A 104,132-nucleotide genomic window follows, 5' to 3' on the forward strand; every position below is an offset into this window, starting at 1 on the left:
ATGAGGTGAACTCCGGTTGACTCACTCGCTTGCCCTGCTTCCACCGTTCGACGCACCCTTTCGCCGCTTGAACAGCACGTCTAATGGCCTCTTGAACGAGGTTGGCGGTGAGATCAGTTTCTTCCCGGAGCTCCGTGTAGAGTACGTCTCGTGCGGTTGAGTTCGCAGTGATACAGTCCGTGTAGGAGCTATCGTCCCAGCAGAACTCGGCAGCACGGTTCGCACAGTAGAGGAACTGCTCGGCGGTTTCGTGGAGGTCGTCGCGGCGCTCATCCGGAACGGTGAGTTTGACCGGTGCGGTTCGACGCACCTCCATACTTCAGATTACTACCGGACGGTATCTATATATTCGGGGGTCGGATGGCTGTCATCATGTGGCCTCGTCGGTCTTTGTCGGTTTCCTCTCCGACCTACTCACTCACTACGTTCGTTCCTTGAGGTCGGAGGCTCCACCTCGAATTATGCTGAACCGACGACTCGACCGACCGAGGAGCGCGAGGGCACCCTCACGGAGGACGTTCGATAATCCATCGCTTCGACGAACCGAGACGGATCGAAACGGCTCTCCGTGCTCAGTCCGCGTCTCCGTCGGCGTCGCTCCTCGTTTTCGCCGCCGGCTCGTCCCGGAAGAACGCCTCGAGCTCGAACGGTTCGTCCTCGCCCTCGACGCCGGTGACGTCCAGCGCCGACACGTCGGCGTCGGTCTCGAGCAGGCCGGCCAAACTGGGCTCGGTTCGGCCCTCGTCGCTACTGATGAGTTCCTTCACGTAGAGACCGCCGGCGCCGTGGAGACGAACCTCGCCGCGGGTCGGATCGTCGGGGTCGAGCTCGCCGTCGATCTCGTAGACGGTTCGCTCGCGAGTCAGCCCCGCGCGACGGTGGTCGACCCGCTGGGGCGTGTACTGCTCGACGGTGGTGCCCGAGAGCTCCTCGAGCGCGGTCTCGAAGTCGGCCTGGTCGACTGGTTCGGAAAATTCGACGTCCGCGCGGTAGCGCTTGCTCGCGTCGTGTTCCTTGACGCGCTCGACCATCTCGTAGGTCGCGAGCCGGAGCTCCTCGACCTCCACACTCCCCTCGGCCGCGTCGTTGATCTCGCGTTCGAGTTCGGTGGGATCGGGATCGCGACGCTTCGGTCGCTTGACCTCGAGGACGAACGGGCGTCCCTCCTCGAGCATCCGGGCGTCGACGTCCTCGCGGCCCGCGCCGTGAAAGGTGCCCTCCTCGCCGTCCATCGCGTCGACGACGTGGGGGCGGACGACCTGTTCGACGCTGGTGTCGTACATGTAGCCCGAGCCGCCGCAGTAGTCACAGGGCTCCTCGCCGTCGTCGCCCAGCTGGATCCCGCTGCCGCCACACTCGCGACAGGGCCACTCCGTCTGGGGGATATCCCGCTCGAGCTTGCGGTAACGGCCGTAGACGAACGCCGGATTGATCTGGACGTCGACCGCGTGGCTCGTGACGGCGTCGTCCGCGTCGAACTCGAGGGGGTCGAACGCCTCGAGGTCGATGACCGCGAGCACGTCCGGGCGGTCGAAGTCGACCTCGGCGCCCGTCTTCGATCCGACGCGGCGACCGACCTCGCGGTTCATCTCGCGTTTCATCGACTCGCCGACGTCGGGCTCGAGACCCGCGTCCTCGCGGAACAGCCGTTCGTTCTCCTCGACCAGCGGCGGAACCCGGGTGCCGACCTGGTAGGTCGCGAAGTCGACTCCCTCGAGTTCGGCGACGATCGTCTCCGCGATCGCGTCGAAGGTTCCACAGTACCCCTCGCAGACCCAGCACGCATCGGGATCGACGGGCTCGAAATCGTCGTCGTCCTCGATCGCGATCGTCGTCCGCAGCGCCCGGCCCCGCTCGGCGTTGGTCAGCCCGAAGCTCCGCTCGGCGAACGGCCGGCCGAGACAGGAGTCACAGACCGATCCCGTCGCGAGCAGCGCACGGGCGTCCTCGGTACTCATGTTCGCCCACTCGGGTAGCCGCGGGTAACACGTTTTCCATTCGATGCCCGCGGCTGATCACCGTGGCGGACTGTCCCACGAGGTTCAAATACGTCCGGTACAACCCGTCGGTATGGATCAGTATCGACCGAGCCGTCGCGACGTTCTCGCGGGTGCGGGCGTCGGACTCGCCGGCCTGGTCGCCGGCTGTGCCGAACCGCGGACCGAGAGCTCGATCGAGGGGGACTCCTCGAGCGGGATCGATCGGGAGAACCGCGCGGACGGGTCGACCTACACCGACGTCTACGAGACGATCATCGACTCGGTGACCCAGATCCGTGCGTTCGGGATCGAGGATCCCTATACCGAGGAGGAGGGTCGGGGCCAGGGGTCAGGGTTCGTCGTCGACGGCGAGTACATCGTCACGAACGAACACGTCGTCGCCGGCGCGGAGGAAGTCGACCTCCAGTACATCAACGGCGACTGGTCGGGCACCCGACTGCTGGGCAGCGACCGCCACAGCGATCTCGCGGTTCTCGAGGCCGACCACGTTCCCGACGGCGCGGCCCCGCTGGGGCTGGCCGAGGAGCGGCCCGTCGTCGGCCAGGAGGTGCTCGCGATTGGCAACCCCTACGGCCTCGAGGGGTCGATGTCGTCGGGGATCGTCAGCGGGGTCGATCGAACCGTTCCGGCCCCCCACGGCGACTTCGCGTTCTCGAACGCCGTCCAGACCGACGCGGCGGTCAACCCCGGTAACAGCGGCGGGCCGCTGGTCGACCTCGACGGGAGCGTCGTCGGCGTCGTCAACGCCGGCGGCGGCGACAACATCGGTTTTGCGATCTCGGCCGCGCTCTCCCGACGGGTCGTCCCCGCGCTCATCGAGGACGGCGAGTACGACCACCCGTTCCTCGGGATTGCGCTCGCGACCGTCGACCGACTGATCGCCGAGGAGAACGACCTCGAGGAGGCGACGGGCGTCATCGTCACCGAGACGCTTCAGGAGCCCGCACTCGGCGCCCTCCGGGGGGCGGAGCGAACCGTCGAGCGCGGCGGCGAACCCGTTCCGGTCGGCGGCGACGTCATCCTCTCGATCGACGGGGAACCGATCCCGGACCGCCACGCGCTCTCGACGGTCCTCGCGCTCGAGACCAGCCCCGGCGACACCGTCGCGGTCGAACTGCGTCGTGACGGCGAGGTCCAAACCGTCGATCTGACTCTCGGCGTCCGACCGACCGACGACTGAGAGAGACAGGTATCGAACCGAACGGAGTCCGTACGGTCGACGATACCGGTTGCCGGCAGCGAAAACTATCGGTAACGATACGGTATATTCTCACTTCAGATACATTCTTTTACAACTGATTAAGGAACCTGAAAGGCGTCAGAGAGGAACGCTACCGCGACAGCTCGATCAGTTAAATCCTCGATAACAATAGTGGGCTTCGGCGTAGTCGTGGTTGGCGCGATGGCCGCCTGTTCCCTATGACAAACACGAACACAACCGACCCCGATGCCGAACCGGTTCCCTCCCGAGACTCGAGTCTCGAACTCGACAGTGTCACGATCCAGAACAACGACGGCCCTAACGAGTGTGCGATGTTTCCACGGAACGCGACCGAGATGGAGCTGATGACCAACTGGATCGCGGCCTACGACGACGCGTTCGTCAGGCTCGAGTCGATGCGCTGAGCCATGTACGCCTGGAGCACCGTCACCGCAATCGGGTTCTGGATCGGGACCCTCCTCCCGGTCGTCTACCTGCCGGTGTTCGTCGCCGGCATCGATTCGGTGCAAGCGCTGACGCTGCTGTTCGGCCTGCTCGCCGTTCACGCGCTCGCCCTGATCGTCGGACACGGCTACGACGGCTCACGAACCCGGTGACCGGTCGACCCCCGCTGACGCTCCTTTTACTCCGAGGGCTGCCAGACCTGTGCCTGGGGCGTGCCGCAGTCGTCACAGACCGCGGCCGCGTTGTCCTTGTACTCCTCGCGTTCGAGTTCGCCGTCCGCACAGACCGGACAGGGCCGCCCCTCGAGGATGACGAGCACGTTCCGTCGTTGCCCGGCGGTGGACTGTGGTTTCGACATACTACTCACTACTGCCACCCGACTGACGTGAAACCGTTCGCCCTGTGTATGCAACGTAAGACTAAATGAAATTAACGTGCGCGGAAAGATAACACGGAACTCGTTTCGACCGAGCGCGATCAGAAACCGTCGCCCCTATCCCCGCCGTCGGCGTCGCTCAGGTATGCGCCAGTTCGTACTCATCGGTCACGAGATCCCGACCGAGCCGTCGTTCTCGCTGGACGACCTCGCGGGCGGAGCCGGTCGGCTCGACGCGCTCTGTCGGTCGATAACGTCGGCGTTCGTCACCTCCCACGGGATCCGCGAGGACGTCCGAGTCCACCTCGTCGCGGGCGACGAGTTCACGATCACCTTCGACGGAAGCGAGCTTCGACGGCTGAACCCCGACGAGCGAAGCACCGCCGCGCTGGTCCGGAAGGCCCTCGAACACCGCGAGGAAGCCATCGGCGCGATGCCTGCCGAACCCAGCCCCGGCGTCGAACTCTACCGCCGCGGGTTCGAGGCGACCCTCGAGACCGTCGCCGACGAGGGCACCGTCGTCCAGCTCCACGAGGACGGCGAACCCGTTACCGAAGCGGGAACGCTCGAGAATCCGATCTTCGTGCTCTCGGACCACCAGGATTTCACGCCCGAGGAGGCGGCGCTGCTCGAGGACGCGGCCGACCGACGACTGCGGCTGGGTCCGGAACTCCTCCACGCCGACCAGGCGATCACGGTGGCCCACCACTTCCTCGACACCGACGGCTACGAGCGCGTTTAGGTGGTTGTTAGGAGATGGTTGCTAACAAGCACCACAGTTTCGGTGGTAGTTAACAGTCGTCACTCCACTCGAGCCGGGCAGAAGGTGCCGGAACTCGAGGCTAGTACCGACGGTCGAGACCACTCGGCAGCCGGCTCGAGACTCGCTTTCGGAAGGGTTAAACGATCGGCTGTCCACACTCTATCTGCGGGCCGGTGGGGTAGCTTGGTATCCTTCGGCCTTCGGGTGGCCGTAACCGCGATTCGAATTCGCGCCGGCCCACTTCTCCCGCAATTTCGTCCGATAGCGACGGCCTCCGGGTGGCCGTAACCGCGTTCTCGTGAGCGAAGCGAACGAGAGCCGCAGGCTCTCGCGTGATTCGAATTCGCGTCGGTCCACCTCTCCGGCACCTGTTACCCCTTAGCGGCACGTACGTGGGACCGAGGATTCCGTACCCGAGAGCCGACGACGTCGACCCCGCTCGAAGAAGCCGAAAAGGACTCCACTCGGCGAAACGACCGGGAGCCCGCAGAGACGGCTTGAATGCTCGTCGGCCGTCGTACGTTACGTTCGTGAGCATCGCGAGTGTGCTACGAAAAAACCGCGTCTCCGTAGCGAATTCTCAGACGGTCCACGTTCTGGTAGCGCGTGCTGCTGGTCGGTCAGACACGACTGCTGCTCGAGTACCACCTACAGCACTCTCTCGGCTCGAACCACCATCACCACTCGTTCGGTTTCGACCGGGTTCGGATACTCCTCGACGTTCAGATATCGCCGCGAAAGCTCGTCGATGTGGGCTCGAGCCCCCTCCGTCCGCAGCTCCTCGACCTCGCCGACGACCGACAGGTACCGGTACGGATCATCCGGGTCGGTCATGCTGACCCCGACGGCGGGGTTCGCTCGCACGTTGCGCTCTTTCTGGCGACCACGCTCCGTGTTGACCAGCAGTCGCTCCGCCTCGGGATCGTAGTCGATCCAGACCGGTGTGATGTGGGGAGCGCCGTCGGCGGTTAGCGTCCCGACGTGAGCGAACGTCGGCTTCTCGAACAGATCGTGGTACTCCTCGGGAATCGGAACCATGGTTCGGGACATGCTCGCCGACTTCTTGGTACTGTCTCTCACTGGCGGGCTCCTTCGAGCGTTCGACCACGCGAATGCCGGGGGGTGGCGTATGCCGGTCGAACGAGATGTAGGGATATGAACCAGACCCGACGACGGCTGCTGCAGGTCGGCGGCGCGACGATGGCGACCGCGGTTATCGCCGGCTGCGGCGACACCGAGGACGAGGACGGCGCCCCCGAGGATCCCACCGAAGAGGACGAGGAGGGCGGAATCGACGGCGGCGAGGACGACCAGGCCGAAGCCGAGGAGGGTACCGGAAACGGGCAGGAAGCCGACGAGGACGACGAGGAGTAATCCCGCGACGCCGCCTCGAGGCGGTTTCTCGCGGTCCCGAAGCCACTCGAGCGACGGCAGTAGCTACTCCGAATCCAAACCGTTACTGGACTCGAGCGCCTCGAACGGACGATGACTGACGGACTCGACAGCGACGTCGCCCCCGCGGACGACGTCGCTTCGCGACGTGACGAGGTTGCAGCCCGCGTACGAGCCCACGCCGGCGAGATGGCCCGCGAGCTGGCGGTTCTGCAGGGCGGGGACTACGGCCAGCGTACCTTCGAGACCGCCGACGGGGACTGGACGCTCAAGTACGAAGCCGGCGACGTCCAGTACCTGCGATACGAGCCGAGTTCGGGTTCCGAGATCTACGTCGTCTCGAGCAAGCAGCCGCCCGAGCCGGGCCCGCTCGAGCAGGCCCTCGACGACTACGACGCGTTCGTCGATGTCTTCAACGACCACATCGAGTCGTTCGAGGGGCTGTTCGACGACGCGGCGACGGAGTTTCCCGCAGTCGCCAGCGCGGCGGAGCTGGCCGCCGAGCGCGACCGCATCCTCGAGCGGATCCGGGAGGTCGCGACCGCGATGGCCCAGGAGCTCCACCGCTACGACGGGGAGTACGGCACCTACCGAACGACGGTGTCGGGTACCCGCTGGGAGCTGAAGTGGGACGGTGACGCCGTTTCGTACCTGCGGGTCGGCGGGTCGGACGGCACCTACCTGCTCTCGCAGTACGGCCCCGCGCCGGCTCCCGAGGTTCGTCGGCTCGTCGACGACGTCGGCGCCTTCGTCCGCTCGTTCAACGAGGACGTCGCCGACCTCGAGGCGGACCTCTCCCGCGTCTCCTTCGAGACAACGCCGTAGGCTCTGCCTACGGTGAGAGCGCCCGGCTGTAGGCTCTCCGTTCTTCGCTCGTTCGAGGACGATCCTGGAGCTCCGCCGGTGTCGGCTGCGAACAGTGCCCGCGTCCGTGCTCGGGCGGCCGACCGCAGGCAACCGGTTCCGCCCTCGGAGCAGGGATGCCGTCGCTGACCAGTCGCTCGAGGCCGTCGCTCTCCGACGGGTGACGGAACGAACGAAGCGCCCTCAGACGTCGACGTAGCGACTGACCCACTCCTGGCGCTGCTGGAGTTCGCGTCGACCTTTCGGCGTCAGCGCATAGTAGTTCGTCCGTCGGTCGAGCTGGCCCTTCTCGATGAGTTCCTTCTCGACGAGCGCGTCGAGATTCGGATACAGCCGGCCGTGCGTGACCGGCTGATCGATGTACTGGTTGATATCGTCGAGGATTTCCTGCCCCGACGGTCGGTCCTTGCCCGCGATGACGTACAGCAAGTCGCGCTGGAACCCGGTTAGTTCGTCCATGGAGTATCCTCTGAATGGCGACCTTCAGCGATCTGTGGCTTTGTTATAGAGCAGGTACGTTCGCCGGCCCGAGCGGAACGCACTGCATAGTCGATTCGACCTCCCGCTACTCGATCGCGGTTCGGATCCGTGACGGGGCGTTTTTTACGTCGAGAACCGTAGCCGGCGTTATGCCGACCGATCCGCTCGCCTGGGAAACCCTCGAGAAACGGACGTCGTACTCCTGTCCGGGGTTCGACGTGATCACCGAAACCGTCCGGCTTCCGGACGAGACCGAAACCGAGTTCGACTACGTCTCGGAGCCGGCGAGCGTCTGCGTCCTGCCGTTTACGCCCGACGGCGACGTCGTCTGCATCGAGGAGTGGCGCCAGGCGGTCTCGCGGATCAACCGCGGGCTCCCCGTCGGCGGCACCGAACCCGACGACGACGACCTCGAGGCCGCGGCCAGGCGCGAACTGGCCGAGGAGACCGGTCACGAGGCCGAGCGACTCGAGCCGCTCGCGACGGTCGAACCGGCAAACGGGATCGCCGACTCCGTCATGCACTTTTTCGTCGCCTACGGCTGTCGTCCCTCCGCCGAGCAGCGCCTCGATCACAACGAGAGCATCCGCCCGACCGAGACGACCCTCGAGGAGCTCACGGAGGCGGTCCGTACCGGGGAGATCCGCGACGGCAGGACGGTGCTGGCGCTGTCGTACTACCGACTGTTCGAGGCGGACGAGTAGGTTGCTCGCGAAGCGGTGCGGGTCGCCTGGTTCGCTACGAAGAGACGGCCGCGAACGGTCGCGACCGGTGATTCGGCTCGATCGCTCGAGCGGACCGTTCAGCGCAGGACTGCGATCGAGGGCGTTTCGTCCTCGTCGTCCTCGAGGTCGTTCTCCTCGTCGTCGGTCTCTTCGTCGGCCTCGTCGTCGGTCACTTCCTCGAGGTCCTGGGCGTCCCCGAGCGTGACGGTGTCGGCGTTGGCGTCGGTGACCGAGATCATGGAGGCGGAGGCCTGGGAGACCGTTTCGGTCGTGGCCTCGTCGTTCTCCTCCTCATCGGTCGCATCGACCTCCTCGTCCTCGGCAGCGTTCTCGTCCTCGTCAGCCGCGTGGTTCTCCTCGTCGGCTTCCTCGAGCGACTCGATCGTCATCGAGTCGAAGGTGACCTCCTCGACGTCGAACTGCTCGATGGTGAGCTCCTCGATCTCCTGGGTTTCGCCGTTCTCGTCCTCGGCAGCATCCTCCTCGTCGGCCGCGTCGTTCTCCTCGTCGGCCGCGTCGTCCTCGTCTTCGGTGGCGTCCTCGGCGTCGTCGTTCTCGTCCTCGTCAGCCGCGTCGTTCTCCTCGTCGTCGCCGAAGATCCCGTCGAACCAGTCACCGATATCGTCGAGGAGGCCGCCGTCCTCGACGGTCAGCTCGTCGATCGTCATCTGTTCGACGTCCATCGTCTCGATAGTTAGAGTCTGGATCGTGAGTTCGCTCGCGTCCTCGTCGATCAGATCCTGACCGTTCTCGGGTGCCTCGTCGTCCGCGGCGTCGTCATCGTTCATTTCCTCGTCCGTCTCGTCATCCGCGAGGTCGTTCTCCTCGTCGGCTTCCTCGGTTTCCTCGTCGTCCATCATCTCGTCATCGTCCATCATCTCGTCGTCGTCCATCATCTCGTCGTCGTCCATCATCTCGTCATCGTCCATCATCTCGTCATCGTCCATCATCTCGTCATCGTCCATCATCTCCTCCTCGTCGAGCTCGAGGTTGTCGATCGAGACGTCCTCGAGGGTCAGCGACTCGAGCTGGATGTCCGAGATCGTCACGTCCTGGGCGGTCTCGGTGTCGGCAGCGTCATCGTCCTCCTGGTTCTCTTCCGCTTGGTCCTCCTCCTGGTTCTCTTCGCCGTTCTCGTCGAGTTCCTCCTCGAGGTCCTGCGTGTCGGCCTCGAGTTCGTCGACGTTCAGTTCCTCGATCGTCGCGTCCTCGATCGTCACTTCCTCGAGGTCGAGGGTTTCGACCTGGACGTTCTCGAGCGTCGCGCTCACGTCTCCGGCGTCGTCGCTCGCGCCCGCTGACGCGCCGGCGAGGGCGGGACCCCCCGAGAGCGCGACCAGCAGTGCGACGAACACGACGCCGAGTTTCTGTACGTTTGAAACCATGCGAGCCGACCGTGGTCGGTAGCCGAGCTAAAACGAGCCGACTGTTACGGTGTCGTGCTCGAGACAAGCCCGAATTAGCGCCCGACCCCGTCGTCCTAATCGGTCGTTCACTCCGACCGGATCGGCGGCAGCTTGCGATCGAAACCGGATACGTCAGCTCCTCGACAATCCGAACGCGACGGGCAGTAGTACTCCGCGAGAACAGGACGTTTACTCACGGCATCGAAAAGAAATCGCGGTCAGTCCGCGGTCGGCACCGCCGACCGACCGGAACCGGTCGATCTCGCGTACAAACCGGTTAGCTCAGCGTGGCGATCGAGGGGAGACCGTCGTCGTTCTCCTCCTCGTCGTCATCGTCATCGAGCAGTCCGTTGTCGTTCTCCTCGTCGTCGTCGATCGCCTCGAGCTCCGCGGCGTCGCCGAGCGTCAGCGTGTCGACGGTCGCGTCACCGATCGAGATCGACGATGCGGACGCCTGGCTGACCGTCTCCTCGGCGGTGTCGGTCTCATCGGCGTCCTCGTCGTCCATCTCGTCGTCCTCAGCCGCGTCGTCCTCCATCTCCTCGTCGTCGTTCATCTCGTCGTTCGCGTTCTCCTCGTCGTCAGGCGCGTCCTCGGCGTCAGCTTCCTCGACCGACATGGCGGTCATCGAGTCGATGGTCATCTCCTCGACGTCGAACTGTTCGATGGTGAGCTCGTCGATCTCCTGGGTCGTTTCGTCGTCCTCAGGTGCGTCCTCGTCATCCATTTCCTCGTCGGCGTTCTCCTCGTCCTCGGCCTCGTCGTCGTTCATCTCGTCGTCGGCGTTCTCCTCGTCGTCGACGCCGTTCTCTTCGTCTTCAGCGGCGTCCTCGTCATCCATTTCCTCGTCGTCGTTCATCTCGTCGTCATCGACGGTCAGCTCGTCGATAGTGAGCTGCTCGACGTCCATCGTCTCGATGGTCAGGGTCTGGATCGTGAGCTCGTCAGCCTCCTCGTCGATCAGATCCTGGCCGTTCTCTTCGGCCTCGTCGTTGTCGTCCTCGAGCAGGCCGTCATCGTTCTCCTCGGCCTCGTCGTTGTCGTCGTTCAGGAGGCCGTTATCATCGTTCTCCTCGTCGTCAGCTTCGTCGGCCTCCTCGTCATCGACGCCGTTGTCCTCCTCGTCGACGTCGTTCATCTCGTCCTCGTCGAGTTCGAGATCGTCGACCGAGACGTCCTCGAGCTCGAGCGACTCGAGTTCGATGTCGGTGAGGGTCACCTCGTCGGCGTCATCGTCGTTCATCTCGTCTTCGTCATCGGCGTTCTCTTCGTCATCGACGCCGTTCTCTTCGTCATCGACGCCGTTCTCCTCGTCATCGACGCCGTTCTCTTCGTCCTCAGCTGCGTTCTCTTCGTCGTCAGCCGCCTCGTCCTCGTCAGCGGCGTCGGCGTTCTCGTCGAGTGCGTCCTGGAGTTCTTGCGTATCGGCGTCGAACTCCTCGACGTTCAGCTCCTCGATGGTAGCGTCTTCGACCGTGACGCTGTCGAGTTCGAGGCTCTCGACCTGGACGTTCTCGAGTGTTGCGCTCATGTCTCCGGCATCATCGCTCGCGGCTGTGGACGCTCCGGCGAGGGCAGGACCCCCCGAGAGAGCGACCAGCAGTGCAACGAGGACGACGCCGAGTTGTTGCGATCGTGAAACCATGCGGGCCACGCTACACCCAGCCGGAGAGTAAAACGAGACGACTGTTACGCCATTATCGTCGAGAAAAGATCAGTTAGAACCGTGTAACCGTCGCTAACCTCTTGTTCCTCGTCTCGTTTCCCGTGACCGTAATCGACGGCGACACGACGACGACACGACGGGAGCGATCGCCTCCGGATCGGCGGACGGAGCCACCGCAGGAGAACGGAACGTTTACCGACGCCCTCGCCAACACACGGTCGATGCGCGAGTGCTTCGAACTCCGGGACGCCGACGCCGGCGGCCGTATCGGCGAACTCACCGTTCCGCGAGCGGACGTGACCGTCGAGACGCCGGCGCTGTTGCCGGTGATCAACCCGAATCTGGACACGATCTCCCCCCGTCGGCTCGCCGAGGAGTTCGGCGCCGAGATTCTCATCACCAACTCCTACATTATCTACGGCACCGAGGACGTCCGAGAGGCCGCCCTCGAGGACGGACTCCACGAGCTGCTCGACTTCCCAGGCGCGATCATGACCGACTCCGGCTCCTTCCAGCTCGCGGAGTACGGCGAGATCGACGTCACCACCGAGGAGATCCTCGACTTCCAGTACCGGATCGGCTCGGACATCGCCACCCCAGTCGACATCCCGACCCCGCCGGACGTCTCCCGCGAGCAGGCCGAGGACGAACTCGCGACCACGCAGGAACGCCTCGAGATCGCCGAGACCGTCGATACGGGCGAAATGCTCGTCAACGCGCCCGTCCAGGGATCGACCTATCCCGACCTTCGTGAGGACGCGGGCCGACACGCGGCCGGAACCGACCTCGACGTCTTCCCCGTCGGCGCGGTCGTCCCCCTGATGAACGACTACCGCTACGACGACATGATCGACGCCGTTGCGGGCGCGAAACGCGGGCTCGGGGCCGACGCACCCGTCCACCTCTTCGGTGCTGGCCACCCCATGATGTTCGCGCTGGCCGTCGCGATGGGCTGTGACCTGTTCGATTCCGCGGCCTACGCGCTCTACGCCCGCGACGACCGCTACCTGACGGTTCGGGGTACTCGCCATCTCGAGGACCTCGACTACATGCCGTGTTCGTGTCCGGTCTGTGTCGCCCACTCGCCCGACGAGTTACGAGCGCTGCCCGACCGGGAGCGCGAGGAGGAGCTCGCCGCCCACAACCTCCACGTCACCTTCGAGGAGATCCGCCGGATCAAGCAGGCGATCCGCGCCGGAAAGCTACTCGAGCTGGTCGAACAGCGCGCCCGGGCCCACCCGACGATGCTCGACGGCTACCGCACGCTGCTCGACCACGCCGACCAGCTCGAGCGCTCGGATCCGGTCTCGAAGGGCGCCTTCTTCTACACCTCCCACGAGAGCGCCCGCCGACCCGAGGTGCTGCGCCACCACCAACGCCTCGACCGGCTCTCGGTACCCGACTCGCTGTTTCTCACTGAGGGCGACTCGGACAGCGAGCGCTACGACGACTCCTGGCGGGTCCAGCCGCCGTTTGGCCCCTTCCCGCGGGCGCTCTCGAAGAGCTACCCGCTCACCGCCGAAGTCCCCGAGCGAACCGACCGCGGCGCGCTCGAGGCCGCCGCCGACGGCGTCGCTCGCCTGGTCGAGTGCAATCCCGAGACCGAGTTCGCACTCGGACACCAGGGATGGCCGGCGGACGTGCTCGAGCGGATACCGGATGACGTCGATCTCGTCGATCTGTTCGGAGAGGATGGCTGAAGACCTCGTTTGCGGGTTCGTTTGCGCAGTCGCTACTGCAGCCAAACAACGATCACAGCGCGGCTCTTCGGGAGCAGCCTCCGACACGGACCAGAACAGCAAAGGGGAGAGGACAACCCAGTAGCGGTATGCTCGGGGCCGCGTCGCTCGTTCTGGGCGGAATCGTCGGGGTGTTTTTCGTCGCGTGGCTGATCGACCGCGTTCGTTCCGCCGGCAGCGAACGACGAGAATCCGCAGCGCGCCATCGGGCGGCCCAGCAACGCGAACCGCCGGTCGAGATCGGCGACACCCGCACGGTCGCCATCGAGGAATTTACGACACATCACTCCGGGACGCGCCAGGCCGTCTGCAGGATCGAGGGGTTCGTCGTCTTCGTCGAGGACCTGCCCGACGATCTCGAGGAACGAGACGTTATCGAGATCACGATCCTCTCGTTCAATCGCGGCCACACCTCCGCGACTGCGACCTTCCTCGAGCGGGCCTGATCACTCCCCGAGTTCCTCCTCGAGCGAGAGCCACCAGAGGTAGCCCTCACCGACGACCTCGTGGCTCTCGAGCCGGCCGGCTTCGACCAGCGATTCCAGCCGGGGGACCAGCTCTCCGGGGGTGACGTCGAACTCCCCGGCGAGATAGGTGGTGTTGACGACGGGCTTGGGCGCGGCACGGATCGCCTCGACGATCCGATCGTCGTCGATCGGATCGACCTCGCCGCTCGGCTCTCCGTTCGGCGGTGACGACATAGCATCAGTACGGGCTCGACCGGGTTGAATCCGTGGTCCGGCTGAAACCGAGTCGAGTTTTTCACCGCTGGCGGCGTAGCGGGCGGTATGCTTCGCCCGCTGCTCCTCGCGTTCGCAGTCCTCGAGATCCTCGCTCCCGATCGAATCGTCGCCCGAGGGGAGCGCCTCGCCTTCGAGAACCCGGACGCCGGCCGACTTCGGCCGTGGACGCTCCCGCTGGCTCGACTCGAGGGACTGGCCGTCGTCTGGCTCGTTTGGAACCGCGAGACCGCGTGGCCCGGCGTCAAACCCCTGTTTGCCGTTCTCGGGCTGCCGGCGCTGTTGCAGCCGCGGGCGTTTCTGAACGTCGCGCTCGCGACGGCTTACGAGAACCCCGACGACATCGAGCCGAGGGCGTGGGTCGTCCCGCTCACCCGACTCCTCGGCGCCTGCTACCTGCTCGTCGCGCTGTGGCCCGACGGTTCGGACGCGGGGTCGGCTCTACGGTCGGAGCCGTAGTCGACGGCTATCGACAGCCTCTTTCGCGCGCCGCCGCGAGATGCGGTATGACCGACTACTTCGAAGTACACGCACGCGACGGGGCCGCGCGCGTGGGCGAGCTCCGCCTCGAGGAGCCGCGTTCGACCCCCGCCCTCGTCGACGACGTCCTCGAGGACGCGGGCTCGCTGTGGAGCGCCGATCGGGGGGTGCCCGAGGGCGACGACTCCCGTCTCACCGTCCTCCCCCACCGCGGCTTCCCCGGGGGGACCGCCGACGAGGTCAAAGAGTCGTTCGCCGTCGACTACCCCGACGTCGACTACCCCAGCGTCGCCGTCGTCTCGAGCGACCACGCCGACGACCACGGCACCGACGCCTACGCCGTCTCGGACGTCCAGTCGATCACGGGCCACGGCGCGGCGCTGGTCGAGGCCGTCGTCGAGGCCCGCAAGGCGATTCCGACGGACACCGCGCTCTACTTCTCGGGGGTCGCCACACCCCGTAACGTCGCCGTGCTCGCCTACGCCGGCGTCGACATCTTCGACGAGACCGCCGCCGTCGTACGGGGGACCGAGGGTCGATATCTCACTACGGACGACGCCTACTTCCTCGAGGATCTGGAGGAACTCCCCTGTGCCTGTCCCGCCTGTCAAAAGCCGCGCGAGGAGTTCACCCGCGAGGACTGCGTCGAGCACAACGTCAACGCCCTCGAGGCGGAGCTGGGGATCGTCCGCCGACGGATCCGGGACGGCCGGCTCCGGGACTACGTCGAGGGCCAGGCCCGCCAGGACCAGTGGCTCACCGCTGCCGTGCGCGAACTCGACTCGCAGTGGGGCTACCTCGAGGAGCGCACGCCGATCCTGCGGGACGCACAGATCGACGCCGCGACCGAGGACACCCTCCGGCGAGTCGAGATCCAGCGCTACGCCGATCGGGTGACGACGCGGTACCGTAACCGCTTCGACAATCCGCTCGTGTTGGTGCCCTGCTCGGCGGCGAAACCCTACAGCGAGTCCCAGAGCCACCGCCAGTTCCACGACGCCATTCAGTTCCGGGGCCACCTCGTCTCGATGACCAGCCCCATCGGCGTCGTCCCCCAGGAACTCGAGACGACCTACCCCGCCCAGCACTACGACACCGTCGTCACGGGTCGCTGGTCCGAAGACGAGAAACGGTTCGTGAGTACCGTCCTCGAACGGTACCTCGAACGCAACTCCTACCCGGAGATCATCGCCCACGTCCCCGACGAGGGCTACCGCGATATCGTCGGACGGGTCGAGGACGAACTCGACCTCGACGTCACCTACACCGTCGAGGAGCATCCGACCGACACCGAGTCGCTGGCGAACCTCCAGCGGACGCTCTCTGGAGAGCTCAAGTACTCCAAGCGCGAGCGCGAGCACAACACCGTCCGCGCCATCGCGGACTATCTGCTCGGCGACGGGGCGGGCGACGAGCTCTTCTCCGACATTCAGACGACGAGTCGGTACCCGAAGATCCAGGTTCGCGACCGGGAGGACACCCAGCTGGCGACGATGGTCCCCCAGTACGGGACGCTATCGTTCACGCTCGAGGGCGCCAGGATGTGGGTCGACAGCGAGGCGCCCACGAAACGGGTCGAGATCGACGGCTTCGTCCCCCACGGCAGCGTGCTCGCGCCGGGGGTCGTCGACGCCGACGAGGAGATTCGAGTGGGCGACGAGGTCGTCGTCGAGGGGCCGAAGGCGTTCGGCGTCGGCCGCGCCGAGATGTTCGGCCGCGAGATGGCCGAGAGCACGCGCGGCATCGCCTGCGAGATTCGTCACGTCGAGGAGAAGTAGCGGTCGTTACTTTTTCGCGATCCGTCGCCGTGACCTCTCGCATTTAGCCTGTTTTGGGGCTCCGCAGCCCGATCCGAGACCACGCTGCGGTGGCGCGCGCCGGACGACGGCGAGCGTAACGAAGCGCGAGCCGTCGCCCGATACTGCGCGAGGTCGTCGTGAGCAGCGCGAACGAAGGCCTGTCAGAGTGTACTCTGACAGCCGATTCGCTCACTCCCTGCGGTCGTTCGCTCATCCCTCGCGCAGTATCTCGAACGGACCTCACTGTCGCTCGAGCCAACTCGACAGCACGCGCCACGCCAGACAATCCGGACGGTCCGAACTGGGAGCCTCGGTCATTGTTCGGCAAAGAATCCCCTATCAACCACCGTCAGCGTCCCGGACACTCCTTCAACAGGTGCTCTCGATAGATCGGTGCGGGAACCTGCGAGCCGCAGTACTCGCACTCGAGTCGGTCCACAGTCGGGCGATCGGTCACGCTCTGCAATACCCTCCACAACGGAGTAGCCGTTTCGACCCCACCCGACGGCTCACTCGCGGATCGATGGCACGAGATCCAGCGAGACCGCGGCGATCGCGAAACCGAGGACGACGAGGGCGAGGCTGACAACTGCGCCGGTCGTCCCGGCCGCCTCGAGCAGCCCGCGGACGCCGGTCGCGACGAACAGTAGGGCGAACCCGAGCAGCGCGACGGTACCCGCGACGTCGAGCAGCGCGTCTCTAACGGCGGCGCGGACGACGGCGTACAGTTCCTCGCGATCGCCCTCGTTCACCGTTCCGCCGTCCGGTTTCGGCTTCGTTCCCATATCCACTGACGCGTTTCGAGGTGTATAAGTTTTCGAGAACGAACGCTCGAGAGCGGTCGACCGAACGGTTATTCAGTCCGCGCCTCCGACCGACCGTCGTGAACCTCTCGATCGTCGACCTGGCGCCCGTTCGGGACGGGGAGAGCGCGACCGAGGCCTACGAGCACACCACCGAACTCGCTCGAGTCGCCGAGGAACTGGGCTACGAGCGGTTCTGGGTGGCCGAACACCACGGGCTGGCCGACTCGATCGCGAGCACCACGCCGGAGGTGCTGATCGCCCACCTCGCCGCAAAAACCGACGACATTCGGGTCGGTTCGGGAACCGTCCTGCTGAACCACTACAGCCCGTTCAAGGTCGCCGAGACGTTCGCCTCGCTGGACGGGCTGGCGCCCGGTCGGGTCGACCTCGGGCTGGGTCGCGCGACGGGGATGCCCGAAGTCGACCGCGCGCTGGGTACCGAGCGTCGCAAGCGCAACCCCGACCAGGACCACCGGGAGAAGGTCGAGGCCGCCACGAGCCATCTCTACGACGGGTTCGAGGCGGGCCACCCCTACGCCGACATCCAGCTGCCGCGCTCGGCCGATGACGTCCCCGAGGTCTGGGTGCTCGGCTCGAGCCCCTCGAGCGCCGAGATCGCCGGGGAGCTCGGTCTCAGATACTGTTTCGCGGCGTTCATCCGCCCACGGCTCGCCGAACGGGCGTTCGAAACCTACCGAAACAGCTTCGATCCCTCCGCGTTCGGCGCCGGACCCGACGAGCCTCGGGGAATGCTCGCGGTGAACGCGGCCTGCGCCGAGACCGACGAGGAGGCCGCGCGGCTGCGGGCGACGGCCGAGGCCTCGTACGAGCGGATGCAGCGCGGCGTTGTCGGCTCGCTGCCGCCGGTCGAGGAAGCGATCGACGAACTCGGCGGCGTCCCGGAGCCGACGCCGAGCCCACTTCCGGACGGCGAGTGGCCGCGCTCGATCTCGGGAAGTCCGGAGACCCTGAGCGACCTGTTCGAGCAACTAACCGACCGGGTCGGCGTCGACGACGTGATCGTTCAGAACCTGATCGCCGATCACGAGGACGTGATTCGCTCGCACGAACTGCTCGCGGAGGCGGCCGAGCTCACGGTCGCGCGTTGACCCGGCTCGGCTGGGTTGAAACCGCGCCGTTACCAGTGGGCCACCAGATTGGCCAGATCGGCAGCGATCGCGAACGGTAGCAACAACACTACCGCCGCGTACACGAGAGCGACCAGGAAGGTATCGCGGACGCTTCGGTCTAGGAAGTCCTCCGACGTCAGTGAGTGACGTACCGAGCCGAGCAGCGTCTTCGTTTCTCCGAACACCTGTCCGGTTCTGTTCATCGTCAGTGCTCACCCCCGTGACGGGATCTCATAGCAATACTCACCCTGATCTGGGGGATGGACACCAATAATTGTACTCATTGCATTACGAAGGTGTTCGGTTACGGGCGGATCGGTCTGGCCGACCGATCCTATCACTCTCCGAGTACTGAATCGAAGAACTTCCGTTCCGAGGTCCGCAGATGCTGGTTGAACGTCGCGGGTGAGATGCCGAGTCGGTCGGCGATCTCCTCGCCGGTACTCTCGCGGGGCCAGTCGAAGTAGCCCGCGAAGTAGGCGGTCTCGAGAGCGGCCCGCTGCTTTTCCGTGAGGTCGCTCTCGAGGACCGACTCCGAGCCTGACTCCGAGCGATCGCCCCGTTCGGTCGTCCGCTGGGCGAGGTAGGTGACGTCCGGGCGCTGTTCTTTGAGCAGTTCGATCATCTGACGGGTGTCCCGACCCCGAGGGAGTTCGACGACGAAGCGGAACTCGCCGTCGGCGATCGTCGCGGAGGCGACCCGACCGCCGTGGGTCGCGATCGTCTCGAACAGCGAGACCGCCGTCGGCGCGACGAGCTCGAACTCGAAGTAATCTTTTCGGGCCGAGAGGATCCGCGCGTCGCCGAGCCCGTCGGTCTCCTCGATGGTCTCGAGGAACGTCTCCTGCTCGAGGTCGGACGCGGAGCCGTAGACCAGCAGCGTCTCGTCGCCGTGGATCATCTGGTCGAACCGGATCGTACACGACTCCTCGGTGGAGAGAGCGACCAGCTCCGGGGCCATCTCCCCGATCCGGAACTCGAGTTCGATGACGGCATCGCTGACCAGTGCGTCCTTGCGCTCGATGGCAGTGATCGCGTGGGCGATGACGTCGCCGATCCGCGAGAGGATCGTCGCCTCGGCGTCGGTGAACGATCGGCGTGATGCCGAGTAGACGTTCAACACGCCGTAGACGAGGTCTTCGTGGACGATCGGGATCGCGACCGACGATCGGTAGCCGCGGTCACTCGCGGCCTCCTGCCACGGACTGAACGTCTCGTCGGTCTGTGTGTCCTGGGCGATCTGGACCTCGCCAGTTCGGATCGCCGTCCCCGAGGGACCCTGGCCTCGCTCGTCGTCCGGGTCGGCGGTGACCTCGATCTCCTCGAGGTAGCCGTCCTCGACGCCGGCCGCCGCCGTCGGCTCGATCCGGTCGCTCCCGGGATTGACGCTGCCGAGCCAGGCGAACCGGTAGCCGTCCGACTCGACGAGCCGGTCACAGACCTCCTGTTCAAGCTCCGCGCGGGTCTCGGTCGTGATCACCGCGTGGGTGATGTCGTGGCCGATCCGGTTGAGGCGGTTGAGCGCCTCGAGCTGTTCGCGCTGGCGTCGGCGCTGTCGCTCTTGGTGGGCCCGCTCGATCGCGTGGTGGATCGTCCGGATCAGCAACTCGTCGGTGACCTCGTCTTTGACGAGGAAGTCCTGGGCGCCGCTTTGAATCGCCTGGACGCCGACCTCCTGGTCGCTGACGCCGGTGAAGACGACGATCGGCGCCTCGTCGGCGACGTCGCTGACCGTCTCGAGGGTGTCGAGGCCGCGACTGTCCGGAAGGTTCAGATCGAGGAGGACGAGATCCGGCGGCGACGACGATAGCGTCTCGAGACCCTCCTCGAGGTGGTCCTCGTGGATCACCGTCGGCGCCTGGTTCGTCGACTCCTCGGGGTTGACCCGCTGGGTGAGTTCGGTCGCGTCCCGGAGCATCTCCTGGATCAGCCGCGCGTCGCCGGGATTGTCCTCGATCAACAGCAATTCGAGCGTGCCGCCGACCTCGGTGTCGTCGCCCGCTCCGGAGACGGCGTCGTTCATTGAACGTCCTCCTCGGGTGGCAGCCGGACCACGGAGAACCAGAACTTCTCGAACGCGCGGACGGTCTCGATGAACTCGTCGGGGTCGACCGGTTTCGTCAGGTAGGCGTTCGCGTGGAGCTCGTACGATCTGGCGATGTCCTCCTCGGCTCGCGAACTCGTCAGGACGATCACCGGGATCGACTGGAGCTCCGGATCGTCTTTGAGGTCTGCGAGCACCTCCTCGCCGTCCTTGCGAGGGAGATTGAGGTCGAGTAATACGAGATCGGGCCGCGGCGCGTCCTCGTACTCGTTTCGCTGGTGGAGAAAATCCAACGCGTCGCTGCCGTCCGAGACGGTGTGCAGGTCGTTGTCGATCCGACCCTGCTTGAACGCCTCTCGAGTTAGACGGACGTCACCCGGATTGTCCTCGACCAGGAGCAGCTGTGCGGGTTCGGGGGTGTGCTGTCCTGATTCGCTCATTGGTGTTTAGTTAGTACTCGACGGTCGTTTCTGCTTCGGTTTCGTAGGTGGAGGGGAAGCACCGACGCGGTCCTCGAGTCGCGTTCCGCGTCCGAACTCACGGAATCCGTCTCGAACCCGCAGCGAGCGCAACTGTTCGGAAGCAAGGTTACCTTCTGTTGTCGACGAAGACGGATATACGTGCGGTCTTCGCATGCGAAGACCGCGTTCCGAACACGGCGGACGTATCCTCGACCCCACCCATTCTGGGTGGGAGAACCGCTCGGCTGGACTCGCATTCGCTTTGCGGGTGGTTCCGTATCGTGGCATGAGCTGTATCAGTTAAAAGCGGTCCGTGATGCCGACGAACGCGAGTCTCCGCGACGCCGCTCGACTCGGGTGCGGCGGATGAGCCGAGCGGGCCGTGGCTCGAGGGAGTCCGAATCGTCGCGGTTCAGTTATCGGTGGTGACGGCTCTGCTCCCTCGAGACGGGGTCGCGCGGTTCGTTGCGTGAAAGCAGCGCGAAACCCACGATCGAAGTCGCGGGAGCAGACGGGAACGCGTGACTTCCATCTGTGACGAGACCCACGGCTTCGGTCGTGGGAGATCGTTCTCGGGGATGCGGTTCCGTTCGCAGTCCGTCGGTCCACCCAGTGTCGTCGCCGACGGGGCAGCCGGGCGAGTGCGGTGTGGCTCGACGAACGACGCTGGCGACTGTCGGTGGAGGAGTCCGACGTCGTGGACGCGTTCCGAATCGCTGGGGCCGGTTCTCCCTCCGGCGCGTGCGAGCGGCCTCGAAGTCTGCGTGCTCGCACCGGTCCCCACGATGGGACGACACGGTTCCGCAGGGATGGAAGACTCTACAATAAACTAAATATCGCGATAGAGAATCGGTTGCGGCGGTGCAATCCGAAGCGTTCCGCGTCCACTTGCTCCCTGCTACCAGCGATTGGGATCGCGCTTCGACTGCCGCCCTCCGAAACCAGGTATCGACCACACGCCGGACTCAGTCGCGATCCCAGCAGTCCGCTCCGGAGTGTGGACCATCAGTCTCGTCGAACCAGCGACTCCGTACAGCTCGGGACGAGCTCTCTCCCAACCCAGTACTCACCATCGGACTGCTCGACGAAATACGCGCTGAGGTGAGGTTCGGAGCCCGCGTCGGCGTCGTAGAACGGTAGCTGTGACAGCGTCGTACCGGGTGCGTCGTACTCGTCCTCGCTGCCCTCGAGCGGGTCCCGATATCGCCGACCGCCTCTCGGACGAGTTCGTGTTCGAGCGCGGACTCGCGTTCGTCGACCACTGCTGTGTCGTCGAGAATCCGCTCGAGTCCCTGTACTGTGCGTAGAGGGTGCTTCCCTCGTATCCCTCCCGGCTGATGCAGCCGACCATCGACACAGCGCCGACACCGGCGATCGAAGCCACCGGCTGCCTTCCGTCCGAATTACACGTCGGGTTTGATACGTGATGTGTTTGCCTCGTTCTGGTCTCGAGCCGAGACGGCTCCCGGTTTCACGGTTCTCGCGTTCGGAGCCGTACCCCGTGGCTCCCTCGCCCCGTCCGAACGGTGCCACCGTGTGGCTGGCTAGTGGTTTCATACCGGTCCCGTTCGTACGGCCACCCATGGACGAGATCTCACTCGGCGTACCGGAACCGCTACTCGAGCGACTGCCCGAGGACGACACCGCCGCCGCAACCGACATGCAGGAGGCGGTCGGCGGCTGGGAGCGACAGCTCAACCGCGTGATCGAGGAGTCCGAGGACGAACGCGAGGCCGCCGGTCGGATCCTCGAGGCGGTCGAGCGCTTCGAGGACCGGTATCAGACCTACGACGAACTGGTCCCGGAGCTGCGGGCGTGGGGCCAGTCACCGATCTACGCGATCGCGTGGCGGACGCTGTACGCCGACGTCGTCGCCCAGCTGTACGAACACGACGACCTCGGCGAACACTTAGAGCGAGAGCGAAACGCCCGGCTGGTCGAGGACGGAATCCGGCTGCAGGACCTCTAATCGGACCGTCGAAGCGTCCGATCGCGTGCGCATCCGTGTGCAGAGTCCGCGGGGACCCGCAAGGGCTTTGCTCCCGTACTCGATACCTGAGAGCGTGGCCTCGACCGACGACCCCCGCGAACCGCTCGATCTGACGACCCGCGTCCGCCGCCGCGTCCTCCCCACGCTTCACCGCGTCAAGGAGCCCCTGGGCGGGTTCGCGACCTGCGTCCAACACCCCGACGAGTACGTCGGCACCGTCGACCGAAGCCTCTCGTCGTTCCGATCGGACCTCGAGACGATGTCGTTCGCCCCCGAACCCGTCGCCTCGCTGAAGGTCCACCGCGACGGCCGGCTCTCGGCCGGCAGCTGGGTACGGCGACCGTCGCCGCTCTCGAGCCGGCAGCTCCACGTCGCCCTCTTCAGGAACGGCGTCGAGGAGATCGAGGTGTTCGCCCACCGCGAGTACTCCTGGCTTCGCCATCCCTACAGACACTACACCGCCGAGGGGTGGGACACTGACGGCGGCGTGCGACGAATGCGAGCGCTGCTGTCGGACCACGGCGTAACGTTCTCGGTCGAACGATAGTCCGGCAGAACGGCTATACCGACGGCCGAGAGAGTACGGATCGATGGTCGAGACGGTCGCGGCGTTTACGGATCTCTACCTGCCGACGGTAAACGGCGTCACGTACACGGTCTCGCTCTGGCGCGAACGGTGGAACCGCCGCCGGACGTCGATGGACGTCGTGTTTCCCGAGACGGACGGCTACGAACCCGGCGACGGCGAGTACGCGGTTCCGAGCGTCGAGGCGCCGCTGTACCCCCGGTATCGGCTCGGGTGGCCGACGCCACCCGACGACCTCGACGTCCCGGATGTCGTCCACGTCCACACCCCCTTCACACTCGGCGTCGCGGGCGTTCGCTTCGCTCGAGCGAACGACGTCCCGCTCGTCGCCTCGTATCACACGATCCTCGAGGGGCGCGTGCCGGATCTGGTCTCGAATTCGCTGGTCGAGCCGGGACGGCGGCTCTGTCGGGCCTACGAGCGAGCCTTCTTCGCCCGGGTGGATCACGTCGTCGTGCCGACGTCGTTCGCCCGGCGACACCTCCGGGAGTCGGTCGGCGCGGACGTCGAGGCGACCGTCGTCTCGAACGGGATCGACACCGACCGCTTCCGGCCGACCGATCCCGAACCCCTCCGCGAGCGCTACGGGCTTCCCGACGGACCGCTGCTCGGATACACGGGGCGTCACGGCCCCGAGAAGAACCTCGAGGAGGCGATCGACGCCGTCGCGGGAACCGACTGCACTCTCGCTCTGGCCGGAGACGGCCCCGCTCGCGACGCCCTCGAGCGTCGGGCGGCCGAAACCGGAGCCGATGTCCGCTTTCTCGGCTTCCTCGATCGCGAGGAGCTGCCGGCGTTTTACTCCGCGCTCGACGCGTTCGTCTTCCCGAGCCCGGTCGAAACCCAGGGGCTGGTCGCGCTCGAGGCGACCGCCTGCGGAACCCCGGTCGTCGCGGCCGACGCGGGCGCGCTGGTCGACGGCGTCATCGAGGGCGAGACGGGTTATCGCTACGAGCCGGGCGACCTCGAGGCGTTCCGGTGGGCGATCCGTCGCACCCTCGCCGAGAACGACCGGCTGCCGGATCTCTGTCGGCGCCGCCGAGCGATGCTTTCGGTCGAACACTCCCTCGAGCAGCTGGCGCGGGTGTACGACGGGCTTCGGGAGTGATGGTATGCGAACGCACCCCAAGCGTTCAAATCCCGTGACTTCCTACGACGGGTATGGAGTTTGCCGTCTCGCGCGAAGGTACGACGCTCGTTACGTTACACGGAGGAAGCAACACGACGGCCCGCAAGGACGCGGCCGCGGAGCTCGAGGAAACGTTCGAGTCGCTCGCGGCCGAGGGAACGGTCGCCGACTGGGCGATACCCGACGCCGAGGTCCACGAACCCCCGTCGGCGCCGTTCGATCCGTACACGATCGCGGTCGAGTTCGACGTCGTCGTCACCGTCGAGGCCGACGATGCCGAGGAAGCGGGCGAGCGCGGCGCCGAGGCGATCGACGCGGCGCTGGCCGAGGCGGGCGTCGACTCGATCACGTACCGATCCTCGCCGACGGCGTCGGCCTGAGACGAACTGTACCGGTTTCGCGGCGCGATCGCAGTCCGCTCGCAGTTGCGCCGGAACTGACGTACGGCGGTCCCACCGAGAGCCGGACTTATGGTCTCGGCCTCCGACCACCCGGTATGGAACTCGACCTGCGATTCTTCGCCACCTTTCGCGAGGCGGTCGGACAGAAGGAGCTGACGTCCTCGTTCGAGGAGGGCACGACAGTCGGCAACGTCCTGGGCGTGCTCGAGGGCGAGTACGACGACCTCGAGGGGGAGCTGCTCGAGGACGGCGAGATCCGTCCCCAGCTGAGCGTGCTGAAAAACGGCCGCGACGTGGTCCACATGGAGGGGCCCGACACCGCCCTCGAGGAGGGAGATACGCTGTCGGTGTTCCCCCCGGTCGCGGGCGGATAGTCGGCGCGACGGCCGAGACCGGTTTCGAGAGGGACTTATACGTCGTTCCCGGAGTCTCGGGTGGTGATGGAGAACGAGACGGAGACGAACGCGAGCGACGGCGACGCCACCGGAGACGCGACGGGAGTCTCCGGTTCGACCGACGGCGCAGAGCCGGTAACGTTCAGCTGGCGGGGGATCCGCGCGGGACTGGTCACCTGCGTCCCGGTCGCGTTCGGCGTCGCCGGCTACGGCGTTGCGTTCGGCGTCCTCGCGAATCAGGTCGGGCTGAGCGTCGCGGAGGCGGCGCTGATGAGCGCGCTGGTCGTCGCCGGCGCCTCCCAGATCGTCGCCGTCGAGCTCTGGGCCGATCCGATCCCGATCGCCGCCATCGTCGTCACGACGTTCGCGATCAACCTGCGATACTCGCTGATGGGCGCGGCGCTCCAGCCCTGGTTCAAACGACTGTCGGCCTCGAAGGCCTACGGCAGCCTGTTTTTCATGGCCGACGAGAACTGGGCACTGACGATGCGGGACTTCCGGGCGGGCAACAGACGCGGCGCCTTCCTGCTGGGCAGCGGGATCGCGATCTGGACGTTCTGGGTCGCGTCGACGGTCGTCGGCGCGCTCGCGGGCGAGACGATCGGCGATCCCGCGCAGTACGGGGTCGACTTCGTCCTCGCGGCGGTGTTTCTCGCGCTGGCGGCCGAGCTCTGGGAGGGGCGGTCGTCGCTCGCGCCGTGGATGGCGTCGCTCGGAACCGCGGTGATCGCCGCCGAGGCGCTTCCCGGTCGGTGGTACATCCTGCTGGGCGGGCTCGCCGCGGCGGTCGTCGAGGTGATCCGCCATGATCGGTGACGGCGCGCTCTCGCTCGAGCCGATCGTCGTCGCCGTCGTCCTCGCGATGGCCGTCGTCACCTACGCCACCAAGACCGGCGGGCTCTGGCTGCTCAACCGGATCGAGGCGAGCGAGCGCCTCGAGGCGGCCCTCTCGGTGTTACCGGGGGCGATCGTGATCGCCGTCCTCGGTCCCGAACTGGCGGCGGGCGGCCCGGCCGAGTGGGGCGCCGGCGTCCTCGTCGTCGCCGTAATGTGGCGCACCGAGAGCATCCTGCTGGCACTGTGTACCGGCGTCGTCTCGGTCGTCCTGCTCAGAGGGCTGCTCTGAGGCGGGCTGCTGTGGCGGTTTCCCGGAACGACGGCAGGGTGACTCGCAGTCTTCGGAGCTAACGCACGGAAGTCCGAACGAGCGACGAGGTTTATTTTCCCGGCGATCTAACGAAGGGTATGGCAGAACGAACGCGGGTCGAGCGCTCCTTTCGTGGCATCTCCGAACGACTCGCGAGACGGTACCTGACGAACCTCGGCGGGGAGCGAGTCGACGACGAGACCGTCGCTGGGGAGGACTGGACGGCGTCGCTCTCCTCGGAGACGGTCGGCATCGGCCCGTCGCTGACGCTGACGGAGGTGACGGTCGTTTTCGAGGGTGATCCCGACGCGCTCGACGGGCTGATCGAGGACTTCGCACAGAAGGCGATGCGCGCGGGTGGCTGATGGCGGGGGAGCCGATCGAGGGACAGATCCTGCTGCTCACCGCCGCGAAGGCGAGCGTCACGCCGACGCAGCTGCCCGATCTGGTGGACCTGGCCCAGAAGCGGCTGGCGGCCGACCGCGAGCGCTACCGCCGCGAGTACGAACGCCTCTACGAGGGCGACGGGTTCGAGGCCTTTGCCGTCGAGACGGGCCACTGGGCGGAGCTGGGGGCGGAGCTGGGGATGAGCGATCGCGAGCGATCGGCCGTCGAGCGCGCCCACGAGGAGCAGCTGCTGCGGATCGGTCGACGCACCGATCGCGAGGACGAGCTCGAGACCGCCCTCGAGATCCGCGAACCGGTGTTGATCGGGACTGACGAGTAGGTTCGGTCTTCGAAGGCCGATCCTCCTCGAGATCGGTATGCGAAGGCTACCGAACAGAACTCGTCGATCGGCAGCTGCGAAAGAGCGGCGGCAGTCGGCGATCTGGATCCGCGGTGGCCACGGACGTCCCGACCCGTCGTGCCGACGGGACCCTCATCGAGCCGACGACGCGGCCGACTACAGCAGGAGCGCGATCACCGCGAGGACGATGAAGATCAGAACGAAGATTCGCGCGATCTCCATCGAGACGCCCGCGACGCCACCGGCGCCGACTGCGGCGGCGACGAGTGCGAGGACCATGAAGATGACTGCCCAGTAGAGGAAGTCGACGCCGCCGATCTGGAGCGGGACCGCCGTTGTGAGTTCGTACATACTGATAGATCCCACGCCAGCCAGTATAAACGTCGGTGTCCGTCCACGGCCCTTCGGTTCGGTAGGAGGGGAGTATCGGCGGTCTCAGTCGTCGCCGAAGAACGCTCGACACAGCTTCGCCTCCGCGCCGCGGAGGTGTTCGTGGAACGTCGGTCGCGAGACGTCCATCGTCTGTGCGAGCTCCTCTCCGGTCGTCGGTCGGGGCCACTCGAAGTAGCCCGCGAGGTAGGCCCGCTGTAACGCGGTGAACTGCCGATCGGTGAGCGACGCCTCGAGCCGCGAGGCGAACTCGTGGCGGGAGCGACCCTCGCTCTCGCGCTGGCGGAACGAGATGACGTCGGTCCCGGTATACCGGTCCTCGATCGCCTCGATGACCGAACGGACGTTCGCCGACCGCGGGATCTCCAGCGAGAGGCGGACGCTGCCGTCCTCGCCTTCGATCGTCTGGGTCCGAACGCCCCGGTCGGAGAGCCAGCCGACCGGGTCGTCCTCGTCGTTCAGCTCGATCAGACAGCTCCCCTCGTGTTCGACCAGCACCTCCAGGGAGACACCGGAGAGATCGGCCGCGGCTGCTCGAAGCTCCTCCGCGCTCGCTCCCTCGGCGGTGAACAGCGACGCCGTGCCGTCACCGGTGCGGTGGACCGAGCGGCGGTACTCGAGGCGGGCGTCGGTCGCCGTCGACAGCGCGACGATGGCGAACGCGGGATCGGTGAGATCGATGTCGACGGCGACGACGGCGTCGGTCGCGAGCGTGCGACTGGTTTCACGGGCGTTGACGCCGCTTGCAACCGCGCGGGCCAGTGCCGAGAGGATCACGGACTCGCGGTCGTCGATCGGTCGGTCGCGGTCGGTACAGACCGTCAACACGCCGTAGTCGATCCCGTTGTACCGAAGCGGGAACGAGGCGTGGGTGGTGTCGCCGTCGCCGTCGACGGCGACGGCGTTCGTGTCGAGGGCCGCCACCGCCGGGTGGTCGTCGCCGATCGAGGACCCGTCGACGGGGACCCCCGCCCGCTCTCGAACCTCGATACGTTCGGTCGCCGGATCGCGCTCGCCGATCCAGGCGCCGTCGTAGGCCTCCTCCGCGGCGATACGCTCACAGACGGCGGCCTCGAGCTCCGACCGGGAGGTCGAGCCCGCGACGACGTCGGTGACGTCCTGGATCAGCCCCTGGACCCGCTCGAGGAGGAACTCCAGCTCCTCCGTTCGGCGCTCGAGCTCGAGTTCGGCCTCCTTGCGGGGGGTAATGTCGTTCTGGAAGCCGACGTAGTGTGTGACCTCGTCGTCGCCGTTGCGGACGGGCGCGATCGTCACCTCGTTCCAGAAGGGGGTGCCGTCCTTTCGGTAGTTGACGAGCTGGACCGTGACGGGGCGTTCCTCGTCGATTCCCGCGCGCATCTCGGCGATGGCCTCCGGGTCCGAGTCCTCACCCTGCAGGAGCCGACAGTTGCGCCCGACGACGTCCTCGTAGCCGTAGCCGGTGATCTCCTCGTAGGCCTCGTTGACGTAGACCAGCGGGTTGTCCTCGCGGTTCGGGTCGGAGATGGTGATCCCCACCGGCGCCTCGTTGATCGCCCGATCCTTGACCGTCCGGTCGCTCGCGGGCGGTTCCTGCTCACCGAGGCGTTCGAACGCGATCGTCGCTCCCGTCTCCCCGCGGTGGATGCGGACGTCGTACTCCGCGGTCTCGAGGGAGACGTGGCGGGCCGTGCCGACCGTCGTCTCGGTCAGGGCGGTCTCGATGCGCTTCCAGTGCGAGTCGAGGACCGGTTCCGGATCTCTCGGGAGCGCTCCCTCCTGAAGGTCGAACTCCGCCCGAGCCGCCTCGTTCGCGAACGTGATCACCCCGTCGGTTACTGCCAGGACGGGATCGACGAACCACTCGAGGGCGCTCGCCGCGGTTCCACCTCCGGGCTCGTGTGTCTCGCTGACGCTGTCCATATACCCCCGTACGAAGGCGACGCCTAAGAACCATGCTGGTAGGATCGACCTATCAACGAAACCGTAATGAACGTTATAACTTATCACGTTATATGCTATCACATGTCCGTCTATCAGTCTCCGTTCGAACGACTGCGGGAGAAGTTCGACGACTCCGAGCTCGAGTGCCGACACTGCGGCTACCGCGACGATAGCGGCTGGAACGTCTCGACGAGCGGTAGCCGCGTCCAGTACCGGTTCGTCTGTTCGTCCTGTGAGGCCGTCGAGACGAGGGAGATGCGGCTCTGAGTCCGCTTCTCTCGGTCGACACCGGGTCCGTCGCGGACTCCCTTACCGCGATCCGGTGAACCGGTTCGGGATCGCTCGATAGGCTACCGGTCCTCGAGTTCCTCCAGTTCCTCCGCCGCTTCTTCGGCCGCGTACCGTTCCTGCTGAGCGATCTGTACCTCCGTCCCGTCGGTTTCGACGATCACTCGTTCGATCCCGTCGGCTTCCTCGGTCGAGACCTGTAGGTCGCCGACCGTCGCCGTCTCGTTGGCCGACGGGATCGCCGTCTCCCCGACGTCGGTGCCGTCCTCGGTAACCCGGAGCAAGAACGCCTCGTCGTCGGGCACGACGTGGAACGTCTGCCCGTCGACCGTCGCGTGGGCCCGAACCGGATCCGAGACGAACGACCGTGTCGTCTCGTCGTCGACCTCGAGGTCGACGGCGTAGGCCGTCTCGTTGCCGGTGACATCCCAGCCGGTTCGCTCGACGGCGATCGTTTCGCGCCAGCCGAACCCGCCGACGTCGACGCTGCCCTCGCCGGCGTACTCGAGCAGATCGGACCGGACGGTGACGGTCGAAATCTCGCGATCGGCGTTGACGAGTACCACCCCGTCACGTCGGGTTTCGGACTCGTTCGCGCCGTCGACGTCGACGATCGAGTCCTGGCCGATCGTCGCGTTTTGCTCGTAGGTCACGGCGTACCCCTCGACCTCGACCTCCCCGGCACCCGGGACGGCGTCGTCGCCGACGACCGTCAGGCCGAACGGGATGCTCGGCACGGCGACCAGCAACGTTAGCACGCCCAGACAGGCGATCGCTGTCTGGCGCCGAGAGAGCGGACTCGAGAGCACCCGGTCGGGAACGACCGACGGCAGCGCCGGCAACGCGAGCAGCGCCGCGACCAGTAGCACCGTTCCCAGCCCGAAGAGTACCGGCTGGCCGCTCACGAGGAGCCCCACGGTGCCGATCAGGGCGACGAGCGCGAGGACCGCGAGCCACGCGCCGGCGAGCCGACGACGAGTCGACCGCTCGATCGGCAGCACCCTGGGGAGGGGGCGATCGCTACCCGCGACGGCGACCGTGGTGCCGAGCGCGAGCGCGAGGACGAGCACGACCCCGGCACCTCGGTAGAGAGCGAACACGTCCTCGGCAACGGGGAAGACGAGCAGCCAGAGCGACTGGACGAGCCCGAACAGGGCCGTCGCGAGGACGAGGCGGGTAGGGCTCGGTCGGCGGGACCGACGCTGCAGGAGGGCGATCCCGAGGAGCACCCCCACCAGGAACCCCAGCAGGTGGGCCTGAAAGCCGATCCCGGCCCACTCGGGCGGCGTCGGCGGTCCTCGTTCGACGGCCTCGCGAACCACCGGCTGTGTCAGGGCCTGGTACAGCAACTGGAGTCCGCTGGATGCGAGCACCCCGACGACAGCAGCGAGCGGATACGTGACGAGAGCAAAGCCCGCGATGGCGAAGACTGCCCCGGAGAAGCCGAGCCCGGGTCCGAGCGAGAAAAACGCCGTCAGATACGCGGCGGCGAGCAACGCGGCCGGAAACGCGACGACCGCACGGAACCAGGGACGCTTCAACAGCCCGGTGTCGTCCGCGTTGGTCGCAGTTCGGCGCGAGGGGTAGTGCCCCCACGCGTACTCCGCGATCGGGGCGAACGCGAGCGTCCCGGTCATGTTCGCCACCAGGTGTTCGGGCGAGCCGTGGGCGATGCCGGCGGTGAGCCAGCCGGTCGGGTAGAGGTACGACCACGTGATGAACGGGTAGGTCAGCGGCTCGCCCCAGTGGCGGAGCCCGCCCTGGGCGAACAGATAGAACGCGACGACGATCCCGACGGTGAGGAGCGTCCCCCACGGAACGCCGTAGACGAACCTGTCGGCGACGAGCGCCCGCCAGCGGTCACGTCCGCCGTAGCGCCACGTAAAACCGATCGCGACGAGAACGAGCATCGCGAGAGCGACCCGTGTCGGTCCGATGGGCATCGTCCGTTGGTTGTCAGACGGACGATGTAACTGTTCGGTCCGGTCGCGGCGTTGCCACGTACCCGCCGCTCGACCTCCGACGGTCCAGACGAAGGCGCTTTAGGCACCGGACCGTTTTGTCCGCACAATGAGTCACCCCACGCCCGACGTCTACGAGCAGGGCAAGGGCATGGACGCCCACAACCAGGTCATGCGCGAGATCCGCTCGCGCAAGGAGGCCAGCTACGACCCCCACGAGCCGACCCGCGTCTGGCTCGACGAGGACAACACCCCCAACGGCGTCAAGCGGAGCCTGACGATCATTCTCAACACCGGCGGCTGTCGGTGGGCCCGCGCCGGCGGCTGTACGATGTGTGGCTACGTCGCCGAGAGCGTCGACGGCGGCAGCGTGAGCCACGACGCCCTGATGGACCAGATCGACGTCTGTCTCGCACACGAGGAGGAAAACGGAGACGAGCCCGCAGACCTCATCAAGATCTACACCTCGGGCTCGTTCCTCGACGAGCGCGAGGTCGGTGCGAAGAGTCGACGGGCGATCGCCGACACCTTCGCCGACCGCGAGCGGATGGTCGTCGAGTCGCTGCCCGACTTCGTCGACCGCGAGAAGATCGCCGACTTCACCCGCCACGGCGTGGATACGGACGTCGCGATCGGTCTCGAGACGGCAACCGACCGGGTCCGCCACGACTGCGTGAACAAGTACTTCGACTTCGCGGACTTCGAGGACGCCTGCGCCGAGGCCGCCGCGGCGGACGAAGAAGCAGGCAGCGACGCCGCTGCCGGAATAAAAGCGTATCTCCTGATGAAGCCGCCGTTCCTTACGGAGTCCGAGGCCGTCGCGGACATGATCTCCTCGGTCGAGCGCTGTGCCGCCGTCGACGGCTGTCACACGGTCTCGATGAACCCCTGTAACGTCCAGCGCTACACGATGGTCGACGACCTCTACTTCGAGGACGGCTACCGGCCGCCGTGGCTCTGGTCGGTCGCACACGTCCTTCGCGAAACGGTCGACGTCGACGCGATCGTCGTCTCCGATCCCGTCGGCCACGGCTCGGATCGCGGCCCGCACAACTGCCAGGAGTGTGACGACCTCGTCCAGAAGGCGATCAAGGACTTCGACCTGCGCCAGGATCCCTCGGTTTTCGAGCAGGTCTCCTGTGACTGCGAGCTGACCTGGGAGGCCGTGATGGAACGCGAGCGGAGCTTCAACCAGCCCCTGACCCGGTAGACTCAGTCTCGAGGAGGATCAGTAGCGTCCGAACCGGCCCGGGGTAGATCGAGCGTGACGACGGTCCCCCGCGGCTCGTTGTCGACGATGGACAGCCGGCCGCCCGACTGCGAGACGGCCCAGTTGACCAGCCAGAGACCGAGGCCGTTCGTGTGCCGGAGCTGGGTGATCTCTCGGTCCTCCCGGAGCAGCTCCCGCTCCTCGGGTGGAATACCGGGGCCGTCGTCGGCGACCGACAGCGTCACCAGATCGTCCGCCGGCCGATCGCGGACCGTGACCTCGACGGTGGGATCGCCGTCGTGGTGTTCGACCGCGTTCTCGAGGAGCTGTTCGAACGCCGTCTCCAGGTACTCTCCGCCGGAAGCCGGAGCCCGTTTCGGTATCGAACGCTCGATCTCGACGCTCTGCTCGGCGTTCTCGAGTCGGTTCGTCGCTCGTTCGGCGAGTGCGGCGACGTCGATCGGCCGGGTGTCGGCGCCATCCCGGTTGAGCGTCCGTTCGACGGTTCTGGACTTCTCGGCCAGCGAGGTGAGTTCGTTCGCCCGCTCGCGGATCGTCTCGACGCGTGCCGCGGCCTCCCCGTCGACTCGATCGGCGAGCAGGTCGGCACAGCCGTCGATCACGTTCATCCCGTTTCGCAGATCGTGTCGCAGTACCCGGTTCAAGATCTCGAGGCGCTTTCGTCGTCGTTTCTGCTCTGTCACGTCGGTGTAGAGCGCGAACGATCGGTTCCCGGCCTCGCCGAGTTCGATCGGGACGAGCCGTAGCATGAACTCGCGGAAGCCGTCCGCGGTTCGGCGTCGCACCTCGTCCTCGACGACCGATCCCTCGGCGCTACAGCGGTTGATCGCCTCCGCCGGGTCGCGATCTTCGGCGGGAACGATGTATGCGTCGAGCGAGTTACCGACCAGCGTCGTCTCCTCGTACCCGAACGTTCGCTCGAACGCGGGGTTGACCGCCTCGACGATCGGCTCCCCGTCCCGGTGGCGGACGCTGGCAACGGCGTCGGGCACGTTCTCGAACAGCGCCGCGAACCGATCGCGTTCGGCCTTGACTACCGACTCCGACTCGAGTTGGTCCAGTCTGTCGGTGACGTGAGAGAGCAGCAACTCGACTAACTCCTCGTCGTGTCGATCGAACGCGCTCGGCGTCCGCGAGGCCGCCTGGAAGACGCCGTGGTCACCGATTGGGGCGCTCAGTATCGACATGTAGGCGCCGGCGTCCGCTATCCCGTCCTGGCAGCTCTCGACATCGTCGATCCGGTACGTCTGTCGAGTTCGGTAGGTCTTCCCCGCGATTCCCGCTTCGATCGGCATCCGGTCGGCGTAGTCCGCGTCGTCGAGGTGCGAGGAGAGGGCGACCTTCACGAGCGAGTCGCCGACCGCCCGATCGACGACGCAGACGTCGAACTCGAGGACGTCCTCGGCCGTCTCGACGATCAGCTCGTATATCTCCGCGGGACGGCGACAGTCGTCCAGCCGGGAGGCGACCTCGTGGAGGCTCTCGATCTTCGCCCGGCGCTCCCGGAGCTCGCGCTCCATCCGCTTGCGGTCGCTGATATCGCGGACGACGCCGACCGATCCCTCGAGATCGCCGTCCGAACACAGCAGTCGCGTAGTCGCCTCGCAGGGGATCCGTTCGCCCGACCGAGTCACCACGGTCACCTCGTAGGTCGCGGCGTCCCCGGCTCCCGGCTCGAGCTCTCGAACCCGCTCACGGGCTCGATCGGCGCTCTCTGCGGTCAGCACCGTCGAGAACTGCTCACCGACGAGCGCCTCCCGGTCGTAGCCGGTCACCGACGCGAGCATGTCGTTGACGGTGACGAACCGTCCCTCGCGATCGGCCGCGTACACGCTGTCGCCGACGGCCTCGACGACCGTCTTCGCGCGCTCGAGCTCGCGCTGGCGCGCCGTCCGATCGAGAGCTGCCTCGGCGGTCGCGGCGAGCACTCGTATCAGGTTCATGTCGGCAGCCTCGAGCTCGCGTCCCGCGACCGAACAGACCGACAGCACGCCGTGCTCGCCCAGCGGGTAGACGATCGCGTTTCCGAGGGGGAACTCGAGATAGTACGGAAGGCGTTCGGTCGAGGCGTCCTCGACCACCATCGGCTCCCCTCGTTCGTAGACCTCCCAGAGGAGGCCGTCGCCCGGAGCGACCGGCGACCGATCGACGCTGTCGTCGGCCAGTCGCGAAGCCGTCGCCGCGAGCTCGAGGCGCTCGTCGTCCTCGCCGGCGAACCTGACGCCAGCCAGTGATCGATCGAGGACGCTCCCGGTCGCATCCATGACGATCTCGGCGATCGTCTCGGGCGAGGACGCACCCACGAGCCGACGGGTGGTCTCCTGAAGCGCCTCGAGAGCGTTCGCCCGTTCGAAATCATCGGTGATGTCGCGGGCAAAGGAGAGCACGCGAACGACCTCCCCGTCCTCGATCAGCGGGGTGTTGACCCACTCGCAGATGACCTCGGTTCCGTCCTTGCGAACGTTTTGGGTAACGGTCCGGGACGATTCCTCGAGGTCGGCCTCGACGAGCAGTTCCCAGTGAGTCGAGACGTCGTCCCGGTCGCGCTCGCTGACGACGAGCTCGAACGCCGACGTTCCGAGCGCCTCCGTTCGGTCGTAGCCGAACAGCTCCGTCGCGGCGGGGTTCCAGCTCGTCGCCTCGAACGACCGATCCCACTCGATGATCGCGTGCGGAGACTGTTCGACGAGCAGCTCGAACCGGCTCGAGCGCTCGTCCGATCGCGAGTTGGAGCCGGAATCGGAACGCAACGCCGCGAGGCGCGAGCGCAGCGTCTCGAGCCCCTGAGACTGAGGCACGTAGCCGTCGGCACCGGCAGCGATCACCTCGCCCGCCAGCTCCTCGCTGCCGGCCGACGGAAAGGCCACCAGCGGAACGTCGGGTCGGCGGCTCCGGATCACCGAGCAGAGCTCGGGACAGCTCGTGTCGGGGACGGTATCGGTCGCCACGACGCAGTCGGCGCTCTCGAGTCCCGCCAGGCAGTCTGCGAGCGTCTCGACGACCTCGTCGAAGACGCCGTCGACGTTCGGCGGAACGCCCGACCCGACACAGACGACGCGCGTTTCCGTATCCATAGCCCGTTCTCCGCGATAGTCGGGATCGTCCGCCCTGTCGTTTCGGACGGGGTGACCGACACGTTCGGCTAACTGTATAGAAATCACACAGATAAGCAAATAAGTATGTCGGCCGCAGTTATAGTTCGCCGGCTGCAGACTCGAACCCGCGGAGGATCCCCTGACCGTCCGTCGGTCCGACGTCCGGCAGCGTGGCCCGTTCTGGATGTGGCATCAACACTGCGACCGTCTCGCGCTCGCCGAGCAGGCCGGCGACCGCACCCTTCGACCCGTTGGGGTTCGCGTCCCCGCCGACCGAACCGTCGGCGTCGCAGTACCGAAAGAGGATCCGATCGTCGGCCTCGAGCTCCGCCAGTCGATCGTCGTCGATCTCGTAGCGGCCCTCGCCGTGAGCGATCGGCACCTCGATGACCTCGCCCTCCTCGTAGGCGGCCGTCCAGGGCGTGTCGGCGCGCTCGACCCGGAGGTGGACGGGCTCACACTGGAACCGGGCGCTCTCGTTGGTCGTAAACGCGCCCTCGGTCAGTCCGGACTCACAGCCCACCTGGGCGCCGTTGCAGATCCCTAACACCGGGACGCCGTCGGCGGCCGCCTCGCGCACCGCTGCCATGATCGGCGAACGCGCGGCCATCGCTCCCGCGCGCAGGTAGTCGCCGTAGGAGAACCCGCCCGGCAGGACGACCCCCGACGTTTCCGCCGGCAGGCCGTCCTCGTGCCAGACGATCTCGGCGTCGATTCCCAGATGCTCGAGGGCTCGCTCGGCGTCGCGGTCGCAGTTCGAGCCGCCGAATCTGACGATGGAGACCGTCACACGAACCACCTCGAATGGTTCGTGTGAGCAGAGAGTGGGAGGCGACTAACGGAAGCGGGAACGACCGTGGTCACAGTCGCCACCCCGCGGTGTTGCGACCGACGGTCTCGATCGTCGTGATGGAGACCGTCATCTACCGCTCGTCGACCTCCACGTCATAGTCGTGGATGGTCGGGTTCGCGAGCAGTCGTTCGGCCATCTCGTCGGCACGCTCGCGGGCGCCGTCGGCGGAGTCAGCCTCGAGATCGATCTCGAAGCGGTCGGCCGATCGCAGCCCCTCGAGTTCGAAGCCCAGTCGCTCGAGGGCCTGCTTCGTGGTCTCGGCCTCGGGGTCGAGGACGCCGCGTTTGAGTCGAACCGTCACCGTCGCGGTGTAGGCCGTCATTATCTGATACCCCGTAACCGTGCTCAAAAACGCTTTCGGCTTTCGCCTGGAATCCACGTTCGTGAATACCGGCGGAACGCCCTCAGGGAAGTAGTCGGCCGACCGCCGTCCGAAGGCGGTAGCCGATCGAGCCCTTCCGATAGCCGTTCCAGCCCCGCATCCCGCCGGCCAGGGTCACGGCGTCGTACCCCTCCTCCTCGAGGACGGACGTCGCCTTTCGGGCGACGATCCCGGCCTTGCAGACCGTGACGACCGTCCCGTCGTCGGGCACCTCCTCGAGCGATCGTCGGAGTTCGCTCTCGTCGCCGCGTCGCAGATCATCGTACACGGGGACGTTGTGACTCTCCTCGATGTGCTCGCGTCGGTAGCTCTCGGCCGGTCTGATATCGAGGACGTAGGGGGCGTTCCCGCTCGAGCGACGGGCGTCTAGCTCCGGCGGGCTAATCTTGCTCATGTGGCGCAATACCAGCCAGTGTACAAAACGACACGGATACGCGCTCGAGTCGCTTCCGGAACGCGTTCGCGCTACGTCGACGGCTCGTAGACGTACGAGTGGCGGATATCTACGTCGTAGATCGGAACCCGGACGGACCCTCGTTCGCTCGAGAGCCAGACCGGCCGCCCCGCGCTCGAGCGGCTCAGTCGGCCGGCGCCATCGGCTCTCTGCGACTCGAGATCGGTTCGACCAGTCGGTCGGCCGCCCGTCGCGCGCCGGCGACGTTTCCCGCGAACGGACCGACGGTACCGGCCGCCAGCGCGCCCGTGACGAACACCGGGGATCGAGTGCCGTCGGTGCGACGCCACGCCAGCGTCTCGTCCTCGAGCACCGGCATTCCTCGATACCCTCGCTCGAGTCCCAGCTCCTCGGCGACCCGGTCGACGAACGGGTGGTCGAACACCGGGGCGAACCCGGTCGCGAGGACGACCCGTTCGGCCGAACAGCAGCCGCCGTCCTCGAGCAGCAGTCGCACGCTGCCGTCGACCGCGCGGGCGGACTCGACCTCGCCGATCCGGGTTCGCAAGTTGCCCGCGTCGACCGCCGAGTCGAGCCGCTCGAGCAGCGTCGGCGGGACTGTGGCATCGTTGCGTGCCTCGCGGACGACCTCGAGGCGCCTCTTCGAACCGGGCGGGTGACGGTGGAGGTGGCGCTCGACGTGGGACCAGTTGATCCAGCGTGGATCGGCCTCGATGGCCGCCTCCTCGAGGTCGCGTCTCGAGAGCAGCGTCACGGGTTCCCGGTCGGCGAGGCAGGTCGCCAGCTGGGCCGCGGTGACCCCGCCCCCGACGACGACCGTCTCCTCGGCCCGACGGTCGGGGTCGAACCCGTCCCAGACGTGGCTGATCCCGTCGACGCCCTCCGCCCAGTCGGGGGTTCGGTACCGTCCGCCGCGTCCGATCGCCAGCACGCAGGTTCGGGTTCGGATCGGGCCGTCGTCGGTCTCGAGGACGAGTCCGCCGTCCTCGCGTTCGCTCACGGCGTCGACCGCCGTCTGCCGGTGCAGCGCCTCGAGGCTCTCCCGGTCGATAACCCGGTCAGCGTAGTCGAGAAACAGCGACAGCGACGGCCGACGAGGATAGCCCGGCGTCGGCAGGAGTTCGTCCTCGCGGCCGCGAGCCTCCGCGAAGCTCTCGAGGCCGAACGGCTCGGTGCCGACGTGGTGGACGAACGTCGAGCGCATCGCGTCCATCTCGCAGGCCCGGGCCTTCCGTCGGAACGAGGCCAGCAGCCGCTCGTTCGGGTCGACGATCCGAACGTCCTCGCGCTCGAGGTCGGTGTCCTCGAGCAGCCGTTGAACGAGGTAAGTCCCGTGGATTCCCCCGCCGACGATGACGCAGTCGTACATACGAACCGGATACACCCCATTATTACTTTAGAGCTTTGCTTTGATAATACTTGTTTAGAAGCGCGATACTGGTAGCAATATTGCGAGCGATCCGGCGGGAACCCGTCGGTTGCACGGCTCCGTAGCTGTGGGGTTTTCGTCGGTGGATCGCGTAGTTCCGCAGCGAGTGTTATGTCGGAAGAATCCCTCGCCGATCGGTTCGGAACCTACCAGCGCCGGTTCGACAGGCTCGACGCGACGATCGCCGCGTACATGGACCGCTGGGGAATGCCGGTGTTGCGAGCCGCGGTCGCCGTCGTGTTCGTCTGGTTCGGCGCGCTCAAGGTGTTCGGCGTCTCGCCAGCCGGCGAACTCGTCGCGGCGACGGTCTACGTCGTTCCGCCGGAGCTGTTCGTTCCGGTACTGGGCGTCTGGGAGGTCCTCATCGGAATCAGCCTGCTCTACCGTCCCCTCATCCGGGTCGGTATCTTCCTGCTGGTCTTCCAGCTTCCCGGCACCTTCCTCCCGCTGATCCTCGTTCCGGAGGCGGTCTACGTCACGTTCCCGTACGCGCTCACGGTCGAGGGGCAGTACATCATCAAGAACCTCGTCATCATCGGTGCCGCGCTCGTGATCGGCGGCACCGTCAGAGAAGATACGTAATCGTCAGACGCCCGATCCACGTGAGCACGAGCTAGCATCGATCGTGCTCGACCGTTTCGGACTCGTCTCGGTACCGGTAGCACGAACGAACTGTCATGTGGGCCGGTACCAAGAAATATGCGATCGGGACGGGTCCGTACGGGAAATGAGCGAGGACGCCGACGATCCGGTCTACTACGTGATCAGCGACCTGCATATCGGCGGCGACGAACAGCTCGAGCACGTCGACTTCCTCGAGGAGCTACTCGGCTTCCTGAAGCGACTGGAGAACGGCGACGAGAACGCGGAGTTGATCATCAACGGCGACGCCTTCGGCCTCTGGGAGTTCACCGAACTCGAGGGAACGGCGAAGCTCGACGAGTTGATCGACCGCTACCCCGAGCTGTTCGAGCAGCTCCGCGCGACCGGCGAGTCCGTTCCGATCACGCTGCTTCCGGGTAATCACGATCACGAGCTCGCGGCCTACGACGAGTACGCCGATCGGCTCGCCGCGTACAACGTCGACCTCGTGCGGGCGCTGTCGATCACGCGACCGGTGGGCGGCCGCACGATTCACTTCGAACACGGCCACCAGCAGGATCCCAACAATCGGATCGAGGATTTCGGGAACCCCCACGCGACGCCGATGGGATACTTCTACAACACCCACGTGACGAGTCGCGCCGGGCGACTCTCCGATCGCGGGCGGTACAACTGGCTGAAGGACGTCCAGGCGGTGACGCCGACCGAGCGGATGCCAAACTGGCTGCTCTCGAAGTACTTCTATCGCGAAATGAACCCCCTCCTGCGGTACGCGGCCATTCCGTTCTTGCTGTTGCTCAACGTGAGCGTCATCCTCGCGATCTTCGCGGGGCTCGATCTTGCAGGTGCCTGGACGATGCCGGTCGACGCGGTCGACGCGTTCCTCGCCCGGTTCGGGCTGGCCGGCGCGGCCGTCCACCTGCTGCTCGTGATCAACGCGGTCGTCGGTGGACTGCTGTTGCTCGTTGGCGTTCCCCTGTACCTCTTCGCCAGGGACGCGAGGAAGACGGTCGACCGATTCGGCGTCGTCGAAACCGATCTCACGGTCGATCCGGAACAGCCGTACAGGGAGGCGGCCCGCGAAATATTCGCCGACCGACCGGAGACGGCGGTGTTCTGTTACGGCCACACGCACCGACCGGGGATGGCGACGGTCGACGGCGGGTTGCTCGTCAACACCGGAACGTGGCTGAAACGCCTCCACCGTCGGGACGTCGTCGCCGGCCACCTTCCGCCCGTTTTCTATCCGTCGTACCAGCTGTGCGTCGTTCGCATCGCATCCGAGGACGACGACGTCGTCGTCGAGTACGAAAGAGTCGAGAAGTCGAGCCCGACCGCGTCGGAGCTCACCCTGACCGAGCGACTCCTCACGCTGGGTCGAGAGCCGAACCCCGAACTTCCCGGGCGGGCGGTCGTCGAGAGCGACGCTCCCGAGCCCGCGGCGGACGTCCTCGAGTGAGCAGGTCAGAACAGCAGTCGCCCGGTCCACGCGAGCGCGAGCGCGAACGCGACTGCCGCCGCGGCCTGGCGAGCGAGCATCCTCGCTACGAACCGGGCCGAGACCTCTCGAGCGACCGTGATCGCGGTGACCAGACAGGGCAGGAGGACGCCCGCGAGGTAGACCGCGACCAGCACCTGGAGCGGCGAGAGCGCGGCGATCCCGCTCGCGTCGGCGGTCAGCAGTGCGATCCCGTCCTTGCGGATCGAGGCGAGGACGATCGGCAGGGCGGCCTCGGCGGGGAGGCCGAAGGCGCCCATCGCCGGCACCAGCGCGTCGCCGAGCCGTTCGAGGACGCCGACGTACTCGAGCAGCGCCGCGACGACGCAGATCCCCGCGAAGACGGGTAAGGCGGTGGTGAGGAAGCTCGCGAGCGAGGATCTGGCCTCGCGCCAGACCGCGCGCGGGCGGGGCCACTCGAGGAACGTGCGTCGATCGACCGCGAGCGACGTCGTCCGGGCCTCCGGCGGAGCGATCAGGCGAACGTAGAGCAGCGTCGTCGCGACGAGCACGGCGAGGTAGGGGACGACGAGCCAGCTCATCCCGACCGCGGCGAAGACCGCGAGCGTGGCCGGAAACTGGTAGGAGCAGGCCGCGCCGAAGGAGATCGCCGAGATGGTGGTACAGCGGGTGCAGTCCGAGCAGCTCCGGGTGCTCGTCACGGCGGGGACGTTACAGCCAAAGCCCATCACGACGCGGACGAGATCCCTACCTGTCAAACCGACGCGGCGCATGACGGGATGGAGCGCGGTCGTCACCCGCGTGACGAGCCCGCTGGCCTTGTACGCGCCCATGAACAGGGCGAAGATGAGCATCGTCGGCAGCGCCCAGACGAACAGGAACGGTCCCATCGCGAGCAGTCCGTAGTCGCTGACGAACGCGGCCGCCACCGGCTCCGGCAGCGGTGTCGCCTCGATCCATCCGACGGCGGGCTCGAGGGCCGCGCCGACGATCGGGTCGAGTTCGCCCGCGACAGTGTTGGCGAACCAGACGGCGACGATGGCAGGAAGGAGGAGAACGAGCGCGCTCGCGATCGGACCCAGGTACGGGCGCTCGAGGATCGTCTCGGACGGCTCGATCTCCCAGCCCGCGTGGGTCGTCGTCTCGACGGGAAACGAGCCCGCGTAGCGAAGCGCCTCGAGGACCGACCCGACATCGGCTCCCGCCGCCGGGTCCGCGCCGGGAGCGACCCCGCCGTCCGCAGCTACCCGCGTCAGTCGTCGGGCGTCGACGGGGACGACCGGGACGCCGAGATCCGACTCGAGCGCGGCGATCGTCCCCTCGGCGTCGTCGGCGTCATCGATCCGGTCCCAGTGGGTGACGACCACCGCGCCGGGACGTCCCTCGACGAGGGGCAACAGGTCCTCGAGATCCCGATCGAGATCCGTCGCCGGGACGACGAGGACGACCCGGTCGGTCGCCTCGAGTTCCGCCAGCGCTTCGCGGGTCGTCTCGCTGTCGGCCTCGAGAGTGATCCCCGGCGTGTCGACCAGCTCGAAGCCGTCGGTTCGGTAGACCTCGCTCGAGACGGTCGATCCGCCGACGTTCTCGTCGGCCGGCTGCGAGCCGGTGAGGCCGGCCGCGAGCGCCGACTTGCCGACGCTCTCCTTGCCGATCAGGACGAGACGCTCGCGGTCCGCACTCATCCGCTCACCTCCTGGCGCCTTCGGAGCGGGGCCTCGAGTCTACGGGCCGCCCTGACGGCGGCACAACGGAGTGGCTGTCGCATTGCCACGTCACTCGGCAGCCGTGATTAATAATAGCACCGTCTAAGATAATAACTACTATTATCCTTGGGCTCGTATTCACAACCGAATGCGCGATAACTCGACACCCGTTACGGTACTGTCCGGAACGCTCGGCGCCGGCAAGACGACCGTTCTGAACAACCTCCTGCGGGAAACCGACGACCGTATCGCCGTGCTGGTCAACGACATGGGCGAGGTCAACGTCGACGCCGAGCACGTCGCCGAATCGTCGGACATCGCCGACGAGGACGAGGAGCTGATCGAGCTCTCGGACGGCTGTATCTGCTGTGAGCTCCGCGGGGACCTGCTCGAGGCGATCGACGAGCTCACCCGCGAGCGGGCGTTCGACGCCGTCGTCGTCGAGTCGACCGGGGTCGCCGAACCGCTCCCGGTCGCCCAGACGCTGACGATCGGGTTCGACCAGAGCGACCTCGAGCCCACGGAGTTTTACGAAGAGACCGGGATGGAACCGCTCGAGGACTGCCACCTCGACACTACCGTGACCGTCGTCGACGCCCACCAGTTCGACGAGGCGATGCGCTCGGACGAACTCCTCGACGACGACGGCACCGAGAAACACCTCGGCGACCTGCTCGTCGAGCAGGTCGAGTTCTGCGACGTCCTCCTGCTCAACAAATGTGATCTCGTCGAGGAGGAGACCCTCGAACGGATCGAGTCGACCCTCGAGGTGCTCCAGCCCCGTGCGGAGATCGTTCGCACCGAACACGGTCGCGTCGACCCCGACGCGATCGTCGACACCGACCGGTTCGACTTCGAGGAGGCGAGCCAGTCGGCGGGCTGGATCCGGGAGCTCCAGGAGCCCCACCAGTCCGCCGAGGAGGAACACGGCGTCACCTCCTTCGTCTTCGGTGCCCGCCGGCCGTTCCACCCCGAGCGCTTCGCCGAGTTGCTCGACGAGTTCCCCGACGAGGTCGTCCGCGCGAAGGGCCACTTCTGGCTCGCCGGCCGCGGCGAGGAGGCGCTGACGATCAACGTCGCCGGCCGATCGATCCGCGTCGGCCCCGGCGGGCCCTGGACCGACGCGCTGCCCGAACCCGAGCGCAGCGAGCGCCTCGAGGAGCACCCCGAACTCGAGGACCAGTGGCACGACCGGTGGGGCGATCGCAGCATCCAGCTCGTGGTGATCGGCGCCGAGATGGACCACGAGTCGCTGCGAGCCGCCCTCGAGGACTGCCTGCTCACCGATTCGGAACTCGAGGCGGACTGGTCGAGCTACGAGGATCGGTTCCCGACGTTCGAGGCACCCGAAGACGAGCCGACGGCCGACGCCGAGGACGAGAGCCAGGAAGAGATCGGTATCGCGGACTGAGACACCTACCAGTGACCGAGTACGACACCGACGCCGACCCGTTCGCCGACGCACGCACCGAAGCCGACGGCGACGTCTCGCCGTGTTACCAGGCGTACGTCGAGCGCCGTGACCACCGACCCGACAGCTGCACCGTCTACTGTGCGCTCGACGACGAATCGATCGAAGACACCTGGATCCGCGCGAAGGGGGACGCGTTCGTCTCCCGCGAGGACGTCAGGTGACGGTTCCGAACGACTGTACACCCAACACACCACACGACGATGTCAACCAACTTCCAGACCGCAGTCAGATCGAACGTATCGCACGCAACCAGACGAGAAGCCATCGACCGTCTCGTCGCGGCGGACGAGCGACGGAATCTCGCCCTCCTCGTCGAGATGGGCGGGCTCCGCGGGGAGTTCCGTCGGCGAGCCCTCGAGGGACTCGCCGACTGTAACGCGACCGAACTGCTCGAGGAACTGGCCGAGGATACGACGGTCGATCCGTCGCTGCGGTGTCGGGCGGCGACGCTGTCCTGAACACCGACCGAAACCGCCGTCCGACGGTCGCGGGTTCCTTAGCAGCGGTCCGAGAGATGTTGTTAAATTACATCCGGTTCGATTGCCCATTTACTAGCAACTCTTTTTAAGTAGTGGAGGCTGAGTTAGCAATGCTATGGCATACAGCTGTTCCACCTGCGACGAGTCGTTCCAGTCCGCGGCAGGCGTCACCCAGCACGTCGCGCTACATCACAACACCTGTGCCGTCTGTGACGACGCGTTCGACGACGTGGACGGACTTCGTAACCACGTCCACGAGAACCACTGATCGCGATCGACGAGTTCCGTTCTCGCGTTCGGTTCGAGAGGGACGGTCTTCGACGTATTCGTCCCCGGTTCCGGTAGCATCCCGAACGTAACGAGTCCGACGCTCACTCGGTAGTCCCCTTCCCGAAGCGGGCGCTCTCCTCGACTGAAACGGCTACGCGTTCGTCGGCTGAGCGCAGTGACTGCGCAGCGTCTGCAGCATGTCCTGACAGAGGGGGTCGGGGTAGTATCGAACCGTCTCGCTCCGCGAGTCCCACTCTATCAGCCCCGAATCGGCCAGTTTCGGGAGGTGAACGTGATGCATCCGAGTAGAGAGCGACGACTCTCCCGACGGAGGGTCCACGTGGCTCACGAGCTCGTCGATCGTGGCCGTGTTCGTCGGTTGGTTATCGAGGAACCGAAGGATCTGTCGTCTGTGCCGGTGGCACAGCAACTCGAGCAGTTCGTCACACTTCTCGGTGTGGGATGTGGCGTTCATCGGAACTCGACTCTGATAACAAAAACCGCAGCTCGAACATAAGTGTAACGTATATGAACCTCTAAGAATTGCGAATTTCGTACTTCTTACCGGATTAGCTGCGGTTTTCGGTTACATCGTCCGTCACTCGCTACTCCGATCTTTCTGTTCGAAGTGTCCCCACGGCTGACTGTATTTTTTCGTGATTATCTCGGAGCTGTGAACGGTAAGCCCGCTTTCGTTCAGCTCCTTCGTCAGTCGGATGAGATCGGACGTGGAGGTAGCGATCGTTTCGATGTAGAGGTTGTGCTCGCTGGTGATCATCTCGGTGATATCGACGACGCCGACGACGTCGAGGACGTCTTTGGCAGCACTCGAGCGGGTCGACGGGTCGCTGGTACACACGAAAAGAAGCCGGAGCGGAAAGCCCGCTTTCTCGTAGTCGATCTTGGGTTCGTACCCCTTGAGGACCCCCGTGTTTTCCAGCTTGTCGATTCGGTTGCGGACGGTGCTGGGCGAAACGTCCGCTTCCGTTGCGATTTCGTCGATCGTGACGTTGCGGGCGTCACGCTGAAGCGCGAACAGCACGCCTTCGTCGACGGAGTCGATCTCGACCGCCTCGGTGGTCTCTTCATCGGAACCGGCAGCGACAGGTACGTCTTCGTCGGCCATGGGAGTAGTACGCATTGACGGAAGAAGGACAACTCGGTCAGCCGGTGCCGCGAGACGCGCCGACGCTCAACAGTCGCAGTAGTCGGGTTCGCAACAGTCGAGATCCTCGAGCACCATCCGTTTCTCCCGGTAAGCCTCGAGGGGATCGGTGTCGACCCCGAGTCGCTCGCCGAGCTCCTCGGCGACGACGGCGAAGCGCTGGCGGAACTTGTAGATGAAACAGAACTGCTGGTCGTTGTGTGCGACCTGCGGCCCGGCGAGGAACAGGCCGGGCGTCTCGGTCGATTCGTCCCGGTCGGTGAGATCGGGGAGCTCGCCGTCGAACGCGAACAGGTCGTCGACGACCGCGAGACTTCCCTCGAACCCGGTCGCGAGCACGGGGGGTGCTCGAGAGCGAACCCGATCGCCGTCGGTCGTCGTGACGACGTACCCATCGCCCTCCTCGCGTTCGATCCCGGCGACGCGGGCGTCGGCGACGAGTTCGATCGGCGCGCCGTCCTCGAGGGCGGTCTCGAGTCGCTCGTTCGTTCGCGGGGAGAGCACCTCGCTCGGGTCGGGGCTGCGGAACTGCCAGGTGCCCTCGTCGTCGAGCACCGTCACCGACCGTCCAGCCTCGGCGAGCCCGAGGGCGGCGTCGATCCCGCTCTCCGCACCGCCGACGACCGCGACGTCCGAGACCGTCTCGGCCACGGCGCCCGCGCCGTCGGCGGCGATCCCGTTCGTTCCGGCCGACTCGGTACTCGAGGCTCGCGTCGCGTACTCGGCCCACGAGTCGACGTTCGCGACGTGGACCCCCTGGGTCGCTCCCTCGAGCGCCCCGCTCGAGGGGTACTGGTACTGGCCGGCGGCCCAGACGACGTAGCGGGCGCGGGTCGCTCCCTCGTCGGTCTCGAGGACGAACTCCTCGGTTTCTCCGCCTCGCCGAGGGGCGACCGACTTGACGTCGATCCCCGTCTCGACGGGGAGTTCGTGGAACTCGGCGATCGCCTCGAGGTACTCGGCGTACTGCTTGCCCGTGGGGTGTTCGCAGTCCAGCGCCAGCGCGGGCGAGGTGTCGACCGTGACCGCGTTCAGATCCCGCACACCGAAGGCGTTGGCCGGGAACGACGGCGTCAGCAGTCGCATCTCCTCGGGCCAGCTCCGGAAGGAGGCGCCGATCCGGTCGCGTTCGAGAACGGCGTAATCGACGTCGAGCCGTTCGAGCGCGACCGCGGTTCCGATTCCGGCCGGCCCGGCGCCGACGACCGCGACCTCGAGTGAGTCGTTCATACGAACTGGTGATCGCCGCATGTTAATAACTTTGTTCACTACATTACTAATGAATAGCCTCCAGTAGGGTTCGAATGTTAACATCGGCCCGTGGAGCGGCGATCCGCGGAGCTTTTAGCCGACCGGAAACTGCACCCAGTACTGATGACTCCACGACCGCTCGAGCGGAGGTGGCTGCGATGACGACCGACCTGACCGAGATCACCGTTGTCGGAGACGACGACACTGGACTGGTCGCCCGCGTAACCAGCCTCCTGTTCGAGCGCGGAGCGAACATCGAGGACATAGACCAGGCGGTTCGAGACGGCGTCTTCCGAATGAACCTCGCCGTCGACACCGCGGAGATGGTCTGTACCGAGGCGACGCTACGAAACGACCTTCACGAGCTCGGCGAGGACCTCGGGCTCGACGTTCAGGTCCGGTTCCCCGCCGACCGCGAGACCCAGCAAATCGCGGTGCTCGGCACCAGCGAGAGTCACTGCCTGGAGGCGCTGTTCGAGGCCTGGGCGAACGACGAGCTCGGCGCCGACATCGGAGTCGTCATCGGGAACTACAACGACCTCGAGCCCCTCGCGGAGCAGTACGACGTCCCCTTCCACGACATCGGCACCGAGAGCGGCCAGCAAAACGAGGAGCGGCTGCTCGAGCTCTTGGCGGAGTACGACGCCGACCTGATCGTTCTCGCGCGGTACATGCGTATCCTGAGCCCGAACGTCGTCTTCCGTTACGAGGACCGGATCATCAACGTCCACCCGTCGCTGCTGCCCGCCTTCCCCGGCGCCGAGGCCTACCGCCAGGCCCTCGAGGAGGGCGTCCGGGTCGCGGGCGTCACCGCCCACTACGTCACGACCGATCTCGATCAGGGGCCGATCATCACCCAGCGTGCGTTCGACGTCCCCGACGACGCCGACCTCGCGGAGATCAAGCGACGAGGGCAGCCCCTCGAGGCCGACGCCCTGCTCGAGGCGGTGCGGCTCCACCTGAACGGCGACGTCTCGGTCCACCGCGGTCGAACGAGCGTCCGCGAGAGCGAGCGTGACTACCAGCTGGGTCTGCCCGATGAGGTGGACGAACTCACGCCGGATCGACCGATCGACGGGATCGTCGACGACGTGATACCATCGGGAGGGAAAGACGAGGACGACGCGGAACGAGGGACCGAACCGGAGCCGCCGGCGAACTAACGCGACTCCGATTCGTCCCAGGATTCGCGACAGGCGACGCTACAGAACTCGTAGTAGACGGCCTCTCCGTTCTCGACGACGTTTACGACCTGACGCTCGCCGTTTTCGGTCACCGGATCCGTACAGGACAGACACGTCGGTACGTCCTCGTCGCTCGAACCAGTCATCGGTCCCCAAAATAGGATGCAGCTACTTGAACGATCCTGTTGCGGCGGTATCGGCCGGCCGAGTCGAGGACTCAGACGTTCTCTGGATCGACCGTTACGCCCTCGAACAGCGGATGCAGGTCGTCGTCGAGCTGGGCCTTTAGGTCCTGCAGCTCGTCCTGCGTGAGCGTGGCCGCGATGGCGTCGGTGACGCCGTCGGCGAACTGCTCGGCGTCGCCGTCCTCGACGTCGGTTCCCTGGAGGCGGTCGCCGACGCGGTCGACGAACGCCTCGCGGTCGTAGCCGGTGCCGTCGTGGTCGGCGTCTTCGACGATCGAGGCCAGCTCCGAGGGGAGCTGGGCCGCGACGTCCTCGACCTCGCCGCCCGTCAGGGTCTCGCCCAGCGTCTCGAGGACGGCCTCGCTGGCGATCCGTGCGTGATCGATCGTCTCGAGGTGGCTCGCTTCCTGGACGAGCTTGTAGAACTCGTTTTCCCGCATGGACGGCTATCGAACACTGAGCCGTGTCGGAATTCTGCCCTCAAATGCAAGGGGCTGTCGAGAGTCGACATCGGCGTTCCCGACCGGGCTCTCGAATCCTCGGAAGGCCGCGATCGAGCCGGCTCGAGTCGCCGCATCCGTCCACGGAGCGATCACAACGCACCCGATCGATAGAACTCGGCTGACACCCGTGTTACTGGACGTTTATCATCCCTCGGGTGATACTCACACGCACAATGGCACAGCGAGAGGTCCAACAGGAGCTGTCGGTCGACCAGTACACGCTCGGACTCGTCGGCCCCGACCAGGAGTGGGCGGGAACGGTTGCCGACGGCGGGACGATCGAGACCTACACCCCGCCGGGCTGCTGGGGTCCGATGATCACCCCCGAGTTCCGGGGCGGACACGAGGTCACCCGCCCGATCCGCGTCGAGAACGCCGAGGTCGGCGACGCCGTCGCGCTGACGATTCGGGACGTCGAGGTGACGAGCCTCGCGACGAGTACGGGCTCGATGCGCGAGCGAACGGAGGCGTTCGGCGACGATCCGTTCGTCGACCACCGCTGTCCCGACTGCGGCACCGAGTGGCCCGAATCGATCGTCGAGGGCACCGGCGAGGAGGCGATCCGCTGTGCGGAGTGTGGCGCCAACGCCTCCTCGTTCGGCTTCGAGTACGGCTACACCGTCGTCTTCGACGAGGATCACACGGTGGGGATCACGGTCGACGAGGACGCCGCACACGAGCTCGCCGAGGACGCCACGGAGCTGATGGACATCCCCGAGAACGCCCGCCAGCACCCGATCCTGCTGTACGCGCCCTCGGAGATGCCCGGCACGCTCGGTCGGCTGCGGCCCTTCATCGGCAACGTCGGCACCACGCCGTCCGTGGAGCTGCCGGACTCCCACAACGCGGGCGACTTCGGCCAGTTCCTCCTCGAGACCGACCACGACTGGGGACTCGAGAGCGAAGCGGAGCTCGAGGCCCGCACCGACGGCCACATGGACATCCCCGAGGTCCGGGCGGGCGCGACGCTGATCTGTCCCGTCAAGGTCGACGGCGCGGGCGTCTACGTCGGCGACCTCCACGCCAACCAGGGCGACGGCGAGCTCTCCCTGCACACGACCGACGTCAGCGGCACGGTGCGGATGGACGTCGAGGTGATCAAGGGTCTCGAGATCGACGGGCCGCTACTCCTGCCCAACGAGGAGGATCTGCCGTTCATCAGCAAACCGTACAGCGACGACGAACTCGAGGCCGGACGCGCGCTCGCCGACGAACACGACGTCGACCTGCTCGACGAGATGGGGCCGATCCAGGTCGTCGGGACGGGTGCGACGATCAACGACGCGACGGAGAACGCCTTCGACCGCGCCGGCACCCTGCTCGAGATGAGCGAGGGCGAGGTGCGTTCCCGGTGTACGTTCACCGGTGGCGTCCAGATCGGTCGCCTTCCGGGTGTGGTTCAGCTCGACATGCTCGCGCCGATGGACGTCCTCGAGGACCGGGGGATCGCTCACCTCGTTCGGGAGCAGTACGACGAAGGCGAACGAGACGCCTGACTCCGGCTGACGTCACGCTCGGCTCCGCAGCGGGAGAACGGCCGACTCCGTTCCGTCCGGCGCGCCTCAATCGGCTTCGTTCGGTTCGATGGTCGCGCGTTCGTCGGTCGTACGGTCGTCGCTCGAGTCCGTGCCGAGCCGTGCGCTTCGGTCCTCCGAGACCAGCGGTGCGACGGCCAGTACCAGCATCGCGGACATGAACACCGCGAGCATCGAGAGGGCGACCGTCGTAACGCTGAGCGGGACGATACCCGCGAGGGGAACGCCGAACGCGACGCCCACGAGGATTCCACCGGAAGTGACGAGACTCATCGCTTTCGACCGTCCCTTTCGTATCGGCTCACATGAGTGTTACTTTTTCGTGGTCGAGTTCGTGGAACCGTCGTCCCGCTCTGTCGGGTGAACAAACGAGACGACCGAACGGCATTTACAGCAGCAGCCGGACCCTTTCGTATGGAGATACCCGAGGGGCTGGGGTCACACGTCCTCGATACTCTCGCGCCGAATATCGCGGTTCTGGACGACGAGGGCACGATCCTGGGGACGAACGAATCGTGGAACTCCGTCGCCGAGGAGAACGAGCTCCAGCCACCGGTAGACGGCGTCGGCGTCAACTACATCGAGGTCTGCGAGGAGAGCGACAGTCCGTCCGCCGAGCAGGCGGCCGCGGGAGTTCGGGCCGTCCTCGAGGGCGAACGGGAGACGTTTACCCTCGAGTACCCCTGTCACTCCGCGGACTCCCAGCGCTGGTTCCAGCTGGTCGTCGAACCGACGCGCTACGAGGGCAAGCTGTACGCGACCGTCTCCCACCGGAACATCACCGAGCGCAAGCTGAACGAACAGCGCGTCGAGGAGTCGAACGAACGCCTCCAGCAGTTCGCCTACGCGGTCAGCCACGACCTCCAGGAACCCCTGCGGATGATCACGAGCTACCTCGGACTGATCGAGCGCCGCTACGAGGACGAGCTCGACGAGGACGGCCGGGAGTTCATCGAGTTCGCCGTCGACGGCGCCGAACGGATGCGGGACATGATCGAGGGCCTCCTCGAGTACTCCCGCGTCGAGACCCGCGGGGACCCGTTCGAACCCGTCGACCTCGAGACCGTTCTCGAGGAGGTCAGCACGGACCTGCAGATGGCGATCGACGACGATGGCGGCGAGCTGACGATCGGGTCGCTGCCGACGGTCGAAGGCGACCGAAGCCAGCTCCGGCGACTGTTCCAGAACCTGCTCGAGAACGCGATCACGTACTCGGGCGAGGACCCTCCGCGAATCCACATCGAGGCCGAGGAGAGCGACGGCGAGTGGATCGTCGCGGTCAGCGACGACGGGATCGGGATCGATCCGGAGGACCAGGACCGGATCTTCGACGTCTTCGATCGGCTCCACAGCCGCGAGGAGTACGAGGGGACGGGAATCGGGCTTGCGCTGTGTGAACGGATCGCCGAGCGCCACGGCGGGAGCATCGAGGTCGACTCCGAGCCCGGCGAGGGGTCGACGTTCTTCGTGACGCTGCCTGCCGCCTGATCCGGACCGGCCACGGAGCCGATCGCGGACGGCGTCCTCGCCGCGAAACGGGGCAACTGACCGATTCACCCGGTTCCTCACACAACGTATATTATCGGACGAATCGTACGATGCCGTATGCCAGACGGGGAAAGTGAACGAAGGATGGCCGTCTGTGCCTCCTGTGAATCCGCCTACGCCGCCGAGGTGTGGCCGGACGGAACGATCAAGCCGATCGGAACGAAGGAGGGCTGTCATTGTGGATCTGCGGAGTTTCGAGTCGTCGAGCACTCGTCGGACGTCGTCCCGGAGCCGGAAGAGCCGACCGACGCTGCCGACCTGTAGTCGGACCGGAACCCGAGCGCGGAGTCGATCGTCCTCGAGCGGCGGTGCATCGAGAGCGTAGCTCGGTGACGAACTGGAGGGTTCGAGGCTCGTTCCGGACCGTCTCGAGCGCGCCCGTTCCGAACGGCCCGGCCGACTCCGGACTCGGTGCGTGAAACGAGACGTTATCGGGAGGGGGTACCGTCCGCCCCCTCCAGAACCCCCCACCCCACTGTGTCCAGTGTCTCGTCTCAAGCGTCGAGCCGCCAGAAGCGGCGTTCGCTTCGATACCCCATCGCGTCCAGTGTCCTATCGCGGTCAGATTGGCAACGATCCGTCTCGAATTCGTTTGGGAGGAGGTGCTCCCCCACCCCATTGTGTCCAGTGTCTCAGCGTGAGCGCGCGCCACGGTCGAGGCGTTGCTGGATCGCTTCGGTCACCCCCACTACGTCCACTGTCTCGTCGAGCGCCTCGAGCAACAGATCCGGATTCGTATCGATCGCGTACTCGTAGTACCGTCCGCCGACCTCGCCCTCGTTCCGTTCCGTTCGACTCGCGATACCCAACATCGCGAGCTCGTTCAAGTGGTCCCGCATCCGACGCGGGACGAGCGAGTCCGCCGCAGCCCGATCGCAGACGATCTCGTACCGATCCTGGATGTCACGCGCTCGAGTCGGCGCCTGGCCCTCTTCGTGAAGCATCACAAGCGCGTACAGGACGAGTTGGCCTTGCTGGGTGAGCCCCGCAACACCGTCGGCGATACGGCTCCGCTCGAGCGCCGCTCGGGCGTCGTCGACGTGTCCCTCCGTGATTCGTTCTGCTTCCCGCTCGACCGCGATGTCGCCGGCTTCCATCAAGAGATCGAGACTCTGCCGGGCATCACCGGCGTCTTTCGCGCCGAACGCCGCACACTTCGCGATCACCTCGGTCGGCACGACATCGTCGTAGAACGCAACGTCGGCACGTTGCTGGAGGATATCCCGGAGTTCGTGGGCGTCGTAGGCAGGAAACTGCAGCTCCTTCTCACAGAGGCTCGACTGCACTTTCGAGCTCAGGCTCTCGCGGAACTTGAAATCGTTCGAGATCCCAATGATTCCGACCTTGGACCGCTCGAGGTTCCCGTTCGCCCGGGCTCGAGGGATCTGGTACAGGATCGAATCGTCCTCGATGTGGTCGACCTCATCGAGAACGATGACGATAGTACCGCCGATCGAGTCGAGTTCCTCCCAGAGCCACTCGTTGACCTGCCGTCGAGGGTAACCGGTCGGTTTGAGCTGCTCATTAGGTTCCCGAAGCTCGTTTATCAGCTGAATCGCGACCTGGTAGCTCGTGCTCAGGTCCTCGCAGTTGGTCCGAACCGTCGTCAGATCGACACCGTACTCGGTCGCGTCGGACTTGAGTTCGGAAAGGAGATACCGGGTGCACGCGGTTTTCCCAACACCGGCCTTTCCGTACAGGAAGATGTTCGCAGGCTGGTCGCCGTTAATAACGGGCTGAAGTGCAGAAATATACTGCTGGAGTTCCTGATCGCGGCCAATAATCTCCTCCGGCTGGTAGTCCTCTCGAAGCGCGTCGCGGTGGCGAAAGATATCCATGTCCGGCTGAAACAATCCCATACTGATCGGTACTGGATGCACTCTCGACGACAGATATAAAGCCACCGTGTCGAGTGTGTCCAGTGTGTCTTCTGTCTGCTATACACCTCATCCTACCCACCCCACTGTGTCCAGTGTCTCGGGAACCGAGTGTGGGATGAGGATGTCGACGCTTGTAAACCAAAACTTGTAATTAGTATCTTTCCGGAGTTCCGAACGATAGCAAGAGAAGAGGGAGCGACAGGTCCGTTCGAGGAGAGATCGGGGTAGACAGACTGTCATAGAGATAGTCGACGGTGCAATCGCAGTACGTGTCGCGGTTGTATCCGTACACTGTTCCAGGAACCGCATACGAAGATGACCACACACAAGACGACCGAAGACACTGGACACACTGGGGGGAGGGGGGTCGAACCGTTCGTCTCTAGTGTCGAACCGTCGCCCGTTCATAAAAAATCGACTCGAGAGAGCGCCCGAGTTACAGCCCCTGAACGGAGCCGATCGCACTCGAGAGCGGCGGCGCGTCGAAGACGTCCAGCCCAGTGTAGGTGTTGGTGCCGGCACAGTACATGTTCCGGGCGGTATCGAGCACTCGGTCGTCGAGCGGTTTCGGCTCGACGTCACAGAGGGACTTCCAGTCGGCGATATCCTTCTGTTTGGCCTGCGCTTTCGCGGCCTCGACGGCCTGGACCCACTCGGGCTGGGTTCGCTTGTGGTACTGGCGAAGCACCTCCTTCGAGAGCTGGGTCGCCCCGTAGCTGAAGCGGTTCTCGTCGAACGTGCCGACGACGTCCGCGACCCCGACGTCACCCTTATAGTAGAGACACTCGATCTTGCCGTCCTGGTGGACCAGCTCGGTCTCGGCGGCCTGCTCGGTGATGACCCGGTTGACCTCGAGCGCGAGATCCTCGAGTTCCTCGAGGTCGGCCTTCCCGGCGATCTCGTCGGCCTCCGCGCGGTCGAGCTGGCGGTCGGTCTCCTCGTACTTCGTCGTGAACTCGACGATCGGCTCCGGGAGGTCGACGGGCTCGTCGGGCCAGTCCTCGAACTCGAGGCCGTGGTCGGCTGGCTCGGTGCGCCGGCGCAGGCTCGAGCCGATCGGAACCCGGTTCCGAAAGACGATCTCGAGAGGAATCAGGAAGTTCTCGCCCGCGGCCTCGTGGTAGCTGTCGTAGTCGTACTTCCGGCCCTCGTTGGGCAGCTTCGGCGTCTGGGTGAGGTCGATCGCCATCTGCCAGGGCGGGCGCGAGGCCTCATCGAGCGAGCACACCTCACCGTTCTCGACGACGCCGCGGTAGTGGGTCGGTACGCCCGCCTCCTCGAGCAGCTCGAAGTTGAACGCGCCCATCGTACAGAGGCTCGCGCCCTTGTCGGGAATCTGGTCGGGCATCTTCCCCCAGTCGAACACGGAGTAGTCGTCAGTGAAGACGAACGAGCCCTCCCCGAGGCTGTCTGCGGTGGCCTCCTCTTCGATGTGGAACTCCTTGACGCTCGTCATCCGAGACACCTCTGGGCAGCCGGGCGGCCGCGGTTCATGTGTCAGATGCGGAGGCCGGACGGTAAGAAGGTTTCAGTATCGGCGCGGACGGCTCCCACTGCGACTCGAGAGCGTCCGGTAGTTAATAACGTATACCCGACCGGCGTCCCTCCGAATCGTATGGAACTCAACTACAGACGACGCGGCACCGGCGAGCCGCTGCTTCTCGTTCACGGACTGGGCGGCAGCTGGCGGACGTGGACGCCGGTACTCGACGCGCTGGCCGCCGAGCGAGAGGTGATCGCGGTCGATCTCCCTGGACACGGCGAGACGCCGTCGCTATCGGGTGAGGTCTCCATCGACACCCTCGCGACGGCTGTCACCTCGTTTCTGGAGGCTCGCGACCTCGAGGGGGTCGACGTCGTCGGAAACTCGATGGGCGGACGACTCGTCCTCGAGCTCGCGCGCAGGGGAACGGTCGGTTCGACCGTCGCGCTCGCTCCGGGCGGGTTCTGGGACGGGTGGGAGCGGTACTTCTTCTACGCGACTCTCGCACCGTCGATCCGTCTCGTTCGCCTGCTGCAGCCGATTATGGGCCGTCTCACGGCCAGCTCGGTGGGACGGACCCTGCTGCTGGCGCAGCTCTCGGCGCGACCCTGGGAGCTACCCGCGGACGTCACCCGCGAGGAGATGCGGACCTTCGCCGATTCGCCCGCCTTCGACGAACTGTTGTATCGGTTGGCGTTCGAATCCGGGCAGTCCGGAACGGACTCCGCGCCGGGATCGATCGTGATCGGGTGGGGACGGACGGATCGGGTTACCCTCTCCCGTCAGGCGAAACGAGCGCTGAACCGGTTCCCGAACGCGAAGCTGTACTGGTTCGAGGAGTGCGGGCACTACCCCCACTGGGACGCCCCCGAAGAGACCGCGCGGTTGATCCTCGCCGGTACTGCCGGCGACGACTCCGACGGCTCGTGAGTCGGCCCGGTACGCAAAGGTCGCGAACCCGACCGCTCGCAGCCGCCGAGAGACCGTGGCTCGAGCGAGCTGAGCGACCGATCCACCACCCTTTTCTCGCTGTACTGGTATTGATACGCCGATGGAGCGACCGGTGACCGAGGCAGACCTCGAGTTCGATCACGTTCCCGACACCGACCAGTCCTTCGAGAACGCGCTCGCGAAGGCCCGCGACGGCGACCGCCTGACCGTCGACGACGCGATCGAACTGCTGACGACGGGAACGGACGGCGAGGGGATCGACCGCCGACGCAAGGAGCGCGTGCTCGAGGCTGCCGACCGACGCCGAGCCGAGGACGTCGGCGAGGAGGTCACCTTCGTCGCGAACCTGAACAACAACGTCACCACTGCCTGCAACGTGGGCTGTCTGTTCTGTAACTTCAAGGACGCCGCCCACACCTTCGAGAACGAGTACGAGGCCGAGACGGTCGGCTTTACGAAGACGCCCGCCGACTCCCGCGAGACCGTCGCCGACGCGGTCGAACGGGGAATATACGAGGTGACCTCGGTGTCGGGGCTCCACCCCGCGTTCGCCCTCGACGACGAACACCTCGAGATCCTCCGCGAGCATCCGACTCCGAAGGAAGTCAACTTCAAACCGCCCGAGGTCTACGAGACCGATCCCGGGACCTACGCCGAGCAGCTCGAGGCGATGAGCGTCGACGGCGTCCACGTCCACTCGATGACCCCCGAAGAGGCCTACCACGCCCGCCGGGGGACCGACTGGTCCTACGAGGAGGTCTACCGCAGACTGCAGGAGGCGGGTCTCGATACCGTTCCGGGAACGGCCGCCGAGATCCTCGTCGACGAGGTCCGCGAGGTCATCTGTCCCGGCAAGATCGGGACGGAAGGATGGCTCGAGGCGATGGAGGCCGCCGCCGACGTCGGACTCGGGCTGACGGCGACGATCATGTACGGCCACGTCGAGAACGAGGCCCACCGCGCGATGCACCTGAAACGCGTTCGCGAACTCCAGGAGCGCGTCGACGGCGCGATTACGGAGTTCGTCCCGCTCTCGTTCGTCCACCAGAACACGCCGCTGTTCGAGCACGACGTCGTCTCGAGCGGTCCGAGCGACGACGAGGACGAACTCCTGATCGCCGTCTCCCGACTCTTCCTCGACAACGTCGATCACATCCAGTCCTCGTGGGTCAAGTACGGCGACCAGCAGGGACTGAAGATGCTCTCCTGTGGCGCCGACGACTTCATGGGAACGATCCTCTCCGAGGAGATCACCAAGCGCGCGGGCGGCGAGTACGGCGAGTTCCGCTCCTTCGCGGACTACGTCGATCTCGTCGGCTCGATCGGCCGCGTGCCGGTCGAACGGTCGACCGACTACGAGAAACGGCGCGTGATCGACCCCGATGATCCGCCGTTCGGCCCCGAACTCGGCCCGAAGGCCGACGGGACGCCGCTGCTCGAGCGCGAGGAGCGAACGGTTCCGGCCGACGACTGATTCCGACGCAGCTTTTTGCCGGCGCTGCACGTACCGGCAGCTATGAACCACCTCCTCGAGATCGGCGACCGCAGCTGGCGGTTGCCGAACCACGCCCACCTCGTCGTCTACGAGCGCGAGGAAAGCGAACGCGGCCTGCTCACGATCTACGACTGTGGTGCGACCCAGGGGCCGCCGAAGGCACAGTTATTGGGCACCTTAGAATCCGTCGACGTTGAGGCCGTGATCGAACCGAATCCAACGGGTCGAGTCGTGAGCCTGCGCGAGACCGCGTCGCTCGAAGAGATCGAGTCCGATCGGTACCGGATCGCCTGAAAACGAGAACGGGTCCCGCTACTTCGCGCCGCGGGCGCGTCCGAGCTCGTCGTCGCGTTCGCGCTCGCGTTCGACGACGTCGACCGACGGCGTTTCGGCCGTCGAGCGTGCGACGGCGTAGCCGAGCGCCGCGATGCTGCAGAGCCCGATCACGCCGCCGACGATAGAGACGACGCTCAGGCCGGTGACGAACAGGCTGCCGACGAGGATCGCCGAGCCGACACAGAGGCCGAGGAGCGGCGCGGCGAACCGAATGGTATCATCGTGCATACCGAAGCTACGACTCGAGCGGAGATATACCCCGTCACCGTTTCGCTGGTAGGTCCGCCGAACTGGCTGATCCCTGCCGAAGACGCTGTTGGGCTCGAGGATGAGTCTGACGGCGTCCCTCCGAGCTCACTCGTAGGTCGTCGTGTAGCCGCCGTCCCAGCACAGATCGCCGCCGTTGAGGTGGCGCGCGTGACTCGAAAAGCCGAAGACGAACAGGTTCGCCACTTCGATCGGGGTCATCATCTCCTTCGTTCGGGCCTGTCCGAGCATCACGTCCTCGATCACCTCCTGTTCCGTGATCCCGCGCTCGGCGGCCGTCTCCTCGATCTGATCGACCATCAGCGGCGTCAGCACGTAGCCGACGCTCACCGAAAAGCCACGGAGCGTCCCGTCGCCTTCGGCCGCGATCGCCCGCGTCAGTCCCGTGAGTCCGTGTTTCATCGTGATGTACGCCGGTTTCTTCTGTGTCGCGTAGTGGCCGTGGATCGAGGACATGTTGGCGATCGCGCCGACGCCGTCATCGGTCGCCTCGATGTGGGGGATCACGTGCTTCGAGAGCAAGAACGGCGATCGGAGCATGAGATCGTGCATGAGATCGTAGCGATCCATCGGGAAGTCGACGAGCGACGCGATGTGTTGCATCCCGGCGATGTTCGCGGCGTATCGGACCGTCCCGAGTTCGGCCGCCTCCTCGACGGCGGCCTCGACGGCGGCGTCGTCGGTGAGGTCGCACTCGATCGGAACGACGCGTCCGTCGGCGTCTACCGAGCCGGCGACGTCGACGGTCTCGTCGAGCCCGTCCTCGTCGATGTCGAGGGCGGCGACGGTCAGTTCGTTGCTCGCGAGTGCGACCGCCGTCGCCCGACCGATGCCGGATCCGGCGCCGGTGACGATCGCGACGGTGTCGGTCGTGAATCGGTCGTCGGGAACACGGAGGACGTCGTCTGCCGTCAGTTCCGGGGGAACCAGATCGGTTGCTTCGTCTGACATCAGTGTGAGACGTGCGGGCGAGCGTCATAACGTTCCGGGTCGCCCTCCTCGGCTCCCTGGTCTCGACGGCCGCCGGAATTCGCGTCGAGCCCGCGAGGTCGGTTCAGTCCCCCTGCTCGCGCCGGCCGCCGTGTTCCGCGTAGAACCGATCGACGAGCCACGCCGTCGCCGACTGTTTGTGCCCGTCGGGAACGTAGACGAACGGGATTGGCGCGTCGAACGCCCGCTCGCCGTACAGCCCCCAGTCGCCCGCCGATCGAGTCGTTCCGCCGTAAGCGATCGGGATCTCCTTCAACTCCGCGGGCTCGTACTCCGGGACGTACGAACGCTCGATCCAGATCTCGTGGGCGGGCAGGTCGAACCGCTCGGCGAGTGACTCCTCCAGCCGGTCGTCGTTCGAGACGAGCCACTGGCCGAACGCGTCGAGGTCGGCGTCGATGCGGTCGGCGTAGGCGATGCGGTGCTTCCAGCAGGTTTTCGGAAACTGCCGTCTACGGAATCGCTCATGTAGCGCCGCGAGCGTCGTCTCGGGGTTGTCGCGGGCGGCGACCCGAAGTCGCTCCATCACCGTGTTGTCGTCGACGTACCCCTCGAGGATCCCCTCGAGCGTCACCGGTGGCTCCCCCGTCACAGTTGCCAGTTCCTCGACGAGCTCCCGCAGGAGGACGTTCGCATACACCGACTTGTGGTGCTGAGTGACCCACATGTAGAGTGCGATCCGTCCCTCGAGGTAGTTGCCGAGCGTCGAGAGGGCCTTCTCCGAGAGCGCCAGCCCCTCCTCGGGGTGGGCGGTGTAGGAGTCGACCATTCGGTCGGTGTCGAAGCTCAACACGTCCGCGCCGGTCATCTGGTTGTCCCGCGTGATGTAGTCGAGCCGATCGACGTCGATCGGCGAGTGGAGCAGCTGGGCGCCCAGCCCGTGCTGCCAGGGGCCGCCGCGCTCGTAAACGAGGCTGTACCCGAGCACGTACGCACAGACCTCGAACGGGTCGACTTCCATCGCCTCCAGGTCGTCTCGGAACTCCCGGAGGATGATCAGGCAGCCGAGCAGTTCGTGGTCGTTCGCCGCCCGGAGCGGCGCCTCGTCGACGCTGGCGTCGCGAAACGCCGCCTGCAGTCCGCGGTCGGCGAGGCGCTCGCGGATCTCGGTCGTATCCAGAAACGGCTCGCAGATGTGGGAAAACGGCGGATGGCCGACGTCGTGGAGCAGGCAGGCACACTCGAGGGTTCGCTGGATCTCGTCGAGGGTGGACTCGGGCGTGTCGCGAACGAAGTAGGGCTCCTCGCGCAGGTTCTCGAACACCGTTCGACCGAGATGGTAGACCCCCAGACTGTGCTCGAAGCGTGTGTGGTTCGCGCCCGGGTAGACGAGATTCGTCGCCGACAGCTGGCGGACGTACCGGAGCCGCTGGAACGCCGACCGGTCGACGACGCGCTCGACCAGCGGCTCCGGCAGCTCGATGTAGCCGTGTACCGGGTCCTTGATCTGGGTAACCATCGGTTGTGGGAGAACCCGCCCGCCGCGGGCTTACGCTTTCGGTTCCCGTTCGCTTCGCGCGGGCGGCGTCGGCCGAGGGGTGCTCCTCGAACCCGTCGACCGAGGAGCGATCTACCGAGCGCGCCGGGTTAGCAGCGGTTCACGAGGCCCTCACCCTCGAGAACCGCCCGGTAGCGCCGGCCAGCCGCGTCGTCGGCCTCGAGTGCGTCTCGAATCTCCGGCGAAATCCACTCACGGCCGCGATCGTCGGCTCCGGTGCCGTCGGCCGCAACCCCGTCGAACCCGTCCGTCCGCTGGTCGTTCGGGAGGAACCGCTCGTAGACCGGAAGCCGCTCACGCAGGGGCACGCCGGCTTCGTCGGCGATCTCCTCGAGTTCCCGCAGCGCTGGCCAGGCGTAGTCGGGGTTGATGTGGTCGTCGGTGATCGGCGAGACTCCGCCCAGGTCGTCGACACCGCAGTCGATCAGCTCGCGGACCGGGGCGAGGTTGGGCGGCACCTGGACCGAGATTTCCTCGGGCAGGGCGACGCGAGCCATCGCCGTCACGCGGCGCATCGTCTCGAGGTCCGGGCTTCCGTCGGACCACCGCTCGTTCTCGGCGACGGGCTGGACGATCACCTCCTGGACGTGATCGTAGCGCTCGTGCAGCGACCGGATCGCCAGCAGGCTCTCGGCGCGGTCGCGCCAGTCCTCGCCGATTCCAACGAGGATCCCGGTGGTGAAGGCGACGTCGAGTTTCCCCGCGTTCTCGATCGTTCGCAGGCGCTGCCCCGGCTCCTTCCGGCGGGGACCCGCGTGGGCGCCGACCTCGGCCGTCGTCTCGAGCATCACGCCCATGCTGGCGTTGACGTCCGCCACCGTCTCCATCTGCCCGAAGGTCTGATCGCCGGGGTTCGAGTGCGGGAGCAGCCCCGCCTCGAGGGCGACCTCGCAGGCAGCCCGCAAGTAGTCGTGGATCGAGTCGTACCCCCACTCCTCGAGCTGAGCGTGGATCTCGGTGTAGCGGTCGTCGGGGTCGTCGCCGAACGTAAACAGCGCCTCCGTGCAGCCGGCGTCGGCGCCGCGTTCGCAGATCTCCCGGACTTCCTCGAGCGAGAGCAGTGAGGCCTCGCCGGGCGGGTCGAAGTACGTGCAGTAGGTGCAGGTGTACCGGCAGGCGGTCGTCAGCGGGACGAAGACGTTCCGCGCGAAGTGGAGTTCCGGCGGCGCGGCGACGTCCTCGGGACCGACCGCGAGCAGCCGCTCGACGGCCGCATCGTCGATCTCGAGGGTAACGCCGTACTCGCTCGCGCCGGGAATCATTGTCTCGAACTGTCGTCGCTGGGATCATAAGGGCTTCTCGTTGGACTGCGGACCGCCCCGACGTCGAACAGCCTCAGCTCGAGGTCGCGTTCCCGACCCGGACGACCCCGACCCGTCCGTCGTCGGCCTCGAGTTCGAACCCCCGCTCCCGGAGGGTGGCTGGTGCGCGGTCGGTGCCATGGACGAGCACCTCGACGAGGTCGTCCGGCTCGTCGATGTCGGTCGAGAGCCGGAACGAGTCGACCGTCTCGAGATCGGCGCCGATCTCGGCGGCGATCTCGCGGTGATCGAGGTAGGAGCCGCCGTGGTAGTCCACCCGAAACTCGGGGTGATCCACGACGAGGGCGTTGGTTCCTGCGCCGCGGCCGGGGGCGATGGTGACGTCGCCTCCAGCGGTAAAGAGGCGCTCGAGTGCCGCGGGCGTTGCCAGGGCGAGGTCGGCCATTACGACGGCGACGGGATCGTCCCCTCGAGCGGTCGGCAGTCGGGCGTTGACCGCCGGCGTCAGCGAGCGGTCGTCGATGACTACCGACGCGGGAACCGACGGGTTGAACTCGAGCGGCGCCGTCGAGAGCACCGTCGGCTCGCCGCCAGCGGCGTCGATCGCGGCCAGCACGTCGCGCAGCATCGCCCGCGCGAACGCCGCCCGCTCGTCGACCGAGAGCACCGACTCGAGGCGCGTTTTCGGCTCGTCGGCCGCGAACGGAACGAGGACGCGCATTCGGCTACCGTTGCCGGCACGCGGCCAAAAACGCGTCGGAGCTCAAAAGAGGGGTTCGAGCTCATCGGCCTCATCGGCGACGAGGGTCTCGAGGTTCTGCTCGCGCTCGGCCTCGATGTCGTCGATCCGGTCCTGGGCCTCGATCGCGACCTCCTGGAGGCGCTTGATGCGGGGGACGTCGGTCACGCCCGACAGCAGGACGACGGCGTCGACTTCGGGTTCCTGGCGGGGGTAGTCGCCCCCGCGGACCTCCATCGAGCCGGTCTCGTCCTCGAGCCAGGTCCGACCCCGCTCGATCCCCTTGCGGTTGAGGTACGACGACGGGCCGGCCAGCACCAGCAGCGCGCGCTCGGTGCCGTCGACCTCGCAGGGAAGGGTGAGTCGCCCGAGCGTCGCCTTCCGGACGAGGCTCGTGATCCGGTTGGTCGTCTCGGCCGTGTCGAGTTCGGCGCCCCCGTCACCGCCGGTGAACCGCGAGAGCAGCCCGCCCGACTCGAGTTCGACGTCCTCGCTGGCGAAGCCGATCGTCGAGACGCCGCCGCCCGCGAGGGTGTTGATGATCTCCGAGGAGTCGACGACGCTCTCGGCGACGTCCTCGCCCTCGCGGATCTCGCCGGCACCGAAGAGGATGGCGAACCGGCGAACGATCTCGCCGTTGATCTGGTCGTAGCTCCCCTCGACGGACTCGCCGGTCTGTCGCCAGGAGTCGTTGTCGAAGACGAGCAGGTTGTCCGTCTCGCGGACGAACGTCTGGAACGACCGGGCCGCGTTGAGCGTGTAGATCCCGCCCTCGTCGGCGCCCGGCAACACGCCGAGCCCGTAGACGGGGATCGTGTAGATCCGCTTGAGGTGGTCGGCCAACACCGGCGCGCCGCCGGAGCCGGTTCCCCCGCCCATCCCGGCGACGATCAGGAAGGCGTCGACCTCGTGGGTCGGGATCGAGTCGATGGCGTGTTGGATCTCGTCGACGTTGTTCTCGGCGATCTCGGCGCCGAGTTCGTTGTCGGCGCCCACGCCGTGGCCGTTGACCTCGGCCTGCCCGATGAGCACGCGGTTCTCCTCGGGGATCCGCTCGAGACCCATCAGATCCGCCTTCGCGGAGTTGACGGCGACGGCCGCCCGAACGATCCCGCTACCGGTTCGATCGTCGTGCTCGAGGAAGCGATCGACGATCTTGCCGCCGGCCTGTCCGAATCCGATCATCGCCAGTTTCATGCGTATCAGAGGTCTCCGTTGTCTGACCGAGTGCTATCGCGGGCATAAGTTTTGTGCCGGGAAGAGAATTTTAGCTAATCCGATATTTCGACGACCGTCAGTCGGCGGTCGGCGCCTCGACCTCGAGCCCGAGATGTTCCTTGAGCGTCGTCAGCTCCTCGAGGTCGAAGCCGAAGGCGGTGACGTCGTTGTCGGCGAGCGTGTTGTCCATCTCGAGCGAGCGAGCCTGGTCCGGGCCGAAGGGGATGAACGGGACCGACTTCGCGGCCGTCAGCCCGAGTTTCGTCAGCTCCATCGGGATCGGAACGATGGTGACGGACTTCCCCTCTGCCTGGTAGGCCAGTTCGGTGACGTCGGCCAGCGTCGCGACCTGCGGGCCCGCAAACTCGTAGGTCTCGCCGACGTGGGTCTCGTCCTCGAGGATGTCGGCGAGCATCGGGACCAGATCTCCGACCCAGATCGGCTGGAACCGGGTCTTCCCGCCCCCCGGAAGTCCCGTGACGTGGGGCGTCGTCAGCTGCTTGGTAAACTCGACGAACTCCCCGCCGTCGCCGAAGACGACGGACGGTCGGACGATCGTCCACTCGAGGTCGGAGCCGGTGACGACGGACTCGGCCCGCCCCTTCGATCGGATGTAGTCGGTCGCCCCGTCGGGGTCGGCGCCGAGCGCGCTCATCTGGACGAACCAATCGACGCCGCGTTCCTCGCACGCTCGGACGAGGTTCTTCGTGCCGCCGAGGTGGACCTCCTGGTGGCTGGTTCCCTCGGGCGGTTTGTACAGCGGCGACAGCGAAACGAGGTTGACGACGGCGTCGTGGCCGTCGACGGCTCCGACGATCGAGTCGTAGGCGCTGGCGTCGCCCATCGCGCGATCGATCTCCGGCGGGAGGTCGGCCTCGTCCGGATTTCTCGAGAGGGCGGTCACGTCGTGACCGCGCTCGTGCAGTTCCGTACAGAGGTGCGTCCCGATGAAGCCGGTGCCGCCGGCGACGAGAACGTTCATACCACCACTAGGTCTCTCGACGGACTAATAGGGGACGGCGACACTGTAAGGGTCGCCGGCCTCGCGGGTTCGTCAGAGCCATGTATCCGCCCCGGCCAGTTCGAGTATGCTCGTGACCCTCGAGGGACTGGACGGGAGCGGAAAGACGACGGTCTGGGAGGCGCTGCAGGACGTCTATCCCGATGCGAGGTTTACGACCGAGCCCACCTCCGGAGAGACGGGGTCGTGGTACGGCGAGGCCGTCTACCGCTCGATCGCCGACGACGACGCCGACCCGCTGGCCGAACTCTTCCTGTACACCGCCGATCACGCCGATCACCTCACGCGAGTGATCGAACCCGCCCTCGAGCGCGGCGACCTCGTCATCTCGGATCGCTACTCCGACTCCCGCTACGCCTACCAGGGGGCGACCCTCGAGGCGGACGGCCGGATCACCCGCCCGCTCGAGTATGTCGTCGGGATCCACAGCGCGTTCTCGATCGAACCCGACCTGACGATCTACCTCGATCTCGACCCCGAGACGGCCGCGGCTCGCGCGGGGACGACGAACAAGTTCGAGCGCGTCGAGTATCTCTCGGACGTGCGAGACAACTACGAGCGGTTGATCGAACGGGATCCGGGCCGATTCGTCCGGGTCGACGCCACCCAGCCGCCGGAGGTCGTTCTCGAGCGCGTCGAGAACGTGCTTGCGAACGCGCTCGCGGACGCGGAGTAACCGGAATTACTTTCAGCCATCTCCGCCAGACTGGTGGCATGCACCGCGTTATCGGCGAGAGTTCCCTCGAGGACAGCCGCGTCTCCGTCGAAGAAGCCCTCGAGATCTACCACGATATGGTGCGAGCGCGCCGGTTCGACGAGCGCGCGCTCGCCTTGCAGCGCCGAGGCTGGATGAGCGGCTACCCGCCGTTCAGAGGCCAGGAGGGGTCACAGGTCGGGGCCGCACACGCCCTGGCCGAGACGGACTGGCTCGTTCCGACCTACCGATCGAACGCGATGCAGCTCGCTCACGGGGTTCCGATGAGCGACATCCTGCTGTTCCGTCGGGGGTACCCCGAGTACGCCTCCGATCACGATCTGAACGTCTTCCCGCAGGCGGTGCCGATCGCGACCCAGATCCCCCACGCCGCGGGGCTGGGGATGGCCGCGAACGATGGCGACTCCGAGGAGGCGATCTGCTGTTACCTCGGCGACGGCGCCACGAGCGAGGGAGACTTCCACGAGGGGTTGAACTTCGCCGGGGTCTTCGACGCCCCCGTCGTCTTCTTCTGTGAGAACAACGGCTGGGCGATCTCGACGCCCCGCGAGCGCCAGACCGCGAGCGACACCATCGCGCGCAAGGCCGAGGCCTACGGCTTCGACGGCGTTCGCGTCGACGGCAACGATCCCCTCGCGGTTCGCGAGCTGACCGAGGCCGCCCTCGAGCGCGCCCGCGAGGAAAACCCCGTCCTGCTCGAGAGCCTGACCTACCGACAGGGCGCCCACACGACGAGCGACGATCCCTCGCGCTACCGCGACGAGGCCGACGACCTTCCGGAGTGGCGCACCGCCGACCCCCTCGAGCGCTACGAGGACTACCTCCGCGGGGAGGGGGTTCTCGACGACGCGTTCGTCGAGGAGGTCGAGGAAGAGACCGAAGCGGAACTCGAGGACGCCGTCGAGACCGCCGAGTCGACGCCCGCGCCCGAACCCGGGGAGGTGTTCGACCCGGTGTACGCGGAGTCGACGCCCCGACTCGACGAACAGCGGGCGTGGCTCGAGGCGTTCGCCGAGCGCGAGGAGCTGCGGGAGCTCGAGCGCTGAGCCGGGTCGGAAGTCTCGAGCGTCGGCGTTCGACTCAGTCTCTCGACGATTCGTCGTCCCAGTGATCGCGACCGTGGTCGGTCAGCGACTCCCAGCCGAGGCGCTCGCCGAGGTCCCGAATCGCATCCGACAGCGTCCTGTCGCTCCCGACGTCGACGTCGACCTCGTCGTCCGGCCGCGGGATGAGTCCGCCGTCATCGCGGACGTCGCCGTGGTACAGCAGTCCCGACTCCGGACTGTGAAACACGGGCGTTCCGGGATTCATCATCCCGATCAGTTGGAGATCCGCTTCCCGCTCGGGATCGCGGGCCTCGGACGCGGGGACCGAGCCGTCGTCCCGGTTCGTTCCCTCGGGCCACTCGGGGTTCGGTCGATCGGCGGCGGACTCCGGCCGGTCGTCTGTCATGGGGGCTCGTACGACCGCCCGCCTGAAAGCGTCGAGGCTTCAGAGCGCAGGCTCGAGGCGGACGGAGAGTGAGTGTTCGCGTGCCGGGCGAGGAAGAGCGACGTCAGTCCATCGCGATGTAGGTCTTGGTGTCGGTCACGCCCTCGAGTCCCTGGATGTCGGTCGAGACGGCCTTGAGGATCTCGTACACCTCCTCGGTGGTGACCTCGACGATGATGTCGTAGTTGCCCGCGACGATGTGGGCCTCGGCGACAGAACCGAGCCCCCTGATCGACTCGAGCAGCCCCTCGGACTTTCCGGCGGCCGTCTTCACCATGATGAAGGCGTGAACCATTCTCGCTGGTGTGGTACACCGTGGCATGACTAAAGCCTTTTGTCGGCATCCGACCGAATGGTATGGGTCACCAGGGCAAACTTATTGGCGGGGGCGGGCGTACCCTCCGTTCATGCGGTTCGTGATTATCGGCGCCGGACGAGTCGGCCTGCGCACAGCGCGTGTCTTACGCGAGGAGGGACACGAGGTGACCGTCATCGAGCGCGAGGAGTCGAAGGTACGGCGTGCCCGAAACCAGGAGTTTACCGTCGTGGAAGGCGACGGTTCCCAGGAGACGATCCTCGAGGAGGCCGGCCTCGCCGAGGCCGACGCGCTGGGGGCGCTGACCGGCGACATGAACGTCAACTTCACGGCCTGCATGATCGCCAAACACCACGGCTGCCGGACGGTCATGCGCATTGACGAGGCCTACCGCGAGGGGATCTACCGCAAGTACGCCGAGGAGGTCGACGAGATCATCTACCCCGAACGGCTGGGCGCGATCGGCGCGAAAAACGCCCTGCTCGGGGGGACGATCCGCGCGATCGCCGACATCGCACAGAACCTCCAGATCGTCGAACTCACGTTCACCGACGAGGCGCCGATCAACGGCTACTCGATCAGCGAACTCGAGTTGCCGGCCGACGCGACCGTCATCGCGTTCGGCAAGCGCGACCGTCCACTCGAGATCCCCTCAGAGGACGAGTCACTCGAGACCGGAGACCGGATCGTCGTGCTGGCGGACTACGAGGTGTTGAGCGAGGTCAGACAGCTGATCGTCGGCGAGTCGGCGACTCGCGCGGCGGCGAACGCGGGCGCGGGAGGTGTCAACTGATGGTTACAGCGTACGTCATGATCAAGGCGAACACGGGCGAGGCGGACCGACTCAGAGAGAGCGTCGAATCGATCGACGGCGTCGAGGCGGCACACATCGTCGCCGGCGACGTCGACATCATCGCGAAGGCGGCCGTCGACACTCCCGCCGCGGTCAAGAAGATCGCGGCAACCGAGATTCAGGGGATCAACGGCGTCGAGGACACCCAGACGTACATCGCGATGGACTGAGCGTCGATCCCGTCCGGTGGCTCGAGTTCACATCGGCATTCCACCGCTCTCACCGTCTCCCTCGGCTGCCTCCTGGCCGCGACTCTGGGCGCTCTCGAGCAGCGTCGCGGCCGGTCCGCGGTACTCGTAGCCGGGGATCAGCCCCTGGGCGTAGGTGCCCTCGACGTACTCGATCAGCGCCTTCGCGTCCTCGGCGCCCTCGCGAGCGTCCCAGGCGACGTACTCGAGGCCGACCCGGACCGTCTCGCCGTCGCGCTCGACGGTCGGCTCCTCGTGAGTGCTCGTCTGGGCGACGGTGAACACGTCCTCGAGGCGACGCTCGAGGGTCTCGAACCAGCCGTCCTCGACGACGGGCGCGACGGTCTCGTCGCCGACCGCGGCGTCGAGCGTCGGCAGGTGGACGATCACCCGGAACCGGCCGTCCCGTTTTCCGTCCGCGTCTGTCGCGTCGACCGTCGTCTCGAACACCGTCGTCGTCAGCTCGTAGCCGTCCTCGAGCGCGTCGAAGGCGTCGTGGCCCTCGAGTTCGCGCTCGACGGGCCGAGGAAGTTCGCTCATTACCGTCGTGAACGGGCCTGAGCCGAAAGGGTGTTGCGTTTCTCGCGGGTTCGGCGACCCGTTTCGCGACGAAGTCCGGCGTTTCTCGGAAAACGGCCCGCATTACTATCCCCGACTCGCCCGTCGTAGCTCGGCATGAGTCTCGATAGACACGCCGCGGATCGACGACGGTTCGCTCGACTGCTCGGTCTCGACGAGCGCGACGGTGCCGGGCTGCCGATCGGCCTCGATCGCTCCGTCGCCGACGAGCCCGCGGATCCGACGCGGGCCGACGAGTCCGAACGTGACGCTACGAGATCGCGCGATCGCTGAGAACAGCTTCGACCGCGGTCGCGACCTCCTCGAAGTCTTTGATCGTGAGCCCGTCGGTGGTGACGAACACGCCCTCCCTGTCGTTCGTGACCCGGATCAGGAAGCCGTTGTCGAACACCCGAATCGTGTAGTTGTAGTCGCCGAGTTCGGACTGCTGGTAGGCCGTCTGTGCGGTTTTGAACCCGCGCCACTCGTGACCGATGAACGTCGAGAGATCGGCGTCGCGCTCGAGATCCCCGCGGAGGTACAGCTGCTCGTAGTCGTCCCGCGTGAAATACGTGACCGAGCGGAGGCTGTCGCCGATCGCCGTCCTGCAGGTCGTTCGAATCTGGTCCGCGATCTCCGAGTTGAGGAGCCCCGTTGCCATGTTCGAGCAGTGAACGCCCGATACCTTAACCCCGGGGGCTGGTGACCGGGTCACGAGACGGGACCGGAAACCGCGCTCGAGGCGGCTGTAGGCGGTGGTTTCGATCGACGACGGCGGTTGTAGCATCCGATTACGCGCTCGAGACCGCCTCGAGAAACTCGCGGCCGATCCGATCTCGAACCTGATCGACGAGCACCGCTTCGTCCTCGGGCGATCCGACGACGGCGGCGAGGGGAAGCTGGCCCCCCGCCATGTCGTCGTGTCCGCCGACGTTTCCCCGGTCGCCGAACAGTCGGATGAGCGACTCGCCGAGATCGAGGTCCGGTCTGTTCGTCCGTCCGCTCAGGTGGACCTCGTCGCGGATGATGCCACAGACGAGGACGGTGTCGACGCCGTCGATGTTCAGGAGGAAGTCGGCCCCCTGTGCCAGGGCGACCTTGTTCTCCAGCCGGCCGATACAGGAGGTCAGACAGGACCCCTGCCGAACCCGGTTGTGGATCACGTCGCCGAACGCGTCGACGCTGTCGGGGAGAAAGGAGACGCCGTAGAGCTCGCGGAGCCGGCTCGGGTCTGCCCGCTCGTGGAGGTAGTCGGCGACCGCGTACTCCCGGTCGGTCGGCTGGCGGTAGAAATCGAGCCGTTCCCGGTGGATTCCGAACAGCAGCGCGGAGGCGATCCGCGGCGTGGGTTCGGTCGCCGACTCTTGGAAGTACTCCGCGAGGATCGTCGCCGTCGCGCCGTAGGACTCGCGGACATCGACGGTGTCGGCCGGGATCGGCCCGTCCGCGGGGTGGTGATCGATCACGATGTCGATCGCCTCCTCCGGCGGGACCGGGTTGTGATCGCCGGGCACGGAGTGATCGACGAACGCGACGAGGTCGTTTGCCTCGAGTTTCGCGTCGCTGTAGCGCTGTGGCGTGACGTCGAACAGTTCGACGAACGCACGGTTTTGCTGGTGGACGATCGTCCCGCCGTACAGGATGTCGACGGTGTCGACGCCGCGGGCTCGAGCGAGCGACTCGAGGGCGATCGCCGACGCCAGCGAGTCCGGATCCGGATCGTCGTGACAGACCACGGTAAGCGACGAGGCCGACCGCAGCCGGGTGAGCACCGCGGCGGCGTTCGACATAGACTGGATTTTGCGCTACACCGGTGTTAACAATTGTCGTCTCTCCCGTGAGAGTCACGACGGGCGTGATACCGACGGGGCGGCGCTGAATCGCCGTAACACCCCGAAAGCGCCCCGAGGGATCCTGAAGTATTTATGGGCCATGGACTATCGTTCGCTATGGGCGGAACCTCCGGCGAGGAACGGTCGACGACGCTCGGCGAGGATCTCGACGAGACGACCGCGGCGATCATGGAGGCAGTGTACCGGGCGCTGTCGCACAACGGGTATCCCGCGACGACGATGTCCGAGATCGCCGCGGAGTTCGAGAAGAGCAAGTCGCTGCTGTACTACCATTACGAGAGCAAGGAGGAGATCCTCAACGACTTCTTCGCCCACCTCTGTGAACGGCTCGAGGCGACGCTCGTCGAAGACCCCTACGACGACCCGCACGAGCAGCTCCTGGCCCTGATCGACCGACTGCTGCCGGCGGGGATGGACGACGAGTCGCTCCGATTTCGGCGTGCGTTCTTCGAGATCCGGTCGCAGGCCCCGCACAACCAGTCCTACCACGAACAGATCGAGCGCTCGGACGAGATCATCCTCGAGGCGCTGACCGAGACGGTCCGACGGGGCGTCGACGAGGGACGGTTCGCCGACGTCGACCCTGAACGGGAGGCCGAACTCCTCTTTTCGACGATCTACGGCATCATGGAACGAGGCGTCACCCTGGAGGATCGAGCGCTCATCGAGCGCAACAAGGCGACCCTACACGACCGAATCGACCGCTGGCTGCTCGAGGACGGGTGAGGACGAGTCGGAGGCAGACGGCTCGACGAGCGACGAATCACGTCCGGCTCCGACGGGGTCTCCAGCCCCGTTCTCAGAACACGAAGAGCAGCCAGAACACCCACATGAGGAAGTTGACGGCACCGAGGACGCCGATCATGACGCCGACCCACCGTCGCTCCATGATCCGAACCAGGTTGTACCCGCTGTAGGCCGCAAGCGCACCGAGCAGCGGCACGAACAGTGAGGCGATCGCCGCACCGATACCGTTCCAGACGTGGAACTTCGACTCGTCGTGTGCTCGCCTGAAGTCGTCCGAGAGACTCGTCTTCGAGTTGCTCATGAAACGTTCGTCCTTCGTACCGCCAGCATATAAACTGACCGTTCAGTCAGGACGAGGGTGGCGGCGTCGACCGTAGCCGATTGCGAGCGGTGACGGCCGTCCAGCGGACAAAAACCTACGCGATCGGATCGGCTGACTCCCGGTCGAGGCTCGCCTCGAGCACCGCCGACAGCTGCGCCCGAACCGTCGCCCTCGAGTCCGGCGGACAGCGCTCGACGATCGGCTCGAGCCACCGCGATCGGTTCGGCGGACAGCGCCGTCGGTCGGTCGAAACTCGGGCTCCGGACCGAGGAGCGCGGACGCAGTACCCGAGCGTGCTGCCGTGCCGTGCCAGCTCCCGTCGCGGTCCGACGTCCGCGAGAAGCGCCGCGAGTTCGACCGCACAGCCCGTCAGTGCGCCGATCCGGCGCGCTTCGTCTCCCTCGGGAGCCGCGGATCGGGACTCGGCCGCGAGCATCGCCTGGCCCTCCTGGACGGCTCGCGTCGCCTCGGCCAGCGTCTCGAGACAGCGTTCGACGAGTGCCGGCTCGGCGTCGAACCTCGCCGTCAGCCCGAACGCCGTCGACTCGAGGAGATCCCCGAGCAGAACGTCGTCCGTCGGCTTGCGGCCGGTCCGTCGGCCGTACTCGACGGCCCTGCGGTGGAGACGCGTCTGTAACGAGACGAGCTCCAGCGAGGCGGCGATCGGCACCAGCGCCTCGAGCGAGCGCTCGTCACCGAGCCCGTCGGCCATCGCCAGAAACACCTGGCCGTGGATCCGCGGCCGGCCGAGTTCGAGTACCTCCTCGGGGGAGCGCTCGAACGCGCCGGGTTCGGGCAGGTTCGCCCGGATCGCGTCTTCGATCGCCACCCGTCGCTGCGCGATCGTCCGTCTCATGGCCGTCTCCGCCGTGGGCTCCCCGACGAGGTGCTCTCGGGGCAGAGATTGCCTCCAGCAGTTCGTTCCAGAATTCCAATCACTTGAGTGCGTCTCTGTGGATCGAGTGCGATCGACATCGATTCTCCGCGCTGACCCCGACCGACACCGTCGTCGGTCGGCACCGTGCTGACCGAACGGTTGGTCAGGAGGTGAAATAAGTATTGCGTCGTTCGATCGCCCCTGGAACGCCCGAGCGGGATCTCAGATCGATTCGATCGCCCGGTCCAGGTCGGCGATCACGTCCTCGGGGTCCTCGATGCCGACCGAGAGCCGGACGAGGTCGTCGGTGACGCCGCTGGCGAGTTTCTCCTCCGCGGAGAGCTGCTGGTGGGTCGTACTCGCGGGGTGGATGATCAGGGTCTTCGCGTCGCCGACGTTCGCCAGCAGGCTCGTCAGGTCGACCTCGTTGCAGACGGTCTCGGCGGCGTCGTAGCCTCCCTCGAGTCCGAACGTGATCATCCCGCCGTAGCCCCCGTCGAGGTACTCACTGGCGTGCTCGTGGGTCTCGTGGCTCTCGAGGCCGGGGTAGGTGACCCAGTCGACCTCGGGGTGGCCCTCGAGATACTCCGCGACGGCCATCGCGTTCTCGCAGTGTTTCTCCATTCGCAGCGGGAGAGACTCGAGTTTCTGCAGCGTGACCCAGGCATCGAACGGCGACTGCTGGTTACCCAGGTCCCGCAGCCCGCGGGTGCGGGCGGCGATGGCGAACGCCTGTTCGCCGAACGTCTCGTAGAAGTCGATCCCGTGATAGGCGGGATTCGGTTCGGTGAGTTCGGGATAGTCGCCCTCCGGCCAGGGGAACGTGCCGCCGTCGACGAGCACGCCGCCGACGGTCGAGCCCGCCCCGTGGATCCACTTCGTCGTCGAGTTCCAGACGAGGTCGGCGCCGTGTTCGATCGGCCGGCACAGATAGGGCGTCGCGAACGTGTTGTCGACGAACAGCGGCACGTCGTGGTCGTGGGCGATGTCGGCGATGCGTTCGATATCCGGAGTGACCAGCGCCGGGTTGCCGATCGTCTCGAGGTGAACGAAGGCGGTATCGTCGTCGATCGCCTCGGCGTAGGCGTCGTAGTCGAGCGTGTCGACGAACGTCGTCTCGATGCCGCGTTTCGCGACGGTGTGGGTGAGGTAGGTGTAGGTGCCGCCGTACAGCGACGACGAGGAGACGATGTTGTCGCCGACGTCCGCGAGGATGAACGTCGCCAGATCGAACGCGGCCATCCCCGACGAGGTGGCGAGGGCGCCGACGCCGCCCTCGAGGGTCGCGATGCGTTCCTCGAGCATCGCGTTCGTCGGGTTCATGATCCGCGAGTAGATGTTTCCGAACTCCTCTAAACCGAACAGCGCCGCGGCGTGATCGGTATCCTCGAACTCGTAGGAGGTCGTCTGGTAGATCGGCGGCGCCCGCGCGCCCGTCGTCGGGTCGGGGTCGTGGCCGGCGTGAACGCTGTTCGTCGCGAATCGGCGGTCGTCCTGATCGTCGCTCATAGCAGTGACCTCAGACCCACAGGCAATAAAATCACCAGTCGATTATGTTCGGGAAACCGACGGACGTGAACGGCTCGAGGGGATGCGGCGCGCTACTCGAGCAGCGGCTCGCCGGTCATCTCCGGTGGCTGGTCGAGCCCGATCAGCTCGAGGATCGTCGGCGCGATGTCGGCGAGGGTGCCGCCCGGCCGAACCGCCCGTCCGCCACTGGTGCCGTCGGGGGCGAGGTAGATGAACGGTACCTCGTTGTAGGTGTGGGCGGTGTGGGGCTCCTCCTCGGTCCCCATGTCGTCGGCGTTGCCGTGGTCGGCCGTGATGAGGACGTGCGAGCCGGCAGCCTCGAGGGCGTCGACGAGCCGACCCAGCTGGGTGTCGACCGCTTCGACGGCCTCGATGGCGGCCTCGTAGTCGCCCGTGTGCCCGACCATGTCGGGGTTTGCGTAGTTGAGTACGAGTACGTCCGGATCGTCGGTCTCAGTGGTGTCGATCGCCGTGTCGGTCACCTCGGGCGCGCTCATCTCGGGCTGGCGGTCGTACGTCGGGACGTCCGGACTCTCGACGATCTTCCGAACCTCGCCGTCGAACTCGACCTCGCGGCCGCCGTTCAGGAAGTAGGTGACGTGGGCGTACTTCTCCGATTCGGCGATCCGGAGCTGCGTCTTCCCGTGATCGGCGAGCACCTCTCCGAGCACGTTCTCCGGCTGGTTCGGCGGGTAGGCGACCGGCAGGTCGAACGTCTTGTCGTACTGGGTTAGCATGACGACCTCGACGTCCGGCGGGTGGGTCTCGATCTCGTCCGCCCAGTCCTCGGGCCGGATGTCCGCGAGCATTCGGGTGAGCTGGCGGGCCCGATCGGAACGGAAGTTGAACCAGACGACCGAGTCGCCGTCCTCGAGTGCCGCCTCACCTGCTACGAGGGTCGGATCGACGAACTCGTCCGTCTCGCCGCGATCGTAGGAGTCCTCGACCGCCTCGACGGCGGAGTCGGCCTCGTACTTCGCCTCCCGCTCGACGATCGCGTCGTAGGCCTGCTTGGTTCGCTCCCAGTTCTGGTCGCGGTCCATCGCGTAGTACCGACCCGAAACGGTGGCGACGTTGCCAGTTCCGTGCTCGTCGACGACGTCCTCGAGCTCGGCCAGGTACTCCCGGCCCCCGGTCGGCGACGTGTCTCGCCCGTCCGTGATCGCGTGGGTGACGGCCTCGACCTCACGGTCGCCGGCCAGCTCGATCAGCGCGTGGAGGTGTTCTTGATCGGCGTGAACCCCGCCGTCGCTGACGAGGCCCAGGAAGTGGACTCGGCCGTCGTTCTCGCGAGCCTGCTCGAAGGCGGACTCGATCGCGGCGTTCTCGCGAAAGGAGCCGTCGGCGATCGAGTCCGAAACCCGCGTGTACTCCTGGTAGACGACCCGGCCGGCCCCGATGTTCAGATGGCCGACCTCGCTGTTGCCCATCTGGCCGTCCGGCAGGCCGACGCGGCGGCCGGCGACCTCGAGGCGGCCGCTGGCGCCCGCCTCCGAGAGCCGATCGAACGCCGGCGTGTCGGCCGCTTTCACCGCGTCCCGTCCCGTGTCGTCGCCGAGCCCCCAGCCGTCGAGGATGATCAGCGCAGCGTCCATACCCGAGGGCTGCGCGGCCTCCCGTAACTAGCTGTCGCTGTCGGCCAACGTCGCGGCGCCGACCGCGAGATATTTGAAAGCGGGGCGAAAGGTCACTGCCATGACCCTCGATCCGGTCCACTTCGACGGGATCGCCGAGCTCGCGGGGCGGATCGACCACGGCGCCGACGAGCGGGATCGGCGGGCGTTCGCCGAGACCGTCTGGGAGGAGTTCCTCGATCCGCTCCGTCAGAACGGCCGGGTCGTCCTCGAGCCGATCGACGACCGGTCCCGGCGGCTGGTCGACTGCGAGGACGTGGCGCTGACCGATCGGCCGTTCCCGACCGAGCACGGCCTCGACGCCGGGACGATCAATCCGACGACGTTCAAGAACGGCCTCGTCATCGACGTCGCCCAGGCGGCGATGAGCGCGACGCCGAGCGACCTCGAGCTCCACCGCTCGCGAACGGCGGTGATGACGGTTCACTCGAGCGACGCGACCGCCAGCGTCGACAACGAGGAATGGGATCGCTTCGACGAGGAGACGAGCAAGCGACGGGTGATCCGAATCGGCCGCCTGGATCGGTTTGCCGAGGGCGTCGTCCACGCGCTGGCGCTCTATCTCGCCGAGAGCGAACACGCCCACGAGCACGCCGACGCGGTGTCGGATCTGCTCGTCCTCGACGGTCCCCTCTACCCGCGCGGTCTGCTTCGCTGGGCCGACCAGCACCCCGACCTCGCCGACTTCCTGCTCGAGGACCCCCGGCCGACGACGGTGCTCGAGAACTACGTCCGGCTCGTCGAGCGCTTCGTCGAACGCGATGTCCCCCTCGTCGGGTTCGTCAAGAACCCGGCGACGAAGGCGATCACCCGGGCGGTCCGGGAGACGACCGACGCGAGCGCGCCCTGGACGAACGACGCCGCGATGTTCACCCGGCTGCTCGAGCGCGGCGAGTACGTCGACGACGTCGACGGCGAGCGCTGGGAACGGGACACCTCGGCGCTGACGTACACGAACTGGTTTCGTTCCCGGGCCGGCGTCGACCGCCCGCTCTCTGTCGACGGCGACGCGCTCGGAATCGACCGCGAACTGTCTCCGGAGGCGTACGAGGTCACCTTCTTCGTCGTCTACGACCCCCGCAACGACCTGCTGTACCGGATCGAAGCTCCCTACGCCGTCACCCGCGACCGGGAGACCCGCGAACGGCTCACGATCCAGCTGCTCCAGGACGTCGCCGTCGCCCACGGGCCCCCCACGATCGTCGGCAAGGCCGACGAGCTCGCCCGGATCAGCGCCCCCGAGAAGCGCTCGCTTCGCGAGACCCTCGAGACTCGCTTCGAGACGAGTCAGGACCGCAGCTACGACGAGCACCGCTGGCTCGAGGACTACTGAGAGCTAGCTAGAAGCTATACAATCCAGCCACTGCGATAGCCAGTATGGCTGAATTCGAGGGTCGTATCGCCGGCCATCCTACCGTCCGCTTCGGAAACGGCGACCGACCGCTGGTTATTATTCCCGGATTGAGCGATGCGCTGCAAGGCAGTGAGACCTCTCGATTTACTCGGCTGCTGCTGAAGCGATACTATATGCGGGCGTTCGCCGACGACTACGACGTCTACATCGTCAGTCGCCCACGCGAACTTCCGGCCGATACGACGACCCGCAAACTCGCTGCAAACTACGCGGCAGTACTGGAAGAGATCGGTCAGGCGGCTGTCCTTGGCATGTCGATGGGCGGGCTTATCGCCCAGTACATCGGTAGCGATCATCCCGCCAATGTACAGAAACTCGTCGTGTCCCTCGCAGGGCCACGTCTGAGCGAGTCGGGAACGGATCACGTTTCGACGTGGCTCGACAGCGCACGCGAGGGTCGGTGGAGCGAGGTTTACCTCGGCTCCGTCGAAGCCACGTATTCGTCGACCGGAGCGCGCGCCGCCTACGGCACGCTGCTACAGCTTCCCGGGGTCGTGAGGCAACCACCGTACCCGAACGATTTCGTTGCGTCGGCGCGGGCCTGTCTCGACCACGATTCGACCGCAGTGCTATCGTCGATCGAACCTGAAACCCTGGTTCTCGGTGGTGAACTGGACGTTCTCTTCGATGCCGACGACCTCCGATCGATGGGGGAGACGATTCCGGACGCGACCGCCCGAATCCTCGAGGGGACCGGACACGGAGCGTTCGAGGAGCGAAGAACGGAATTTACCGAAGCGATCACCGCGTTCCTCTGGTAGATCTTCGAGAGTCCGTTCGGCGTCTGTGCGTTCGCTTCAGAGAAGACGTCCGCCCGAAGTTCCGAGTCGGGCCGGTGATTTGCGAAAGTTACAACAGGACCGCGATTCGGATTTCGAGCGGCGTAACTCCACTATCAAGGGCCGAAAGCCGCGATATCGGCGCCCACCGTCGCCAGCGCGTCGGCGGGGTTCGGATCGCTGTCGGCCAGGTGTGTGTACCGGTGGTCCGGGACGCTCGCCAGTGCTTCCGTGACCGCCTCGCTGTAGGCCTCGACGCCCGGTTCCGTCGGGTCCTCGCCGCCCCAGACGTCCCGGATGACGGTCATCGAGTCGATGCGAACCTCGAGCCTGCGGGGCTCGTAGCGGGCAAGCAGCTCGGAGAGTCCGAGCTGGAGGGCGACGTACTCGGCGGTGTTGTTCCCCGCGCGGGAGCCGACGGGGCGGCCGAGACGGGCGAGTTGGTCCCCTTCAGCGTCCAGGATGACGGCGCCCGCTCCCGCGGGGCCGGGGTTGCCGCGCGAACTGCCGTCGACGTAGAGGACGAAGGCGTCGCCCGCCGGGTCGGGAACGGGTGGCCGGCTGAGTCCCGACGCCAGCAGCTCCTCGAGTGCGGACCGCAGCTCGTCCCGGGTGGTACTGGGATCGAACAGCCCGCCGTAGCCGGGGACAGCGTCGTCTACGGCGTCGGTGGCGGTCGCCACCTCGTAGCCGACGTCCGCAAGGACCTCGTCGACGAGCGCGGCGAGTGGCGAGAGATGTTCGGCCGGGAGCGGGTCGTCGGTCACGCTGCTCCCCTCCGGGCTCCGGCTTCGATCCCCGACCTCTCGCTTCCGGGCGGTCCCGTCGGCTGGTCGCACCACTGCATATCGGTCCTCGGAGGTCGAGCGGGATAACCCCTTCAGCTGTCACCGGGAGCAGGCCGTTTCGAACCGGTCGGCTCCTCGAATCCCGGGAGCTCCCTCGAGCGATACTGGATGCAGGTAGCCAACTTAATAGCTGAACTAATTCACTCAGATCATCACACAAGCTATAACGGGGCATCGAAGAGTAGATAATCCCAATGCCTGATGGAGAGAGCGAACGGGGCGCTATCACCTGTATCGCCTGCAGTACCGTCTATGCCGGGGAGATCTGGCCGGGTGGTTCGATTCGGCCAATTGGAAGACAGTCCTGCGAGTGCGGATCGACTGAGTTCGAGATCATCGAAGAGTCGGTCGGTACACCACCAAAGGAGAAGAAGACAGACTGACGTTCGGTCACTACGCCCAGGCAGCGATTCGATGGACTCGGGTTCGGGACGACTCGAGGACGCCGTCCTACGGATCCCGTTCGACCTCGAGTTCGACTGACTCCGGGTCGACGCCGATCCTGGCGAACTGGGTGCGGACGTGCTCTTTGGCCGCCTCGAGGGCCTGATCGCGGGTGTCGAATCCGCGGGGCATCGGCGACTCGAAGGCGAGGTTGACCTCCCGGCCGTCGACGACCTGCACGCTGCCGCCGCTGTCGACCTCGTAGAACTCGTCGCAGATCCAGACGTACGCGGCGTCCTCGTCGGGTGCACCCCGGAACGAGGGGGGACGCTCCCCCCGCTCGTACACCGTTCCGGTGAGTTCGGTTCCGCCCGCGCGACCGCGTACGATGAACATGTGTTCAGCTACGTCCCCCAGATGCAAAAAATACCCGCACTCGAGCCGCTTCGAGTTCGAATCGCTCGAAACTCGGCGCGTCCGATCGACGGCGTTCGGATGAGCGACGTCGACCGGCGGATTCGACTTCTGTCGGCGGCCAACGAACGGGTTTCGCGTGATCACTGGAAACGTATAAGATTCCTAACCCAAACTGTTTCGGGACCGGGTTTATTCCCGTAGCAGTACTGCGTTTGGATAATGAGTTCGGACGCACGGACCAGTGGCGACGGGTCGAAGGGGGGACTGGCAGCCGTCTCGGGGGAGTGGTACGATATACTCCGACATCCGAGACGGATTCACTTGCTGGCAGCCCTCGAGAACGGGACCCACACGCTCGAGGAGCTCGTCGACGCCATCGCGACTCGGGAGTCGGGCGACCGGGAGGAGATCCGAATCGGGCTCGTCCACAACCACCTGCCGCGGCTGGCCGACCACAGGATCCTCGAGTGGGACGGCGAGACCGCCTGCCTGACCGTCGAGCGATCGTTCCCGATCGACGACCTCTCGGGCCTGCTCGAGGGCGGCGACCGGGCCGACGGACGGACACTCGAGACGCTCGTCCATCCGGTCCGGACCCAGCTGTACGCGATGCTCGCGGAGCTGGATCGGGCGGTCTCGGTCGAGACGCTCGCCGCCGAACTGGTCGAGCGAGACCTCGACTCGCTCTCGGAGCGCTCCGAGGCCCAGGTCGCACTCTACCACGTCCACCTCCCGGCGATGGCAGACGTCGGCGCCGTCGAGTTCGATCCCCGATCCGGAATGGTGCGAGGGCCGAACCGATCGGCGCCGTCGACGAACTGAACGACTCCCAGCGTCCGACTTTTCGAACCCGTTCGCGACCGGAGGGAAACGCGTTTGTAGACGGCCCCTCATGGGCGTGATATGACGGATCTGGGTGATTTCAGCGAGTTCGATACCGACGCGGACGCCGATTCGACGGCCGACTCGAGCGCGTCGACGTCGACGTCGGCGACCGACTCAAGCGGATTCGAACCCGCGAACGTCGAACCGCGGGGCGAGGACGTCGGCATCGGAACGATCTGTGTCTCCCAGGGACTTCGCATCGCCGAGGACGAGGACGATACCTCGTTGCGGGCCTACGTCACCAGCGGCAACCGCTCGTCAGTCCGAATCGGCAGCTACCTGGTCGCGCCCTACCCCGACGGCGAGACGCTGTTCTGTCGGATCACCGGTCTCGAGTACGCCCAGCAGTACCACGCCGACGACGCGACGGAGATCCACGCCCGCCGCGCGATGCGCCAGGACGACGTCGACGAGGCCGACTACAAGTTCGTCGCCTCGCTCGAGCCCGTCGCGGTGTTGTACGACGACGACGGCGAACTCAAACGGCGGATGACCGACCGCGTCCCCAAACCCCAGACGGTCGTCCGGCAGGCCAACGACACGACCGAAATCAAGACGGGACTGAAGATGCCCGAGGACGGCGTCTTCCTCGGGCACCTCTCGGTCGGCGGCGAGAAGGTACGGACCGCCGCGACGCCGCCGACGATCGACTACCGGCTCAAGGACGACTACAGCGCGGGCGATCCACTGGTCTTCCGACACACCCTGGTCGCGGGCGGGACGGGCTCGGGGAAGACCCACGCCGCGAAGAACGTCCTCCGGCAGTATCTCGCCGACGAGCGCCAGTATCCGATGGAAGACGGCCGCACCGTCGGCCCGGCCGTCGTCCAGTTCGACCCCCAGGACGAGTACGCCCAGATGCACGACGACAACCCCGATCTGGACGGCGAGTTCGCCCGTCGGCTCGAGCGCGAGGGGGTCGCCCACGGCGGCGTCGCGGACACCACGGCGTTCGTGCCGAAGGTCGGCGACGCCAGCTACTCCGCGGGCCACCACCGCGCAGAGTGCGTCGAGTTCACGATCCCCTTCTCGATGTGTCGAAGTCGGCCGTGGCTCGTCTCGGGTGGGTCGCTCAACGACAACCAGTACGGCGCCCTCACCTACCTCCTCGATCGGTTCTTCACGGAGGCCGGAGCCGACGGCTCCTACGCGGGGTTCAAGTCGTTCCTCGACGACCCCGCCCTGCGCGAGGAACTCGACGAGTCCGGCCGAGTCCACGAGGCGACCTACGACGCCGTTCGCCGCCGGGTGTTCGGCTTCGAGGACGTCTTCGATCAGGACGCCCGCCCGATCACGGAGCTGATCCACCAGTTCGTCCGTCCCGGTGGTCTCACCGTCGTTCCGACCTACCACGTCTCGAACACCCGCGCGACGGAGGCCGTCGTTCTCGCGCTGTCCTCGCTGCTGATCGACGAGAAGCTCTCGAACGACCCGACCTACGACCGAATCAAGGAGACCCCTCTCGTCCTCGGGATGGACGAGGCCCACAACTTCCTGACCGACGCCGACAGCGTCCAGGCACGGAAGGTCATCACGAAGTTCACCGAGGCCGCAAAGCAGGGCCGCAAGGAACGACTCGGCCTCTTTTTGATCACTCAGGACCCTCAGGACATCGACGACGCCGTCTTCAAGCAGATCAACACCACCGTCGTGCTCAACCTCGGCGACGAGGACGCGATCAAGAGCGTCAACATCCCCTCCAATCTCGAGTCGAAAGTGCCCTACATGGAGAAGGGCCAGATGGTCGTCTACTCGCCGGACAACTCGGAACCCGTCGAGCTGATCGGTCTGCCGAAGTGCGTCACTCGACACGGCCGGGACTGATCGCCTCGGTTGCGGACGCGCCGAAACGAGGACGATCTCGCGTCAGGCGAGCACTCGATCCGCGTCGATCCGCTCGCCGTAGGGCGCGTAGATCGAGACGAGTTCCTCGTACGTTCGCGGGTCGCTGGCGTCGAACCGGTCGGCGACCGCGGCGAAGCGTTCGAGCGGCGGTTCGTGCGTCTCGCCCCACCAGACTGGGTGTGTCAACACCTGCAGTCGGTCGGCACTCGCGTTGGCGACGATCGACTCGAGGGGGTCGCCCTCGCGCCACCGGCCGCTCGAGTCAGAGACGTACGCCGACAGCAGCTCCGGGTTGTAGGCGTTTACCATTCCGTCGATCGTCCGGGGACCCTCGAGCACCCGTTCGGACGGGCGGTGAAAGGAGACGGAGTCGACCGGGTCGATTCCCAGCTCCTCCAGGCACCGTTTTGCGCCGTCGATCCGTCGGCGCTCGCTCGGCGTCAGTCCGTCATCGCCGACGGGTTCGTCGGGCCCGACGCCGGAGAGATCGCAGTGCAGCGCGATCTCGTGGCCGAACTCGTGGATGAGGTGGAGCAGGTCCCGCTCCTCCTCGAGGTCGTACAGCGGGGTATCGGGAAGCACCATATACGTCGATCGGACCCCGAGTTCGTACTCGAGTTCGGCCATCTCGACCGCTCGCTCGAGGCAGACGTCGACGTCGTGGCGGACGAACGCGACCCGGTCGTCCGGCGAGCGGTCGGACCGGTACTCCGAGAGCGTCCGGAGCTCGAAGGTCGTCCGCAGCGTCTCCAGAAGCCTCCGGTAGTAGTCGTAGCTGAAGTCCTCCGCCCACCCCTCGAGGTCGGTGCTACGCATCGTCGCTCACCGTTAGCAGCTCCCGCGTCCCCGCGGCTCCGAGGTTCATGAGCGGGTCGACGACCGAGAGGCTCGGCAGGAACTCGCCGAACCGTTGCTCGTACTGCGGCGGATCGAACGACTGGTACTCGAGGGCGACATCGGCCGCCTCGAACCGCGCGTGATCGTTGTAGGATCGGGCACCCTCCCCCGAGTAGTACCGATCGGCGCCGAGTTCCTCGCAGATCCGGACGACCCGCTCGCTCCCGGTGGCGTCGACCTCGAGGGTCGACGCGCGGACGAACTCGCAGTCGAGCCCGAGTCGATCCGCGAGTCGCCGGACGAGGTGGACGTTCAGCTCGCACAGCGACTCCCACGAGCGCGCGTAGGTCGCCGCGAAGAAGGCCCCGAACTCCTCGTAGTGGGTCGCGCCGCCGTAGCTCGCCTGCAGGCTCTTGCGATGGGTCTCACGCCACTGATCGTCGGCGATCTCGATGTCCGCGATCGGCCCGCTTGAACCCCGGACCGGGACGGTGAGCCACGTCCAGCCGTGTGGCGTCTTGATCTTGTTCCGGTTGATCCAGGAGTCCGAGGAGTACTCGGCGTCGTCGAGGAACACGAAGACGTCGCTGCTGCGGATCTTCTCGAAGTAGCCGAGCCAGGGCAGGTAGTTCGGCTGATGGATCGCAACGGTACGCCCTCCCTCGTCGGTAGCCGACCCCGTAGCACCCGACTCGGACGCGGCCGACGATCGATCGAACGATTCGCTCACGACACACCACCCCACCGTTCCCTCCTCGGGACGGCCCCGTCCGCTCGACGGGCGTCGAGTCCGACCGGGCGACGGTCCCGAAGCGTCTTCAGTTTCATTGATACTCCAGGCGATCGGAACAGTCCCGGAACTATTGTTAAGCGCTCGAGGAAGACTCGCTTCTCCGGAGATGTGACAGCGTAATGTGGGTCGAGAGGGTCCGTACAGTCGAACGCCCCTACGAGAGCCGAGTCGGCCAAACGACGACGATACAGACGGCGATTACTCGAGCGTAGTCGGTGGTTTCTCCCGCACCGAACTCGAGTCGGTCAGGAGTCGGCGAGCAGACGATCGAAGAACTCGCCAACACTCCGTGCGATCTCCTCGCGCGTTCCGAGGAAGAAGTGATCGGCCGGCAGCGCCACCGTTTCGTTACCGCGCTCGCGGGCCCGCTCGACGACGGGCTCCCAGTCGACGGTGGTGTCGCGCTCGCCGTAGAGGATCAGAGTCGGCGTCTCGAGGGTCGACAGTGCGGCGACCGCGTCGAGATCGGTTTCACTCCCGTCGTCGCCCGTCCCCAGCGACGCGGTCGGTGCGAGCGCGGCGACGCCGAGGAGCGGTCGATCGACGTCCGCGGCCGCCAACAGCGCCTGGGATGCGCCGAAGCTGTAGCCGAAGACCCCGACCCGGTCGTATCGGTCGTCGGCCCACCGGATCGCGTTGCGGACGTCCTCGCGCTCGCCGTGGCCGTCGTCCCACGGACCGTAGTCGAACCGCAGACAGGCGATCCCCGCCTCGCGGAGCGTCTCGCTTACGGCGACCAGCCGCTGGTCCGTACGCGAGCCGCCGTGCTGTGGGTGTGGCGGGCAGGCGACGACAACGGCCTCCGGGTCGCCGTCGGGCTCCTCGAGCCGGCCTCGGACGTCGCGGCCGCCGGGAACGAGTACGTCGGTCATACTCCCGGGTTGCGTGCGAGCCGTATAGTAGCTACTGCAGTCGACTCTCCCGTCGGCCGACGCCGAGGGTTCGGCGGCCCGCAGTCCTCGAGAAATCGTCGGCGAGAACCCCTACACAGCGCCGATCTCGGCACGACTGTCGCTGATGTGATGTTTTTAAGGGCGGGGAGCCATACGTAGGCGTATGGGCATCCTCTCTCGGACCTCCTACGTCATCCGCTCGAAGATCAACTCGGTGCTCAACCGGGCCGAGGACCCGACCGAGACGCTCGACTACTCCTACGAGCAGATGCGCGATCAGCTCCAGCAGGTCAAACGCGGGATCGCGGATCTCACGACGCAGAAAAAACGCCTCGAGATGCAGAAAAAGCGACTCGAGGAGAACGTCGAGAAACACAACGATCAGGCCCGGACGGCCGTCCAGCAGGACCGGGAGGATCTGGCCCGGCGCGCCCTGGAGAAGAAGAAGACGAAGATGAACCAGATCGAGGATCTGGAGCGCCAGATCTCGAAGCTCCAGAGCCAGCAGGACAGCCTGATCGACCAGAAGGACGAACTCCAGAACCGCATCGAGGAGTTCCGCACGAAAAAGGAGACGATGAAGGCCCGCCACCAGGCCGCCAAGGCCAGCTCCTCGGTCTCGGAGGCGATGACGGCGACCGGCGAGGAGTTCGAGGACGTCGGCCGCGCCATCGAACGCGCCGAGGAACAGACCGAGGATATGGAGGCTCGCGCCGCCGCACTCGACGAGCTCCAGGAGTCGGGCGCGTTCGAGGACGTGCTCTCCGACAAGGATTCGATCGACCGCGAGCTCGAGGAGCTCTCGACCGACAGCGGCGTCGAGGCCGAACTCGAGACGCTCAGATCGGAGGTCGGTGGCGGCTCCGAAGCGGACGCCGACTCCGAGCCCGACCCCGAGTCGGTCGACGAGGAGGAGCTCGAGGATCTCGAGGCCGACGTCGACGACACCGAAATCGACGCCGAGCTCGAGGAGCTCCAGGAAGAGGAGAACGCCTGATCGACGGGTTTCGAGCGGAGTACCGGGAAAGAGAGCCGTGTTTTCACGACCGTAGAGCGAGGGCAACTGCTACCATCCGGGAGGCCCTACGGCCGCGTATGGTGGCACCAGAAGCGATCGACTCGCTCTCGCTGACCGAACAGTTGGTACTGCTCGCCGTCGCCGACGCCCATCGAAACGACGACACTCCCGCACAGACCCACGAGGTCCGTCGGAGCTGCCGGACGCGCCTCGACGACCTCGAGTCCGATGTCGTCGGCACGGTCACCGAAGCCGACGTCATGCGATCGCTGTACCGCCTCGAGGACAAGGGGATCGTCGAGGAGGTCGGGGCCGGGAAACGGTCGCCAACGGGGAAGGGACGACCGAGCTACGCGCTCTCCGACTCGGCCGAGACGGTCTACGAGGACGTTTCCGATCGGCTGCTCTGAGTGCGCGTTTCGATGCGGGATCGCCTCTCAGCTACGAGGGCGTCCCCAACACCGCGATATCGTACTCGGCGATGTCCTCGGGTGACTCGAGCAGGATAACCTCGAACTCCCACTCCGAGCCGTCGTCGAGGTCGACGGTACTGTCGAGGTAGTGGCCGAGCCGCGCTCCGGCGTCGTCGTAGACCCGGACCCGAACCTCGACGATCTCGAGGCGGTTGTCCCGATTGTTCTCGACGGTTCCCTGCACGGTTGGTCCCCGGTAGTCGTCCTCGAGGACGAACTCGTGGTCCGCGATGACGAGGTTGTCCCGCGGCGCGACGTCCTCGTCGATCTCCTCGTCTGCGAACTGTTCGGCGATCGCCTGCTCCTCGTCGGTTCGTTCCTCGCCGTCGACGTCGACCGTCCCGCTCTGGTACTCCGGATCGGTGCTCCCCAATCCAACGCCGTCGACGAGGTCGACGCCGCCGACGTCGACGTCCTCGATCTCGTCGACGGCATCGGCACAGCCGGCGAGAGACAGCGTGACCCCGGTTCCAAGCGACGCCAGCACGGTGCGTCGACTCGGTCGGTCCCGTTCGGTCATCGCGATGTCCTCCGGCGACGAACGCGCTCTCTACAGTTGCGACGGCTGCTCATGACAGAACGGAGAACGCGACCGCATTTCAACGTGAGCCTTGCTCGGCCCGTCCTCGAGGCGTTCTCGAGGCGATTCCGACGGGGGATCACTCCGCCCGAGCGTCTCGGGGAACGAACCCGTAGCGGTGGGCCAGCGGCGAGATGACCTTGTCGTGGAAGTACCAGAGGATGGCGACGGCTACCACGATGATGACGCCGTCCTCGAGGCCGCCCATCAGCCCCAGCGCGACGATCAGCGTCGTTGCACACGCCGCTGCGTGGTTGGTCTTGGTCACTAACATCGCGGTCGTCGTCAGCATCATCGCGACCGTCCCGCTGGCCCAGAGGTAGACCACTTCGATGCTGAACGCAGGATCTGGACGGGCGAACACCACGTACGCGCTGACCTCGTTGCCGAACAGCGCGTAGGCGACCATCCCGCCGACGACCGCGATCGCGTGGCCGCCGATGACGTGGTACGGTCCCTCCGCACGGGGTTGTTCGCCGGTCGCGATCAGGTACGCCGACGGGCCGAGACTCGGGAACAGGAACGGACGACCCGACGCCAGCGCGATCACGCCGAGGACGGTGAAGTGCAGGAAAACGTTGACCGTCGCGCTGTACTCGTCCTTGAGATCTAACACGTAATCCGGATCGTCAGGATCGAAACTGAGCCCCAGCAACGTAGTCGGGGCAACGCAGCGTACCACTAAAAGGGCTCACTCTGCAGTCCCTTTCGCCAGATGCCACAGCGCAGGGGTCGGTCGGACGGTCGAACGAAACACGGGTCCTCTCTCGCGATACCGCGCGTTTTATCGCTTCGAGTGCAAAGATGGAACAATGAGCGGACTGCAGTCGAGTCGTCGTCGGCTGGTGGCGGTCGCCGGCGCGCTCCTCGGGACCGGGCTCGCCGGTTGCGTCGACGACGAGCTCGGGAAGGACGACCCCCTGATAGGTGATCCGGAAGCTCACCTAGAGATCGAACTGACGGACGAGGACGGCGAGCCCCGCCTCGATCCGCCGATCGCTCACGTCGTCGACGGCGGCACCGTCGAGTGGATCGCCGAGAGCGGCACTCACGAGGTGGTCGCCTATCACCCGGAAACCCACCGCGACCAGCAACGGATCACCGAGGATTCGGATCCCTGGGAGCGCGAGGTCGCCCCGTCGTCCCGGTTCGATCGCGTCTTCGACGGCGAGGGCGTCTACGATTACGCCTGCCGGACCCACGAGGACCGCGGAATGGTCGGGACCGTCCTCGTCGGTCTGCCGGCCCCCGAGGAGCAGCCGGGGCTTACCCACCCCTCCGAGACGTACCCCGACGCCGCGAGCGAGGCGCTCAAGCGCCAAAACGATCGAATTCGAGAGATTCTGGCGGAGGCTCACGAGTAGTCGTTCGCTCGGCGGTCCGTGCCAAAAACGGCCGAGAAGGACCTACGCCGGGGTACCGATGGCGGCGACCTCGTAGTCGTCGATGTCAGCCAGCGGTTCGAGGATGATGACCGTAAACGCCCAGCTGGCTCCGGGATCGAGGTCGCCCCCGACGTCGAGGTATCGGCCGACCTGTTCGCCCTCGTCGTTGTACACCCGCACGCGGATCTCGATCAGCTGGATACGGTCGTCGCCGGTGTTCTCGACGGTTCCCTGGACGGTCGCACCCCGGTAGTCGTCCTCCATGACGAACTCGTGGGAGTCGAGCGAGAGCGGCTCGAGCGTCGTCACGCCCTCGTTGGGTTCGACCTCGGCGAGCGATTCGGCGGCCGTCATCTCCTCTGCCGAGCGATCCTCGCCGTCGATCTCGCCGACCTCGCCGGATTCGTAGTCCGGCGCGTCGCTCCCGGTAATGTCGCCGCATCCCGCTAGGAGGGCCGCCGTGCCCGCACCGACGGCACCGAGTACGCGACGTCGAGTCGATCGGTCCCGACTCATCGTCGGCAGCACCACGCTCGGGGATACTCGTCGTAACTGATCATGTCGAGACGGACGAGTCGAGCGCATTTCAGTCTGAACCATGATGATTCCGTCCGAGGGAGCGACCGCCGCTCGCGGAGGTGTGAGGGCGTCACACCGGGTTGTCGTATGCAACGAAGTCCCTTATTGCCGGGCGCGCTGAACCTGTAGTCATGAGTTCGTCGCAGTCCGAGGAGTCGCTCGAGTCTTACGGTGCGCAGGTCGGGGGATGGACGAATTCCTGGACGCGCGTCCGCGACTGGTTTCTCGTCGAGGGGGACCGGCTGTTCCTCGCGATCGCGATCTCCGTCGCGGTGTTTCTTACGTTTCTCGTGCTTCAAGATATCGGGATCATCAGCGTCGTCAACGACGACTCGATCACGCGAGCGGCCGGCGGCATGATCGCGGGCACGTTCTCGCTGGTGACGCTCGTCGTCTCGATCAACCAGCTCATCCTCTCGCGGGAGTTCACCGCCGCCGGCGAATCGAAGAACCAGCTCGAGGGCGTGATGTCGTTTCGCGAGGACGTCGCCGAGATAGCGTCGGTGCCGGCGAGCCCAGCCGCCCCTACGCGGCTCATCCGGCTACTGGTCAATGCCATGCACGATCGCGCCGCCGATCTCGAGGACGCCGTCGCAGACCTCGAGGACGACGACGTCAAGAACCAGGTGACGCAGTACGCGGCCGACGTCAAAGAGAGCACCGAACTGATGGACGAGACGCTCGAAAAAACGTCGTTCGGGACGTTCAACACCGTCTCCGCGGCGATCAGCTACGACGAGTCCTGGCACCTCTACGTCGCCAGACACCTCTGTGACCGCCACCGCGACGAGCTTCCCGAGGAGGCCCACGACGCCATAGACGAGCTCGTCGAGTCGTTGATGCTGTTCGACATCGCCCGCGAGCACTTCAAGACGACCTACCTGCAGCGCGAGCTCACGCGGTTCTCGCAGCTGACGATCTACTGCGGCGTCCCCTCGATCTTCTCGGCGATGCTGCTCGGATTCATCTACGCGGACTTCGCCGGCCCGTCGATCAGCCTCGTCTACCTTCCGTACGTCGTCGCCGGGCTCATCGCCATCGTCGTCCTGCCGCTCGCACTCCTCACGACGTTCATTCTCCGGACGGCGACGATAACCCGCCGGACGGCGTCGACGGGACCGATGGTCCCCCAGAAGGATCCCTCCGAGGGACCGTTCGAGGTGACGTACGGCGAGAGCTCCGAACCCGGCTCGTCGACGTCGCAGTCGGAGTGAGACGACACCTGCTCGCTGCCGGCCGCACGCATTTTTGACCGATACCCGTACCACCGTTCGAAGCGATGAGCGACGACAGTTCACAGCCCGCCGACACGATGGTCGAACGGAGTTCGAACTCGAGGTGGAAGCTGTGGCTACTGTTGAACGGAAACCGGTGGCTCGTTACCGCCTTGTTGGCCGCGTTCGCGTTCGTCGGGCTGCTCGTGATCAGTCAGGTGAGCCCGATCTCCCTGCGGGCGCTCATGGGCGGAAAGGAGCCCATCCACTTCCTCTTTCAGGCGCTCGTTACCTCGCTGATCACCGGCGTCACGCTCGTCCTGACGATCAACCAGCTCGTCCTCTCCCAGGAACTCGGCGCCGTCGACGACCAGCGGGGACGCCTCGAGGGGTCGCTCGAGTTCCACGAGGACGTCGAGGACGTGATCGACGCCCCGATCAGCCCGCCCGACCCGGCGTCGTTCCTGCAGGCGATCATCGACGCCTCCCAGGACCGGGCGATCGAGTTCCGCGACGCCGTCGACGACAGTCGCGACGAGGAGTTCGAGGAGCGGGTCGATGACTTCGTCGACAACGTCACGAGCCACGCGGAGACCGTCCACGACGAGCTGAACGACGCCCAGTTCGGCACCTACGAGGTCATCAAGTCGGCGCTCGACTACAACTACTCCTGGAAGATCTTTCGTGCTCGGCGGCTACGAAACGTCCACGCCGACTCGTTTACCGACGAGGCTCGGGAGGCACACGATCAGCTGCTCGAGTCGCTGAAGCTGTTCGGGCTCGCCCGCGAGCACTTCAAGACGCTGTACTTCCAGTGGGAGCTGATCAACCTCTCGCGGGCGATCATGTACGTCTCGGTGCCCGCACTGGTCGTGGCGATGTCGATGATCGCCTTCTTCGACGCCGACGCAGTGGCGGGGACCGTGCTGGGGATCGACGCCGTCGTCTGGCTCGTCACGGCGGCGGCGACGGTCTCGATCGTCCCCTTTCTCCTGCTGGTCGCGTTCGTGTTGCGGCTGGGGACGATGGCCAAGCGGACGCTGGCGATCGGCCCGTTCATCCTTCGGGAGTCGAACCGCAACGAGGAGATCGACTGGGACTGAGACGGCTCGTCGGTCGCCAGTCTCGGTACATCCGCGACACGCGTGGCAGTGTAGCGGAGACCGACCCGTCCGCCGATCCGAACGCGGAAGGTCGTTCGGCACCTCTCCGAGCGCGTGATCGTCGTCATCTGCGGGCCACCCGGCGCGGGCAAGACGACCGTCGCGACCCGCGTCGCCGATCTCCTCGAGGCTCGCGGCGAGTCGGTTCGACTGCTACATTCCGACGACTTCTCGAGGCGGACCTACGAGCGCCTCTTCGAGCGGGTCACCGACGGACCCGACGACGTCACCTGGCTGGTCGACGGCACCTTCTACCGCCGTGGGTGGCAAGCACAGTTCCGAACTCTCGGCGACGTTCGGTTCGTCCTCGTGACCGCGAGCCTCGAGACCTGCCTCGAGCGAAACCGTCGGCGCGAGGACGCGATCGATGAGCAGGGCGTCCACGTCGTCTACCGGGAGTTCGACGACCCCGAGGCCGATCTCGAACTCGATACCGACGAGCTGTCGGCCGCGGCGGCGACCGAACGGGTGCTCGAGGCGCTCGATCGGTGGCGATCGACGTAGCGAGCGGGACGGCTACAGTCCGAGCCGATCGCCCAGTGAGAACGACTCGGGGAGCCGATCCGGAACCTCCTCGTCGGGAAGTACGTCCCAGCCGAGTTCGTCCTCGCCTGGCTCCGAGTCGGTCTCGAACCCCGGGTCGTCGGCCGGCTCGCGCTCGCGGTACTCCGGCGGCGGTCCACCGTGGGCGTAGACGCCTTCGGGGTGATCGACGGTCCAGACGTGCATCATGCAGGGCGTCCGGCAGGGAGGCGCCAGCTCGCCCTCACGGTAGGACCCCTCGTAGACCGTCCGGTAGTACCACCAGGCGAGCCGTCCCGGCGCTCCGGCGTGGTAGTGCCACGGCGAGCAGCGGTCCGGATCGCCGTCGGGGTGGTGATCGTGGTCGTCGTGCGGATGATGATCGTCGTCGTTCGGGTAGTCGCCATCACCGTGTGGACGATCGTCGTGCGGGTAGTCGTCACCACCGTCCGGATGATGATCGTGGTCGCCGTGCCCGTTCGCGTCGGAGTCGTCGTCCTGGTCCCCGTAGTCGTCGTCCTCGGGCGGACCGTCCCAACCGTCGTCGTCGACCTCGTACACCGCCGGCGGCGGAGAGATCGGCTCGCCGTCGCGGGTCGCGATGAACATCACGCCGATCGAGCGCCAGGAGTCGTTGTCGACCAGCACCGACTCCGGCCGCTCCGGGTCGAGGACGGCGTCGTCGCCGATGTACTCCGGATGCAGCCAGTGGGACCAGCCGTCGTCGTCCCCGTCGAGCGTGTCGAAATAGGGTTTGAACCCCGCCTCGAGCAGGGCGCCAGCGTCGGGGTACCGCGACTCGAGCGTCTCCGAGACTGCCTCTCGAAGCTCGAGCGTGACCGGGTGGTCGTCCGCACAGCCCTCCGTGCTCGCGCCCGCACAGTGGCCCATGCTCGGTCGGAGCGTCGCGTCGGGACACCGTCCGGAGAGCAGTCCGCGTTCGCTCTCTCCGTCGGCCTGTACGGTGCCGACCGTCGAGAGCGCGACCGTTCCGGCGCTGGCCCCCAGCAGTGCTCGCCGCGTGAGTCTCGCGTCGCCGTCGCTGTCACTCATGGCAATACGTCGCACGGGTCACGTCCTGTTAAGCGATTTTGGCGGTCGTGACGACTGTCATCGGGTCGAACCGCTCGAGGGGTGTCGGCATGGGGTCGATTCCGCCGACGCCCCGACCGATCGCGGACCCCGGGACACTTCACGCAAGGCGAGCGTAGCCGTCCGTACGCGATGGTTCCCGTTCCGTTCGAGATCCTCCTCGCGTTGCTCCTCGTCGCCCTGCTGTCGGGAGTCGGCTGCACGACCGTCGGCGCGGGCGGGATCTTCGTGACGATCGCGCTCTACCTGCTGACGCCGCTGTCCTCGGCGGAGGTCGCGGGAACCGCCCACGTCCTGTTCGTCCTCGTCGGCGCCATCGGCGTCGTCGGTTACGCGCGTTCGGGCGAGCTGGTCGGACGGGAAGGACGGGCGCTGGCGACGGTTCTCGCAGGCTCGAGCGTGCTGGGTGCGCTGGCCGGGTCCCTCCTGAACGCGTTCGTCTCACGGCGACTGTTCGGGATCCTGCTAGGGCTCCTCATCGTCTGTACCGGGATCTTACTGGCGTACCGTCGGCTCCGAGGGCTGTCGTCGCTGGCCGCCGTCGACCCGGAATCGAGGGGCGGACGGCTCGTCTTCGCGGGGGTCGGACTCGCGCTGGGGACCGTCGCCAGTCTGGTCGGCGTCGGCGGCCCCGTCATCGCGGTGCCGGCACTGGTCTTGCTGGGCGTTCCGATGCTGGTGGCGCTGGGGGTCGCACAGCTCCAGGCGATCTTCATCTCCGGCTTCGCCGTCGGGGGCTACTACCTGCAGGATGCCGTCTCGGTCGCGCTCGCGGGACTGCTCGCGGTGCCGATCGTCGTCGGCGCCGTCGGCGGCTGGCTGCTCGCCCACCGGGTCGATCCGGGCCGACTCGAGCTGATTCTGGGGATCGTCCTCGTTCCGACCGGGATCTATCTCGTGCTCTGACGCTACTCGAGGACGGCACCGGTTCCCGCTCGCTCGAGCCCCGCCAGATCGATCTCGCCACCTGGAATCGCCACCCCCGAGTACGGGTCCTCCTCGAGCAGCAGGGAGCCGTCCAGATCGGCGTAATCGAGCAGCGGCGCGAGGTGACAGGCCGCCGCGATGGAGGCGTTGGACTCGGTCATACAGCCACACATCACCTCGAGGCCGTGGGCGCGGGCGGTGTGGATCAGCCGCTTCGCCTCACGGAGGCCACCACACTTCATCAGCTTCAGGTTCGCGATGTCACAGCGGTCGGCGATCTTCGGAACGTCCTCGACGGTAATACAGGACTCGTCGGCCGCGATCGGCAGCGTGGATCGCTCGTAGACGAACTGCAGCCCCTCCGGATCCTCGGCGGCGACTGGCTGTTCGACGAACTCGAGGTCGAACTCGGCGAGGCGGTCGATCTTCGACACCGCCTCGCGGGGCGTCCAGGCCTCGTTGGCGTCGACGAACAGGTCGACGTCGGGCGCGACCGAGCGGATCGTCCGGACGATCTCGACGTCGCGGTCGGTGCCGAGCTTGACTTTCAGCCGTCCATGGCCGCGCTCGAGGGCCGTCTCAGTCTTCTCGCGCATCGTCTCGGGATCGTCGAGCCCGATCGTATAGGAGGTCTCGAGCGTGTCCTCGGGATCGAGCCCCCAGTATCGGTAGAGCGGTACCTCCAGGCGCTTGGCTGCGAGGTCGTGGAGAGCAATGCTGACGGCACAGCGGGCCGCCGGATTTCGGTTGACGGTCTCGCGCATGCGGCGCTCGATCCGCTCGAGGGCGTGGGGATCCCCGACGTCCTCGACGACCGCCAGCAGGTCGGGCAGGACCGCGGCGACGGTGTCGGGCGTCTCCCCGTAGTGGGGTGAGGGACCCGCGCCGCCGACGCCGACGGTGCCCTCCTCGTCCTCGATCCGAACGGTGACGACCTCGGCCTCGGTCGCCGTTCCCCGGGCGATGCCGAAGGGGAACTCGAGTGGAAGGCTGTGGCGCTCGAACGCGGTCTCGAGGCTCATTCGAGCAGCGCCTCCAGCAGGTCGTCCGTGCCGAATCGGATCACGTCGCTGGCGGGCGCGCCGAGCGTCTCGACGTACTCGTCGACGGCCCGTCGGGCCTCCTCGTCGTCCTCGAGGTGGCTCGTATTGAGCGCGCCGGCGGTGATCGTCGCGTCGGAAAGGGGTTCGGCGAGGTCCTCGTAGAGGTCGACGTAGCTCGGAATCGAGGGGATCTCGAAGGATTCGTAGCCGTGGATCGCCTCCTTGCCGGCCTCTTGACAGAGCACGAGCTGGTCGGCCATCGAGCCGTGGAGGATCCCGCAGGTGACCGCCGAGTAGGCGGGGTGGACGATGCTGCCCTGCCCCTCGACGAAGAGGTAGTCGTGCTCGTCGCCCTTCTCGACGATCATCTCCTCGACGGCGCCCGCGGTGAAGTCGGAGACGACGCGGTCGATCGGGTTCCCCCAGCCCTCGATCATGATCCCGGTCTGGCCCGTCGGGATCACGGCAGCGTCGTAGCCGGCCTCGCGGGCGTCGCGGGCGAGCTCCATCGAGACAGTCATCTTGCCGACCGAGCAGTCGGTGCCGACCGTCAGGATAACCTCGGCGTCGACGTCGCCGGCGACGCCGTCGGCGACCGTCAGCTCGTCGTGGGGTTTCCGGACGTCCCAGAGCTCGCAGTCGTTTTCGGCCGCGAGCGCGGCGAACTCCTCGTCCTCCTCGAGGAAGTAGTGCAGGCCCGAGATAACGTCACAGCCCCGCTCGAGGGCGGTGCGGACGTCGTCGCGCCAGCTCTCGTCGAAGCCGCCGCCGATGGGGGCGATCCCGATCAGCAGGGCGTCGACGTCGGCGTCGACGTCGTCCATCCCCGCGACGATCGGGGCGTCCTGGACGTCGGAGACGTGATCGGCGACGCGGTCGCCGGCGCTGTCGCGGTCGAGGACGGCCTCGACGTCGTAGTCGGCATAGCGGAGCACTCCCAGGGCGGTCTTGGCGCGACCGGGGAACTTCTCGTGGGCGAGAATCGCGATCTGCATACGGGGTCATCTGACGAGCGATCACTTAACGATAGATATCTCGTCGGCGGGCTGGCAGTCCGGTGACAGCACGCGGTCGGTCCGAGAGCTCAGTCGTCGGGACGGCTCGAGGAGTCGGCGTCGACCCGCGTCGGTCGGCCCTCGCCGACCTCGAGGGGAAACGTTCGATCGCCGTCGGCGTCGGAATCGCCGGGCGCGAGTTCGGCTTCGACCTTCTCGACCAGCAGGTCGACGGCCATCCGGTTTGCCCCCTCGGGGATGATGATGTCGGCGTTTTTCTTCGTCGGCGCGACGAACTGCTCGTGCATCGGCTTGACCGTCTCGAGGTACTGGTCGATGACGCCCTCGAGCCCGCGGCCCCGGTCGATGACGTCGCGCTCGATCCGCCGGAGGATGCGGACGTCGGCGTCGGTCATCACGTACACCTTCAGATCGAGCATCTCGAGGATCTGCTCGTCGAACAGCGAGAGGATCCCCTCGAGGACGATCACGTCGGAGGGTTCGACGGTGACGCGCTCGTCCTTGCGGTTGTGGACCTCGAAGTCGTACTGGGGCATCTCGACGGACTGGCCCATCAGCAACGAATCGAGCTGTTCCTGCAGGAGTTCCCACTCGAAGGCGTCGGGATGGTCGTAGTTGACCTCGGCGCGCTCCTCGTAGTCGAGATGGGAGAGATCCTCGTAGTAGTTGTCCAGCGGGATCCGCGTGACGGCCTCGCCGACCGTCTCGGCGACGGTCCGGGAGACCGTCGTCTTGCCGGCGCCCGTGCCGCCGGCGATACCGATGACGAACGACGGGATACTCATCACTCGATTCTCGGACGGCGCGCTAATGAATGCCCTGATGTTCGCCCGTTCGCAGGCTCGACGGGAGAGAGTAGTCCGTCGTTCAGAGCTCGTTTGAAACTCACGTTCAGCACAGGCGAAGCAGATACCACCACCAGCATCCGCGAGCGGAGCAGCGGTTTCCCGCCGAAGCGGGCGAAGCCCGCGGAGGCGGCTTTTTAGCGTAGATTTTTGGAGGAGCGGTGAGCGAGTCCTGCGAGCGAACCCGACGAAAAAAAGGTACGTGTGCAGTCTCCACGTAACGCGTGTTCGTCTCGAGGCAACTGTACTCGAGAGTGCTAGCCACTACGTACAGGCAAGACCGTGAATAGCCGAAATACGTCGTAAAATCACAATATTTTATAAATAATGGCAAGAACAATTCCCTGTGACAGACGTGTTTCAATCTCCGTTTCGGAGAGCCGTTCTCGGACTGTTCCTTGGGTTAGCTGTGGGGTTCGTAATCGGGATTGGCGGATTCGGGCAGTCCTGGCAGGAGGCGATTTTCTCCGCCGTTGGAAACGGAATCGCTCTCGCGTTCGTGTTTTACGTCGTTTTTCCGCTAACTGTACCGACCGATAGCTGACAGGACGTTCGCGCCGCTACGTACAGTTCGGACAACAGAGGCTGCACGACAAAGCCGTCGTCTCAACGGCCGTCAAATCACCGTCAGTGTCGTCGTCCAGAACGACCGGTAGGCGTCCTCGAGCGCCGGCTTCGGATCTCCGGTCGCGTCGACGGCAGCGGTCGCGGCGGGCTCGAGGGCGGCCTCCTCAACGAGCGTATCGACGACGCCGCGCTGGCCGACGACGTAGAGGCGGTCGGCGTCGCGCTCCGCGAGCGCCTCCCGGCAGCGCTCGAGGTGGTCATCGATCTGGTCGTCGCGAATGCGTTCGAAGCGGGCCTGCGAGAAGCCGCCCTTCGAGTGGTTGCCCTTGACGTCGCTCTCGAAGCCGCGGTAGTCGACGCGCTCGTCGTCCTCGTAGGTGCCGAGCGCGAACAGATCCGCGCGCACGAGCGCGAGCGCGTGACGGCCGGTCGGCAGGAACCACTCCCGCTCGAGGTCGAACCGGTCGGTCCAGGTCGGCTCGAAATCGGGCCGGACCGGCGAGTCCAGCGCGACCGAGACGAGGCCCGCGTCGTCGACACAGCACAGACAGGGCGCGGCGTCCTCGAGCAGCGCGACGCGTTCGCCCAGGACGTCCGAGAGATCATCGCGGACGGAGCCGGGGATCTCTTCTTCGAGACTCGCGGTGAGCGCGCCCTCCGGAGCCGTTCGGAGCGAGCGTAGTCGCTCGAGGACGTCCTCGAGGCGGGCGCCCCGGAGGTCGACGCGTCGGCGAACGGTCGGCCCGCCGTCGTCGGCCTCGATCCGTTCGAGTTCGCCCTCGAGCTGGGCGATGCGGTCCTCGAGACGGTTCTGTTGCTCCTCGGCTTCCTGGCGAGCCGTCGCCGCGTCGGCCCGGCGCTCCGATTCGGCCTCGTAGCGCTCTCGCAGCCGCTCGTTTTCCTCCTCGAGTTCGTCGATGCGCGCCTTCAGGGGGGCGCGGCCGAGCAACTCGTCGAGCATCTGACCGAACACGCGAAGCGGGGGTACTTTTAGGTTCCGGCGCCGGGGTAGTCGTCGGTGTCGGGGCCGGACGGCTCCCAGCCGGCGAAGTTCAACAGCTGTTCGGCCCGCTCGCGGCGCGCGAGTAACACCTCGCGCAGCGAGGGCGGGCTCCGAACGTCGGTGTCCTCGAGCATCGACTGCGGGAGGGCGAGAGTGTTCGTCGGGACGGCCGAATCGCCGTGGACCGGGAAGTGGTGGGACTCGAGTTTCATCACCAGCGGGGCGTCGAGCCGTTCGACGCCCTCGCCGGTCGTGTACACTTCCTCGTTGAGCCGCTCGTGCTGTTCGTCGTGTATGAGGGCGTGTTGCCGGTCGGTCGGAGTCACGTAGAGCCGACCGAGATAGTAGCTTCCGGAGAACACTTCGAACATGTCACTAGATACCATGGACCGAGGCGGTATAACTTTTCTGCGGGCTGCACCGTGCACGTAGTGCAATCGTCAATCGATCGTTTCGGGCGGTCGGGCGGTCCGTCGCGCGACCACAACAGTTCATAACCCCGACGATAAACGCGGCGAAAGCGGCGTCTGACGGCGGTAACTCCCGACTGCCGGCGGATGAACGGTTTGAACGGTCCGGTCGAAACCGGGCCGTTTCGAACCGTCGACGACGACTCGCCCGCTACGTACGACCGCTGCAACGTGGCGGCTAAAGCCAGTGTAAACCCTCCGGGTCTTCCGAACGGCCGGACCGAGGGTGTAAACGGTCCCGAACGAAGGCCCGACTTTTTAGTCCGGTCGACGGTCGATCGGAGTAATGAACTCCACCCGGTCGGCCGCCCTCCTCGCTGCGGTCCTCCTCGTCGGGCTGACGGTCGCCCCCGTCGCCAGCGGGGCCTTCGCGAGCGTCGGCGCCGACGATCGGTCGGACGAACAGGACGATCGACACGACTCGGAGGTCGAACGTGGCGTCACCACGTTCATGCAGTCGAGTGCGACCGATACCTCGAGCACGGTCGAATCCGAGATGTTCGAAGCGAAGTACGAAGCCGCCGACGACGACGCCAGGGAACGACTCGTCGACGAGCGAGCGGACGGCTTAGCCGCACAACTCGAGAGTCTCGAGCACGAGCGCGACGAACTCCGCGAGCACGGCGACGAGCTCTCGACCCCGCAGTACCAGGCCCGGATGACCCGACTGACCGTCGAGATCGTAGCCCTAGAGCGGGCGGTCGAGCAGACCAAGCCGTTCGCCGACGACAAGGAGGTCGGCGTCGACCGCCTCGAGACCCTCGAGGAGAACGTCGCCGACCTCGGCGGCGAACAGATCGCGGCCGTCGCGACGGAGCTGCTGGGCTTCGAGGGCTACCTCGATGGCGAGGAGCCCGAGGAGAACGGCGGTAACGACGCCGCTGGCGAGTAATTGCGAGCGGCGGACGAAGCGCCCCTCGTGAGAAGACACGCTTTTCAGCGACGGCACCTAACCCACCGTACGAATGGACTCCGCCGCCCTGTTGGACCTCCTCGGGAACGAAAACCGGAGACGGATCCTCCGGCTGCTCGCGCGGAAACCCTGCTACGTGACCGAGATCTCGGAGTACCTCGGCGTGAGTCCCAAGGCGGTGATCGAACACCTGCGCAAGCTCGAGGAGGCTGGGCTGATCGAGAGCCGGATCGACGACCAGCGCCGGAAGTACTTCCACATCGCCCGGAACCTTCGCCTCGAGGTGAGCCTCTCACCGTACGGCTACGTGAGCAAGAGCGCCTACCCGGCAAACAGCAGCTTCGACATCGCGACCTGTCGCCACCTCGAGATCGACGTCTCCTGGGACGACACCGACGACTTAGAGGAGCTACTGGCGACCTTAGAGCAGCTCGAACAGCTCGAAAACGAGCTGTCGCTAGCCCAGCGGTGGGTCCAGCGCCACGTCTGTGACGTGCTCGATCACATCTCCGAGACGGTCGGCACCGGGCCCGAGAGCCGGATCTACGCCGACGTCCTCGCGAGCATTCGTTCCGAACCCAAGTCGGTCTCCGAGCTGGGCGAGGACGTCGACGCGCCCCGCGAGGTCGTCGCCGAGATCCTCGAGCAGATGGCCGACGAGGGGATGGTCCGACGGACGAGACGGGGCTGGGAGCTCGTCTCCGATCCTGAACCATCGTAACTGACCGGGGTTCGGTCGCACGGCCGCTTTGCTCGGAAAACTCCGTAACGTGACTCGAGGCCTCTTCGAGGATGCCTGTCCCTCCATCAGAACACGACGCGTGCTTCAGCTGGGGGCTGGCGCGGATGACCGTCTTCTCTGTGGTGAAGCGCAGCCAGAACGCGCTCGAGGGCGGCTCGGTCGCGCTCGGCAGTGAGTCGGACAGAAACCACGAGCACGAACGACTGGTCCCGCGGTTCAGCGACGACGGAGAAGCTTGCCGACCGGGTATCGCCACAGCCGGTCGACAGTCGGGAGCCACCTCGATAGAGCCCGTCGTCGTATGGACCCCGTTTGGTGACCAGACAATCCTGATGCCGAAGTTCCTCGAGGATCCTGTCGGTCTCAGATTCGAGATCCGAAGAAAGCAGAACTCGGAGTCCTGGCGCTTCGAGCGTCTTCTGGAATCGCTCGATATCGGGTGCAGCGATCAAGCGTGGACCGAGATCGGTCCGCTGATAACGTCGGTCGGTCCACTCGGTCGGCACGTCGGTCCAGATCGTCCCCGTCTCGTCAGTGAGCGTCGTGTACGCTGTATACGGGTCGCCCGTCCGTACGTGCGCTGACGCAGGATGCTCGAGGACCGGTTCGAGCGGATACCCCTCGAGCGTTCCGGTGAGGAGGCTGCCGTCGCGGTAGACCTGAACCGGCAGTTCGTCGGCGGGGTCGTGTACGTCGATCACGGTACAGTACTCGCGAACGGTGCCGCCTTTCCCGACGTGCGTGTCCGCAATCGCCGTGAGCACGTCGCCGGACTGAATGGTTGCGTTGCCGGCTGGGCTGTTGGACTCTACGGCCAAGACGCGGATTCCGGCCGGGGAACGGTCGTCGGCGGGAACGGCGGTACCGTGGATCCCGATCGATGCCGCGGCCGTTCCGGCTCGGATTTCCTCGACAACCGTGCTCGTGACCGGCGCACCGATCGCGAATCGCTCCGTCTCGTCGATCGGAGTGAACGGATTGCTGACCGCGTAGTTGACGCCTACGGCGCGGCCGTCTACGGTGACCAGCGGACCGCCGGAGTGTCCGCCGCGAAGCTGGGCCGTATGTTCGATCTCGGAGTCGACGGCAATCCACGTATTCGCCGTCTCGGTGGTTCTCGAAATCGAGCCGGCGGTCGTCGCGTACGACTCGCCGTCCGGAAACCCGAGCGCCCACACGTCGAGTCCCGGCTCGGGCTCGTCGTCGTACCACGTAAGGGGTGTGTAGCCCTCGCCCACGATCCCGAGCACCGCCAGGTCGGCGCACTCCGAGACACCGAGCACGGTCGCGGTGGGCGATGTCTGCTCCCGGCCAACGAACAGTTCGAGCGAATCGACGCCGGTCACGACGTGACTGTTCGTTACGACGACCCCCGAAGCATCGACGACGAAACCGGACCCGGAGACCGGTATCGGTTCGTCGCCGTACTCGCCGCCCGTTCGTACCGTACTGATCCGCACGACCGCATCCCGAGCCTCGTCGACGCTCGTCACCTGTCGTCTCTCGTCCCCGCTCTCGAGTTCCGTCTCGTCGCGCTGTCGCTCGGTATCGGAACGGCCGTGTCCCGCTTCGAGACGGCCAGCAACGCTGAGTACTCCCCCGATCGTAAGCTGCTTCAACACGCCCCGTCGAGTGCTCGAGGGAACGGTGTAGCTGGTCGACAGCATCTTTTTGGATCGGTCTGTGTCGGTCATTCGTCCGATTTCGGTGGTCGGTTCGTCTCGCGAATTATCGTCTGCCGTCGAACTTCGGTTCGCGCAGTACGTGTCGATTTCAGTTCCTGAGGCGACTATCGAACCACACGAGTACGCAAATAGGTTTAGGGCTACTCGAACGAGATCACAGTAGCTGAGAGAGCCAACAGCGATACGCTCGCTCACCTATCGAACAGTTCGGGCGACTCGAGTTCGGATCGACTACAGTATCCGCCTCGTCGACTCCGCTCACTCGATCTCCTGAAACAACCCGTTCCGGAGGTCCCGACCGAAGTAGTAGCCGACGAGACAGGCGACCAGTCCGGCGGTCACGCCGACCGCTAGCACCGCCCGTCCCGAGCCGGCGACCGCGAGCACCGCGTTGCTTACTACCGCAGCGACCCCGCCGACGGCGGCGCCAGCCGCGCCCACCTCGAGGTAGCGCCGTTTCGACGTGGCGAGCCCGATCGCAAAGGCGACGGCGAGCATGCCGACGATCTGGCCGGCGATCGGGATCACCAGCTCCCCCGCAAAAAAGCCGACTCCGAGCGCGCCGACGAGTGCGAGAAACGCCTTCGGAGAGAACGCCGTCTCGAGCGAGAGGCGGGGAAGCGACGGCAGCCGCGACCGTAGCGAGGTCCGTTTCGCCGACTCCGTATCCGTCGACGCCGTGTCCGTCGACGTCCCAGCGGACGCGTCCGCGCTCGAGTCGGCGTCGGCCTCCGCGTTCGAGCCGGAGAGCAGCCGCTCCGTCTCCTCGAGGAGTTCGTCGGTCGAACGCTCCCCGCGGTCCGCCTCGACGAACTCGTCCGAACGGTCGCTCATACGCGAGTGCAGGCGTTCCGGAACTATGGCCTTTTCCCACGTTCGACGGGCGTTCTTTTTACCCTCCCCGACGTACTGGGTGGCAGTGACTACCGAGCTGATCGTCTTCGGGGTGATCTCGATCGCTCTCGGGGGAGGGTTGCTGTACGCCGGCCGCCACCTCTACCCGCGGCTCGACCTCACCCGTGAGGCGCTGAGTACCGTCCGCCTGCTGACGGCAGTCATCGCCGGCGTGCTCCTCCTGATGGGGATCGGGCTCGTTACGGTCGGCCTGTTCACCTAGACGGCTCGTCGCCGAAAGAGTGCCTTCAAGTCCGGCGCCGCGCAACGGAGAGGTATGAATCCAGGCGACCGCGTTCGCGTCGATCGCGCGGACCGCAGCTACGAGGGCGTCCTGTTGCCCTCGAGTACGGACGAGCAGCTCGTGGTGAAACTCGAGGGCGGCTACAACGTCGGGATCGACCGCGAGGACGCGGCGGT

General features: G+C 66.2%; 117 protein-coding genes, 1 tRNA gene and 1 pseudogene (1 of these 119 running past the window's edge). 58 read left to right on the plus strand and 61 right to left on the minus strand.

Annotation, left to right across the window (positions count from 1 at the left end):
- Positions 1-316, minus strand: partial view of a hypothetical protein gene (locus tag QA609_RS02790; RefSeq protein WP_278301178.1) — the 5' portion only. It extends 299 nt beyond the left edge of the window; only the first 316 of its 615 coding nucleotides appear in the window; the start codon lies at positions 314-316; its stop codon lies beyond the left edge, outside the window.
- Positions 317-572: 256 nt separating this feature from the next.
- Positions 573-1,958 carry a tRNA pseudouridine(54/55) synthase Pus10 gene (locus QA609_RS02795; protein ID WP_278301060.1) on the minus strand — a complete coding sequence of 462 codons (1,386 nt, stop codon included), beginning with the start codon at positions 1,956-1,958 and terminating at the stop codon, positions 573-575.
- Positions 1,959-2,070: 112 nt separating this feature from the next.
- Here QA609_RS02795 and QA609_RS02800 point away from each other — a divergent pair, with 112 nt between their 5' ends.
- From QA609_RS02800 to QA609_RS02810, 3 genes are all read left to right on the plus strand, one after another.
- Positions 2,071-3,180: a trypsin-like peptidase domain-containing protein gene (locus QA609_RS02800; RefSeq protein WP_278301061.1), complete on the plus strand. Its 1,110-nt coding sequence runs from the start codon at positions 2,071-2,073 to the stop codon at positions 3,178-3,180.
- Positions 3,181-3,419: 239 nt separating this feature from the next.
- Entirely contained in the window at positions 3,420-3,626 is a 207-nt protein-coding gene (locus QA609_RS02805) for a hypothetical protein (RefSeq protein WP_278301062.1), read from the plus strand.
- 3 nt (positions 3,627-3,629) lie between these two features.
- Entirely contained in the window at positions 3,630-3,818 is a 189-nt protein-coding gene (locus tag QA609_RS02810; protein WP_278301063.1) for a hypothetical protein, read from the plus strand.
- A gap of 26 nt (positions 3,819-3,844) precedes the next feature.
- Here QA609_RS02810 and QA609_RS02815 read toward each other — a convergent pair whose 3' ends face one another.
- Positions 3,845-4,024, minus strand: coding sequence for an HVO_A0556 family zinc finger protein (locus QA609_RS02815; RefSeq protein WP_278301064.1), 180 nt, complete (start codon positions 4,022-4,024; stop codon positions 3,845-3,847).
- Between the two features lie 163 nt (positions 4,025-4,187).
- On the opposite strand from QA609_RS02815, the gene trmY reads away from it, so the two are divergent.
- Both trmY and QA609_RS02825 read left to right on the plus strand, forming a co-directional pair.
- A complete protein-coding gene (trmY, locus tag QA609_RS02820) occupies positions 4,188-4,784 on the plus strand; it encodes a tRNA (pseudouridine(54)-N(1))-methyltransferase TrmY (RefSeq protein WP_278301065.1) in 597 nt (198 codons plus the stop codon).
- A 188-nt stretch (positions 4,785-4,972) separates the two neighbouring features.
- Positions 4,973-5,045 (plus strand) — tRNA-Pro (locus tag QA609_RS02825).
- 408 nt (positions 5,046-5,453) lie between these two features.
- Here QA609_RS02825 and QA609_RS02830 read toward each other — a convergent pair.
- Positions 5,454-5,843, minus strand: a complete 390-nt coding sequence (locus QA609_RS02830; RefSeq protein WP_278301066.1) for a PPOX class F420-dependent oxidoreductase — start codon at positions 5,841-5,843, stop codon at positions 5,454-5,456.
- Positions 5,844-5,960: 117 nt separating this feature from the next.
- On the opposite strand from QA609_RS02830, the gene QA609_RS02835 reads away from it, so the two are divergent.
- Both QA609_RS02835 and QA609_RS02840 read left to right on the plus strand, forming a co-directional pair.
- Positions 5,961-6,179, plus strand: coding sequence for a hypothetical protein (locus QA609_RS02835; protein ID WP_278301067.1), 219 nt, complete (start codon positions 5,961-5,963; stop codon positions 6,177-6,179).
- Positions 6,180-6,290: 111 nt separating this feature from the next.
- Entirely contained in the window at positions 6,291-7,022 is a 732-nt protein-coding gene (locus QA609_RS02840) for a hypothetical protein (protein WP_278301068.1), read from the plus strand.
- Positions 7,023-7,244: 222 nt separating this feature from the next.
- Here the strand turns inward: QA609_RS02840 and QA609_RS02845 are convergent, their stop codons facing one another.
- Positions 7,245-7,520, minus strand: a complete 276-nt coding sequence (locus QA609_RS02845; RefSeq protein WP_005554076.1) for a PadR family transcriptional regulator — start codon at positions 7,518-7,520, stop codon at positions 7,245-7,247.
- Between the two features lie 170 nt (positions 7,521-7,690).
- On the opposite strand from QA609_RS02845, the gene QA609_RS02850 reads away from it, so the two are divergent.
- The gene (locus QA609_RS02850) at positions 7,691-8,245 is read left to right on the plus strand and encodes an NUDIX hydrolase (RefSeq protein WP_278301069.1); all 555 of its coding nucleotides are present in this window, start codon (positions 7,691-7,693) and stop codon (positions 8,243-8,245) included.
- 98 nt (positions 8,246-8,343) lie between these two features.
- Here the strand turns inward: QA609_RS02850 and QA609_RS02855 are convergent, their stop codons facing one another.
- Positions 8,344-9,651 (minus strand): hypothetical protein, encoded by a 1,308-nt coding sequence (locus QA609_RS02855; protein ID WP_278301070.1) that lies wholly within the window; start codon positions 9,649-9,651, stop codon positions 8,344-8,346.
- Between the two features lie 298 nt (positions 9,652-9,949).
- Entirely contained in the window at positions 9,950-11,317 is a 1,368-nt protein-coding gene (locus QA609_RS02860) for a hypothetical protein (RefSeq protein ID WP_278301071.1), read from the minus strand.
- 242 nt (positions 11,318-11,559) lie between these two features.
- On the opposite strand from QA609_RS02860, the gene tgtA reads away from it, so the two are divergent.
- Both tgtA and QA609_RS02870 read left to right on the plus strand, forming a co-directional pair.
- Positions 11,560-13,038 carry a tRNA guanosine(15) transglycosylase TgtA gene (gene tgtA, locus QA609_RS02865; protein WP_278301175.1) on the plus strand — a complete coding sequence of 493 codons (1,479 nt, stop codon included), beginning with the start codon at positions 11,560-11,562 and terminating at the stop codon, positions 13,036-13,038.
- 128 nt (positions 13,039-13,166) lie between these two features.
- Complete coding sequence (locus tag QA609_RS02870; protein WP_278301072.1) at positions 13,167-13,523, plus strand: RNA-binding protein; 357 nt, start codon at positions 13,167-13,169, stop codon at positions 13,521-13,523.
- Here QA609_RS02870 and QA609_RS02875 read toward each other — a convergent pair whose 3' ends face one another.
- The gene (locus QA609_RS02875) at positions 13,524-13,778 is read right to left on the minus strand and encodes a hypothetical protein (protein ID WP_278301073.1); all 255 of its coding nucleotides are present in this window, start codon (positions 13,776-13,778) and stop codon (positions 13,524-13,526) included.
- A gap of 87 nt (positions 13,779-13,865) precedes the next feature.
- Between QA609_RS02875 and QA609_RS02880 the strand changes: the two genes are divergently transcribed.
- Together QA609_RS02880 and arcS are read left to right on the plus strand one after the other, a co-directional pair.
- Complete coding sequence (locus tag QA609_RS02880; protein WP_278301074.1) at positions 13,866-14,276, plus strand: hypothetical protein; 411 nt, start codon at positions 13,866-13,868, stop codon at positions 14,274-14,276.
- Positions 14,277-14,323: 47 nt separating this feature from the next.
- Positions 14,324-16,075, plus strand: a complete 1,752-nt coding sequence (gene arcS, locus QA609_RS02885; RefSeq protein WP_278301075.1) for an archaeosine synthase subunit alpha — start codon at positions 14,324-14,326, stop codon at positions 16,073-16,075.
- 530 nt (positions 16,076-16,605) lie between these two features.
- On the opposite strand, the gene QA609_RS02890 is transcribed toward arcS, so the two are convergent.
- Positions 16,606-16,881 carry a hypothetical protein gene (locus QA609_RS02890; protein WP_278301076.1) on the minus strand — a complete coding sequence of 92 codons (276 nt, stop codon included), beginning with the start codon at positions 16,879-16,881 and terminating at the stop codon, positions 16,606-16,608.
- A 98-nt stretch (positions 16,882-16,979) separates the two neighbouring features.
- Between QA609_RS02890 and QA609_RS02895 the strand changes: the two genes are divergently transcribed.
- On the plus strand, positions 16,980-18,011 hold the full coding sequence (locus QA609_RS02895) for an LLM class flavin-dependent oxidoreductase (protein WP_278301077.1): 1,032 nt from the start codon (positions 16,980-16,982) through the stop codon (positions 18,009-18,011).
- A gap of 29 nt (positions 18,012-18,040) precedes the next feature.
- Here QA609_RS02895 and QA609_RS02900 read toward each other — a convergent pair whose 3' ends face one another.
- The 3 genes from QA609_RS02900 to QA609_RS02910 form a co-directional block, all read right to left on the minus strand.
- A complete protein-coding gene (locus tag QA609_RS02900; protein ID WP_278301078.1) occupies positions 18,041-18,235 on the minus strand; it encodes a hypothetical protein in 195 nt (64 codons plus the stop codon).
- Between the two features lie 134 nt (positions 18,236-18,369).
- Entirely contained in the window at positions 18,370-20,055 is a 1,686-nt protein-coding gene (locus QA609_RS02905; protein ID WP_278301079.1) for a bacterio-opsin activator domain-containing protein, read from the minus strand.
- Positions 20,052-20,516, minus strand: coding sequence for a response regulator (locus QA609_RS02910; protein ID WP_278301080.1), 465 nt, complete (start codon positions 20,514-20,516; stop codon positions 20,052-20,054). Before QA609_RS02910 ends, QA609_RS02905 begins: the two co-directional genes overlap by 4 nt.
- Before the next feature lie 1,603 nt (positions 20,517-22,119).
- Here QA609_RS02910 and QA609_RS02915 point away from each other — a divergent pair.
- The 9 genes from QA609_RS02915 to QA609_RS02955 all read left to right on the plus strand — a co-directional run bounded on the left by QA609_RS02915 (position 22,120) and on the right by QA609_RS02955 (position 26,912).
- Positions 22,120-22,506: a hypothetical protein gene (locus QA609_RS02915; protein WP_278301081.1), complete on the plus strand. Its 387-nt coding sequence runs from the start codon at positions 22,120-22,122 to the stop codon at positions 22,504-22,506.
- A 94-nt stretch (positions 22,507-22,600) separates the two neighbouring features.
- The gene (locus QA609_RS02920) at positions 22,601-23,074 is read left to right on the plus strand and encodes a hypothetical protein (protein ID WP_278301082.1); all 474 of its coding nucleotides are present in this window, start codon (positions 22,601-22,603) and stop codon (positions 23,072-23,074) included.
- Positions 23,075-23,117: 43 nt separating this feature from the next.
- Positions 23,118-24,221: a glycosyltransferase gene (locus tag QA609_RS02925; protein ID WP_278301083.1), complete on the plus strand. Its 1,104-nt coding sequence runs from the start codon at positions 23,118-23,120 to the stop codon at positions 24,219-24,221.
- Between the two features lie 53 nt (positions 24,222-24,274).
- Complete coding sequence (locus QA609_RS02930; protein WP_278301084.1) at positions 24,275-24,622, plus strand: hypothetical protein; 348 nt, start codon at positions 24,275-24,277, stop codon at positions 24,620-24,622.
- A 116-nt stretch (positions 24,623-24,738) separates the two neighbouring features.
- Positions 24,739-25,017, plus strand: coding sequence for a ubiquitin-like small modifier protein 1 (locus tag QA609_RS02935; RefSeq protein ID WP_278301085.1), 279 nt, complete (start codon positions 24,739-24,741; stop codon positions 25,015-25,017).
- Positions 25,018-25,083: 66 nt separating this feature from the next.
- Entirely contained in the window at positions 25,084-25,854 is a 771-nt protein-coding gene (locus QA609_RS02940; protein WP_278301086.1) for an AzlC family ABC transporter permease, read from the plus strand.
- Positions 25,844-26,164, plus strand: coding sequence for an AzlD domain-containing protein (locus tag QA609_RS02945; protein ID WP_278301087.1), 321 nt, complete (start codon positions 25,844-25,846; stop codon positions 26,162-26,164). The genes QA609_RS02940 and QA609_RS02945 overlap by 11 nt, the downstream gene beginning before the upstream one ends.
- A 119-nt stretch (positions 26,165-26,283) precedes the next feature.
- Positions 26,284-26,550, plus strand: a complete 267-nt coding sequence (locus QA609_RS02950; RefSeq protein WP_278301088.1) for a hypothetical protein — start codon at positions 26,284-26,286, stop codon at positions 26,548-26,550.
- On the plus strand, positions 26,550-26,912 hold the full coding sequence (locus QA609_RS02955) for a hypothetical protein (RefSeq protein WP_278301089.1): 363 nt from the start codon (positions 26,550-26,552) through the stop codon (positions 26,910-26,912). The genes QA609_RS02950 and QA609_RS02955 overlap by 1 nt, the downstream gene beginning before the upstream one ends.
- Positions 26,913-27,089: 177 nt before the next feature.
- On the opposite strand, the gene QA609_RS02960 is transcribed toward QA609_RS02955, so the two are convergent.
- Both QA609_RS02960 and QA609_RS02965 read right to left on the minus strand, forming a co-directional pair.
- Complete coding sequence (locus QA609_RS02960; protein WP_278301090.1) at positions 27,090-27,284, minus strand: DUF1328 family protein; 195 nt, start codon at positions 27,282-27,284, stop codon at positions 27,090-27,092.
- 84 nt (positions 27,285-27,368) lie between these two features.
- Positions 27,369-29,225 (minus strand): bacterio-opsin activator domain-containing protein, encoded by a 1,857-nt coding sequence (locus tag QA609_RS02965; protein ID WP_278301091.1) that lies wholly within the window; start codon positions 29,223-29,225, stop codon positions 27,369-27,371.
- 102 nt (positions 29,226-29,327) lie between these two features.
- On the opposite strand from QA609_RS02965, the gene QA609_RS02970 reads away from it, so the two are divergent.
- Positions 29,328-29,513: an HVO_0649 family zinc finger protein gene (locus QA609_RS02970; protein WP_278301092.1), complete on the plus strand. Its 186-nt coding sequence runs from the start codon at positions 29,328-29,330 to the stop codon at positions 29,511-29,513.
- An 83-nt stretch (positions 29,514-29,596) separates the two neighbouring features.
- Here the strand turns inward: QA609_RS02970 and QA609_RS02975 are convergent, their stop codons facing one another.
- Positions 29,597-31,477 (minus strand): rhomboid family intramembrane serine protease, encoded by a 1,881-nt coding sequence (locus QA609_RS02975; RefSeq protein WP_278301093.1) that lies wholly within the window; start codon positions 31,475-31,477, stop codon positions 29,597-29,599.
- 127 nt (positions 31,478-31,604) lie between these two features.
- On the opposite strand from QA609_RS02975, the gene QA609_RS02980 reads away from it, so the two are divergent.
- Positions 31,605-32,705 (plus strand): archaeosine biosynthesis radical SAM protein RaSEA, encoded by a 1,101-nt coding sequence (locus QA609_RS02980; protein WP_278301094.1) that lies wholly within the window; start codon positions 31,605-31,607, stop codon positions 32,703-32,705.
- 2 nt (positions 32,706-32,707) lie between these two features.
- On the opposite strand, the gene QA609_RS02985 is transcribed toward QA609_RS02980, so the two are convergent.
- The 5 genes from QA609_RS02985 to QA609_RS03005 form a co-directional block, all read right to left on the minus strand.
- On the minus strand, positions 32,708-35,800 hold the full coding sequence (locus tag QA609_RS02985) for a PAS domain S-box protein (RefSeq protein WP_278301095.1): 3,093 nt from the start codon (positions 35,798-35,800) through the stop codon (positions 32,708-32,710).
- A 118-nt stretch (positions 35,801-35,918) separates the two neighbouring features.
- Entirely contained in the window at positions 35,919-36,611 is a 693-nt protein-coding gene (gene purQ, locus QA609_RS02990) for a phosphoribosylformylglycinamidine synthase I (RefSeq protein WP_278301096.1), read from the minus strand.
- Positions 36,612-36,744: 133 nt separating this feature from the next.
- Positions 36,745-36,996 carry a phosphoribosylformylglycinamidine synthase subunit PurS gene (gene purS, locus QA609_RS02995; protein ID WP_278301097.1) on the minus strand — a complete coding sequence of 84 codons (252 nt, stop codon included), beginning with the start codon at positions 36,994-36,996 and terminating at the stop codon, positions 36,745-36,747.
- An 82-nt stretch (positions 36,997-37,078) separates the two neighbouring features.
- Complete coding sequence (locus tag QA609_RS03000; protein WP_278301098.1) at positions 37,079-37,450, minus strand: rhodanese-like domain-containing protein; 372 nt, start codon at positions 37,448-37,450, stop codon at positions 37,079-37,081.
- 184 nt (positions 37,451-37,634) lie between these two features.
- Positions 37,635-38,840 (minus strand): FAD/NAD(P)-binding protein, encoded by a 1,206-nt coding sequence (locus tag QA609_RS03005; protein ID WP_278301099.1) that lies wholly within the window; start codon positions 38,838-38,840, stop codon positions 37,635-37,637.
- A gap of 171 nt (positions 38,841-39,011) precedes the next feature.
- Here QA609_RS03005 and QA609_RS03010 point away from each other — a divergent pair, with 171 nt between their 5' ends.
- Positions 39,012-39,482, plus strand: a complete 471-nt coding sequence (locus tag QA609_RS03010) for a hypothetical protein (protein ID WP_278301100.1) — start codon at positions 39,012-39,014, stop codon at positions 39,480-39,482.
- A gap of 145 nt (positions 39,483-39,627) precedes the next feature.
- Complete coding sequence (locus QA609_RS03015) at positions 39,628-40,962, plus strand: metallophosphoesterase (protein WP_278301101.1); 1,335 nt, start codon at positions 39,628-39,630, stop codon at positions 40,960-40,962.
- Positions 40,963-40,967: 5 nt separating this feature from the next.
- Here QA609_RS03015 and QA609_RS03020 read toward each other — a convergent pair whose 3' ends face one another.
- A complete protein-coding gene (locus QA609_RS03020) occupies positions 40,968-42,647 on the minus strand; it encodes a nucleoside recognition domain-containing protein (RefSeq protein WP_278301102.1) in 1,680 nt (559 codons plus the stop codon).
- Between the two features lie 169 nt (positions 42,648-42,816).
- Between QA609_RS03020 and QA609_RS03025 the strand changes: the two genes are divergently transcribed.
- The 4 genes from QA609_RS03025 (at position 42,817) to QA609_RS03040 (ending at position 44,889) form a co-directional block, all read left to right on the plus strand.
- The gene (locus QA609_RS03025; RefSeq protein ID WP_278301103.1) at positions 42,817-44,079 is read left to right on the plus strand and encodes a GTP-binding protein; all 1,263 of its coding nucleotides are present in this window, start codon (positions 42,817-42,819) and stop codon (positions 44,077-44,079) included.
- 11 nt (positions 44,080-44,090) lie between these two features.
- A complete protein-coding gene (locus tag QA609_RS03030; protein ID WP_278301104.1) occupies positions 44,091-44,303 on the plus strand; it encodes a hypothetical protein in 213 nt (70 codons plus the stop codon).
- Between the two features lie 39 nt (positions 44,304-44,342).
- Positions 44,343-44,600: a hypothetical protein gene (locus QA609_RS03035; protein ID WP_278301105.1), complete on the plus strand. Its 258-nt coding sequence runs from the start codon at positions 44,343-44,345 to the stop codon at positions 44,598-44,600.
- Positions 44,601-44,736: 136 nt separating this feature from the next.
- Positions 44,737-44,889 carry a C2H2-type zinc finger protein gene (locus QA609_RS03040; RefSeq protein WP_005554129.1) on the plus strand — a complete coding sequence of 51 codons (153 nt, stop codon included), beginning with the start codon at positions 44,737-44,739 and terminating at the stop codon, positions 44,887-44,889.
- Positions 44,890-45,042: 153 nt separating this feature from the next.
- On the opposite strand, the gene QA609_RS03045 is transcribed toward QA609_RS03040, so the two are convergent.
- The 3 genes from QA609_RS03045 to QA609_RS03055 form a co-directional block, all read right to left on the minus strand.
- Entirely contained in the window at positions 45,043-45,366 is a 324-nt protein-coding gene (locus QA609_RS03045) for a hypothetical protein (protein ID WP_278301106.1), read from the minus strand.
- A 123-nt stretch (positions 45,367-45,489) separates the two neighbouring features.
- A complete protein-coding gene (locus QA609_RS03050; protein ID WP_278301107.1) occupies positions 45,490-46,017 on the minus strand; it encodes a winged helix-turn-helix transcriptional regulator in 528 nt (175 codons plus the stop codon).
- Positions 46,018-46,083: 66 nt separating this feature from the next.
- The gene (locus QA609_RS03055) at positions 46,084-47,286 is read right to left on the minus strand and encodes an NAD(P)/FAD-dependent oxidoreductase (RefSeq protein ID WP_278301108.1); all 1,203 of its coding nucleotides are present in this window, start codon (positions 47,284-47,286) and stop codon (positions 46,084-46,086) included.
- 179 nt (positions 47,287-47,465) lie between these two features.
- On the opposite strand from QA609_RS03055, the gene QA609_RS03060 reads away from it, so the two are divergent.
- Positions 47,466-48,470: a formyltetrahydrofolate deformylase gene (locus QA609_RS03060; RefSeq protein WP_278301109.1), complete on the plus strand. Its 1,005-nt coding sequence runs from the start codon at positions 47,466-47,468 to the stop codon at positions 48,468-48,470.
- On the opposite strand, the gene QA609_RS03065 is transcribed toward QA609_RS03060, so the two are convergent.
- Positions 48,467-48,637, minus strand: a complete 171-nt coding sequence (locus tag QA609_RS03065; protein ID WP_278301110.1) for a hypothetical protein — start codon at positions 48,635-48,637, stop codon at positions 48,467-48,469. The genes QA609_RS03060 and QA609_RS03065 overlap by 4 nt on opposite strands.
- A 71-nt stretch (positions 48,638-48,708) precedes the next feature.
- The gene (locus QA609_RS03070) at positions 48,709-49,116 is read right to left on the minus strand and encodes a DUF2267 domain-containing protein (protein ID WP_278301111.1); all 408 of its coding nucleotides are present in this window, start codon (positions 49,114-49,116) and stop codon (positions 48,709-48,711) included.
- Positions 49,117-49,352: 236 nt separating this feature from the next.
- Here QA609_RS03070 and QA609_RS03075 point away from each other — a divergent pair, with 236 nt between their 5' ends.
- On the plus strand, positions 49,353-50,675 hold the full coding sequence (locus tag QA609_RS03075) for an acetamidase/formamidase family protein (protein WP_278301112.1): 1,323 nt from the start codon (positions 49,353-49,355) through the stop codon (positions 50,673-50,675).
- Positions 50,676-50,741: 66 nt separating this feature from the next.
- On the opposite strand, the gene QA609_RS03080 is transcribed toward QA609_RS03075, so the two are convergent.
- A complete protein-coding gene (locus QA609_RS03080; RefSeq protein WP_278301113.1) occupies positions 50,742-50,987 on the minus strand; it encodes a hypothetical protein in 246 nt (81 codons plus the stop codon).
- 141 nt (positions 50,988-51,128) lie between these two features.
- Here QA609_RS03080 and QA609_RS03085 point away from each other — a divergent pair, with 141 nt between their 5' ends.
- Entirely contained in the window at positions 51,129-52,202 is a 1,074-nt protein-coding gene (locus QA609_RS03085; protein ID WP_278301114.1) for an ATP-binding protein, read from the plus strand.
- 117 nt (positions 52,203-52,319) lie between these two features.
- Entirely contained in the window at positions 52,320-52,526 is a 207-nt protein-coding gene (locus tag QA609_RS03090; RefSeq protein ID WP_278301115.1) for a hypothetical protein, read from the plus strand.
- Between the two features lie 368 nt (positions 52,527-52,894).
- On the opposite strand, the gene QA609_RS03095 is transcribed toward QA609_RS03090, so the two are convergent.
- Both QA609_RS03095 and QA609_RS03100 read right to left on the minus strand, forming a co-directional pair.
- Positions 52,895-54,121 carry an orc1/cdc6 family replication initiation protein gene (locus QA609_RS03095; RefSeq protein WP_278301116.1) on the minus strand — a complete coding sequence of 409 codons (1,227 nt, stop codon included), beginning with the start codon at positions 54,119-54,121 and terminating at the stop codon, positions 52,895-52,897.
- Positions 54,122-54,578: 457 nt separating this feature from the next.
- Complete coding sequence (locus tag QA609_RS03100) at positions 54,579-55,598, minus strand: phosphoribosylaminoimidazolesuccinocarboxamide synthase (protein WP_278301117.1); 1,020 nt, start codon at positions 55,596-55,598, stop codon at positions 54,579-54,581.
- 159 nt (positions 55,599-55,757) lie between these two features.
- On the opposite strand from QA609_RS03100, the gene QA609_RS03105 reads away from it, so the two are divergent.
- From QA609_RS03105 to QA609_RS03115, 3 genes are all read left to right on the plus strand, one after another.
- The gene (locus QA609_RS03105; protein WP_278301118.1) at positions 55,758-56,555 is read left to right on the plus strand and encodes an alpha/beta fold hydrolase; all 798 of its coding nucleotides are present in this window, start codon (positions 55,758-55,760) and stop codon (positions 56,553-56,555) included.
- Between the two features lie 121 nt (positions 56,556-56,676).
- A complete protein-coding gene (gene cofH / locus QA609_RS03110) occupies positions 56,677-58,050 on the plus strand; it encodes a 7,8-didemethyl-8-hydroxy-5-deazariboflavin synthase subunit CofH (protein ID WP_278301119.1) in 1,374 nt (457 codons plus the stop codon).
- 42 nt (positions 58,051-58,092) lie between these two features.
- A complete protein-coding gene (locus QA609_RS03115) occupies positions 58,093-58,365 on the plus strand; it encodes a hypothetical protein (protein ID WP_278301120.1) in 273 nt (90 codons plus the stop codon).
- Positions 58,366-58,383: 18 nt separating this feature from the next.
- Here QA609_RS03115 and QA609_RS03120 read toward each other — a convergent pair whose 3' ends face one another.
- The 7 genes from QA609_RS03120 to QA609_RS03150 form a co-directional block, all read right to left on the minus strand.
- On the minus strand, positions 58,384-58,635 hold the full coding sequence (locus QA609_RS03120) for a hypothetical protein (protein WP_278301121.1): 252 nt from the start codon (positions 58,633-58,635) through the stop codon (positions 58,384-58,386).
- Between the two features lie 126 nt (positions 58,636-58,761).
- Positions 58,762-59,625, minus strand: coding sequence for an SDR family oxidoreductase (locus QA609_RS03125; protein ID WP_278301122.1), 864 nt, complete (start codon positions 59,623-59,625; stop codon positions 58,762-58,764).
- A gap of 103 nt (positions 59,626-59,728) precedes the next feature.
- Entirely contained in the window at positions 59,729-61,123 is a 1,395-nt protein-coding gene (locus QA609_RS03130; RefSeq protein WP_278301123.1) for an HD domain-containing protein, read from the minus strand.
- A 128-nt stretch (positions 61,124-61,251) separates the two neighbouring features.
- Complete coding sequence (gene cofG / locus QA609_RS03135) at positions 61,252-62,424, minus strand: 7,8-didemethyl-8-hydroxy-5-deazariboflavin synthase subunit CofG (RefSeq protein WP_278301124.1); 1,173 nt, start codon at positions 62,422-62,424, stop codon at positions 61,252-61,254.
- A gap of 73 nt (positions 62,425-62,497) precedes the next feature.
- Complete coding sequence (gene cofC, locus QA609_RS03140) at positions 62,498-63,145, minus strand: 2-phospho-L-lactate guanylyltransferase (RefSeq protein WP_343233782.1); 648 nt, start codon at positions 63,143-63,145, stop codon at positions 62,498-62,500.
- Positions 63,146-63,187: 42 nt separating this feature from the next.
- The gene (locus QA609_RS03145; protein ID WP_278301125.1) at positions 63,188-64,360 is read right to left on the minus strand and encodes a tubulin/FtsZ family protein; all 1,173 of its coding nucleotides are present in this window, start codon (positions 64,358-64,360) and stop codon (positions 63,188-63,190) included.
- Positions 64,361-64,457: 97 nt separating this feature from the next.
- Positions 64,458-65,363 (minus strand): complex I NDUFA9 subunit family protein, encoded by a 906-nt coding sequence (locus QA609_RS03150; protein WP_278301126.1) that lies wholly within the window; start codon positions 65,361-65,363, stop codon positions 64,458-64,460.
- 106 nt (positions 65,364-65,469) lie between these two features.
- Here QA609_RS03150 and tmk point away from each other — a divergent pair, with 106 nt between their 5' ends.
- Together tmk and QA609_RS03160 are read left to right on the plus strand one after the other, a co-directional pair.
- Positions 65,470-66,078, plus strand: a complete 609-nt coding sequence (tmk, locus tag QA609_RS03155) for a dTMP kinase (RefSeq protein ID WP_278301127.1) — start codon at positions 65,470-65,472, stop codon at positions 66,076-66,078.
- 38 nt (positions 66,079-66,116) lie between these two features.
- Positions 66,117-67,163: a thiamine pyrophosphate-dependent dehydrogenase E1 component subunit alpha gene (locus QA609_RS03160; protein WP_278301128.1), complete on the plus strand. Its 1,047-nt coding sequence runs from the start codon at positions 66,117-66,119 to the stop codon at positions 67,161-67,163.
- 34 nt (positions 67,164-67,197) lie between these two features.
- Here the strand turns inward: QA609_RS03160 and QA609_RS03165 are convergent, their stop codons facing one another.
- Both QA609_RS03165 and QA609_RS03170 read right to left on the minus strand, forming a co-directional pair.
- Entirely contained in the window at positions 67,198-67,569 is a 372-nt protein-coding gene (locus QA609_RS03165) for a hypothetical protein (RefSeq protein ID WP_278301129.1), read from the minus strand.
- 103 nt (positions 67,570-67,672) lie between these two features.
- Positions 67,673-67,903 carry an Lrp/AsnC family transcriptional regulator gene (locus QA609_RS03170; RefSeq protein ID WP_005554165.1) on the minus strand — a complete coding sequence of 77 codons (231 nt, stop codon included), beginning with the start codon at positions 67,901-67,903 and terminating at the stop codon, positions 67,673-67,675.
- 112 nt (positions 67,904-68,015) lie between these two features.
- Here QA609_RS03170 and QA609_RS03175 point away from each other — a divergent pair, with 112 nt between their 5' ends.
- A complete protein-coding gene (locus QA609_RS03175; RefSeq protein WP_278301130.1) occupies positions 68,016-68,717 on the plus strand; it encodes a TrkA family potassium uptake protein in 702 nt (233 codons plus the stop codon).
- Positions 68,717-68,947 carry an Lrp/AsnC ligand binding domain-containing protein gene (locus QA609_RS03180; RefSeq protein WP_278290291.1) on the plus strand — a complete coding sequence of 77 codons (231 nt, stop codon included), beginning with the start codon at positions 68,717-68,719 and terminating at the stop codon, positions 68,945-68,947. The genes QA609_RS03175 and QA609_RS03180 overlap by 1 nt, the downstream gene beginning before the upstream one ends.
- A 27-nt stretch (positions 68,948-68,974) precedes the next feature.
- Here the strand turns inward: QA609_RS03180 and QA609_RS03185 are convergent, their stop codons facing one another.
- A complete protein-coding gene (locus QA609_RS03185) occupies positions 68,975-69,505 on the minus strand; it encodes a DUF5813 family protein (RefSeq protein WP_278301131.1) in 531 nt (176 codons plus the stop codon).
- A 135-nt stretch (positions 69,506-69,640) separates the two neighbouring features.
- Here QA609_RS03185 and QA609_RS03190 point away from each other — a divergent pair, with 135 nt between their 5' ends.
- Positions 69,641-69,817, plus strand: coding sequence for a hypothetical protein (locus QA609_RS03190; protein ID WP_278301132.1), 177 nt, complete (start codon positions 69,641-69,643; stop codon positions 69,815-69,817).
- Here QA609_RS03190 and QA609_RS03195 read toward each other — a convergent pair.
- Positions 69,795-70,184, minus strand: coding sequence for a hypothetical protein (locus QA609_RS03195; RefSeq protein ID WP_278301133.1), 390 nt, complete (start codon positions 70,182-70,184; stop codon positions 69,795-69,797). The two genes, QA609_RS03190 and QA609_RS03195, sit on opposite strands and share 23 nt — an antisense overlap.
- A 130-nt stretch (positions 70,185-70,314) precedes the next feature.
- Positions 70,315-71,313 (minus strand): bifunctional oligoribonuclease/PAP phosphatase NrnA, encoded by a 999-nt coding sequence (locus QA609_RS03200; protein ID WP_278301134.1) that lies wholly within the window; start codon positions 71,311-71,313, stop codon positions 70,315-70,317.
- Positions 71,314-71,472: 159 nt separating this feature from the next.
- Here QA609_RS03200 and QA609_RS03205 point away from each other — a divergent pair, with 159 nt between their 5' ends.
- Complete coding sequence (locus QA609_RS03205; protein WP_278301135.1) at positions 71,473-72,102, plus strand: TetR/AcrR family transcriptional regulator; 630 nt, start codon at positions 71,473-71,475, stop codon at positions 72,100-72,102.
- 73 nt (positions 72,103-72,175) lie between these two features.
- On the opposite strand, the gene QA609_RS03210 is transcribed toward QA609_RS03205, so the two are convergent.
- From QA609_RS03210 to gpmI, 4 genes are all read right to left on the minus strand, one after another.
- A complete protein-coding gene (locus tag QA609_RS03210) occupies positions 72,176-72,424 on the minus strand; it encodes a hypothetical protein (protein WP_278301136.1) in 249 nt (82 codons plus the stop codon).
- Between the two features lie 115 nt (positions 72,425-72,539).
- Positions 72,540-73,301 (minus strand): dimethylallyltranstransferase / geranyltranstransferase, encoded by a 762-nt coding sequence (locus QA609_RS03215; protein WP_278301137.1) that lies wholly within the window; start codon positions 73,299-73,301, stop codon positions 72,540-72,542.
- A 243-nt stretch (positions 73,302-73,544) separates the two neighbouring features.
- A complete protein-coding gene (locus QA609_RS03220; RefSeq protein WP_278301138.1) occupies positions 73,545-74,831 on the minus strand; it encodes an O-acetylhomoserine aminocarboxypropyltransferase/cysteine synthase family protein in 1,287 nt (428 codons plus the stop codon).
- 92 nt (positions 74,832-74,923) lie between these two features.
- Positions 74,924-76,447, minus strand: coding sequence for a 2,3-bisphosphoglycerate-independent phosphoglycerate mutase (gpmI, locus tag QA609_RS03225; RefSeq protein ID WP_278301139.1), 1,524 nt, complete (start codon positions 76,445-76,447; stop codon positions 74,924-74,926).
- A gap of 100 nt (positions 76,448-76,547) precedes the next feature.
- Here gpmI and QA609_RS03230 point away from each other — a divergent pair, with 100 nt between their 5' ends.
- Positions 76,548-77,819: a DNA double-strand break repair nuclease NurA gene (locus tag QA609_RS03230; RefSeq protein ID WP_278301140.1), complete on the plus strand. Its 1,272-nt coding sequence runs from the start codon at positions 76,548-76,550 to the stop codon at positions 77,817-77,819.
- 44 nt (positions 77,820-77,863) lie between these two features.
- Positions 77,864-78,661 carry an alpha/beta hydrolase gene (locus QA609_RS03235; protein ID WP_278301141.1) on the plus strand — a complete coding sequence of 266 codons (798 nt, stop codon included), beginning with the start codon at positions 77,864-77,866 and terminating at the stop codon, positions 78,659-78,661.
- Between the two features lie 134 nt (positions 78,662-78,795).
- Here the strand turns inward: QA609_RS03235 and QA609_RS03240 are convergent, their stop codons facing one another.
- Both QA609_RS03240 and QA609_RS03250 read right to left on the minus strand, forming a co-directional pair.
- Complete coding sequence (locus QA609_RS03240; protein ID WP_278301176.1) at positions 78,796-79,446, minus strand: ribonuclease HI family protein; 651 nt, start codon at positions 79,444-79,446, stop codon at positions 78,796-78,798.
- A gap of 531 nt (positions 79,447-79,977) precedes the next feature.
- Positions 79,978-80,307 carry a hypothetical protein gene (locus tag QA609_RS03250; RefSeq protein WP_278301143.1) on the minus strand — a complete coding sequence of 110 codons (330 nt, stop codon included), beginning with the start codon at positions 80,305-80,307 and terminating at the stop codon, positions 79,978-79,980.
- A 240-nt stretch (positions 80,308-80,547) separates the two neighbouring features.
- Between QA609_RS03250 and QA609_RS03255 the strand changes: the two genes are divergently transcribed.
- Together QA609_RS03255 and QA609_RS03260 are read left to right on the plus strand one after the other, a co-directional pair.
- Positions 80,548-81,150 carry a hypothetical protein gene (locus QA609_RS03255; RefSeq protein ID WP_278301144.1) on the plus strand — a complete coding sequence of 201 codons (603 nt, stop codon included), beginning with the start codon at positions 80,548-80,550 and terminating at the stop codon, positions 81,148-81,150.
- An 81-nt stretch (positions 81,151-81,231) separates the two neighbouring features.
- The gene (locus tag QA609_RS03260) at positions 81,232-83,037 is read left to right on the plus strand and encodes an ATP-binding protein (RefSeq protein ID WP_278301145.1); all 1,806 of its coding nucleotides are present in this window, start codon (positions 81,232-81,234) and stop codon (positions 83,035-83,037) included.
- A gap of 42 nt (positions 83,038-83,079) precedes the next feature.
- Here the strand turns inward: QA609_RS03260 and QA609_RS03265 are convergent, their stop codons facing one another.
- The 3 genes from QA609_RS03265 to QA609_RS03275 form a co-directional block, all read right to left on the minus strand.
- Positions 83,080-83,874: a hypothetical protein gene (locus tag QA609_RS03265; protein ID WP_278301146.1), complete on the minus strand. Its 795-nt coding sequence runs from the start codon at positions 83,872-83,874 to the stop codon at positions 83,080-83,082.
- Positions 83,867-84,625: a WbqC family protein gene (locus QA609_RS03270; RefSeq protein WP_278301147.1), complete on the minus strand. Its 759-nt coding sequence runs from the start codon at positions 84,623-84,625 to the stop codon at positions 83,867-83,869. The genes QA609_RS03265 and QA609_RS03270 overlap by 8 nt, the downstream gene beginning before the upstream one ends.
- A 308-nt stretch (positions 84,626-84,933) precedes the next feature.
- Positions 84,934-85,560, minus strand: a complete 627-nt coding sequence (locus tag QA609_RS03275) for an alpha/beta hydrolase (protein WP_278301148.1) — start codon at positions 85,558-85,560, stop codon at positions 84,934-84,936.
- A gap of 184 nt (positions 85,561-85,744) precedes the next feature.
- On the opposite strand from QA609_RS03275, the gene QA609_RS03280 reads away from it, so the two are divergent.
- Positions 85,745-86,578 carry a PspA/IM30 family protein gene (locus QA609_RS03280; RefSeq protein WP_278301149.1) on the plus strand — a complete coding sequence of 278 codons (834 nt, stop codon included), beginning with the start codon at positions 85,745-85,747 and terminating at the stop codon, positions 86,576-86,578.
- A 98-nt stretch (positions 86,579-86,676) separates the two neighbouring features.
- Positions 86,677-87,009, plus strand: coding sequence for a hypothetical protein (locus QA609_RS03285; protein ID WP_278301150.1), 333 nt, complete (start codon positions 86,677-86,679; stop codon positions 87,007-87,009).
- A gap of 31 nt (positions 87,010-87,040) precedes the next feature.
- On the opposite strand, the gene QA609_RS03290 is transcribed toward QA609_RS03285, so the two are convergent.
- A complete protein-coding gene (locus tag QA609_RS03290; RefSeq protein WP_278301151.1) occupies positions 87,041-87,592 on the minus strand; it encodes an FxLYD domain-containing protein in 552 nt (183 codons plus the stop codon).
- Between the two features lie 139 nt (positions 87,593-87,731).
- Entirely contained in the window at positions 87,732-88,307 is a 576-nt protein-coding gene (locus QA609_RS03295; protein ID WP_278301152.1) for an HPP family protein, read from the minus strand.
- 157 nt (positions 88,308-88,464) lie between these two features.
- Between QA609_RS03295 and QA609_RS03300 the strand changes: the two genes are divergently transcribed.
- Complete coding sequence (locus QA609_RS03300) at positions 88,465-89,016, plus strand: plastocyanin/azurin family copper-binding protein (RefSeq protein ID WP_278301153.1); 552 nt, start codon at positions 88,465-88,467, stop codon at positions 89,014-89,016.
- A gap of 42 nt (positions 89,017-89,058) precedes the next feature.
- Here QA609_RS03300 and QA609_RS03305 read toward each other — a convergent pair whose 3' ends face one another.
- Positions 89,059-89,553: an FxLYD domain-containing protein gene (locus tag QA609_RS03305; RefSeq protein ID WP_278301177.1), complete on the minus strand. Its 495-nt coding sequence runs from the start codon at positions 89,551-89,553 to the stop codon at positions 89,059-89,061.
- A 194-nt stretch (positions 89,554-89,747) separates the two neighbouring features.
- Between QA609_RS03305 and QA609_RS03310 the strand changes: the two genes are divergently transcribed.
- The 3 genes from QA609_RS03310 to QA609_RS03320 all read left to right on the plus strand — a co-directional run bounded on the left by QA609_RS03310 (position 89,748) and on the right by QA609_RS03320 (position 92,497).
- Positions 89,748-90,830: a hypothetical protein gene (locus QA609_RS03310; protein WP_278301154.1), complete on the plus strand. Its 1,083-nt coding sequence runs from the start codon at positions 89,748-89,750 to the stop codon at positions 90,828-90,830.
- Between the two features lie 65 nt (positions 90,831-90,895).
- Complete coding sequence (locus QA609_RS03315; RefSeq protein ID WP_278301155.1) at positions 90,896-91,933, plus strand: hypothetical protein; 1,038 nt, start codon at positions 90,896-90,898, stop codon at positions 91,931-91,933.
- A gap of 114 nt (positions 91,934-92,047) precedes the next feature.
- Complete coding sequence (locus QA609_RS03320) at positions 92,048-92,497, plus strand: AAA family ATPase (protein ID WP_278301156.1); 450 nt, start codon at positions 92,048-92,050, stop codon at positions 92,495-92,497.
- A 12-nt stretch (positions 92,498-92,509) separates the two neighbouring features.
- Here QA609_RS03320 and QA609_RS03325 read toward each other — a convergent pair whose 3' ends face one another.
- Entirely contained in the window at positions 92,510-93,568 is a 1,059-nt protein-coding gene (locus QA609_RS03325; RefSeq protein ID WP_278301157.1) for a hypothetical protein, read from the minus strand.
- A 171-nt stretch (positions 93,569-93,739) separates the two neighbouring features.
- Between QA609_RS03325 and QA609_RS03330 the strand changes: the two genes are divergently transcribed.
- The gene (locus QA609_RS03330; RefSeq protein WP_278301158.1) at positions 93,740-94,513 is read left to right on the plus strand and encodes a sulfite exporter TauE/SafE family protein; all 774 of its coding nucleotides are present in this window, start codon (positions 93,740-93,742) and stop codon (positions 94,511-94,513) included.
- A 2-nt stretch (positions 94,514-94,515) separates the two neighbouring features.
- Here QA609_RS03330 and QA609_RS03335 read toward each other — a convergent pair whose 3' ends face one another.
- From QA609_RS03335 to QA609_RS03355, 5 genes are all read right to left on the minus strand, one after another.
- Positions 94,516-95,556: a dipeptide epimerase gene (locus QA609_RS03335; protein WP_278301159.1), complete on the minus strand. Its 1,041-nt coding sequence runs from the start codon at positions 95,554-95,556 to the stop codon at positions 94,516-94,518.
- Positions 95,553-96,572 carry a DUF1611 domain-containing protein gene (locus tag QA609_RS03340; RefSeq protein ID WP_278301160.1) on the minus strand — a complete coding sequence of 340 codons (1,020 nt, stop codon included), beginning with the start codon at positions 96,570-96,572 and terminating at the stop codon, positions 95,553-95,555. The genes QA609_RS03335 and QA609_RS03340 overlap by 4 nt, the downstream gene beginning before the upstream one ends.
- Before the next feature lie 89 nt (positions 96,573-96,661).
- Positions 96,662-97,378 carry a uridine kinase gene (gene udk, locus QA609_RS03345; protein WP_278301161.1) on the minus strand — a complete coding sequence of 239 codons (717 nt, stop codon included), beginning with the start codon at positions 97,376-97,378 and terminating at the stop codon, positions 96,662-96,664.
- Between the two features lie 676 nt (positions 97,379-98,054).
- Complete coding sequence (locus tag QA609_RS03350; protein ID WP_278301162.1) at positions 98,055-98,966, minus strand: Vms1/Ankzf1 family peptidyl-tRNA hydrolase; 912 nt, start codon at positions 98,964-98,966, stop codon at positions 98,055-98,057.
- A 29-nt stretch (positions 98,967-98,995) separates the two neighbouring features.
- A complete protein-coding gene (locus tag QA609_RS03355) occupies positions 98,996-99,379 on the minus strand; it encodes a DUF5802 family protein (protein ID WP_278301163.1) in 384 nt (127 codons plus the stop codon).
- 385 nt (positions 99,380-99,764) lie between these two features.
- Here QA609_RS03355 and QA609_RS03360 point away from each other — a divergent pair, with 385 nt between their 5' ends.
- A complete protein-coding gene (locus tag QA609_RS03360; protein ID WP_278301164.1) occupies positions 99,765-100,370 on the plus strand; it encodes a hypothetical protein in 606 nt (201 codons plus the stop codon).
- Positions 100,371-100,443: 73 nt separating this feature from the next.
- Positions 100,444-101,112, plus strand: a complete 669-nt coding sequence (locus QA609_RS03365; protein WP_278301165.1) for a metalloregulator ArsR/SmtB family transcription factor — start codon at positions 100,444-100,446, stop codon at positions 101,110-101,112.
- 86 nt (positions 101,113-101,198) lie between these two features.
- Here QA609_RS03365 and QA609_RS03370 read toward each other — a convergent pair whose 3' ends face one another.
- Both QA609_RS03370 and QA609_RS03375 read right to left on the minus strand, forming a co-directional pair.
- The gene (locus tag QA609_RS03370; protein WP_278301166.1) at positions 101,199-102,827 is read right to left on the minus strand and encodes a S1C family serine protease; all 1,629 of its coding nucleotides are present in this window, start codon (positions 102,825-102,827) and stop codon (positions 101,199-101,201) included.
- Between the two features lie 249 nt (positions 102,828-103,076).
- On the minus strand, positions 103,077-103,652 hold the full coding sequence (locus tag QA609_RS03375) for a DUF456 domain-containing protein (RefSeq protein ID WP_278301167.1): 576 nt from the start codon (positions 103,650-103,652) through the stop codon (positions 103,077-103,079).
- A gap of 85 nt (positions 103,653-103,737) precedes the next feature.
- Between QA609_RS03375 and QA609_RS03380 the strand changes: the two genes are divergently transcribed.
- Together QA609_RS03380 and QA609_RS03385 are read left to right on the plus strand one after the other, a co-directional pair.
- The gene (locus QA609_RS03380) at positions 103,738-103,935 is read left to right on the plus strand and encodes a hypothetical protein (protein WP_278301168.1); all 198 of its coding nucleotides are present in this window, start codon (positions 103,738-103,740) and stop codon (positions 103,933-103,935) included.
- 54 nt (positions 103,936-103,989) lie between these two features.
- Positions 103,990-104,132 (plus strand): annotated as a pseudogene (locus QA609_RS03385) (Glu-tRNA(Gln) amidotransferase GatDE subunit D); the annotation flags it as partial.

Origin of the sequence: Natronococcus sp. A-GB7 (assembly GCF_029688865.1) — an archaeon.
Lineage (GTDB): Archaea > Halobacteriota > Halobacteria > Halobacteriales > Natrialbaceae > Natronococcus.

Bases quoted from the DNA above. Each gene is read 5' to 3' on its own strand.
- QA609_RS02795 (WP_278301060.1), bottom strand. From the start codon at position 1,958: ATGAGTACCGAGGACGCCCGTGCGCTGCTCGCGACGGGATCGGTCTGT.
- QA609_RS02800 (WP_278301061.1), top strand. From the start codon at position 2,071: ATGGATCAGTATCGACCGAGCCGTCGCGACGTTCTCGCGGGTGCGGGC.
- QA609_RS02805 (WP_278301062.1), top strand. From the start codon at position 3,420: ATGACAAACACGAACACAACCGACCCCGATGCCGAACCGGTTCCCTCC.
- QA609_RS02810 (WP_278301063.1), top strand. From the start codon at position 3,630: ATGTACGCCTGGAGCACCGTCACCGCAATCGGGTTCTGGATCGGGACC.
- QA609_RS02815 (WP_278301064.1), bottom strand. From the start codon at position 4,024: ATGTCGAAACCACAGTCCACCGCCGGGCAACGACGGAACGTGCTCGTC.
- trmY (WP_278301065.1), top strand. From the start codon at position 4,188: ATGCGCCAGTTCGTACTCATCGGTCACGAGATCCCGACCGAGCCGTCG.
- QA609_RS02830 (WP_278301066.1), bottom strand. From the start codon at position 5,843: ATGGTTCCGATTCCCGAGGAGTACCACGATCTGTTCGAGAAGCCGACG.
- QA609_RS02835 (WP_278301067.1), top strand. From the start codon at position 5,961: ATGAACCAGACCCGACGACGGCTGCTGCAGGTCGGCGGCGCGACGATG.
- QA609_RS02840 (WP_278301068.1), top strand. From the start codon at position 6,291: ATGACTGACGGACTCGACAGCGACGTCGCCCCCGCGGACGACGTCGCT.
- QA609_RS02845 (WP_005554076.1), bottom strand. From the start codon at position 7,520: ATGGACGAACTAACCGGGTTCCAGCGCGACTTGCTGTACGTCATCGCG.
- QA609_RS02850 (WP_278301069.1), top strand. From the start codon at position 7,691: ATGCCGACCGATCCGCTCGCCTGGGAAACCCTCGAGAAACGGACGTCG.
- QA609_RS02855 (WP_278301070.1), bottom strand. From the start codon at position 9,651: ATGGTTTCAAACGTACAGAAACTCGGCGTCGTGTTCGTCGCACTGCTG.
- QA609_RS02860 (WP_278301071.1), bottom strand. From the start codon at position 11,317: ATGGTTTCACGATCGCAACAACTCGGCGTCGTCCTCGTTGCACTGCTG.
- tgtA (WP_278301175.1), top strand. From the start codon at position 11,560: ATGCGCGAGTGCTTCGAACTCCGGGACGCCGACGCCGGCGGCCGTATC.
- QA609_RS02870 (WP_278301072.1), top strand. From the start codon at position 13,167: ATGCTCGGGGCCGCGTCGCTCGTTCTGGGCGGAATCGTCGGGGTGTTT.
- QA609_RS02875 (WP_278301073.1), bottom strand. From the start codon at position 13,778: ATGTCGTCACCGCCGAACGGAGAGCCGAGCGGCGAGGTCGATCCGATC.
- QA609_RS02880 (WP_278301074.1), top strand. From the start codon at position 13,866: ATGCTTCGCCCGCTGCTCCTCGCGTTCGCAGTCCTCGAGATCCTCGCT.
- arcS (WP_278301075.1), top strand. From the start codon at position 14,324: ATGACCGACTACTTCGAAGTACACGCACGCGACGGGGCCGCGCGCGTG.
- QA609_RS02890 (WP_278301076.1), bottom strand. From the start codon at position 16,881: ATGGGAACGAAGCCGAAACCGGACGGCGGAACGGTGAACGAGGGCGAT.
- QA609_RS02900 (WP_278301078.1), bottom strand. From the start codon at position 18,235: ATGAACAGAACCGGACAGGTGTTCGGAGAAACGAAGACGCTGCTCGGC.
- QA609_RS02905 (WP_278301079.1), bottom strand. From the start codon at position 20,055: ATGAACGACGCCGTCTCCGGAGCGGGCGACGACACCGAGGTCGGCGGC.
- QA609_RS02910 (WP_278301080.1), bottom strand. From the start codon at position 20,516: ATGAGCGAATCAGGACAGCACACCCCCGAACCCGCACAGCTGCTCCTG.
- QA609_RS02915 (WP_278301081.1), top strand. From the start codon at position 22,120: ATGGACGAGATCTCACTCGGCGTACCGGAACCGCTACTCGAGCGACTG.
- QA609_RS02925 (WP_278301083.1), top strand. From the start codon at position 23,118: ATGGTCGAGACGGTCGCGGCGTTTACGGATCTCTACCTGCCGACGGTA.
- QA609_RS02930 (WP_278301084.1), top strand. From the start codon at position 24,275: ATGGAGTTTGCCGTCTCGCGCGAAGGTACGACGCTCGTTACGTTACAC.
- QA609_RS02935 (WP_278301085.1), top strand. From the start codon at position 24,739: ATGGAACTCGACCTGCGATTCTTCGCCACCTTTCGCGAGGCGGTCGGA.
- QA609_RS02940 (WP_278301086.1), top strand. From the start codon at position 25,084: ATGGAGAACGAGACGGAGACGAACGCGAGCGACGGCGACGCCACCGGA.
- QA609_RS02945 (WP_278301087.1), top strand. From the start codon at position 25,844: ATGATCGGTGACGGCGCGCTCTCGCTCGAGCCGATCGTCGTCGCCGTC.
- QA609_RS02950 (WP_278301088.1), top strand. From the start codon at position 26,284: ATGGCAGAACGAACGCGGGTCGAGCGCTCCTTTCGTGGCATCTCCGAA.
- QA609_RS02955 (WP_278301089.1), top strand. From the start codon at position 26,550: ATGGCGGGGGAGCCGATCGAGGGACAGATCCTGCTGCTCACCGCCGCG.
- QA609_RS02960 (WP_278301090.1), bottom strand. From the start codon at position 27,284: ATGTACGAACTCACAACGGCGGTCCCGCTCCAGATCGGCGGCGTCGAC.
- QA609_RS02965 (WP_278301091.1), bottom strand. From the start codon at position 29,225: ATGGACAGCGTCAGCGAGACACACGAGCCCGGAGGTGGAACCGCGGCG.
- QA609_RS02970 (WP_278301092.1), top strand. From the start codon at position 29,328: ATGTCCGTCTATCAGTCTCCGTTCGAACGACTGCGGGAGAAGTTCGAC.
- QA609_RS02975 (WP_278301093.1), bottom strand. From the start codon at position 31,477: ATGCCCATCGGACCGACACGGGTCGCTCTCGCGATGCTCGTTCTCGTC.
- QA609_RS02980 (WP_278301094.1), top strand. From the start codon at position 31,605: ATGAGTCACCCCACGCCCGACGTCTACGAGCAGGGCAAGGGCATGGAC.
- QA609_RS02985 (WP_278301095.1), bottom strand. From the start codon at position 35,800: ATGGATACGGAAACGCGCGTCGTCTGTGTCGGGTCGGGCGTTCCGCCG.
- purS (WP_278301097.1), bottom strand. From the start codon at position 36,996: ATGACGGCCTACACCGCGACGGTGACGGTTCGACTCAAACGCGGCGTC.
- QA609_RS03000 (WP_278301098.1), bottom strand. From the start codon at position 37,450: ATGAGCAAGATTAGCCCGCCGGAGCTAGACGCCCGTCGCTCGAGCGGG.
- QA609_RS03005 (WP_278301099.1), bottom strand. From the start codon at position 38,840: ATGTACGACTGCGTCATCGTCGGCGGGGGAATCCACGGGACTTACCTC.
- QA609_RS03010 (WP_278301100.1), top strand. From the start codon at position 39,012: ATGTCGGAAGAATCCCTCGCCGATCGGTTCGGAACCTACCAGCGCCGG.
- QA609_RS03015 (WP_278301101.1), top strand. From the start codon at position 39,628: ATGAGCGAGGACGCCGACGATCCGGTCTACTACGTGATCAGCGACCTG.
- QA609_RS03020 (WP_278301102.1), bottom strand. From the start codon at position 42,647: ATGAGTGCGGACCGCGAGCGTCTCGTCCTGATCGGCAAGGAGAGCGTC.
- QA609_RS03025 (WP_278301103.1), top strand. From the start codon at position 42,817: ATGCGCGATAACTCGACACCCGTTACGGTACTGTCCGGAACGCTCGGC.
- QA609_RS03035 (WP_278301105.1), top strand. From the start codon at position 44,343: ATGTCAACCAACTTCCAGACCGCAGTCAGATCGAACGTATCGCACGCA.
- QA609_RS03040 (WP_005554129.1), top strand. From the start codon at position 44,737: ATGGCATACAGCTGTTCCACCTGCGACGAGTCGTTCCAGTCCGCGGCA.
- QA609_RS03045 (WP_278301106.1), bottom strand. From the start codon at position 45,366: ATGAACGCCACATCCCACACCGAGAAGTGTGACGAACTGCTCGAGTTG.
- QA609_RS03050 (WP_278301107.1), bottom strand. From the start codon at position 46,017: ATGGCCGACGAAGACGTACCTGTCGCTGCCGGTTCCGATGAAGAGACC.
- QA609_RS03055 (WP_278301108.1), bottom strand. From the start codon at position 47,286: ATGAACGACTCACTCGAGGTCGCGGTCGTCGGCGCCGGGCCGGCCGGA.
- QA609_RS03060 (WP_278301109.1), top strand. From the start codon at position 47,466: ATGACGACCGACCTGACCGAGATCACCGTTGTCGGAGACGACGACACT.
- QA609_RS03065 (WP_278301110.1), bottom strand. From the start codon at position 48,637: ATGACTGGTTCGAGCGACGAGGACGTACCGACGTGTCTGTCCTGTACG.
- QA609_RS03070 (WP_278301111.1), bottom strand. From the start codon at position 49,116: ATGCGGGAAAACGAGTTCTACAAGCTCGTCCAGGAAGCGAGCCACCTC.
- QA609_RS03075 (WP_278301112.1), top strand. From the start codon at position 49,353: ATGGCACAGCGAGAGGTCCAACAGGAGCTGTCGGTCGACCAGTACACG.
- QA609_RS03080 (WP_278301113.1), bottom strand. From the start codon at position 50,987: ATGAGTCTCGTCACTTCCGGTGGAATCCTCGTGGGCGTCGCGTTCGGC.
- QA609_RS03085 (WP_278301114.1), top strand. From the start codon at position 51,129: ATGGAGATACCCGAGGGGCTGGGGTCACACGTCCTCGATACTCTCGCG.
- QA609_RS03090 (WP_278301115.1), top strand. From the start codon at position 52,320: ATGCCAGACGGGGAAAGTGAACGAAGGATGGCCGTCTGTGCCTCCTGT.
- QA609_RS03095 (WP_278301116.1), bottom strand. From the start codon at position 54,121: ATGGGATTGTTTCAGCCGGACATGGATATCTTTCGCCACCGCGACGCG.
- QA609_RS03100 (WP_278301117.1), bottom strand. From the start codon at position 55,598: ATGACGAGCGTCAAGGAGTTCCACATCGAAGAGGAGGCCACCGCAGAC.
- QA609_RS03105 (WP_278301118.1), top strand. From the start codon at position 55,758: ATGGAACTCAACTACAGACGACGCGGCACCGGCGAGCCGCTGCTTCTC.
- cofH (WP_278301119.1), top strand. From the start codon at position 56,677: ATGGAGCGACCGGTGACCGAGGCAGACCTCGAGTTCGATCACGTTCCC.
- QA609_RS03115 (WP_278301120.1), top strand. From the start codon at position 58,093: ATGAACCACCTCCTCGAGATCGGCGACCGCAGCTGGCGGTTGCCGAAC.
- QA609_RS03120 (WP_278301121.1), bottom strand. From the start codon at position 58,635: ATGCACGATGATACCATTCGGTTCGCCGCGCCGCTCCTCGGCCTCTGT.
- QA609_RS03125 (WP_278301122.1), bottom strand. From the start codon at position 59,625: ATGTCAGACGAAGCAACCGATCTGGTTCCCCCGGAACTGACGGCAGAC.
- QA609_RS03130 (WP_278301123.1), bottom strand. From the start codon at position 61,123: ATGGTTACCCAGATCAAGGACCCGGTACACGGCTACATCGAGCTGCCG.
- cofG (WP_278301124.1), bottom strand. From the start codon at position 62,424: ATGATTCCCGGCGCGAGCGAGTACGGCGTTACCCTCGAGATCGACGAT.
- cofC (WP_343233782.1), bottom strand. From the start codon at position 63,145: ATGCGCGTCCTCGTTCCGTTCGCGGCCGACGAGCCGAAAACGCGCCTC.
- QA609_RS03145 (WP_278301125.1), bottom strand. From the start codon at position 64,360: ATGAAACTGGCGATGATCGGATTCGGACAGGCCGGCGGCAAGATCGTC.
- QA609_RS03150 (WP_278301126.1), bottom strand. From the start codon at position 65,363: ATGAACGTTCTCGTCGCCGGCGGCACCGGCTTCATCGGGACGCACCTC.
- tmk (WP_278301127.1), top strand. From the start codon at position 65,470: ATGCTCGTGACCCTCGAGGGACTGGACGGGAGCGGAAAGACGACGGTC.
- QA609_RS03160 (WP_278301128.1), top strand. From the start codon at position 66,117: ATGCACCGCGTTATCGGCGAGAGTTCCCTCGAGGACAGCCGCGTCTCC.
- QA609_RS03165 (WP_278301129.1), bottom strand. From the start codon at position 67,569: ATGACAGACGACCGGCCGGAGTCCGCCGCCGATCGACCGAACCCCGAG.
- QA609_RS03170 (WP_005554165.1), bottom strand. From the start codon at position 67,903: ATGGTTCACGCCTTCATCATGGTGAAGACGGCCGCCGGAAAGTCCGAG.
- QA609_RS03175 (WP_278301130.1), top strand. From the start codon at position 68,016: ATGCGGTTCGTGATTATCGGCGCCGGACGAGTCGGCCTGCGCACAGCG.
- QA609_RS03180 (WP_278290291.1), top strand. From the start codon at position 68,717: ATGGTTACAGCGTACGTCATGATCAAGGCGAACACGGGCGAGGCGGAC.
- QA609_RS03185 (WP_278301131.1), bottom strand. From the start codon at position 69,505: ATGAGCGAACTTCCTCGGCCCGTCGAGCGCGAACTCGAGGGCCACGAC.
- QA609_RS03190 (WP_278301132.1), top strand. From the start codon at position 69,641: ATGAGTCTCGATAGACACGCCGCGGATCGACGACGGTTCGCTCGACTG.
- QA609_RS03195 (WP_278301133.1), bottom strand. From the start codon at position 70,184: ATGGCAACGGGGCTCCTCAACTCGGAGATCGCGGACCAGATTCGAACG.
- QA609_RS03200 (WP_278301134.1), bottom strand. From the start codon at position 71,313: ATGTCGAACGCCGCCGCGGTGCTCACCCGGCTGCGGTCGGCCTCGTCG.
- QA609_RS03205 (WP_278301135.1), top strand. From the start codon at position 71,473: ATGGGCGGAACCTCCGGCGAGGAACGGTCGACGACGCTCGGCGAGGAT.
- QA609_RS03210 (WP_278301136.1), bottom strand. From the start codon at position 72,424: ATGAGCAACTCGAAGACGAGTCTCTCGGACGACTTCAGGCGAGCACAC.
- QA609_RS03215 (WP_278301137.1), bottom strand. From the start codon at position 73,301: ATGAGACGGACGATCGCGCAGCGACGGGTGGCGATCGAAGACGCGATC.
- QA609_RS03220 (WP_278301138.1), bottom strand. From the start codon at position 74,831: ATGAGCGACGATCAGGACGACCGCCGATTCGCGACGAACAGCGTTCAC.
- gpmI (WP_278301139.1), bottom strand. From the start codon at position 76,447: ATGGACGCTGCGCTGATCATCCTCGACGGCTGGGGGCTCGGCGACGAC.
- QA609_RS03230 (WP_278301140.1), top strand. From the start codon at position 76,548: ATGACCCTCGATCCGGTCCACTTCGACGGGATCGCCGAGCTCGCGGGG.
- QA609_RS03235 (WP_278301141.1), top strand. From the start codon at position 77,864: ATGGCTGAATTCGAGGGTCGTATCGCCGGCCATCCTACCGTCCGCTTC.
- QA609_RS03250 (WP_278301143.1), bottom strand. From the start codon at position 80,307: ATGTTCATCGTACGCGGTCGCGCGGGCGGAACCGAACTCACCGGAACG.
- QA609_RS03255 (WP_278301144.1), top strand. From the start codon at position 80,548: ATGAGTTCGGACGCACGGACCAGTGGCGACGGGTCGAAGGGGGGACTG.
- QA609_RS03260 (WP_278301145.1), top strand. From the start codon at position 81,232: ATGACGGATCTGGGTGATTTCAGCGAGTTCGATACCGACGCGGACGCC.
- QA609_RS03265 (WP_278301146.1), bottom strand. From the start codon at position 83,874: ATGCGTAGCACCGACCTCGAGGGGTGGGCGGAGGACTTCAGCTACGAC.
- QA609_RS03275 (WP_278301148.1), bottom strand. From the start codon at position 85,560: ATGACCGACGTACTCGTTCCCGGCGGCCGCGACGTCCGAGGCCGGCTC.
- QA609_RS03280 (WP_278301149.1), top strand. From the start codon at position 85,745: ATGGGCATCCTCTCTCGGACCTCCTACGTCATCCGCTCGAAGATCAAC.
- QA609_RS03285 (WP_278301150.1), top strand. From the start codon at position 86,677: ATGGTGGCACCAGAAGCGATCGACTCGCTCTCGCTGACCGAACAGTTG.
- QA609_RS03290 (WP_278301151.1), bottom strand. From the start codon at position 87,592: ATGACCGAACGGGACCGACCGAGTCGACGCACCGTGCTGGCGTCGCTT.
- QA609_RS03300 (WP_278301153.1), top strand. From the start codon at position 88,465: ATGAGCGGACTGCAGTCGAGTCGTCGTCGGCTGGTGGCGGTCGCCGGC.
- QA609_RS03305 (WP_278301177.1), bottom strand. From the start codon at position 89,553: ATGAGTCGGGACCGATCGACTCGACGTCGCGTACTCGGTGCCGTCGGT.
- QA609_RS03310 (WP_278301154.1), top strand. From the start codon at position 89,748: ATGAGTTCGTCGCAGTCCGAGGAGTCGCTCGAGTCTTACGGTGCGCAG.
- QA609_RS03315 (WP_278301155.1), top strand. From the start codon at position 90,896: ATGAGCGACGACAGTTCACAGCCCGCCGACACGATGGTCGAACGGAGT.
- QA609_RS03325 (WP_278301157.1), bottom strand. From the start codon at position 93,568: ATGAGTGACAGCGACGGCGACGCGAGACTCACGCGGCGAGCACTGCTG.
- QA609_RS03330 (WP_278301158.1), top strand. From the start codon at position 93,740: ATGGTTCCCGTTCCGTTCGAGATCCTCCTCGCGTTGCTCCTCGTCGCC.
- QA609_RS03335 (WP_278301159.1), bottom strand. From the start codon at position 95,556: ATGAGCCTCGAGACCGCGTTCGAGCGCCACAGCCTTCCACTCGAGTTC.
- QA609_RS03340 (WP_278301160.1), bottom strand. From the start codon at position 96,572: ATGCAGATCGCGATTCTCGCCCACGAGAAGTTCCCCGGTCGCGCCAAG.
- udk (WP_278301161.1), bottom strand. From the start codon at position 97,378: ATGAGTATCCCGTCGTTCGTCATCGGTATCGCCGGCGGCACGGGCGCC.
- QA609_RS03350 (WP_278301162.1), bottom strand. From the start codon at position 98,966: ATGCTCGACGAGTTGCTCGGCCGCGCCCCCCTGAAGGCGCGCATCGAC.
- QA609_RS03355 (WP_278301163.1), bottom strand. From the start codon at position 99,379: ATGTTCGAAGTGTTCTCCGGAAGCTACTATCTCGGTCGGCTCTACGTG.
- QA609_RS03360 (WP_278301164.1), top strand. From the start codon at position 99,765: ATGAACTCCACCCGGTCGGCCGCCCTCCTCGCTGCGGTCCTCCTCGTC.
- QA609_RS03365 (WP_278301165.1), top strand. From the start codon at position 100,444: ATGGACTCCGCCGCCCTGTTGGACCTCCTCGGGAACGAAAACCGGAGA.
- QA609_RS03370 (WP_278301166.1), bottom strand. From the start codon at position 102,827: ATGACCGACACAGACCGATCCAAAAAGATGCTGTCGACCAGCTACACC.
- QA609_RS03375 (WP_278301167.1), bottom strand. From the start codon at position 103,652: ATGAGCGACCGTTCGGACGAGTTCGTCGAGGCGGACCGCGGGGAGCGT.